Source organism: Paenibacillus nuruki, from assembly GCF_001721045.1.
In the GTDB taxonomy this organism is placed as follows: Bacteria; Bacillota; Bacilli; order Paenibacillales; family Paenibacillaceae; genus Saccharibacillus; species Saccharibacillus nuruki.
In genome coordinates, this window is the sequence record NZ_MDER01000086.1 from 115,343 (window position 1) to 230,685 (window position 115,343).

The 115,343-nt window shown below is 40.0% G+C and carries 109 protein-coding genes and 1 pseudogene (2 of these 110 running past the window's edge); 34 read left to right on the plus strand and 76 right to left on the minus strand.

Features of this window, described 5'->3' with window-relative positions; genetic code table 11:
- On the minus strand, window positions 1-19 hold the start of the coding sequence (locus tag PTI45_RS20605; RefSeq protein WP_069329466.1) for an NAD-dependent epimerase/dehydratase family protein. The gene continues 884 nt to the left of window position 1, outside the view; only the first 19 of its 903 coding nucleotides appear in the window; the start codon lies at window positions 17-19; its stop codon lies beyond the left edge, outside the window.
- Between the two features lie 291 nt (window positions 20-310).
- Between PTI45_RS20605 and PTI45_RS20610 the strand changes: the two genes are divergently transcribed.
- Window positions 311-862: a hypothetical protein gene (locus tag PTI45_RS20610; RefSeq protein ID WP_069329467.1), complete on the plus strand. Its 552-nt coding sequence runs from the start codon at window positions 311-313 to the stop codon at window positions 860-862.
- 35 nt (window positions 863-897) lie between these two features.
- On the opposite strand, the gene paiA is transcribed toward PTI45_RS20610, so the two are convergent.
- The 8 genes and pseudogenes from paiA to PTI45_RS20650 form a co-directional block, all read right to left on the minus strand.
- The gene (gene paiA, locus PTI45_RS20615) at window positions 898-1,416 is read right to left on the minus strand and encodes a spermidine/spermine N(1)-acetyltransferase (RefSeq protein ID WP_069329748.1); all 519 of its coding nucleotides are present in this window, start codon (window positions 1,414-1,416) and stop codon (window positions 898-900) included.
- Window positions 1,417-1,446: 30 nt separating this feature from the next.
- A pseudogene (locus PTI45_RS20620) lies at window positions 1,447-1,896 on the minus strand (MarR family winged helix-turn-helix transcriptional regulator); the annotation flags it as partial.
- 188 nt (window positions 1,897-2,084) lie between these two features.
- Window positions 2,085-3,458, minus strand: coding sequence for a TraB/GumN family protein (locus PTI45_RS20625; RefSeq protein WP_069329468.1), 1,374 nt, complete (start codon window positions 3,456-3,458; stop codon window positions 2,085-2,087).
- Between the two features lie 141 nt (window positions 3,459-3,599).
- Complete coding sequence (locus PTI45_RS20630) at window positions 3,600-4,082, minus strand: hypothetical protein (protein WP_069329469.1); 483 nt, start codon at window positions 4,080-4,082, stop codon at window positions 3,600-3,602.
- Window positions 4,083-4,207: 125 nt separating this feature from the next.
- Entirely contained in the window at window positions 4,208-4,882 is a 675-nt protein-coding gene (locus PTI45_RS20635; RefSeq protein ID WP_069329470.1) for a response regulator transcription factor, read from the minus strand.
- 12 nt (window positions 4,883-4,894) lie between these two features.
- Window positions 4,895-6,058, minus strand: a complete 1,164-nt coding sequence (locus PTI45_RS20640; RefSeq protein ID WP_069329471.1) for a sensor histidine kinase — start codon at window positions 6,056-6,058, stop codon at window positions 4,895-4,897.
- Window positions 6,059-6,246: 188 nt separating this feature from the next.
- Window positions 6,247-6,687 (minus strand): SMI1/KNR4 family protein, encoded by a 441-nt coding sequence (locus PTI45_RS20645; protein ID WP_069329472.1) that lies wholly within the window; start codon window positions 6,685-6,687, stop codon window positions 6,247-6,249.
- Window positions 6,688-6,896: 209 nt separating this feature from the next.
- Window positions 6,897-8,651 carry a methyl-accepting chemotaxis protein gene (locus tag PTI45_RS20650; RefSeq protein ID WP_069329473.1) on the minus strand — a complete coding sequence of 585 codons (1,755 nt, stop codon included), beginning with the start codon at window positions 8,649-8,651 and terminating at the stop codon, window positions 6,897-6,899.
- A 238-nt stretch (window positions 8,652-8,889) separates the two neighbouring features.
- On the opposite strand from PTI45_RS20650, the gene PTI45_RS20655 reads away from it, so the two are divergent.
- Window positions 8,890-9,768, plus strand: coding sequence for a GNAT family N-acetyltransferase (locus PTI45_RS20655; protein ID WP_069329474.1), 879 nt, complete (start codon window positions 8,890-8,892; stop codon window positions 9,766-9,768).
- A gap of 138 nt (window positions 9,769-9,906) precedes the next feature.
- On the opposite strand, the gene PTI45_RS20660 is transcribed toward PTI45_RS20655, so the two are convergent.
- Window positions 9,907-10,338: a MerR family transcriptional regulator gene (locus PTI45_RS20660; protein WP_069329475.1), complete on the minus strand. Its 432-nt coding sequence runs from the start codon at window positions 10,336-10,338 to the stop codon at window positions 9,907-9,909.
- A 178-nt stretch (window positions 10,339-10,516) separates the two neighbouring features.
- On the opposite strand from PTI45_RS20660, the gene PTI45_RS20665 reads away from it, so the two are divergent.
- The gene (locus tag PTI45_RS20665; RefSeq protein WP_069329476.1) at window positions 10,517-11,368 is read left to right on the plus strand and encodes an aldo/keto reductase; all 852 of its coding nucleotides are present in this window, start codon (window positions 10,517-10,519) and stop codon (window positions 11,366-11,368) included.
- A gap of 88 nt (window positions 11,369-11,456) precedes the next feature.
- Here the strand turns inward: PTI45_RS20665 and PTI45_RS20670 are convergent, their stop codons facing one another.
- Both PTI45_RS20670 and PTI45_RS20675 read right to left on the minus strand, forming a co-directional pair.
- Window positions 11,457-12,116: an endonuclease III domain-containing protein gene (locus PTI45_RS20670; RefSeq protein ID WP_217492701.1), complete on the minus strand. Its 660-nt coding sequence runs from the start codon at window positions 12,114-12,116 to the stop codon at window positions 11,457-11,459.
- 39 nt (window positions 12,117-12,155) lie between these two features.
- Window positions 12,156-13,562 (minus strand): FAD-binding domain-containing protein, encoded by a 1,407-nt coding sequence (locus PTI45_RS20675; RefSeq protein WP_069329477.1) that lies wholly within the window; start codon window positions 13,560-13,562, stop codon window positions 12,156-12,158.
- A gap of 181 nt (window positions 13,563-13,743) precedes the next feature.
- On the opposite strand from PTI45_RS20675, the gene PTI45_RS20680 reads away from it, so the two are divergent.
- The gene (locus tag PTI45_RS20680; RefSeq protein ID WP_069329478.1) at window positions 13,744-14,667 is read left to right on the plus strand and encodes a helix-turn-helix transcriptional regulator; all 924 of its coding nucleotides are present in this window, start codon (window positions 13,744-13,746) and stop codon (window positions 14,665-14,667) included.
- A gap of 69 nt (window positions 14,668-14,736) precedes the next feature.
- On the opposite strand, the gene PTI45_RS20685 is transcribed toward PTI45_RS20680, so the two are convergent.
- Window positions 14,737-15,486, minus strand: a complete 750-nt coding sequence (locus PTI45_RS20685; RefSeq protein WP_069329479.1) for an SDR family oxidoreductase — start codon at window positions 15,484-15,486, stop codon at window positions 14,737-14,739.
- Window positions 15,487-15,720: 234 nt separating this feature from the next.
- On the opposite strand from PTI45_RS20685, the gene PTI45_RS20690 reads away from it, so the two are divergent.
- Complete coding sequence (locus PTI45_RS20690; RefSeq protein ID WP_069329480.1) at window positions 15,721-16,266, plus strand: TetR/AcrR family transcriptional regulator; 546 nt, start codon at window positions 15,721-15,723, stop codon at window positions 16,264-16,266.
- Between the two features lie 99 nt (window positions 16,267-16,365).
- Here PTI45_RS20690 and PTI45_RS20695 read toward each other — a convergent pair whose 3' ends face one another.
- Both PTI45_RS20695 and PTI45_RS20700 read right to left on the minus strand, forming a co-directional pair.
- Entirely contained in the window at window positions 16,366-17,406 is a 1,041-nt protein-coding gene (locus PTI45_RS20695; protein WP_069329481.1) for a ketopantoate reductase family protein, read from the minus strand.
- A 13-nt stretch (window positions 17,407-17,419) separates the two neighbouring features.
- Window positions 17,420-18,166 (minus strand): acetoacetate decarboxylase, encoded by a 747-nt coding sequence (locus PTI45_RS20700; RefSeq protein WP_083243653.1) that lies wholly within the window; start codon window positions 18,164-18,166, stop codon window positions 17,420-17,422.
- A 162-nt stretch (window positions 18,167-18,328) separates the two neighbouring features.
- Between PTI45_RS20700 and PTI45_RS20705 the strand changes: the two genes are divergently transcribed.
- Window positions 18,329-19,216, plus strand: coding sequence for a LysR family transcriptional regulator (locus PTI45_RS20705; protein ID WP_069329483.1), 888 nt, complete (start codon window positions 18,329-18,331; stop codon window positions 19,214-19,216).
- 60 nt (window positions 19,217-19,276) lie between these two features.
- Here PTI45_RS20705 and PTI45_RS20710 read toward each other — a convergent pair whose 3' ends face one another.
- The 7 genes from PTI45_RS20710 to PTI45_RS20740 all read right to left on the minus strand — a co-directional run bounded on the left by PTI45_RS20710 (window position 19,277) and on the right by PTI45_RS20740 (window position 25,512).
- Window positions 19,277-20,308 carry a peptidoglycan DD-metalloendopeptidase family protein gene (locus PTI45_RS20710; RefSeq protein ID WP_245703524.1) on the minus strand — a complete coding sequence of 344 codons (1,032 nt, stop codon included), beginning with the start codon at window positions 20,306-20,308 and terminating at the stop codon, window positions 19,277-19,279.
- A 21-nt stretch (window positions 20,309-20,329) separates the two neighbouring features.
- Complete coding sequence (locus PTI45_RS20715) at window positions 20,330-21,670, minus strand: ABC transporter permease (protein WP_069329484.1); 1,341 nt, start codon at window positions 21,668-21,670, stop codon at window positions 20,330-20,332.
- Window positions 21,663-22,568, minus strand: coding sequence for an ABC transporter ATP-binding protein (locus PTI45_RS20720; protein WP_069329485.1), 906 nt, complete (start codon window positions 22,566-22,568; stop codon window positions 21,663-21,665). The genes PTI45_RS20715 and PTI45_RS20720 overlap by 8 nt, the downstream gene beginning before the upstream one ends.
- Window positions 22,569-22,834: 266 nt before the next feature.
- Window positions 22,835-23,770: an ATP-binding cassette domain-containing protein gene (locus tag PTI45_RS20725; RefSeq protein ID WP_069329486.1), complete on the minus strand. Its 936-nt coding sequence runs from the start codon at window positions 23,768-23,770 to the stop codon at window positions 22,835-22,837.
- A gap of 49 nt (window positions 23,771-23,819) precedes the next feature.
- Window positions 23,820-24,209, minus strand: coding sequence for a GntR family transcriptional regulator (locus PTI45_RS20730; protein ID WP_069329487.1), 390 nt, complete (start codon window positions 24,207-24,209; stop codon window positions 23,820-23,822).
- Window positions 24,210-24,251: 42 nt separating this feature from the next.
- On the minus strand, window positions 24,252-24,983 hold the full coding sequence (locus PTI45_RS20735; protein WP_069329488.1) for a hypothetical protein: 732 nt from the start codon (window positions 24,981-24,983) through the stop codon (window positions 24,252-24,254).
- Window positions 24,984-25,323: 340 nt separating this feature from the next.
- Complete coding sequence (locus PTI45_RS20740) at window positions 25,324-25,512, minus strand: hypothetical protein (protein WP_069329489.1); 189 nt, start codon at window positions 25,510-25,512, stop codon at window positions 25,324-25,326.
- 625 nt (window positions 25,513-26,137) lie between these two features.
- Between PTI45_RS20740 and PTI45_RS20745 the strand changes: the two genes are divergently transcribed.
- The gene (locus PTI45_RS20745; protein ID WP_069329490.1) at window positions 26,138-27,349 is read left to right on the plus strand and encodes an MGDG synthase family glycosyltransferase; all 1,212 of its coding nucleotides are present in this window, start codon (window positions 26,138-26,140) and stop codon (window positions 27,347-27,349) included.
- A gap of 8 nt (window positions 27,350-27,357) precedes the next feature.
- Here the strand turns inward: PTI45_RS20745 and PTI45_RS20750 are convergent, their stop codons facing one another.
- Window positions 27,358-27,933, minus strand: a complete 576-nt coding sequence (locus PTI45_RS20750) for a xanthine phosphoribosyltransferase (protein ID WP_069329491.1) — start codon at window positions 27,931-27,933, stop codon at window positions 27,358-27,360.
- 642 nt (window positions 27,934-28,575) lie between these two features.
- Between PTI45_RS20750 and PTI45_RS20755 the strand changes: the two genes are divergently transcribed.
- A complete protein-coding gene (locus tag PTI45_RS20755) occupies window positions 28,576-28,923 on the plus strand; it encodes a helix-turn-helix domain-containing protein (RefSeq protein ID WP_083243654.1) in 348 nt (115 codons plus the stop codon).
- Between the two features lie 199 nt (window positions 28,924-29,122).
- On the opposite strand, the gene PTI45_RS20760 is transcribed toward PTI45_RS20755, so the two are convergent.
- The 18 genes from PTI45_RS20760 to PTI45_RS20845 form a co-directional block, all read right to left on the minus strand.
- Window positions 29,123-30,451, minus strand: coding sequence for a UDP-glucose dehydrogenase family protein (locus PTI45_RS20760; RefSeq protein WP_069329492.1), 1,329 nt, complete (start codon window positions 30,449-30,451; stop codon window positions 29,123-29,125).
- Between the two features lie 320 nt (window positions 30,452-30,771).
- Window positions 30,772-31,950 carry a glycosyltransferase gene (locus tag PTI45_RS20765; RefSeq protein ID WP_069329493.1) on the minus strand — a complete coding sequence of 393 codons (1,179 nt, stop codon included), beginning with the start codon at window positions 31,948-31,950 and terminating at the stop codon, window positions 30,772-30,774.
- Window positions 31,914-33,281: a sugar phosphate nucleotidyltransferase gene (locus PTI45_RS20770; protein WP_069329494.1), complete on the minus strand. Its 1,368-nt coding sequence runs from the start codon at window positions 33,279-33,281 to the stop codon at window positions 31,914-31,916. The genes PTI45_RS20765 and PTI45_RS20770 overlap by 37 nt, the downstream gene beginning before the upstream one ends.
- 60 nt (window positions 33,282-33,341) lie before the next feature.
- Window positions 33,342-34,628 (minus strand): glycosyltransferase family 4 protein, encoded by a 1,287-nt coding sequence (locus PTI45_RS20775; RefSeq protein ID WP_069329495.1) that lies wholly within the window; start codon window positions 34,626-34,628, stop codon window positions 33,342-33,344.
- A gap of 35 nt (window positions 34,629-34,663) precedes the next feature.
- On the minus strand, window positions 34,664-35,269 hold the full coding sequence (locus PTI45_RS20780; RefSeq protein ID WP_083243655.1) for a putative colanic acid biosynthesis acetyltransferase: 606 nt from the start codon (window positions 35,267-35,269) through the stop codon (window positions 34,664-34,666).
- Window positions 35,270-35,288: 19 nt separating this feature from the next.
- Window positions 35,289-36,542 carry a glycosyltransferase family 4 protein gene (locus tag PTI45_RS20785; RefSeq protein WP_083243656.1) on the minus strand — a complete coding sequence of 418 codons (1,254 nt, stop codon included), beginning with the start codon at window positions 36,540-36,542 and terminating at the stop codon, window positions 35,289-35,291.
- Window positions 36,472-37,725 carry a hypothetical protein gene (locus tag PTI45_RS20790; protein ID WP_069329498.1) on the minus strand — a complete coding sequence of 418 codons (1,254 nt, stop codon included), beginning with the start codon at window positions 37,723-37,725 and terminating at the stop codon, window positions 36,472-36,474. The genes PTI45_RS20785 and PTI45_RS20790 overlap by 71 nt, the downstream gene beginning before the upstream one ends.
- 1 nt (window position 37,726) lies before the next feature.
- On the minus strand, window positions 37,727-38,269 hold the full coding sequence (locus PTI45_RS20795; RefSeq protein ID WP_175425238.1) for a DapH/DapD/GlmU-related protein: 543 nt from the start codon (window positions 38,267-38,269) through the stop codon (window positions 37,727-37,729).
- A gap of 65 nt (window positions 38,270-38,334) precedes the next feature.
- Window positions 38,335-39,495, minus strand: a complete 1,161-nt coding sequence (locus PTI45_RS20800) for a glycosyltransferase family 4 protein (protein WP_069329500.1) — start codon at window positions 39,493-39,495, stop codon at window positions 38,335-38,337.
- 301 nt (window positions 39,496-39,796) lie between these two features.
- Entirely contained in the window at window positions 39,797-41,161 is a 1,365-nt protein-coding gene (locus PTI45_RS20805; RefSeq protein WP_069329501.1) for a flippase, read from the minus strand.
- A 95-nt stretch (window positions 41,162-41,256) separates the two neighbouring features.
- On the minus strand, window positions 41,257-42,240 hold the full coding sequence (gmd, locus tag PTI45_RS20810) for a GDP-mannose 4,6-dehydratase (protein WP_069329502.1): 984 nt from the start codon (window positions 42,238-42,240) through the stop codon (window positions 41,257-41,259).
- Between the two features lie 64 nt (window positions 42,241-42,304).
- Complete coding sequence (locus PTI45_RS20815; RefSeq protein ID WP_069329503.1) at window positions 42,305-43,243, minus strand: GDP-L-fucose synthase family protein; 939 nt, start codon at window positions 43,241-43,243, stop codon at window positions 42,305-42,307.
- A 37-nt stretch (window positions 43,244-43,280) separates the two neighbouring features.
- Window positions 43,281-43,976: a sugar transferase gene (locus tag PTI45_RS20820; RefSeq protein ID WP_069329504.1), complete on the minus strand. Its 696-nt coding sequence runs from the start codon at window positions 43,974-43,976 to the stop codon at window positions 43,281-43,283.
- The gene (galU, locus tag PTI45_RS20825) at window positions 43,976-44,884 is read right to left on the minus strand and encodes a UTP--glucose-1-phosphate uridylyltransferase GalU (RefSeq protein ID WP_069329505.1); all 909 of its coding nucleotides are present in this window, start codon (window positions 44,882-44,884) and stop codon (window positions 43,976-43,978) included. Before galU ends, PTI45_RS20820 begins: the two co-directional genes overlap by 1 nt.
- A 374-nt stretch (window positions 44,885-45,258) precedes the next feature.
- A complete protein-coding gene (locus PTI45_RS20830; RefSeq protein WP_069329506.1) occupies window positions 45,259-45,933 on the minus strand; it encodes a CpsD/CapB family tyrosine-protein kinase in 675 nt (224 codons plus the stop codon).
- Window positions 45,917-46,666, minus strand: coding sequence for a YveK family protein (locus PTI45_RS20835; protein ID WP_069329507.1), 750 nt, complete (start codon window positions 46,664-46,666; stop codon window positions 45,917-45,919). The genes PTI45_RS20830 and PTI45_RS20835 overlap by 17 nt, the downstream gene beginning before the upstream one ends.
- Before the next feature lie 344 nt (window positions 46,667-47,010).
- Window positions 47,011-47,307, minus strand: coding sequence for a hypothetical protein (locus PTI45_RS20840; protein WP_069329508.1), 297 nt, complete (start codon window positions 47,305-47,307; stop codon window positions 47,011-47,013).
- Between the two features lie 202 nt (window positions 47,308-47,509).
- Window positions 47,510-47,878, minus strand: coding sequence for a hypothetical protein (locus PTI45_RS20845; protein ID WP_069329509.1), 369 nt, complete (start codon window positions 47,876-47,878; stop codon window positions 47,510-47,512).
- Between the two features lie 462 nt (window positions 47,879-48,340).
- Here PTI45_RS20845 and mscL point away from each other — a divergent pair, with 462 nt between their 5' ends.
- Window positions 48,341-48,817: a large conductance mechanosensitive channel protein MscL gene (mscL, locus tag PTI45_RS20850; RefSeq protein WP_069329510.1), complete on the plus strand. Its 477-nt coding sequence runs from the start codon at window positions 48,341-48,343 to the stop codon at window positions 48,815-48,817.
- A gap of 110 nt (window positions 48,818-48,927) precedes the next feature.
- On the opposite strand, the gene PTI45_RS20855 is transcribed toward mscL, so the two are convergent.
- Window positions 48,928-49,233 (minus strand): hypothetical protein, encoded by a 306-nt coding sequence (locus PTI45_RS20855; protein WP_069329511.1) that lies wholly within the window; start codon window positions 49,231-49,233, stop codon window positions 48,928-48,930.
- 170 nt (window positions 49,234-49,403) lie between these two features.
- Between PTI45_RS20855 and PTI45_RS20860 the strand changes: the two genes are divergently transcribed.
- Window positions 49,404-50,033, plus strand: coding sequence for an NUDIX hydrolase (locus PTI45_RS20860; RefSeq protein WP_069329512.1), 630 nt, complete (start codon window positions 49,404-49,406; stop codon window positions 50,031-50,033).
- Here PTI45_RS20860 and PTI45_RS20865 read toward each other — a convergent pair.
- On the minus strand, window positions 50,030-50,824 hold the full coding sequence (locus PTI45_RS20865; RefSeq protein ID WP_069329513.1) for a TrmB family transcriptional regulator: 795 nt from the start codon (window positions 50,822-50,824) through the stop codon (window positions 50,030-50,032). The genes PTI45_RS20860 and PTI45_RS20865 overlap by 4 nt on opposite strands.
- A 95-nt stretch (window positions 50,825-50,919) precedes the next feature.
- Window positions 50,920-51,759 (minus strand): zinc ribbon domain-containing protein, encoded by an 840-nt coding sequence (locus tag PTI45_RS20870; RefSeq protein WP_069329514.1) that lies wholly within the window; start codon window positions 51,757-51,759, stop codon window positions 50,920-50,922.
- Window positions 51,760-51,989: 230 nt separating this feature from the next.
- Between PTI45_RS20870 and PTI45_RS20875 the strand changes: the two genes are divergently transcribed.
- Both PTI45_RS20875 and PTI45_RS20880 read left to right on the plus strand, forming a co-directional pair.
- A complete protein-coding gene (locus PTI45_RS20875; RefSeq protein WP_069329515.1) occupies window positions 51,990-54,071 on the plus strand; it encodes an ATP-dependent helicase in 2,082 nt (693 codons plus the stop codon).
- A 97-nt stretch (window positions 54,072-54,168) separates the two neighbouring features.
- Window positions 54,169-54,912: a GTP pyrophosphokinase gene (locus PTI45_RS20880; RefSeq protein ID WP_069329516.1), complete on the plus strand. Its 744-nt coding sequence runs from the start codon at window positions 54,169-54,171 to the stop codon at window positions 54,910-54,912.
- Between the two features lie 69 nt (window positions 54,913-54,981).
- Here PTI45_RS20880 and PTI45_RS20885 read toward each other — a convergent pair whose 3' ends face one another.
- The 4 genes from PTI45_RS20885 to PTI45_RS20900 are packed head-to-tail and all read right to left on the minus strand — an operon-like array spanning window position 54,982 to window position 60,617.
- The gene (locus PTI45_RS20885) at window positions 54,982-55,695 is read right to left on the minus strand and encodes a hypothetical protein (RefSeq protein ID WP_069329517.1); all 714 of its coding nucleotides are present in this window, start codon (window positions 55,693-55,695) and stop codon (window positions 54,982-54,984) included.
- Between the two features lie 12 nt (window positions 55,696-55,707).
- Window positions 55,708-56,595: a M15 family metallopeptidase gene (locus PTI45_RS20890; RefSeq protein ID WP_069329518.1), complete on the minus strand. Its 888-nt coding sequence runs from the start codon at window positions 56,593-56,595 to the stop codon at window positions 55,708-55,710.
- 12 nt (window positions 56,596-56,607) lie between these two features.
- Window positions 56,608-57,477: a hypothetical protein gene (locus PTI45_RS20895; RefSeq protein ID WP_069329519.1), complete on the minus strand. Its 870-nt coding sequence runs from the start codon at window positions 57,475-57,477 to the stop codon at window positions 56,608-56,610.
- A complete protein-coding gene (locus tag PTI45_RS20900; protein WP_069329520.1) occupies window positions 57,474-60,617 on the minus strand; it encodes a DEAD/DEAH box helicase in 3,144 nt (1,047 codons plus the stop codon). Before PTI45_RS20900 ends, PTI45_RS20895 begins: the two co-directional genes overlap by 4 nt.
- Window positions 60,618-60,831: 214 nt before the next feature.
- Between PTI45_RS20900 and PTI45_RS24280 the strand changes: the two genes are divergently transcribed.
- Entirely contained in the window at window positions 60,832-60,978 is a 147-nt protein-coding gene (locus PTI45_RS24280; protein WP_175425239.1) for a hypothetical protein, read from the plus strand.
- A gap of 93 nt (window positions 60,979-61,071) precedes the next feature.
- Here PTI45_RS24280 and PTI45_RS20905 read toward each other — a convergent pair whose 3' ends face one another.
- Window positions 61,072-62,061 (minus strand): proline dehydrogenase family protein, encoded by a 990-nt coding sequence (locus tag PTI45_RS20905; protein WP_069329521.1) that lies wholly within the window; start codon window positions 62,059-62,061, stop codon window positions 61,072-61,074.
- A gap of 146 nt (window positions 62,062-62,207) precedes the next feature.
- Entirely contained in the window at window positions 62,208-63,020 is an 813-nt protein-coding gene (locus tag PTI45_RS20910) for a helix-turn-helix transcriptional regulator (RefSeq protein ID WP_069329522.1), read from the minus strand.
- A gap of 284 nt (window positions 63,021-63,304) precedes the next feature.
- Between PTI45_RS20910 and PTI45_RS20915 the strand changes: the two genes are divergently transcribed.
- The gene (locus PTI45_RS20915) at window positions 63,305-64,003 is read left to right on the plus strand and encodes a copper homeostasis protein CutC (RefSeq protein WP_069329523.1); all 699 of its coding nucleotides are present in this window, start codon (window positions 63,305-63,307) and stop codon (window positions 64,001-64,003) included.
- On the opposite strand, the gene PTI45_RS20920 is transcribed toward PTI45_RS20915, so the two are convergent.
- From PTI45_RS20920 to PTI45_RS20940, 5 genes are all read right to left on the minus strand, one after another.
- Complete coding sequence (locus PTI45_RS20920) at window positions 63,986-64,909, minus strand: ROK family protein (protein WP_069329524.1); 924 nt, start codon at window positions 64,907-64,909, stop codon at window positions 63,986-63,988. The two genes, PTI45_RS20915 and PTI45_RS20920, sit on opposite strands and share 18 nt — an antisense overlap.
- A 225-nt stretch (window positions 64,910-65,134) precedes the next feature.
- Window positions 65,135-67,573: a glycoside hydrolase family 31 protein gene (locus PTI45_RS20925; RefSeq protein WP_069329525.1), complete on the minus strand. Its 2,439-nt coding sequence runs from the start codon at window positions 67,571-67,573 to the stop codon at window positions 65,135-65,137.
- A 116-nt stretch (window positions 67,574-67,689) separates the two neighbouring features.
- Entirely contained in the window at window positions 67,690-68,958 is a 1,269-nt protein-coding gene (locus PTI45_RS20930) for an ABC transporter substrate-binding protein (protein WP_069329526.1), read from the minus strand.
- Between the two features lie 82 nt (window positions 68,959-69,040).
- Window positions 69,041-69,877, minus strand: coding sequence for a carbohydrate ABC transporter permease (locus tag PTI45_RS20935; protein ID WP_069329527.1), 837 nt, complete (start codon window positions 69,875-69,877; stop codon window positions 69,041-69,043).
- Window positions 69,877-70,758 (minus strand): carbohydrate ABC transporter permease, encoded by an 882-nt coding sequence (locus PTI45_RS20940; protein WP_069329528.1) that lies wholly within the window; start codon window positions 70,756-70,758, stop codon window positions 69,877-69,879. Before PTI45_RS20940 ends, PTI45_RS20935 begins: the two co-directional genes overlap by 1 nt.
- A 309-nt stretch (window positions 70,759-71,067) precedes the next feature.
- On the opposite strand from PTI45_RS20940, the gene PTI45_RS20945 reads away from it, so the two are divergent.
- The gene (locus PTI45_RS20945; protein ID WP_069329529.1) at window positions 71,068-71,826 is read left to right on the plus strand and encodes a tryptophan-rich sensory protein; all 759 of its coding nucleotides are present in this window, start codon (window positions 71,068-71,070) and stop codon (window positions 71,824-71,826) included.
- A 100-nt stretch (window positions 71,827-71,926) separates the two neighbouring features.
- Here PTI45_RS20945 and PTI45_RS20950 read toward each other — a convergent pair whose 3' ends face one another.
- The 3 genes from PTI45_RS20950 to PTI45_RS20960 all read right to left on the minus strand — a co-directional run bounded on the left by PTI45_RS20950 (window position 71,927) and on the right by PTI45_RS20960 (window position 75,395).
- Window positions 71,927-72,307 (minus strand): RidA family protein, encoded by a 381-nt coding sequence (locus tag PTI45_RS20950; RefSeq protein WP_069329530.1) that lies wholly within the window; start codon window positions 72,305-72,307, stop codon window positions 71,927-71,929.
- A 154-nt stretch (window positions 72,308-72,461) separates the two neighbouring features.
- Window positions 72,462-73,718 (minus strand): MFS transporter, encoded by a 1,257-nt coding sequence (locus PTI45_RS20955; RefSeq protein ID WP_425415585.1) that lies wholly within the window; start codon window positions 73,716-73,718, stop codon window positions 72,462-72,464.
- Window positions 73,719-73,964: 246 nt separating this feature from the next.
- Window positions 73,965-75,395 carry a sensor histidine kinase gene (locus tag PTI45_RS20960; RefSeq protein WP_371748116.1) on the minus strand — a complete coding sequence of 477 codons (1,431 nt, stop codon included), beginning with the start codon at window positions 75,393-75,395 and terminating at the stop codon, window positions 73,965-73,967.
- A 157-nt stretch (window positions 75,396-75,552) separates the two neighbouring features.
- Between PTI45_RS20960 and PTI45_RS20965 the strand changes: the two genes are divergently transcribed.
- The 3 genes from PTI45_RS20965 to PTI45_RS20975 all read left to right on the plus strand — a co-directional run bounded on the left by PTI45_RS20965 (window position 75,553) and on the right by PTI45_RS20975 (window position 77,804).
- Window positions 75,553-76,410 carry a carbon-nitrogen hydrolase family protein gene (locus PTI45_RS20965; RefSeq protein ID WP_069329533.1) on the plus strand — a complete coding sequence of 286 codons (858 nt, stop codon included), beginning with the start codon at window positions 75,553-75,555 and terminating at the stop codon, window positions 76,408-76,410.
- A 66-nt stretch (window positions 76,411-76,476) separates the two neighbouring features.
- On the plus strand, window positions 76,477-77,124 hold the full coding sequence (locus PTI45_RS20970; protein WP_139129301.1) for a GNAT family N-acetyltransferase: 648 nt from the start codon (window positions 76,477-76,479) through the stop codon (window positions 77,122-77,124).
- Window positions 77,125-77,132: 8 nt separating this feature from the next.
- Window positions 77,133-77,804 (plus strand): GNAT family acetyltransferase, encoded by a 672-nt coding sequence (locus PTI45_RS20975; protein ID WP_069329535.1) that lies wholly within the window; start codon window positions 77,133-77,135, stop codon window positions 77,802-77,804.
- Between the two features lie 634 nt (window positions 77,805-78,438).
- Here the strand turns inward: PTI45_RS20975 and PTI45_RS20980 are convergent.
- Entirely contained in the window at window positions 78,439-78,666 is a 228-nt protein-coding gene (locus tag PTI45_RS20980) for a CsbD family protein (protein WP_069329536.1), read from the minus strand.
- Between the two features lie 363 nt (window positions 78,667-79,029).
- Here PTI45_RS20980 and PTI45_RS20985 point away from each other — a divergent pair, with 363 nt between their 5' ends.
- A complete protein-coding gene (locus tag PTI45_RS20985; protein WP_069329537.1) occupies window positions 79,030-81,708 on the plus strand; it encodes a YhgE/Pip domain-containing protein in 2,679 nt (892 codons plus the stop codon).
- Between the two features lie 131 nt (window positions 81,709-81,839).
- Here PTI45_RS20985 and PTI45_RS20990 read toward each other — a convergent pair whose 3' ends face one another.
- Window positions 81,840-83,342, minus strand: a complete 1,503-nt coding sequence (locus tag PTI45_RS20990) for an HD-GYP domain-containing protein (protein ID WP_069329538.1) — start codon at window positions 83,340-83,342, stop codon at window positions 81,840-81,842.
- A 176-nt stretch (window positions 83,343-83,518) separates the two neighbouring features.
- Here PTI45_RS20990 and PTI45_RS20995 point away from each other — a divergent pair, with 176 nt between their 5' ends.
- A complete protein-coding gene (locus PTI45_RS20995; RefSeq protein WP_083243659.1) occupies window positions 83,519-84,994 on the plus strand; it encodes a potassium/proton antiporter in 1,476 nt (491 codons plus the stop codon).
- A 119-nt stretch (window positions 84,995-85,113) separates the two neighbouring features.
- On the opposite strand, the gene PTI45_RS21000 is transcribed toward PTI45_RS20995, so the two are convergent.
- Together PTI45_RS21000 and PTI45_RS21005 are read right to left on the minus strand one after the other, a co-directional pair.
- Window positions 85,114-86,007: an anti-sigma factor domain-containing protein gene (locus tag PTI45_RS21000; RefSeq protein WP_069329539.1), complete on the minus strand. Its 894-nt coding sequence runs from the start codon at window positions 86,005-86,007 to the stop codon at window positions 85,114-85,116.
- The gene (locus tag PTI45_RS21005) at window positions 86,004-86,552 is read right to left on the minus strand and encodes an RNA polymerase sigma factor (protein WP_241669457.1); all 549 of its coding nucleotides are present in this window, start codon (window positions 86,550-86,552) and stop codon (window positions 86,004-86,006) included. The genes PTI45_RS21000 and PTI45_RS21005 overlap by 4 nt, the downstream gene beginning before the upstream one ends.
- Before the next feature lie 377 nt (window positions 86,553-86,929).
- Between PTI45_RS21005 and PTI45_RS21010 the strand changes: the two genes are divergently transcribed.
- From PTI45_RS21010 to PTI45_RS21020, 3 genes are all read left to right on the plus strand, one after another.
- Complete coding sequence (locus tag PTI45_RS21010) at window positions 86,930-88,618, plus strand: stalk domain-containing protein (RefSeq protein WP_069329541.1); 1,689 nt, start codon at window positions 86,930-86,932, stop codon at window positions 88,616-88,618.
- A gap of 260 nt (window positions 88,619-88,878) precedes the next feature.
- A complete protein-coding gene (locus PTI45_RS21015; RefSeq protein ID WP_069329542.1) occupies window positions 88,879-89,361 on the plus strand; it encodes a stalk domain-containing protein in 483 nt (160 codons plus the stop codon).
- A gap of 659 nt (window positions 89,362-90,020) precedes the next feature.
- Entirely contained in the window at window positions 90,021-90,734 is a 714-nt protein-coding gene (locus PTI45_RS21020) for a YoaK family protein (RefSeq protein ID WP_069329543.1), read from the plus strand.
- Window positions 90,735-91,071: 337 nt separating this feature from the next.
- Here the strand turns inward: PTI45_RS21020 and PTI45_RS21025 are convergent, their stop codons facing one another.
- Complete coding sequence (locus PTI45_RS21025; RefSeq protein WP_069329544.1) at window positions 91,072-91,377, minus strand: MTH1187 family thiamine-binding protein; 306 nt, start codon at window positions 91,375-91,377, stop codon at window positions 91,072-91,074.
- 367 nt (window positions 91,378-91,744) lie between these two features.
- On the opposite strand from PTI45_RS21025, the gene PTI45_RS21030 reads away from it, so the two are divergent.
- The 6 genes from PTI45_RS21030 to PTI45_RS21055 all read left to right on the plus strand — a co-directional run bounded on the left by PTI45_RS21030 (window position 91,745) and on the right by PTI45_RS21055 (window position 98,608).
- Window positions 91,745-93,745, plus strand: a complete 2,001-nt coding sequence (locus tag PTI45_RS21030) for an anaerobic ribonucleoside triphosphate reductase (protein ID WP_069329545.1) — start codon at window positions 91,745-91,747, stop codon at window positions 93,743-93,745.
- A complete protein-coding gene (gene nrdG / locus PTI45_RS21035; protein ID WP_069329546.1) occupies window positions 93,742-94,299 on the plus strand; it encodes an anaerobic ribonucleoside-triphosphate reductase activating protein in 558 nt (185 codons plus the stop codon). The genes PTI45_RS21030 and nrdG overlap by 4 nt, the downstream gene beginning before the upstream one ends.
- Before the next feature lie 301 nt (window positions 94,300-94,600).
- Window positions 94,601-95,431, plus strand: a complete 831-nt coding sequence (locus tag PTI45_RS21040; protein WP_069329547.1) for a TerC family protein — start codon at window positions 94,601-94,603, stop codon at window positions 95,429-95,431.
- 7 nt (window positions 95,432-95,438) lie between these two features.
- Window positions 95,439-96,068 carry a DedA family protein gene (locus tag PTI45_RS21045; RefSeq protein WP_069329548.1) on the plus strand — a complete coding sequence of 210 codons (630 nt, stop codon included), beginning with the start codon at window positions 95,439-95,441 and terminating at the stop codon, window positions 96,066-96,068.
- Between the two features lie 454 nt (window positions 96,069-96,522).
- Entirely contained in the window at window positions 96,523-98,109 is a 1,587-nt protein-coding gene (locus PTI45_RS21050; protein ID WP_069329549.1) for a methyl-accepting chemotaxis protein, read from the plus strand.
- Window positions 98,110-98,158: 49 nt separating this feature from the next.
- Window positions 98,159-98,608: a chemotaxis protein CheW gene (locus PTI45_RS21055; protein ID WP_069329550.1), complete on the plus strand. Its 450-nt coding sequence runs from the start codon at window positions 98,159-98,161 to the stop codon at window positions 98,606-98,608.
- Here the strand turns inward: PTI45_RS21055 and PTI45_RS21060 are convergent.
- The 3 genes from PTI45_RS21060 to PTI45_RS21070 all read right to left on the minus strand — a co-directional run bounded on the left by PTI45_RS21060 (window position 98,592) and on the right by PTI45_RS21070 (window position 101,511).
- The gene (locus tag PTI45_RS21060; protein WP_069329551.1) at window positions 98,592-100,220 is read right to left on the minus strand and encodes a bifunctional ADP-dependent NAD(P)H-hydrate dehydratase/NAD(P)H-hydrate epimerase; all 1,629 of its coding nucleotides are present in this window, start codon (window positions 100,218-100,220) and stop codon (window positions 98,592-98,594) included. The genes PTI45_RS21055 and PTI45_RS21060 overlap by 17 nt on opposite strands.
- A 138-nt stretch (window positions 100,221-100,358) precedes the next feature.
- Window positions 100,359-100,991 carry an NAD(P)-dependent oxidoreductase gene (locus PTI45_RS21065; RefSeq protein ID WP_069329552.1) on the minus strand — a complete coding sequence of 211 codons (633 nt, stop codon included), beginning with the start codon at window positions 100,989-100,991 and terminating at the stop codon, window positions 100,359-100,361.
- 73 nt (window positions 100,992-101,064) lie between these two features.
- The gene (locus tag PTI45_RS21070) at window positions 101,065-101,511 is read right to left on the minus strand and encodes an Rrf2 family transcriptional regulator (RefSeq protein WP_069329553.1); all 447 of its coding nucleotides are present in this window, start codon (window positions 101,509-101,511) and stop codon (window positions 101,065-101,067) included.
- A 305-nt stretch (window positions 101,512-101,816) separates the two neighbouring features.
- On the opposite strand from PTI45_RS21070, the gene PTI45_RS21075 reads away from it, so the two are divergent.
- Window positions 101,817-102,647 carry a hypothetical protein gene (locus PTI45_RS21075; protein WP_069329554.1) on the plus strand — a complete coding sequence of 277 codons (831 nt, stop codon included), beginning with the start codon at window positions 101,817-101,819 and terminating at the stop codon, window positions 102,645-102,647.
- Between the two features lie 93 nt (window positions 102,648-102,740).
- On the opposite strand, the gene PTI45_RS21080 is transcribed toward PTI45_RS21075, so the two are convergent.
- From PTI45_RS21080 to PTI45_RS21105, 6 genes are all read right to left on the minus strand, one after another.
- Entirely contained in the window at window positions 102,741-103,814 is a 1,074-nt protein-coding gene (locus PTI45_RS21080) for a lactonase family protein (RefSeq protein ID WP_069329555.1), read from the minus strand.
- Between the two features lie 78 nt (window positions 103,815-103,892).
- Window positions 103,893-104,966 carry an AbrB family transcriptional regulator gene (locus PTI45_RS21085; protein WP_139129302.1) on the minus strand — a complete coding sequence of 358 codons (1,074 nt, stop codon included), beginning with the start codon at window positions 104,964-104,966 and terminating at the stop codon, window positions 103,893-103,895.
- Window positions 104,963-105,691 (minus strand): MBL fold metallo-hydrolase, encoded by a 729-nt coding sequence (locus tag PTI45_RS21090; RefSeq protein ID WP_083243662.1) that lies wholly within the window; start codon window positions 105,689-105,691, stop codon window positions 104,963-104,965. Before PTI45_RS21090 ends, PTI45_RS21085 begins: the two co-directional genes overlap by 4 nt.
- Window positions 105,692-105,779: 88 nt before the next feature.
- Window positions 105,780-106,847 carry a GGDEF domain-containing protein gene (locus PTI45_RS21095; RefSeq protein WP_175425240.1) on the minus strand — a complete coding sequence of 356 codons (1,068 nt, stop codon included), beginning with the start codon at window positions 106,845-106,847 and terminating at the stop codon, window positions 105,780-105,782.
- A 208-nt stretch (window positions 106,848-107,055) separates the two neighbouring features.
- On the minus strand, window positions 107,056-107,685 hold the full coding sequence (locus PTI45_RS21100; protein WP_069329558.1) for a nitroreductase family protein: 630 nt from the start codon (window positions 107,683-107,685) through the stop codon (window positions 107,056-107,058).
- Window positions 107,686-107,934: 249 nt separating this feature from the next.
- Entirely contained in the window at window positions 107,935-109,146 is a 1,212-nt protein-coding gene (locus PTI45_RS21105; RefSeq protein ID WP_069329559.1) for an amidase, read from the minus strand.
- Window positions 109,147-109,347: 201 nt separating this feature from the next.
- On the opposite strand from PTI45_RS21105, the gene chrS reads away from it, so the two are divergent.
- From chrS to chrA, 3 genes are read left to right on the plus strand one after another with little or no spacing between them, the layout of a single operon-like run.
- Entirely contained in the window at window positions 109,348-109,830 is a 483-nt protein-coding gene (gene chrS, locus PTI45_RS21110) for a chromate efflux transcriptional regulator ChrS (protein WP_069329560.1), read from the plus strand.
- Between the two features lie 3 nt (window positions 109,831-109,833).
- The gene (gene chrB / locus PTI45_RS21115) at window positions 109,834-110,496 is read left to right on the plus strand and encodes a chromate efflux transporter ChrB (protein WP_083243663.1); all 663 of its coding nucleotides are present in this window, start codon (window positions 109,834-109,836) and stop codon (window positions 110,494-110,496) included.
- Window positions 110,496-111,059: a chromate efflux transporter ChrA gene (gene chrA, locus PTI45_RS21120; protein WP_069329561.1), complete on the plus strand. Its 564-nt coding sequence runs from the start codon at window positions 110,496-110,498 to the stop codon at window positions 111,057-111,059. The genes chrB and chrA overlap by 1 nt, the downstream gene beginning before the upstream one ends.
- Before the next feature lie 76 nt (window positions 111,060-111,135).
- Here the strand turns inward: chrA and PTI45_RS21125 are convergent, their stop codons facing one another.
- The 3 genes from PTI45_RS21125 to PTI45_RS21135 form a co-directional block, all read right to left on the minus strand.
- The gene (locus tag PTI45_RS21125) at window positions 111,136-112,209 is read right to left on the minus strand and encodes an S-layer homology domain-containing protein (RefSeq protein ID WP_069329562.1); all 1,074 of its coding nucleotides are present in this window, start codon (window positions 112,207-112,209) and stop codon (window positions 111,136-111,138) included.
- Between the two features lie 85 nt (window positions 112,210-112,294).
- Entirely contained in the window at window positions 112,295-112,933 is a 639-nt protein-coding gene (locus PTI45_RS21130; protein ID WP_069329563.1) for a hypothetical protein, read from the minus strand.
- Window positions 112,930-113,487, minus strand: coding sequence for an RNA polymerase sigma factor (locus PTI45_RS21135; protein WP_069329564.1), 558 nt, complete (start codon window positions 113,485-113,487; stop codon window positions 112,930-112,932). The genes PTI45_RS21130 and PTI45_RS21135 overlap by 4 nt, the downstream gene beginning before the upstream one ends.
- Before the next feature lie 296 nt (window positions 113,488-113,783).
- Between PTI45_RS21135 and PTI45_RS21140 the strand changes: the two genes are divergently transcribed.
- Window positions 113,784-115,118, plus strand: a complete 1,335-nt coding sequence (locus PTI45_RS21140; RefSeq protein ID WP_069329565.1) for an SMP-30/gluconolactonase/LRE family protein — start codon at window positions 113,784-113,786, stop codon at window positions 115,116-115,118.
- A 99-nt stretch (window positions 115,119-115,217) separates the two neighbouring features.
- Here the strand turns inward: PTI45_RS21140 and PTI45_RS21145 are convergent, their stop codons facing one another.
- A protein-coding gene (locus tag PTI45_RS21145) for a CBS domain-containing protein (RefSeq protein ID WP_069329566.1) crosses the window boundary here: on the minus strand, window positions 115,218-115,343 show its 3' portion. Its footprint extends 279 nt past the window's final position; 126 of the gene's 405 nt are visible here — the last part of the coding sequence; its start codon lies beyond the right edge, outside the window; it ends in the stop codon at window positions 115,218-115,220.

Sequence of the window (115,343 nt, forward strand, 5' to 3'; positions counted from 1 at the left end):
CAATCACTCTTTTGACCATCTGTACACTTCCTTTTCCTTAAGAAGATAGCAAAGCACCTATAGAACGTGTCAACATGTTACCGTGTTTAGCAGTGTGCTAAACGTTCATTCTTTATAAGTTAACCGTTTCCAATACTCACCAAGCAATTAAATTTGCTTATATTGACCATATACACTAAAATATGCTTGCTAACTTTCTAAAAGAAAGAGTGCAAAATGACGATACAAATAGTAACAGGAAATGACAAAATCAACCTATGTTATAATGAGTCTTCTCTAATATATTAGCGAAAGGGGATTATATAGTAACGTGAAAGCTCGATTATTGTGGATATTGACGCTGACCTTTTTGATCGTACAAAGTGCGTTATTGGTTGCACCTCTTCAGTCCACTCATGCAGCAACTTCTTCTGAATATGGTTATGATGATAGCCATGTCCCTGCCAAATACAAGCAGGCGTATCATGACTATGTGGATTATGATGCTCAATTGGAACCTCTTCAAGAATATGAACAGATTGCTCTGACTATTTTTAAAGAAAACAAAAAAGTGAAAGCTTCAGATCATCGTCCTTCTTATGTAGAGATTACAGGTATTGCCCTTCCGAACTATAAAAAGTTTGTTAAAGGGGTACAAAAAATCTATACTCCTAACAAAGACTTGGCTCGTATGCATAGAATATATGTAAAAGGCGCTAATTATCAATTGCAAGGTATGCTTCTTTTCCAAAAGTATTTATCCAAAAAGAAATTAGATCCTAGCATCTCCAAAAAAGCAAATACTCAATTAGCAATAGCTAACAAATTACTGACACAGTTCCATAAAGAAATGAATGCGTATCAAGCTAAGTTTTCATACTAATTGCATCCTATTCTAGTCAAAAAGACCACTTATCATTAAAGTGGTCTTTTTGTCATGATTAAATCGGTCTGCTGTTCATCTCCCATATAGAACGAATGTTGACCGGTTAGCTCAAACCCTAGCTTTTGATAAAAGGCGATAGCATTATCATTCTTTTCCCATACGCCCAGCCACATCTGCTGTTTATTCAATTGTTGCGCGATGTGAAGGGCTTGCTGAAATAGATACTTGCCTACGCCATGCTTTTGAAATGATTGCTTGATATAGATGCGTTCAATTTCCAGAGCATCTTCGCTCATTTCTTCCGATTGTGCTTGATCCGTATTGATCTTGAGATAACCAGCAAGTTCATTATTCACATCAGCGAAAAAGAACTGCGAATACGGATTCTTTAATTCTTCTTCCAACTGTGGACGATTGAATGCTTTCTCCAAATAATGATCGATATTTTCAGGTGAATTCTGTTCTCTAAATGTCTCGTTGAATGTCTGATAGCTAATCTCTTGTAACTCTTCGATATCTTCTAAAGTACATGGTCGTATTGTGATACTCATCTGGGCAGATCGCTCCTTTATACCATCTTGATAATTGCGTTTATTACCTTTCTTCACAAATGTCCAATCCTTTTCTACATTTTTTCTTACTTTTTGCAGAAGGTCGAAAATCAAATCAGTTTCGGCTTCTGACAATCCTTCTAGTGCCACCAGATTAGAGTAATCATTTTCTTTTTTGATCATAGGATAGATCTGTTCTCCTTGATCTGTAGCAAAAAGCTTTTTGATCTTTTTGTTATGTGGATCTTCTTTTTTGTGCACCAATCCATTCGCTTCTAAATTTTTAATCGCGCGAGCAGCTGTTGTTCGATCAACTTTGATCATTTCTGCTAATTTTTCTTGAATCATACCAGGGTTCTCACAGATACGTACAAGGTACAAATACTGACCTTTTGTCAGGTTATACTCTTTAAATTCAATATTGCTAATACTATCTAGCGCTCTAGCAATCATTCCGATTTCACGAAGTATCTCTTTCATATATATCTCCTTTAATCATTTTGTTGTAAATGCAACAAATAGTTGATATTAATATAGTTTATTTTTGTTGTATTTGCAACAAAAAACCACTTCATTCATCAACGAATGAGGTGGCTTTTCGGAGCACGTTTATGGTTTGAATGTCACTGGATAGAACTAATGATGAATACAAATGCTGATAATACCTATTATTTTCGTGTAACTGTATATCCTTTTTTCTCAAGCAAATGAATAATACCATCGTTACCTAGATAATGAGCAGCACCGACAACGATAAAGTATTTCTGATTGCCACCACTTTTCAGATAGCCATCAATTTTTTGCGCCATTCCAACGTTGCGGTCAACCAGTATCGCTTTATTATATTCTTCATTACCTGCTGTACTGTTTGTTAATTCTAGCAATTTTTTCTCATCGCCTGTTTTCCACATTTCTGCGGCTTCATCTGTATTTTCATGCAGATCAGCTTGATTCGGGTTGTCCAAATCGTATAGTGTAGAATACAGCATTTGTTCTTGTAATTCATCAGAGAAGTTATTTAGCATCGTAAGCTGTGAGTCTTGTGACTCTAATTCCATCACTGTGATTTTGCGTTCTGCGGCTTGTTGAATAAAATGCAGATCGATACCATCAGCAGATTTGTACTCTGGATCACTTGGAGCAAATGAGCTAACAATCATGTCTGCTACCCATGGTTTGAAACGATCTAACGCATCGCGTTTCCAATCATTCGCTAGAAGCGCTTTACCTAATTTGGCATACGTATAGGTAGAAAGATGATCTTGCAGTCTGCTTCCATCTTTGTACTCACCGATTTCCAATACACGCTTTTGCATCGCTTCGTCCGATATCTGGGTAATGTCTACTTCTACCCCAAGATAATTAGCTTGCGCAAATGCTTGTTCATACTCTTTACGTAACGGATAAAAACTTTCATTGGCAATATGTATAGAACCGACCAAGTACACGGTATTCCCGTTATTTTGTACTTCCCACATAAATCCACGACCACCGGTATCGGCAGTTTCTGTAGATGGTACAGGTGTTGGTGTTACAGTACTGCTAGGGTCTGGAGTCACGACAGGTGACGCTGTGTTCTCTGTAGGAGCAGTCGTTGTATCGACAGGAGGAGTATTGTTTTCTACTACAGGAAGAGTGGGTGCAACTGGCGGTGAAGTCAGCTGGATTGTACGCGTTTTGGCATTCCAGATCACTGTGTATCCTGTTAATTCACCAAATGTGCGAATCGGCACATAAGCAGTTCCATTGATTTTAAATAGTTTGCTGTTAACAGTAACACTTTTACCATTAGCGACAACCGTTATGCTGTCTTTGGATACTTTGGACAATTGAATATTCATTGCTTGTAATGTCGAACGAAGTGGAACTAAAGTAACTTTCTGCTGAACAGTAGGTGCAATGCCTTTACTGTATTGAATCTTCTGATCATTTACCTTAACGGTTAACGACTGTGTGGATGTAGCCGCCATTGCTGGTGAAGCTGTCGCCAGTAGACCTGCTGCGAGCACAAGCGAAAGCATCTTTTGGTGCCAATTTTTCATGATAGAACTCCCTCTGAATGTGTAATGTGCATTCAAAGCCAAACGTGTCCTTTTAAATATTGCATAATCTAGTTTCAAGTACAATACATTATTTCGTTATATTTATACTTTGTGATAAATAAAGGGATATTTGTAAATCAATTAACTGACTTTAGAAGGTGTAAATGCCTGCTTAATCTCCGGGAATTTGGCATACAAGATCAGACTGCGTGTAGCGAAGATAACAGCAATTCCGATCCACAATATCCATTGAATACGATGATACCCTGTTGCAAACTCTCCAAAAGCAAAACCTAATGTCATTCGAACCCCGATAAAGCTTGCCCACGTAATGAGCGTAATTGCTGTTCCTTGGACATAGACAATTTGATTCTGAATATACACTTTGCTGTACCATGCTTGTATGGTTCCAGCGATCAAAGCGAAAGTGATAACAAGAATACATTCGATCCATTGGGTCATCGGCACCGCTTGTTGAGGAAAGGTCTGATGCACTTCATAGACGGCAAGCAATGGTAATAGAATAAAAAATAATTTCTTGACCGGTTTGGGACGCAATTGACGAAAAATAACCCACACAATAATACAAATCACGAGTAATGCTGTACCTACATTCGAATACATAAGATGACCTCCTTGGAATTTGGTTATACTTTTATTCTAAGAGTCTCACCGTTTGTATTCGTCTACTTGCAGGTTGATCTTTCAGCACCTTTGTATCTATCTAGCGATATACCTGACTTTCTCTCTTATTGCACTAAACCTTGTCGTATCGCCAATACTACTGCTTGCGTCCGATCTTCTACATCTAATTTTTGAAAAATACGATGTGCATGCGTTTTGACAGTACCATGTGAAATATGTAGCGCCAGTGCAATCTCTGAATTACGTTTGCCATACGCCATCTGCTGTAACACAATTAATTCTTGATCGGTTAACGGCTCAATCATTTCATATGTGGTCGGATGAGGTGGTTGTGAGGGTTCTGCCTTTTTGAGCGCTTCAGCGAGTGCTTTGCTAGCAAGTGGTGTTTTGTATAGTGCTTCACCTTTATATACTGCCCGAATGCCTGCTAGTAATTCTTGCGTATCTGCATCTTTCAGTAGAAAACCAGTGGCTCCTGCGCGGATACCTTCTTTGATATAATCTTGTACATCGAATGTGGTCAGCAACACAATTTTCATATCTGGTAATACACGTAAAATCTGTTCTGTCGCTTCTAACCCGGAGCACTCTGGCATCTGAATATCCATCAATACCATATCAGGCTGTTGCGCTAGCGTAACTTCTAACGCTTGGTTCCCATTACTTGCTTCACCTACACATTCCATATCAGGTTGTGCATTAATAATATACTGTAATCCTTGACGTACAATCGGTTGATCGTCTGCAAGCACGATACGAATTTGGGATGGATCACTCATGATTATTTCTCCTTAAGGTTGGATTGGATTTCCGATCGGAATCATAGCTTGAATACAGAAACCATGAGGTAACACAGGCTCAAATTGACAGGTTCCTCCTTGTTGCTTACAACGTTCAATCATACTTTTTAATCCATAGCCTATCTTTACAGCATCTTTATTTGTATAGATTCCATTATCGGCAATACGTAAATAGACGTGCTGATCTTTTTCTTCAATATGGACTGAAGCAGTATCCGCTTGTGCATGACGAAGTACATTGGTTAATGATTCTTGTAGGACTCGATACAACACAATACTGGTCTGAATCGACCATTCTGTTATGGGAGAATCTTCTACAAAAGTAAGCTTGAGCGCAGAACGTTGCCCTGTTTGTGTAATTAATCCTTTTAAAGCGACCAATCCTAAGCCCATCTCATCATTTGACCATTCTTTAACAGCTATACGTACCTCTGTAAGAGCTTGACGAGCGATGCCTATTAATTGCTTGATGCGCTCTGGCATATGCTGGGGTTCTGTAGATTGCATAATCTCCAAAGCTTGTAATTGAATAATAAGCGATGTCAGTTGATGCCCTAATCCATCGTGTATTTCTCGCGCTAGACGTGTTCGTTCTTCTAATGCGGCATAACGTACGGAATGAGCACTTGCTTCTTGCAGTTCCAGATGGGCTTCTTGTAACTCTTTATGCGCTTGATCTAATTGCTCCAGATGTGATTTGGTCAAAGCATAAGCATTTTGACGAATTTGAGAACTGCGTACGACTAGAAAAACACCGATAATCGCCAACAAACTCCCAAAAGAAAAAGCATAAACCAATACAATCACTGTGATCGTAACCAGACTCACGACGATCGTGACATACCGGTAATTACGATTGATAAATATACTCAAAAATAATAACGGCCATAATAAACTTGAATTCACAGATCCATACTGATAATGAAGATATAATGCTGTACTGATAATGACTGTAGACAAAATAATGTATATGGTTCGACTACGCCATATTTTGGGAATCCAAATAATAGATACATAGAGAAGTAAAATCAATAAAGTGCCATACTGATTAAATACTCCATAATTCGCATATTCATTATAGCTAGTGATCATCAGTACGATCGTTCCAAATATACGAATCAAATACCTATACGCATGTTCTTGCTCTATATCCATATGTACCCTCCGCTGATCTACATAACATCTGTATGATTGTATTTATTGTAGATCAATATGCAAAGATTTACATCTACTTAAAGATCGATATAAATGTCATCGTGTATATCTGTAGATAGATATAACTCTAATATTTGTTCTCTATTCAATAGCTTCATGATATAAACCTTATCAATTTGGTATAACGTTTATGCTTCTTGTTCTTCTTGTGTCAGGAGATATGCAAAAAAGTCACTAAACGTATCCCATGTATCAGGCGCTACTTGAAATGATCGGTCATGCACTTGATAGACATCGATGCTATCGCACCAGATCACCGATGGAGTAGTTGCTGTATCCAAGACGATCATACTTCCCGCAGGCTCTGCTAAAAACACCAACGAATGAGGAAATTGAATGTCTTTTCGTAAGCGGAGTGTTTCTTCGATTAGATTAGGATGATGATTGGCATAACTAAATATAGAAATACCCCCAACTAACCCTCCATTAAAAAATAAAGCGATCTCTTTAAAATCGTCAGGTAATTGCAACTGTAATTGTTGCTCAATCTTAGTCACTACCTGTGGTGTGATCACCTCATCTGGAAACAGTAAATCATATCGTTGTTTGATTGACGGTATAGTATTCATCTCTGCATCGCTCCTTGCTATTTAACTCTACAATTATTGTATTCTATGTATTCATCTAAATGATACAACCTTCATAATCTCGCCCATCTAAAAAAAGTAGAAGGCATATAACGATGCACTCTACTTTTTGGGGTGTTTATTTTAGATTTTGAGAAATCGTTGCTATATATTTTCAGTTCTAATCAGACAATCACTTTAGCGCTCTATAATTAGACTTTTACTGTTTTTATCGCTTTATTCATTTCATGAGTCTGTTGTTCTAATACAGTAGAGGTCTGTGCTACACTTTCGAACATGGTTGCTTGTTCACGGATCAAACGATAGATTTCATCCGAATGATCCGATACTTCTACCGAAATCTGAGCAATCGTATGGACAGAAGCCGCTGCTTCTTCTGAACCTGCCGATATTTCTTCAGCTGCTGTAGAGACTTCTTGAATACGTGCAGTCACCGTTTGGAACGTATCCAAGACCTGAGCAAATGCTAATTCTGCTTCAGCAGTCAGTGTCACTCCTTGTCCAATTTCTTGCACGGTCACTCCAACCTGTGAACCAATCTGCTGAGATTCTTGTTGAATATGCAATAACAAGTTCGAGATATTTTCCATAGAAGTGCTTGAAGCTTCTGCAAGCTTTCTGACCTCAGCAGCAACTACAGCAAATCCTTTGCCCTGCTCACCTGCATGTGCCGCTTCAATAGACGCATTTAACGCTAACAATTTGGTCTGACTGGCAAAGTCACGCACTGCTTGTAATGCAGTACCAATCTCTTGCGAATAATTAGTTAACACTTCGACTCTCAATACGACTTTACCCGACACATCTGAAATATGTTCCATTTGCTTTTTCATACGTGACATACTTTGTTTACCTGATTCTACGGTCGTTAGCGCACTTGTAGCCGCATCCGATACCGCCATAGAAGATTCCGATATCTCTGTAATGCCTTTAGCGATCTCTTCCATCGCATGCGCACTATCACTTGCACCTTGCTTTTGAGTACGTGCACCATGTCTAATCTGTTCAACCGATTGATAGACTGTGGTGCTCATGGCTAACATTTCTTGAGTATTATGGTTAAACTGCTTGGTCGATTCTGATAAAATGTCTGTCGTTACAACTACACCTTCCACCATATCGCTTACCATTTTGTTCAGATGACCTGACATATGCATCATCGCCTGATAAGTCGTTCCTATCTCATCTTCACTCCGTAAGCGGTATGAGGTTAAAATCTGATGGGCGGCTGCAAGTTCGCCTTGTGCCATTTTTTCCACACTTGCTTTGAGTGGCTTCAGTGGACGTAATCCTCTAATAATAAACCACATCACAATCGCTATCCCCACAATCGTAATCAAGACCAGCAAACCATAGAACGGAATACTTTGTTGGATAATATCGGATTCTACACTTCCGATAATGGAGACTGCTGTATCAATACCAAGAACACCGATAAGCACGCCATTACTATCGAGAATCGGTGCATACGACGAAATATAGTTCCCATATTCGGGATTGTTAATAACAGGAGAACTAGCTGTTTCTCCTTGCTGTAACTTTTGAATCGCTTCTACAGGAATATCGGTAACCTCATTGATAGCGGAAGCTTTATCCGGATCTTTCATGCCGTCTATCATAATAAGAGGGGTACCTTTATCGTCTATTTTGACAAAATAAACATACATAGCACCAATACGTTCACGAAAATCATCCAGTTCATCACGAATCTTCAGAAACATATCGTTTTCTTTGGGGTCTTTCGCAAATGTTGCATACGAGGCTTTGTCCAACTGGTTCACATAACTCTGCGCAATTTGAATATTGTAACTTGAAATAGCGCCTTGTGCGGCTGATCTCATATTAGCGATCTGTAGCAATATACTTCCAACAACAATAATAGTAATAACCAATGTAACAAAAGCAATAATACGTACCACTAACCGTTTTCTAAAAAAACCGATCATTCGCTTTCTTCCCCTCTGATCAAAGCAAACTTTTTGAATACCCCTACCCAAAAATCATATGTCTGAAGCACTATGTTATGGGAAAATAGTAAACGAATATGTCGAATTATGCAAGAGAATATAAATTATAATCAAAAATTTTTATAAATGAAAATAATGTTAAATACTTGCTAGAATGGCCCTATATCCTTTCTATTTTCTTGTTGATTCTCTCTATCATTTAAGCAATACTAAAGTCATGCCAACATATACGATTAGCAAAATGACTGATTTTTCAGATCAGCAAATTGATCAAATTCGATTATTAGAAAAAAGATGTGCAAGCTTTGACGCATCTAACTTACGGGTGGGTATAGAAAGTTTGAAAGAAGTACATGGAGATGAGGCTTTTCTGTGCTATAACGAAGATCAGCTTATCGGATTTTTAAGCTGGTATACGTCGGATAGGATTGAAGCTAACATCAATGCTATGGTTCATCCAGATTTCCGTCGTAATGGTATCTTTAGAAGTCTATTAAACAATGCCCTCGCTGATATGCATCATATAGATATACAACATTGTTTGTTTAGAATCCCTTCTAATTCCCAATCAGGTATAGATTGTATACAGCATATTGACGCTGATTTGAGTCATTCTCAATTCTCAATGACTTTTAACTCTATACAGGATAATATCGCTTGCTACAATCATCTTCATTTAAAAGTTGCCGAGAAAAAAGATATCGCCTTTCTCGTCTACTGTTTTGTACAAGCGTTTGGAGATTCAGCGTCCTGGACCAAAGAGTATCTGGAGAACACAAGCAAAGAACCTACACGATTAACTTATCTGGCTCTAGACAAATCACATCCTGTCGGAATGATTCGAGTCAATACGATTCAAACCAGCACCGCAGTTATACATGATTTTTGTGTACTTCCTACTGTTCAAGGTAATGGCTATGGTCGAAATATTCTTGCTCAACTGATTACTTTATTACAAGATCAACAATATACTGAGATTCGTTTAAGTGTAGTGACAGCAAATCGGCAAGCGTTAAGTCTTTACCAGTCTGTTGGATTTAAAATTTCCGCTGAATTTTATTATTATTCACTGCCACTTGTTTCAATAAGTAAATAAATATAAGTATATTTATAATTAAAAAGCTCTTTAGTCTATTAAAGACTAAAGAGCTTTTTGATGATTTATTTTAAAGTAGTAATAAGACAGCCAAACGATTTTGATATAAGGTAAATCTTTCCTTGTTGTCACTGAAACTTAGGAATGTGTGGGCGTTGCAGATATCGCTTTATTTTGTCCCCATGTACGAGGATTGGTCGTATCAGGAATACCCTCCGTGAGAATAGCCTGATATTGAATCGTTTTTTGTTCCAAATGGGCTACCCGCTTTTGTGCTTCTTGTAGTTGGATCAAAGCCACTTCTTTGTATTCCATCATCATTTCATTGCGCTGAGGAATAGTAGCATCTCCTTCTAAGCAAAGGTCAACATATAATTTGATCGTTTCAATTGGCATTCCTGTCTGCTTGAGACATCTTGCTCCATACAACCAGTTGATCGATTCTTCATCAAATAACCGAATATTATTTTTGTTACGTTGGACACTAGGCACTAATCCTTTATCGGTGTAAAAGCGTACAGCATGTTCAGTAAGTCCTGTTATCAGAGCAGCTTCTTTTACAGTAAGCATCGCCATATCCACCTTTCCAAATTCATGATAGAGAATCGCTTGACTTCGTGTAGCACGAAGGGAATAAGCTCATTATACTGCAAACATATCACAAGCAGAATCTATATTCACGCGCTATGTATATAGATGAGTGATCCTTTGCTATTTCAAATACAGAACCAGTACAGGAGGAATAATCATGCAAACTGTCACATTGAATAATGGTGTTACTATGCCCATCTTAGGCTTTGGTGTCTATCAGATTCCAGATGCAGAAGAATGTGAAAATGCTGTCTATGAAGCGTTACAAATTGGATATCGTTTGATTGATACAGCGGCTGGCTATATGAACGAAGAAGCGGTAGGACATGCTATCCAGCGTAGTGGTGTGCCCCGCGAAGAATTATTTATTACAACCAAGCTCTGGATTCAAGATGCTGGCTACGAGAGTGCCAAAGCCGCTTTTGCCAAGTCTTTACAGAAACTTCAAGTCGACTATCTAGATCTATATCTAATTCATCAGCCATTCGGTGATTATTATGGAGCTTGGCGGGCGATGGAAGAACTCTATAAGGAAGGGAAAATCAAAGCGATCGGTGTTAGCAACTTTTTACCTGATCGTTTAATGGATCTAATCGTGCATAATGACATCCTACCTGCGATCAATCAAGTCGAAACCCATCCTTTTCATCAACAGATCGATAACGCTACTTTTATGAAAGAACAAGGTGTACAGATCCAATCCTGGGGGCCTTTTGCAGAAGGACGTAATCAGATGTTTAGTAACGAATTACTAACTTCTATTGCTGAAAAGCATTCCAAATCAGTCGCCCAAGTCATATTACGCTGGCTTGTTCAACGCGATGTTGTCGTAATTCCCAAGTCAGTACGTCGAGAACGTCTTGCTGAGAATTTTGATATTTTCAGCTTTGAACTGAGTAGAGAAGAAATGGAGCAAATTGCTACTCTAGATACAGGAGAAAGTCTTTTCTTATCTTACCTTGATCCAGAGATCGCCAAAATGCTAGGTAATTTGAGAGTGGAATTATAATATATTGATCACAACAGATACCTTCATTCTAGATTACCTTTTATAACATACTAAAAAGGACAGGTATGTAGACTGTCCTTCTTTATATCTAACCTATCGCGCGAGTCTGATTATATTGACACCAATCTCGAAGTGCACATTCTTTACATTTGGGAGCCCGTGCTTTACATATTTCCATTCCATGACCAATTAACCATTCATGTGCATGCTGTTTATATTGTTGAGGTGTGATTGTATTGATAACATCAGCCGTTTCTTCACTAGAACGTGTATTTACTACGCCTAGACGATTCAATACACGATGAACATGAGTATCTACAGCAATACTAGGCTCTCCTACACTGAAATGCATCATAATATCTGCACACTTCCGACCTATTCCGCTGAGCTCCATCAGCTCCTCTTTGGTTTGTGGAACTTCTCCATCATATTGTTCTATAAGTTGATGACACATTTTTTTTAAGCTTTTGGTTTTGCGATTATAATGAGCAGCAGGTTTGATTAAAGTAGCTAACTCCTCATCTTCAAGTTCAATTAATTCTTGCGGTGTAGAAATCTTTTCATATAGTGCTATGCAAGCTTTGACTGTTCTTTTATCATGAGTCATAGTAGAAATCGCTACAGATACTAATAGTTTAAAAGGAGTACTGTTTAATCCGTGAGTAATCCAGTCATTGTCTGTTTCTTCAAAAGTAGGCTGAGTATGGCTTAATATCTTATACATCTGTACGATTTTAGTCTTGTTCACCCCATTCACTCCTTCTTATTTCTAGCCACATAAATGAATCTACTCACTGGCATGACCGTTCTTTTTTATCCCATATAATAGTTTTTTATGATCATCCATCGACTGTTTGAGGTCAATAATAGGTGTGATATAGGGATTGATTTCAAGACTCCATGGTTCATGGATATTTGTATTATCCAAATGACGCAATTCAGGAATATATAATTTGATAAATTCACCTTTAGGGTCATTTTCTTTACCCTGCTTAATCACATTATGCATTGGAATATGATGTTTAGGATCAATACCAGATTGAAGTTGCATCTGTTTCCAGTGAATCCCTGGATCATAATCAGTAAAAGCATGAGCCAAAACCTTGCCAACCACTCGCCAATCTAAAAGCAAAACGTTACATCCAAATGTCGCTAACATGGCTCGCTGTTTAAAATTAATCCATCCTGTTTGTTGTAAGCTACGCATACAGGCATCCAGAAATGGTAATCCTGTTTCACCTTTAATATAAGCATTCAATAATTCAGGATTCTGATGACGTATACCTTCAAATCTAGAATCTAATGACCTAATATGCATCATAGGAAAGTTCTCAACCGTCTGTACAAAGCTACTTCGCCATTCTAGACGTGCTTGGAAAGACTTCAATTGTTCAAATAAAAAATCATATTCTGATGGATTCGCAGTCTGTTTTAAATGTTTCATATGCTTTTGCACCGCACGCATCAAAGATTTTAACGAAATATTTCCCCATGTCAGATAAGGGGATATGATACTAGATGAGGAAGGCGCAACATAAGGCTTATTCATATTTATGTTGTACCGCATATACTTTTCTTCAAAAAAGCGCTTTGCATAGGCAATGCCTTCTTTTTCACCACCACGTATATCGATTGCTCTTTCTTCACCGGGAACCTGCAATGATTCCAAAATAGTGAGATCATTGGTGAGTCCGTTAGGAACTGTTGATAACGAAAAAACCTGTCGGGGAATAGCAAGAATCGTTTCTTTTATCCATTCTTTTAAAAAATCTCTTCTTCTAGGTGCATTTTTTCCCCTGACCACAGGAAAATCAGCATACTCTGTCCATAGGCATGTATGTTCATGCATCCAGCGTTTAACACGTAGATCGCGATCAAAAGTAGGTTGAATCCCATGCTCATAATGACTGTGCATACGAAAAGCTCCATACATTTTATAAATATCATCTAAAATCGATTCCATTTCACCGATCGCTACGTATAATTCTCCTCCTATTTTTCTTAAAGACTGTTGTATATCTTCTAAACTTTGTTGCATAAATGTAAAATGGCGTTTGGCTAAATCACCTGCCTGCCAAATTGAAGGTTCAGCAATATACATAAATAGAACTTTTTCGCCTGTAGCTACTGCATGATGAATAGCTTGATGATCAAATAAGCGAATGTCTCTTTTAAACCAAACCAGTTGCAACATTAAATGTCCCTCCTACACTTACGTTCTATCATTTTTACTTCATTTCTATTATTCTATTTTCATTCGTAGATCAAAATCATTTGTATTTTAAGTATACTGTTTAAACCCTGACAAACTATGTCATAATATAATTATATTATTTAATGTATCGTTATTTATGTTATAGATAGGTGGATATGTTATGAAATCAAATCGGTTATTCGAAATATTGATGATGTTAATACATAAACGAAAAATGACTTCCAGTGCATTAGCGACACATTTTGAAGTATCTTTGCGGACTATATATAGAGATATCGAAGCCTTATCTATAGCAGGCATTCCTGTGTACACAACTACAGGAAAAAATGGCGGTGTACATTTAATGGATAACTATGTACTAGACAAATCTTTTATTCCTGATAAAGAACAAAGCGAAGTGTTATTAGCGTTGAAAAGTTTGAGTACGGTCCCCAATATAGACGAAACAAAAGTATTAAATCGATTATTAGCGTTATTTGATCAGAAACAGAACCATCGAAATTTAGACTGGGTTGAAGTCGATTTTTCAAGATGGCAAAGTACCGATCATGAGCAAGAATTGTTTAACCAACTCAAGCAAGCTATTTTGAATAAACAAGTTATACAATTCGACTATATCAATGCTATGGGCGAAGAAAGTATGCGTACGGTTGATCCTTTAAAACTTATATTTAAGTTTAAAGACTGGTATGTACATGGATATTGTAAAAATAAAAACGATTTTAGAATGTTCAAACTATTACGGATCAAAAATTATCAAACGCTCCCCTTAAAAATCGAAAAAGAGTACATGGATGTCCCCGTTCCGTATCAAAATAATTATGTAGATCCTAATCATATGATTCATGTAGAACTGTTATTTCCCAAAAATGTAGCTCATAAAGTTTATGAATGGTTCGATAGTCAATACATCTTTAACGAAAATGAGCAACAGTTACGAGTATCTGGAACACTGATTAAAGATGATTGGTTTTTCTCTTCTTTGCTCGCTTTCGGCTCAGATATTGTTGTAGAAGAACCTTTATATGTTAAAGCAGAATTGATTCGAAGACATCTCAAAGCTGCTGAAGATCTGGGCTTGTAATTCTATCATTCTCAAAGCAAAAGAGCCATTATCAATAACGGCTCTTTTGATGTAATCATTAGATATAACTTATATTTGTGATGCCATATCGTTCAGTTGAGTAACAAAAGCGCCTTCATTAGAACCTTGTTGATCACGAATCATTTTTGCTTGCTCAACGATTACTTCTTCTGTATCTGTACCCAGTAATCGTATTGTTTCTTTAATAAAGTCTTCAAGTGGCATAGCATGCGGATCTTTACTCAGATCTGTCATAAGTTCTGTCTGAACACCCGGCGGTATGATTTCGAGTACTTTTACGGTGGTGTCTTTTAGCAAATAACGTTGGGATAATGTGTAAGAATGAAGTGCTGCTTTGGTCGCTGAATAGATCGCTGTTGCCGCATAGGGAATAAATCCAACCGCAGAAGTTGTATTGATAATCACAGCGTCTTCTTTAGACTTCAAATGTTCGATCAATGACGATGTTATGCGGATCGGTCCAAGTAAGTTGGTAGAAACGGTTGAAATCAGAATCTCCTCATTTATGACACCCACAGCCTCATCGAAAAGCATAATACCTGCGTTGTTAAATAAGACATTCAATTCGGGAAAGTCCTGAATAAGTTGCTTGGATGTTGCCTCAATACTGGAAAGATCTTGTATATCCAATTCAACTGCTGACATTCCGGGATTAGCACTCAGAACTTCCTCCAGACGCTCTTTTCTGCGACCTGAAATGATGACTTTGTTACCAAGATGGTGCAATGCTTCTGCTAGCGCACGTCCAATTCCTGAACCGCCACCTGTAATAAAAATCGTATTCCCTGTAAGTTTCATATCTAATTCCTCCACTGTTTTATTTTGAATAACTTTGTGATTGATTACATGGTTAGCTGAATAAGATGTTGCTCCTTACCTTACTCTTTAATCGTTCTGAATAGACTAACCGCCTTCGTAGGATTATACTATTACAACAGTAGTTGCTTTAGTAGTTCAATCTTATCTGGAACAGTATGGAGTAACAACCAACAATATGAGCGATATGTTGGTTTAAACAAAGGAGTTGAATGAATGGGAATGAAAGTACGAAATATACGCACCACTCGAACAAGAGAATCGATTTTTGAAGCACTTTTTGAACTCATCTCAGAAAAAGATGTGGATAAAATAACCATACAAAATTTAACCGAACGTGCCCAAATCAATAGAGCCACTTTCTATGCTCATTTCCAAGATAAATATGAATTACTCGATGAAATTATACGGCAATCCTCCGAAGAACTTGTTCAACAGCATACAAATGGTGTGTGCGCATTTACCAAAGAAACGATAATGCAATTAGTATTCGCAGCCTTTGAATATCACCAGCAAGTTAAACAAAAGTGCCTTCGGAATTACTCAAAAATCATTCCGCTACTCTCTTCTAAATTAATCGTTGCTCTAAAGAACTATTTGGATCTGGCAATGCAGGATATATATGCTGAAGAACGTACTTTGTATGTACAAATCTATGCCCACATGATTAATGAAGCTGTTACTCTGCATACTTCTGAACAAACCAAACTAAGCCAACAAAATGTGGCAGAACATATTGTTCAAATGGTACGTCTAAACTAATTCATCGTGGATCTCAACTAAAAGAATACAATCTATATTGGTTCTAACGAAAAAAAGGACTTCCTTATGCTTGGAAGTCCTTTACATGTTGTTGATATATCACTTATTCTGTGGGATGCTCAATAACTTCTCAAATGCTTTGATATTAGTATCAAAGTTAGGCACCGTTTGAGATTCTTCAGCAAATTTGATCTGTGCTATAACCAAATCGTTAAATGGTGTGGAAATTCCAGTGCCTTCTGCCATTTGTGGAACCACTCCATTAATATAATCGATTTCAGTTTTACGTTTTTTCTCCAGATCTTGAAGCATACTTGCTCTTAGCAATCTAGAGGGTTCCATGACGACTCTAAAGGTTTGGATACGTTCAGGCACATCATGTTCGCTTGTTAATTCTAGAGATTCCAAGTCAAATCCACCCATTTTGGCAAATGTGACCCCATTGGCGTGTCCAACTTTTATTGTCTCATCTGCGATATGAACAGCACTAACAATACCCATGTCATGATCAAGAATATCTCCATATTCCCCGTTTAATGCTGCGGATAAACCACTGAATGCATTGTTAATCAGCAATTTCGACCATTTTGTTCCTACTAAATTATCGGAAATATGTGTTCCGCCTACAAGATCCAAAACCGATTTAATACGCTGGATTCTTGCTGTCGTTTCACCGTTTAATTCTCCAATTTGAAAAGCGTACTCTTTAAATTGAGTATAATCGGTTGTGAGTTTGGATACGCCGGGTTCAATAAATGTAGCGCCAAATTCAACAGAACCTGCAATAACACGTTCCTCACCAACAATAGAAGCTACTTTCTGTTCAGGTATACCGTTTTGTAAAGAACAGACCACACTATCTTCGTTCAAGAATGGAAGCAACTCTTCAAGTACAGAGTCGTTATATAATTGTTTGGTTAACAGTAAGACTAAATCATATTTCCCTGACTTGTTTTCAGGGGTAATAGCTTTCACCTTAGCCTGAAATTCGGTAGTACCAATGACTTTAGCTCCTACTTGGTTGAGAGTATCTACATGTTCTTGGTAAGCATCAATCAACTCAACGTCTATTCCTCCAGCAGCAAGATATGCTCCTACTATGGTTCCCAAAGAACCTGCTCCTAAGACTGCAATTCTCATTTAAAAATCTCCCTTATTGTTCTTCTAGGTAATTATATACAGGTTGTGCCGCATTCAATGTTAAATCTGTAAGAATATGAGATGCTGAAACAACTTCCAAAACAGGCAGATCGGCAAGCGGTGCCAGTGCGTGTTCAAATAATTGAAGTCTAGCAGGCCCAGTCCAAGCCCATTTAACCTCTATATTCGTTATTTGTGTTCGTACCAAATCACAAATCTTTAAATTCCCATTGTAATCTGTAGCAATTTTAACCATGAAATTAGGTCGACAAATTTCACTTTTTGCTATTTCTTTATCCATTTCAACATGCTTATATCCCATAGTGGCATTTGCTATACGAAGTGAACCGTAATCAAGCGTGCCTACTAGTGTATCTGAATCTACATAAAGTTTAGGCGCACCTAACTTTTTGGGATATGCTGTAAGCTCTCGGCCACTTGCAATCGCTGGAAAGTTATCGACGTACATCGAATGGGTGTAATCGCCATCCTCACCATTAAATCGGACAGGAATGACTTGACCAGCTTCAGTATAAGCACCTAATCCAGACACATCGGGCATCCACATTACTTCGAATTTGACTAAAGGTTCACCGATTTCAAGAGGTTCTGGTACGGCTGCTCGTAAAGCTTTCTCATCCGTCCGATAAATAATATTGAGATATTCACGGTTAATAAATTTGTAGGGTGGCATAGGGTAAGCGGGTGCAGTTAATGGTGTGTTGAGATTTCGGGCTATATTATTGATATCAATTTTCATCATGCACCTTCCTTTTTCACTCAAATTTTTAATATCTAGTTACTTATTGGTTAGTGTTTACTCATATATCTTATATACCTATAATACATCTATATTTACATATAATCTAATATATAATAATGTATATATACATTTACTCCAATAAATAAGTGAGGGATATCTATGGAATTGCTTCAGCTCAAATACTTTCAGACTGTTGCCTATACAGAACACATTTCCAAAGCAGCCCAACTATTGAACATTGCCCAGCCTTCTTTAAGCCTGACTATCAAAAGACTTGAGGACGAACTGGGAACAACGCTATTTGATCGCAAAGGAAGAAATATTCAACTGAGTGCGTCAGGCAAAATTCTTCTGAAGCACGTCAACCGAATTTTTATTGAGATTGAAAATGCCCAAATCGAAATTCAATCGGAAGAACAACACCTTGCTAACACTATAAAAATAGCCATTTCCAATCCAAGATTTCTAACAGGACTAATCAGTGAACATATCAATCTTTTTCCTACATCCAAAATTCTTCAGTCTATTGGAGTGAAAAGCGACATATTAACTAATTTGAAAAAGGGGGATATTGATTTAGGAATAACAGGTCACCCTATTCAAGATGAGGAGCTAGCCAGCTGTTTACTGGTCGATGAAGATATCGTTCTCGTTTTACCTTCCAACCACAGATTAACAGGGGAAAATGAAATTTCTTTAAGTCATGTCGCTGATGAACCATTTATCATGCTAGCGAATAATGCGGAGTATAGTGCGTTTACTACTCTTCTTTGTGAAAAAGCAGGCTTTAGCCCAAATATTGCATTTGAAGTCGATTCCCATTTACTGGTCGAAATTATCAAGCTTGATCAGGGTGTCGCTTTAATTCCTATTTCCGTTTGTAGAACATTGGGGTTAAATTATATACAAATTACGGATGACTCTACTACTTATCCTGTTAGCTTATCCTGGGTAAAACACAAGACGTTATCCTCTTCAGCAACACATTTTCGTGATTTTATTATTTCGTACTATCAAGATAACTATAAAATGTTCAAGGTGTATTGAACTTTTTATATAAAACAAAAAAGGATAGTCATGATGACTATCCTTTTTATGATCTTTGATTTACTTGGCTGTAACCGTCTCGCCTTGTACAGGTTCACTTCCATCTTTCCACTTGATTTGAATCGCTTTAGACTTGAATAGATCAGCTCCATCAGACACCTGATAATGTAAATGGGCTTCGCTGGAATTACCCGAGTTACCGACCAATCCGAGCTGATCGCCTGTTTTCACCATATCTCCAACTTTTACTAATGCCGATCCTTTTTTCATATGACCGATCACGCTGTATTCCCCGTTCGCGTGAGCAATCACCACTTCATTACCCGCAGGAACTTCCGGGTTCATTTTACCTACAGGCTCGTTATCTGCAATATTGCTCAATACCGATACGACTTTACCATCAGCAGGTGCGTATAGCGGTTGTCCAAAAGCATAATAGCTTTCATTTTTGAGTGGATCGCCACTATAAGAGTGTCCATCTTTGCGCTGGATAAAGTCATACGCATAACGCTGACTTTCGTACTCATAATGGTAATTGATCAACGCATTATTCCCACCCCAGAACACAAACCAGTCTCCTTTGAATGGAAATGCGTATTCATTTTTGGTAGTGACTTTATCTGTAGCCGGTGCTGGTGTTAATGCTTTAGCTTGTAGCCCTAGAATCGTTCCTTGCTTGTCCATTGTCACATTCAATCCTAGATCACCTGAATCACTCACCCATGAACGAACATCGGCATCGTTGATCTCCATATCTGCTGCTTCGTTGAATGTTTTGACTTGTTTTATTGATGTTTCTGCTGAAGTAATAAAGTCTTTCTCCGATATTTGCTTTTTAAAATCGTCGCTAAATTGATCGTACACTTCTTTATATTTACCATCTAATAATGCTGTTGGAATGTCTTCCGCTGTAAGCTTGTCGGAATCGGTTGTCGGTTGTTCAGTGGTTGCTGGCGGTGTGGTGGTTTCTACCGTTGTTGGAGAGGGTTGAGCTGCATTACCTCCACAAGCTGCTAGAACTACGGTAAGGGCTCCTAAAGCTAATCCCATTTTGCTGTAATGCATCCAGTTTACATTGTTTCTTTTTTTCATCATATTGCACCTCTTTATATACTATAATTTATAAGATTTCATTGCTTTACGTAATTCTTTCAAGGTTGGACGTTTACCATACATTAATACACCGGTACGATAGATCCTAGCAGATAACCAACCGAAGAATAAAATCGATATCAGTAGAATAGCAATCGAGATCGCAATTTCCCAGATCGGCATAGAGCCAAGTCCAATACGTACAATAACTGTCGTTGGAGAGAAGAATGGAATATAGGAAGAGATACGCATTAATAACGAATCTGAATTCGAGATACTAAATATTCCGATATAAAATGCCGCTAATGTTAACATGGTGATCGGTGCTATAGCTTGCCCTAAATCTTCTGTACGGCTCACAATAGAACCGATCGCTGCAAACAAGGTAGCATATAAGAAATAACCCAGTACATAATACAGCAATCCAAATCCAACCACGTTCAAAGATAGATTACTTACATGTAGATCGAATCCAGCTAGTACTTCTTGATAGTATGGAAGAGATAAATTAATCGCGATCACGATACCATAGGAAGCAATTTGTGTTAGTCCCACTAAGAAAACGCCGATAATTTTACCGAACATTTGAGTCAGCGGAGATAGGCTGGAAATTAAAATTTCCATAACACGCGAACTTTTTTCTGCTGTTATCTCGGAAGCGATCATATTGCCTGTAATGGTAAGCGAGAAGAAGAACAATATCATTAACAAATAGACTAGAATATAGTTCTCAGTGTTGGACTTTATTGGATTTTCTTTCGGTTCTGTCGAGTTCTTATTCAGATCATCAATAGAAGTCTGATTGACTATAACAGGTGTCCCAATCTGTTCCAACTGCGTATTGGTTAACTTGCCTTCTGCAATATATTGAACTTTGGCGGTTTGAGTAGCCGTTTGTAATAGATTTTGAATCGTTGCATTATTTTTCTCACTGACATACGTAACGGTTGGGAAAGCCACGTCACCTGTAGTCGGCTTTTGCAATAATAGATAGCCGCCAATACTTCCGTCTTCGACCTGTTGGCGAAGAACCGATTCAGATTCTGCTTTGGCTTGCCATTGTAGCTGTGTGTCTTTGGCTTGACTGCTTGTATTCGTAGCTGTGTCCTCTGCCGCTGAAGATAACGTTTGTTGCTTTTGCGCTGCTTGCTGAATCTGAGTCGCAATCTCATTGTAGCTACTGGTTGCAATACCAATCTTCATATTGTCTTCACCGTTGTTACCCGAAAATAGTTGAATAAAATACGGCACATTGAGTCCAACCAGTAACAATACTGCAAGAGTTAATGTAGTCCACCGAAACGATTTATTTTTGACTTTATTACGATAGGTAAAATTAATGACATGTCCAAGCTTATTCATTATTGCCCACCACCTTAATAAAGATTTCGTTCAATGTTGGTTCCTTGATCTCGAACTGTTCTACATTTCCATGTTGCATTGCTAATTGTAAAATCTGTTGTGCTGCTTGCTCTTGATTAATATGGATCAGATAACGTCCGTTCTCATCTTGTGGCTCTACATGCACGATACCTTCAATATCGCTTAAACCAGATAATGGATGAGCTGTACGCAAGACCACTTTCTCGCGTGGATATGTGTTTTTGATATCTCGTAAATTTCCTTGCAATACAGGCTTAGAACGACGAAGTATCGTCATATTACGGCATAACTCTTCTACATGTTCCATCCGATGAGTAGAAAATAAGATCGCTGTGCCATCATCCCGTAATTCTTGAATCACTTCTTTGAGCATTTCTACATTGACGGGATCAAGTCCACTAAATGCTTCATCGAGAATTAAAATACTCGGATGATGTATGACAGCAGCGATAAAGCCCATTTTTTGCTGATTTCCTTTGGATAACTCTTCTATCCGTTTATCTAAATACTCCATCGCATCAAACCGTTCTAGCCACTTGTGTAGACTTTGAACAGCATCTTTGTGAGTCATACCACGCAATTGTCCAAGATAGACCAGTTGATCACTGATTTTGACTTTAGGGTATAATCCACGTTCTTCCGGTAGATATCCCATTTTGTGTTGTAACTCTTTGCGATATGGACGACCGTCATACAGAATCTCGCCTTCATCTGGATAAATTAGTCCCAGTACCATCCGCATCGTTGTTGTTTTGCCTGCTCCATTTGCTCCAAGCAAGCCGTAAATTTCTCCTGCTTCTACTTCAAGAGACAATTGATCTACAGCCGTTTTACCTGCATAATGTTTGATAATTTGATTCAATACCAATGGTTTCATCACTTTATCGTCCCTTCATATCAAATATTTTGCATCAGCAAAAATCATTTTTTCATTGAACATGGGTCGCGCTTATACTGCCAAGCGCTTATCGTAAGATATTTTGCATCAGCAAAAATCATTTTTTCGTTGAACTGGGGTCGTGCTTATACTGCCAAGCGCTTATCGTAAGATATTTTGCTAAAGCAAAAATCACTTTTTCATTGAACTGGGGTCGCGCTTATATTGCCAAGCGCTTATCGTAAGATATTTTGCTAAAGCAAAAATCACTTTTTCATTGAACTGGGGTCGCGCTTATACTGCCAAGCGCTTTGGCGCCAGTAGTATAGTAAGTCTTCCCATTCGAGTCCGCGGGTTTGGATGGGGATATTATTTTCAGCGGCGGCTTCTTCTAATTCAATAGCATTCGTTGTTATCACACGTACAGAGAGATCGGATTGTGCTTCCCATGCGACAATGCCGTCACATTCATGCAGGCTATGAATAACATCTGCATCGCCTACACCTGCATTGATCCATATTTCTTTCCATGTTTGATACAGTGTATCTTTTTCCTGTATACCATAGATCATGCCGTCATTCATCAACATGACATAATCAGCAAGCCGTTCCACTTCTTCCATCCGATGGGTGGTGATCAGAATACTAAGATCATCGGTGTCCATAAGTTGATGCAAGGTACGAATCATATCTTTCCATGCGAAAGGGTCTAGTCCAGAAGACGGTTCATCCATCAACAGCAGATCAGGTGAAGTGGCTATTGCAGCAGCCAATTCAAATTTTTGCCGTTGTCCTTTGGACACTTTATTTAACTTGGTCGTAGAAGGTACTTGAAATTCAGTCAGCATTTGTTCGAATCTTTTTTGATTCCATTTAGGATACCATTGAGAGCGGAAATGGGCGGCATCTAGAGCAGTCATGCGATTTTCTTCAATTGATGAATGTTCAGATACATAAGCGATTCGTTGCCGGATCGAGAGAGGCAATTCGCCTTTGGCTGGTTGTCCAAACCATGTCATCCATCCTTGATCTGGATAAATGGTCTGCATCATCAAATTTAACAATGTACTTTTTCCTGCTCCATTTTCACCGACAAGAACAGTAATATACCCTTGAGGTAATTCAAGATTAATAGGCCCAATAGTATGTTGACCTCGTGTTTTGTAGACTTCATGTAATGAAATGACTGATTGTTCCTGCATAGCTGTTTCCTCCTTAGCTATATGATAGGCTTATCATTCAATAGTGATGTTATGTTGTAAAATGTTGATGGATTAGCTCTGCAAACAATTGTTGCAACTGCTGTTCATCCCATCCAAGGGCGGTACTTTTCTGAATCGCTTCATTTAGAATTTTGCGTACATTTTCTTCACTCATCTGGGTAAGTTGCCCTTGTTCGACTTTGGTAACAAATGTTCCTGTTCCCTGGCGTGTACGTAACCATCCTTCATTCTCCAAGTCTTGATACACGCGTCGAATTGTAATAACACTACATTTCAGATCCGCTGCAAATTCACGAATAGAAGGTAATAATGTACCCTCTTGCAATTTGCCTCCAATAATGAGAGAACGTAATTGATTCTCTACCTGCCGATATAATGGTTCAGCACTATCTTCATTGATCTGCACAGGTATCTTCATACGCCTACACCTCCTAACCCTAGCGCTCTCAAATCCATTACCTTATACCAAATCTCTATGTCTTAATGTACGCCGAATCCCATAAATAGATAACGTCATACACACTATACTTACTGCTATACAACTCCACATTAGTGGTGAAGCCAAACCATATTTCATAGCCACTAACAAAAAGGTGTTGGTGATATTCCAATCTAACCAGACACTGCAAATCGACAATATAACAAGTACAAAAATAACAATAAAAGTAAATTTCATATACTTTTTACCGGAGAGACTAAATTCAAAATATAAATAAAAACTCATTAATGTTATACAAAAGCCAGCCCAAGTGAGTGCAAAAGCAATATAAGAAATGAGTGAAATATCTACTTCAAAACGAATCCTCATGATATACAGAATAGAGAAAAATAATGTCCAGTTATATAAAAAGATAAGTGCCATCTGTTGAAATCTTCCCCATATAATCGCAGCTGAGGAAACAGGCAAAATACGAAGATAGACTAAATTTTTGGTGTACGTATCTTCTTTTTGTAAATTAAATGCTCGCCTAGAAAAATCAGTTCCCAACAACGGTGCACAGATTAGCATAATAAAATCAGTTGTACTCGATTGTAAAAAGTGATTTTGTCCAGCTAATGTACCTGTATAAAAAAGAATACCTAGTACACCACCCATATAAAGTACAAATATACTAGACCAGACAAACATCAGCCGATTGTTCGCAAAATCTTTACGAGCTAATATCCAACCGTATTTGAAATTTTCTATCATAAATATATCCTCCATTCGGTGTATATACTGTATATATCTATATACACAGTATACATTGTATATATACAGTGTCAATAGATTTAGAGATATTCGTACTTTATTTTTGGAGATTATTATCTTTTAGGTTTAAGTATTAACTTTAATACGTTGTTATAAGAATTAATATTATATTTTCATCTTAAAAAACAAAAAAAAAGTCCTCTGGCGGTCAGTCGCCAAAGGACGGTATGTCTTGCTTTCATTAAATTACGAAAATAATCATCACATTCATTGTTCAGTTGTTACATTAAATCTTAATCATTACATTTTCAATAATCGTCGCATGTGCTTACATACTTAATCAAGAGACGGACGAATCTAACTTAACAAGTTCATCCTCGACAAGAAGCGTGAGTTCTTCTTCGTATCCCCCGGTTATGTGATACTTGCGAACATATTCCTTAACAAATTTCTTTGGATCCTTAGGCCGAAAAATGCGTGTCATTTCTCGTAGACTTTCCTTGACTTCATTGTGTCCTTTAGTTGCCATGGAATTCCCTCCCAAAACGTGCCTTGTTTTTGAGAACGCCGAAAAGATCCTTTGGTGTGTTTGTAGTTAGATATGAAGTTGTATCTCATCTGTGATCTTTTAGCACTTTCTTCGGGCATCTGACATATTACATACCCTTTAAGATAAATGCTGAATCAATCCGGCTGAATGCTCTTATCTTCTTAGTACAAGGCTGATCTACCCGCATATGGTATATCCCTGCGCATCTAAGCGCCTCTCTAGTGTGTTGGTCGCTGTTAGCAACGTGTTCAACGCCAACCCTTATCTAAGCACCTTATTATTTTATAATATCATACTTTTTAAGATTGTAGCACTTTTGTTTGTTAAAAAAAGGTACGAAATAGGTTAATTTTGGGCGAATAATCATCGTTTTTATAGCGGTAAAAACTCTTTAGAACATGAAATAAAAATGCGTTGTCTCGAAAAGGAAACCAACGGGTAAACTATAGTAGAAAGTGACTTTTGCAGATTGAGTTGTCTCTATATTATATACGTAAAAATGTCCACATTGGATTATCTATAACTTCTCATGCTATGCTCAACAAGAATAGAGAAGCAGCTCATATAGAAACAGAATATATATGGCTTAGAAAGGAATTCTAGTATGTCTTACAATTCATCTTCAATTCTAATCTTATATGCAAGTTATGGACATGGACATTATCAAGCTGCCAAGTCTTTGCAAGCCAGTCTATTCGAACGTGGTGTTCCACGTGTAACGTTACTTGATGTGATGGCTGAATCTCACCCTTTGATCAATAAAGTGAGTCAATTCATTTATATGCAAAGCTTTACTACCATTCCTCACTTGTATGGCTGGGTATATTACAGCACGCGCAAAATGAAAGCCACTTCTTTATTCGGCAAAGCTCTTCATTCGCTAGGTATGCAACGTTTACAAACGGTATTAGAGCAGGAGCAACCTGATCTAGTGATTCATACTTTTCCTCAATTGGTATTACCTAATATGAAAAAGCGTTGGAAACTCACGATGCCACTTGTAAATATACTAACTGATTATGATCTACATGGGCGCTGGTTGCATCCTCATGTTGATCATTATTATGTACCAAGTACAGACATGAAGCAGGATATGTTGACTCATGATATCTTGCCAGAACAGATCAGTGTATCCGGTATTCCTTTACGAGCTGACTTTGATCATCTATCTACCGATACGTATGAAGTATCTCATCAAGCAGAGCGTGCACAGCTTCGTATACGTGCTGGTCTGCAACCAGAGTCCAAAACCGTACTGTTACTTGCCGGTGCTTATGGTGTGCTTAAAAACGTTCGTGAAGTCTGTGATCAGCTTGCTAGTCGTACCGATACCCAAGTCATCGTGATCTGTGGTAAAAATGAGTCTTTATTGCAAGAATTAAATACTCATTATGGTGATCATCCTGCTTTTACCCTGATAGGTTTTACAGATCGAATGAATGAATGGATGATGATGAGCGACTGTGTGATTACCAAGCCAGGCGGTCTTACCGTCGCTGAATGTATTCACTGTGCATTGCCACTATTTCTACTCAAACCTGTACCCGGGCAAGAATTAGCGAATGCTCTGTATTTGCAATCGTATCAAGCTGCTGAAATATGCGATTCTTCAACGGTATTAGCTGAACGTCTGATGAGCGCTTTAGATCAACCGGAGATTTTAGAACGTATGCAAGCACAGCTTCGTACACTTCAGACACCTCAAGCTTCTCATTATATTGCCGATGATCTGATCGAACGTTATCTGTCTCAAGCTCATGCTACTCAGTTAGTCAAAGTACCACTGAAACCCAATCTGCGAACAACGATTAATTAAAACGGAGACTATTCATCTACAAATTCAACACGTCCGTTATCCAGCGAACGGATTCGCACCAGTGATTCTAAGCGATATCCTTCATCTATAAGCAATTGAGCGCCGGGTTGGAAAGACTTTTCAATCACAATACCAATCCCTACAACTTCTGCGCCTGCTTGTTTGACTATACGGGCAAGACCAGAAGCAGCTTCTCCATTAGCTAGAAAATCATCAATAATCAGTACCCGATCACCAGGATGTATAAATTTTTTGGAGACGGTAATATCATTACTTTGCTTTTTGGTATAGGAATATACGGTTTCTACAAAAATATCTTCTGTTAATGTAAGAGACTTCTGCTTACGGGCAAAGATCAATGGAACTCCAAATTCTAATGCTGTCATAATACCAGGAGCAATGCCTGAAGACTCAATCGTCAAAATCGTTGTTACACCTGTATCTGCGAATAATTGTGTAAATGTTTTGCCGATTGCCTGCATTAATACAGGGTCCATCTGATGATTGAGAAAAGAATCGACTTTGAGTACTTGTCCTTCAAGGACAATCCCCTCATTGATCACTTTTTGACGAAGTAATTCCATAATTGATTCCTCCCTGGTTATCTTTAAAGAATACAAAAACAAGTGAAAGTACATAAACTATATCATGTCTACTTCACTTGTACTGCGCTATAAAGCTACAAAATCATTTAAATTCTTTTTTATATTTGAAAGGACTTGTCTAAATGCCATAGTAAAGCATAGCAAAGTAGTGGTATAGTAGGACTATATAACTATTATTCGTTTATTTAGGTTGTATGTTCATTATATTTTTCTAAAATCCGATATATAAAGTGATCCATACTACCTTCTTTTTGCGTATATTTTATATACATTTATTGGTTATTGAGTAAAACAATAACTAAGTAGGTAAGTTATATGTTGTATTCTTATATTTTACATAAAACAGCATATGCAATTTTACCTAATCATTATATATACTAAGATGTATACCTACTAGACTCCACTCTCTATAATTTATCTACTAAATTAGTATATAGCAGTATAAGAAAGTATATCGTCGAAAACAAGAGTATAGATGGTAAGACATGCTAGTTAGGAATTGTATTTATATAGGCAATAATGACTTCACATGATATAATATGTATTATTGTCTGCGGCTTTTTTCCTAACTGTAACAGCATCCGGTCGCACACATTTTAGGTTATTTAGGGGGTTTTTGAATTGTTTGCCAAACGCCTCAAACTACTTCGCAAACAGCGAAATATGTCGATGAAGGAAGTTGCAGATCATGTAGGAGTAGCTAAGAGCACATACGCAGGCTACGAGTCCGGATACAGACAACCCACTTTGGAAACGATCCAATCTATTGCTAAAAAATTGAGTACTACTTCTGATTATTTGCTCGGTTTGACCGAAGAATATGATCCCACTCAACAAAATACGAATGCACGTGAATTTCTCAACTATACCCAGCTTCATTGGGATGGCGTGCCACTTGAAGAAGAAGATCTTCAATTGATTCGTCAACTGTTAGAGCGTGTAGTAAGAGATCGTTCCCATTCCCAGTGAAATTTCCATTCTATTTCTCATGATTAGCGCTGATCGAGCGTAAGAATATTCAATCACGATCTACAACCAGAGCTCTCCAATTTTCGCTGATGATTATGGATAGATGTCCTGATCCTCATATCTGAATACAACAGCAAAAAAACCGACCCTGAAGATACACTTCAAGGTCGGTTTTTGCTATATAGGTTAGAGATAAGAATTAAGATTGAGTCGCGATAAAGTGATCACGAAGCAATGCTGGACGACCCATAGAATGGTAATCGAAGCCTGTTTCTTTCACACGTTGCGCGCTATATACATTACGTCCATCTACAAGTACAGCTTGATTCATAACAGCTTCTACTTCTTTAAGATCGATATTCACGAACTCGCCCCACTCGGTTAACAAGCAGACTGCATCACAACCACGAGCGGCTTCTAAAGCACTTTCTGCAAAAGTAATCGATTCGTGATCATATTCACGGCGGAAGTTTTCTGCGGCTACTGGATCAAATACTTGTGGTTTTGCACCGAATTCTACTAATTTCGGTACGATCTCCAATGATGGTGCTTCACGAATATCATCTGTATCTGGTTTGAATGCTAGACCCCAGACAGCGATTTTTTTACCTTGTAAAGTACCTAATGCTTCTAACAACTTATCAACAATTCCCCAACGCTGTGCTTGGTTGACTTCAACTACAGATTTCAGTAATTTAAAGTCATACTCTACATTACCTGCGATTTGGATCAAAGCATGCGTATCTTTCGGGAAGCAAGAACCACCGTAACCGATACCTGCATTCAAGAATGAAGGTCCGATACGACGATCCATTCCCATTCCTTTGGCAACTTCATCAACATCTGCGCCAACTTTATCACAAATGTTAGCAATTTCGTTGATAAATGAAATCTTAGTTGCAAGGAAAGCATTGGATGCATATTTGATCATTTCAGCACTACGGATATCTGTTACTACTAGATTTTCAGTCAAAGGACGGTGCAATTCAAGTAGCAAGTCTGCTGCTTGTTGTGTCTGTACACCAAGTACTAGACGATCTGGATTGAATGCATCTTTAACCGCAGAACCTTCACGCAAGAATTCTGGAATCGAAGCTGTATCAAAAGGTTGATCGGTTAAAGAAGCAATAATGCTATTTACGCGCTCATTGGTTCCAACAGGAACTGTACTTTTCACAGCAACGACAGTGTAGCCTTTCATGGAAAGAGCAATCTCACGAGCAGCCGCTTCGATATATTGTAGATCTGCTTCACCGGAAGGAAGTGGTGGAGTACCTACTGCAATAATCACGAGATCCGATTCGGATACCGGTCCACTCAAGTCCGTTGTAAATGTTAATCGTCCTGCTTCTACATTCTTCATCATCATTTCTTGAAGACCTGGTTCGTAGATCGGGATGCCACCATTTTGCAACGTCTCGATTTTAGAAGCAATTTTATCCACACAACGTACGTTGTTTCCTATTTCTGAAAAGCAGACACCTGATACCAAACCTACATAACCTGTACCTATTACAGTAATATTCATCATTACCACTCCTGTTCCTTATTTGTAATTTTATATTTCAAAACAGATTGAGTATGTTATTCCTAAACTCTATTCATCTATCCCGTAGTTCAACCGATATAGTATTTATAAGAAATTGATTCATTTGTCAGATTGACAGATTCAATCTAGTACGGATTCAATCTATGATTGGACAAATACTTTTCAATCTCATTCTATATTTGGAGGCTGACCATTATGAGATATCAAACCAATCCATCATTTGCAAAAGGATGCCTATGGGGCACTGCACTTTCACTATTATTATGGGGTGCTATCGTCTGGATCGTTATGCACTAAGTTCAGACCACTTTTACATGTTGTAAAAGATTTTGAATATAATCTGCAATCTCAACTAAAGTAGAACTAGATCGTTCATGTATGCTTAACCCTTTGCCTGGTTGTGCATCATGACGTTGACCTATCTCGTCTTCTGTTGATAATGTTAACTGCTGAATCTCTTCCCATGACATCAAGTACAATGGATGGTCGCTAGGAACAGCTGCAATCGTATGACGATCTTCATAAAAATGACTGCGATTAAGCAAAATGAGTGGCTTTGCTAACTCGATAGCTTCACAGACGGTACCCCAACCTGGCTTAGTAATCACCAGATCGGCGGCAGCTACATAATTCTGTGATTCGGTGTATTGATCAGGAATCTGTACGACTTGAGGATGGTCAATATCCATATTGGACGATACGATAAATACGCATTGTTCACTATCCCACAGTTCCATCGTTGACCAATGATCCACCTGTATACTACGACCTAAGCCGAAAAAGATAATTTTACGTTGTCCAGTCGGATCTAATTCTGTACGTATACGCTCGACTTCCTGAAGATCAGGTTGTCTGCAAAAGAATCCAGTATCTATTCGACATTTGCGTCCCCACTCGGGTTCAGCACAACCGGCTAGACTGATAAAATGATCCATTTGAGCATAAGCGGCACGCAATGTATTTAAATCTGACTTTTCCAACATATCTTGATAAGCGGTGTACCAGGTAAAGTTCGATATGCCTAAAGACTCTATACCTGCACGCTGTGCGGCGACAAACGGAATCGGTGAAATATCACTGATCACCAGTTGCGCCTTAACTCCAAGTAAAAATTGCTGTTCTTGGGTAACTCTTTCTTCAAACAACGACATATCGAGGTTATATTGTTGTCTAAGGCTCTGTATATCTGCTGCAATCGAATCGTGTTGTAACACATAACCGGTATCAGAAAATATACTTCTAAATTCAATACGATGATCATTGCTGATCCATGGCAACATTTCTTTTTGTAATGAATCGATTAAAAACGGTAATGCTTTGCCGCAATTAACGATTAATCGGATAGGTTGATCATGATGTCGCTCTAGTACCGTGCGGATAATTGCGATACTTCGCGTGGCATGTCCATATCCGTAATCTGAAATGTAATAACAGATGGTGATTAAATCTTCATGCAGTTTTGTTCGATCTCTTCCCATGAATGGAATAGCTCCACAATTTGATCGTTCTGCGCATTAAAGCCCGTTTGTACAACGATCACTTCTAGATCCTTCACTGCACGGATACTATGAAGTGCTTTGACTGGAATATGCAGTACGTTCCCTGCTCTTACCCGCATCATGTTACCATTGAGAACAAATTCGCCTTCGCCTTTAACCACTGTCCATACTTCTTCGCGATCCGTATGTGACTGATAGCTCAAGTTCTTGCCTTCTTGTAGACCGATACGCTTCGTTAATACACAGCGTCCGTCTTCATACTTCTGATCATCCAATACAACAACCCAGCCCCATTGACGCTCTTCATACATAGGACCTTGATCGAAATTCACTAATTCTTTCAAACGTGGACTGGATGCTTTGTCAGATACCAGGATACCGTCCGGGCTTACAGCAACAACAACATCTTTCATACCTAGAATCGTAACAGGTACGTTGGTTTCGTTAACCAAATGCGTATTTACACAGTCTTCACTGATAATACCGCGTCCAATTTGTACGCTGCTCATTTCCTCGGTCAATGTATTCCATGTACCCAAGTCTTTCCAGTAACCGGTATATGGAAGAGCAATAATATTTTTAGCTTGCTCGACAACTTCATAGTCAAAACTGATTTTTGGTAAACGATCATACTGTTTAAGGAATTGCTCATATTGAATTGGCAATCCTTTTTCTTCAAGTAAGCTAATCAGATAGCCTAGTTTGAAAGCAAACACACCACAGTTCCAAAGTGCATTTTCTGCAATTAATTGTTCTGCATACTCTTCAGTCGGTTTTTCTTGGAAACGGCTTACTTTGCGAAGACCGGTTTCTGTCGTTTCACCTGACGGAATAATATAACCATATTTAGAAGAAGGATATGTTGGTTCTACACCGATTAGTGCGATATCTGCATCGGATTCTTGTAGTGCCATTTCCATACTTTTTACTGTGTCAAAAAACATATTGTCTACATAAGGATCAACTGGCAAAATCGTAATGACTTCATCCAAGCTGACACCTTCTATGGAATATAGATAGGTTGCTGCAAGTGCTATAGCAGGAAACGTATCTCTTCGTTCTGGCTCAATAATAAGAGGTACATCAGCACCGACTTGACTCCGCATAATCTCGACTTGAGATTGACCGGTTGCGATAAGGCTAGATTCGCTTAATCCACAAGCATCCAATTGATTCCATACACGCTGAACCATTGATACCAGTTCACCTTGTTCATTTTCCAGTACTCTCAAAAATTGTTTTGATCTTGCATCGTTAGACAGAGGCCATAAACGCTTACCTGAACCTCCAGATAAAAGGATAAGTTTCACTCCAATCCCTCCCATTTCTTTTTTTAGTATGTTACGGATGGTTGGTCGTTCAGACTATATTTATCTTGATTCAGAAACCATAGTTGTGGACGGGGACTGTGTCGCCATGGATAACAATAGCTGACGATATTTTTCCAGCGATACATCGCGGCGTAAATATTTTTCCAGATAGTCCCGGCCATTTTGACCGATCGCTTGAATTTCTTCAGCATCCATCTCATACAGACGACGAAGTTGAATTTCAATATCCTCATAATTTTGAGGTTCTGCTACAAGTCCACAAGCGCCTTCTACGATCAGACGATGAGCTTCACTACCTGATTCCAGTACACCCAGTACTGTTTTACCAGCCGCCATAACGCCGTAGATTTTGCTTGGAACAGAGACCCCTTTGATGCCTTTCTGATTCACGACCAGATGAACATCAGCTGCATTAAGCGAATATTTCAAATCCTCTTTCGGTTGGAAAGGGAGAAAACACACTTGACCGGATTCTTCGAGTCCATGTTGTGCTGCATACTCCTGCATCTTTTTCTTTACTGCACCTTCTCCGATAAAAGCAAAGACCAAGTTTTTGCAATCTTTCAGACCCGGTATAATCGTCATTAGATTTTCTAGATCATAATAAAGACCTAGATTACCGGAGTACATTACAACAAATTTATCTTGCCAGCCATGATCGGCGATAAACTTAGCGACTCGTGGATGATGTTTATCCAAAGGAACGATTTCTTCTTCATTCGTCCAATTGTTAATCACTGTATTCTCGATATGCTTGCGTCCACCAAAGCGATTCACCAATGTTTCTTGCATGTCTTTCCCTACGGTGATAATATGATCCGCCATCGAGCAGTTGATATTATCAATCGCACGCGCTACATTAAAAATCCATTGTCGCTTCGTGTAACCGACAGCTTCTGCTTGTTCAGGGTTGAAATCCTGAATATTGTAGATATGTTTGGAACGTTTGAATAATTTACCGATGGTACCGATCAAACCGCCTAGTACTGGTGGTGTAGAGATCGTGTAGATAAAGTCTGTATTTTTTTGCTTCAATAACAAGTAAGTCGCATAGAAGAAGTACGTCGAAATATACTTGATCCGGCTGAACTTACTTTGCTTATCCACCTCAGGAAGACGAATACGGATCACTTTAATATTTTCAAGATGATCGGTAATATAACGTCCTTTTGCTGCGGCTTCGCCTCCATACCCTGGAGGACATTCGGCAATCACTGTAATATCAAAGTCATGTTGTAAGTACAGACACAACTCGGTTAATAATTGTCCCGTTGATGCATAATCGGGATAAAAGTAGTTAATGACAAAAACTATTTTTGGTTTCACATTCATCCCTCTTTTGTCTATAGGACTCATTTGGTTTATTTGATACGGTGTACTTGAGCAATCGGTGTAACTTGATGTTCTGTCGGTACTTCTTCAGCGAAACGATGCTTGTGAAATGCAGCCGGGAACCCGATATGCACTTCATTCGCTGGAATGTCTTTGAAAATCGTACTTCTTGCTCCTGCAACACCTAATTCATGAATCGTAACGCCTGGATAGACAAATACGTCGCTTGCTACCCATGCACCATCTTTAATATGAATAGGCTTTGTAATTAATCCGAACGTTGGATCATTGAGCTTATGACTACCTGTACACAGATAGGAATTCTGGGAAATTACACAATGGCTACCGATGACAATCTCATCAAGACTGTAAAATTCAACATTGTCGCCGATCCAAGAATACTCTCCGATCGTAACTTTCCACGGATACGTGAATTTAGCAGATGGACGAACATGAACACCTAGTCCAAGCTTCGCTCCAAAGCTATTGAGAAGAAATCTTCTCCAGTTATACATATTGTGTAGGGAGAAACGGAATAACGTTCCTTGTACAAACCACCACAGTAGACAATAGAGTCCTGATCTTCCGCGTGAATACTCTTCTTGTGAATATTGATCCAGTCTGATCTTTACCATCTTCATCCCTCCTTCCTGCTTATTTCATTGAGGTGGATTCCGAATAGACGACTTTCTCTTTGGTACCACCGCTGATTGCACGATTCAGTACTTTATCCAATTTGCCAGCCACGACTTTATGAGAACAATCGCTGATCAACCATTGCATCGCACGAGCTGGATATAGACTGTATTGTGCTGGATGACGCAAAATTTCGTTGATTGCTGCTGCTAATTCTTGTGCACTATCATTACCGTAAGTGACAAACATATTTTGGTTAATCAGATTAATATCAGATACACCGGAAGTTAGAACCAACTTACCGTATTTGATATATTCGACCACTTTAGAAGGGAACGAACATTCACTGAACAGAATCTTTTCACGTTGTGTATTTACAAATAAATCCGCTTGTTCCATCAATGCAGCATAATCGTTATCATCCAGAAAACCATGGAATGTGATATTAATACGTGCATTAGACTGACTTGCGATAAACTGTTTTACTTTTTCTTCTAATGGACCATAGCCTGTAATATCTAATTGAATCATGCGCTCAGTGTTCACATGGGGGAGCGCTTCAAGCAGAATTTCGATACCACGGTCGTAATCCAGTCGTCCAGAGTACACCATACGAAATGCTCGATCGGCTGTACCTAGATTCACTTCCTGCACAGGTTTGAGCTTTGCAGGATGAACCGTACCTCCGCGGACAACTGTGTAGTTATCCGTGCGAATTCTTTTCTTGAGTACAGATGTAACAAGTACAGCGCCATCTAACAATTTGTTAGCAAATTTCTCTACCATGACGGTTAGCTTTTTGTAGTACTTATTCGTTTCTGTAACAGCATAAATTCCATCTTCATACTCAACGATAAGAGGTACACGATATAGCATTTTGAACAGCATCGCTGGTAACGCGGTTTCTAAGCGATAATTGTAGAAAATCACAGCACGTGATTCACCTTTATGCGCCCGATTCCAACGAACCAGTTGAAAGAATGTCGTAAATAGTGTCAAAAACAGACTGATAAATTTCGCATCTACGGTTGCCGGATAAATGACTTCACTTCGATGTCCAATCGAATAACGATCTGCGCTGAAAAAACGAAATGTATTCTTTTTGAGTAGCAATGGCGAGATCACCGTAATCTGGTTATCGCCTTCCTCCAACGCATGCAAGATACAGTCAATTTTTTTATTGCCTGCCGTATGCTTCGAGCTATATCCCCTTTTCTGGTGCAATTGCTCGTCCACGTAAGGGGCTACGTAAGCGATTGACTTCGTTTCCATGGAGTTGTTCACCACTCTTTAATTTTTGTTCTGAAGCTTTAACATCGAAAAACATTAACATGACGAACAATGGCTGAAAGATCATGTTTTCCGTTGAAAATACAATGATCAGTGCAATAAAGATCAGTATGCTTTGAAACACACTTCCAATCGCTCGCTGTAATCTTGAATAATAATAAATCAGCATAATCAGTAGTAAAGGTAAGCCAAATTGATAACCAAAGGTTAGTAGTGAGTTCGATGAATCTCCGATCCCATACCTTTCCATCAGTACGCTATTGTTCTGGAAGCCCCAACCGACTAGCGGTTTCTCTATCATCAACTCCAGATTCGACGTGGTATCCAAAGATCGACGATCAAACGATTGATTGCCATCTTGAAACTTATCTGCAATAACACCACTTTGACTTTCAAAATAAATGAGCGGAATTAACAGCAACAACGGAATAATGAGCTGTGTCATTTGCTTGCGTTTACCGCTACGGATCAGATAAGCGAAGTAGATCAATCCGCAGATCATATATCCTGAAGTGGACATCGTTGTAAGTAATGTGCCGGTAACGAGAATCAATTGCCATTTGGGCAGCTTCCGGTTGGTGAACAGCATCAGGAAAATGCCCAAATTCAGAAAGACTTGAAAAGCACCAGGTTCCCAGAAGATCCCCTGATTTCGTGACATATTCCAATTCCCATATACATAAAATGGTGTGATTCGATAAACACCGTTCCACACATCCACTGTTGGGAAAGTGGATCTTACAAATTCAGGGCTAACCACACCCAAAGCGTAAAAAGGTAAACTTAGTAATGCTAATGCAACGATAATCCACTGATAACTTTTACCAGCCTGATGAATATCCAGTCGATTGATAATCATAAAAATCGCTAGAATTTTCAGGATCAATCCACCATAGCCCCCAATATTATCGCGGTACAATAATAGATTAAATAAGATAAAAGCTAAGATGACCATCAAAGTCAAAAAGTGCTTGGGTTCTATTCGCTTCGGAAAGTAAAACACTACTGCTGTTGCGAACAGAATCATAATAAAGAGGGAATAATACAATTTGCCGAATAACACAGAACCCGACGTGATCACTATAAGCACCATCGTGATAAAAATGATGAGCTTATTCTTAACTGTGATATCTATTTTTGGCGACAAAGCCTGTTCATTCAGCATATTATTCTACTCCTTCCAAGTGCTTAATGACTTTAGCCGGTACTCCAGCAGCAATACAATTAGGGGGAATCGAGCTAGCGACAATACTGCCTGCTCCGATTACACTATTGCGACCAATCGTTACTCCTTTGAGTACAATCGCATTCGCACCCACCCATACATTATCTTCAATGATCGTATCGGCTTTACCCACATCTAGCGGATTTTTGTTGAAGCGGCGATTCTCTGGCTTAATCGGATGAAAATCAGTATCACTGATCTGTACGTTTACGCCCAGCATCACTTGATGACCGATACTTACACGCGATACGGCACAAATGCTCGCTCCGCTGATGCCTACATCATCGCCGATCTCAATCACTGCTCCTTCTGCAAGGGTACGAATCACTGTACGATGATTAAGACCTATCGGATTGCTATAATCCGATGAACACAAAATAGCGTTATGTCCGATTCGAATCGAGCTTCCCTTTTCTCGATCCACAATCGGCATTCCTACAGCGATCAAGTTGTTACCAAATTGAATCTGCTGTTCTTTCAGCATTCTCCGGGTGAAGACGGTAGAACACTTTTTAGCTATTTTGCGTTTGAAGCGTATAAAGCTTGTGATCATACCGTTTCCCTAACAAAGAATCGGTTATAGAAATCAAATGTCCGCTTGGTGTTCTTACGCGCATCGAAGTTCTCTTCTGCAAAAGCCAGTGCATTTTGAGAAAGCTTCTCGTACAATGCTTTGTCTGTACCGATCTTAACCATATAATCTTCCATCGCTTTGTGATTACGATCCTCGAACAGGAAGCCTGTTTTGTTATGAAGAATCAGTTCATTCGGTCCACCAATATTGGTAGCAATCGCTGGTTTCTTCATCGAGGCTGCTTCGATAATACTGCGTGAAAAGTGAGGTTCTACAAACGGGCACATCATCACATTACTTGCGGCAATCAATTGCGGTACATCATCACGGAAAGCCAGTGTAATGATCTGATCATTTCCTTTAGCTTCTGCCATAACTTTGTCTTCATACGCATTATTTTTATTAAAGTAAAATCCACCAACGATCAACTTGAAGTTCGGATGATCTTTGCTGATTTTGTTAAATGACTTCACCAGATCCAATACTCCATTGCCTGTTACTACACGACCAATGTACAAAAAGACGATATCGTCATCGTCTATACCGAGTTCCCGACGAACAGGAGTCCCGTTTACATCTGGATTGTAGGTTCCAAAGTCCACGAAGTTGTATACGACTTCTAATTCTTTACCATTACTATCCACCGTCTCGGAATCGAACTGATCGATAGAGATATAACCGTCTACATATTTGTGATTCATACGCTTCAAGATATTTCCGGCAAATGAGTTCAACAGCGGTTCACGTACGTGACAGACCACTTTAGTATCTGGAGATACTTTTTTAACGGCTTTTGCCACTTGGAACAAACATGTGCTGTTCAAATGAACGATATCTGGTTTGTATTTACGAATATATTTTTTAGCTTGAAAATAAGTTGGTAATGCTCCGATCAGATTACGGATAAACAACTTCGGTCTCATGCCAGAAACTGTTGATCCGTGGAAAGGAAACATGCCTTTAGCCACTTCTACAGGTAATCCACCGGATTCCAACAGTTTTACTGCCGGGCCATTGCGAATCGTTAGCACATGTCCGTCAAATTTGGTCTTATCCAGATGACTAATGAGATAAGTCAGACTTTTCGGTGCTCCGCCCATGAATCCTGAATGATGGACATATAGTACTTTTTTCATCAGCTCTTACCTCCTTATGTCTGTGATTAAAATGCTTTGAAACGATCAGCTTGTAGTGACTTCGAGTGACACCGCTACGGCAATTGAATCGTTCTAACGATCGCTGTTAAGATCGGATATTTTGAAATACTGCTTATCGCAGTTGATATCAGAATCTTAAAGGCGAACGCTTCGCTTCTAACGAACGATTCAATTTCCTTCGCTATGGCGCTCTTTAATCACTACGCTGATCTTTCAAAAATGATTTGTAAGCAAGATATAATATCGGTCTGCATTGTGAAGCAAACCCTTTTAATGTAGATTAGTTATTGGTTCTGACTTCACGTTTGCCGGGTCTAAGTTTGTTGAAGATGGCGGTGAAGGGAGAGATTAGTGTTTTGGACATCATGATTCCGGATACGCGGGTTTCTTTGAATAAGAAAGTAAATGCGTAACTCGATACGATAAATGCCACCACTGTTCCCATCGCTGCGCCGACTCCACCGAACATGGGAATCAGAATTAAGTTAATTCCGACTTTGGCAACAGCACCCATGACCTGACTGATCAGTTCAAAGCGATACAATCCTTCGCTAATGATCCATTTATTTAAGGCAGCTCTCATAAAGACGAAAAGACATGCCCATACGTGAATCACCAGAATACTGATGGCGCCTGTGTATTCTTGACCGTATAAGATCGAGATCACCGGTTTAGCCATAAACGTGACGACAATACAGATAGCCAGTGCGAACCAGAACAACATGTTGTACAACTTTTGCAGTTCGGCTTTGTAAATATCAGGGCCTAGTTGCTTGTTTTTGATCATACTCGGAAAGTACGATGCAGCGACTACGGTTGGTATGACGTACCATACTTCAGATAGTCTAGCAGCTACAGCGTATACTCCAACGGCTGTCTCATTGATCATGTAGTTCAGCATAACCTGATCAATTTTGAGATAGATGATCGTGGAGATTCCGGCTACGATCAAAGGCCATGAGCTATTCATCAACCGTTTACCAAGCGGCCAATTAAATGACCATTTGGTGAATTGAATTTTGTTTCCCTGTGTGAATAGTAGGAAAAGAAATCCAAGAATTAACTCTAGTGCATATGAAACTGCGAACCAGATTAATGGTGCGTGCATGACGACAAGCACTATTTTCATAATGGTGGTTAATGCAAAAGCAGCACCTTTGGCATAGACAGCATATTTGGCTTCCACGACTGAATCGAACCACTGGGAAATCACATCCAGCGGTTGAAACAGAAGGTTAGCTGCAATAATGACCATGCTCCACTGTACGACTGGATCTTGTCCAGGCAGTGTAAAAGAAGCAACAACGGTAATTGCAAAAGCAATCAATCCACTAAACAGACGTAATAATGAGACTGTTCCGAGAATTTCCGTTTTATTATCAGGGTCTTGCACCAGTTCTTTGACAATAATATTAGCAAGTCCTAATGGAACAACAGCACCAATAATAGTGACAAAAGCAATCGCGAAATTATATTGTCCAAATTGCTCGGGACCCAGATAACGCGCTATCCAGATACTGATGATCATGTTGATCGCAAGTCGTCCGAACTTGTCCATGATCTGCCAGTTGGTATTGAAAAAGATTTTGCGTTTCTCTGGCGTCATCGAAAATTTCTTTCGCATTTTGGCGATCGGGTTAGCCATGTGGTTATCATCTCACTTCATCATTTTGCAAAAGTCCGTGGCAGTAAGTTACCCCTTAACTGATCTTTTCCTACTCGCTTTATGAAAGGAATCGATTAATATACAGGTACTTCTACTGGTCTTCCAGCATGACGTTTAAGATCTGCGTCCACCATGTTTGCTACCAATTGTTTGAAACCAACTTCCAATTCCCAGCCCAATTCTTGCTTCGCTTTCGTGCAATCACCAAGCAACAAGTCTACTTCTGCTGGACGAACAAATTTCTCATCAATGACTACATAGTCTCTCCAGTTCAGACCCACATGATCAAAAGCAACTTGTACTAGCTCTTCAACCGTGTGCATTTCACCTGTAGAGATAACGAAATCGTCCGGTGTATCTTGTTGAAGCATCAACCACATTGCTTTAACATAGTCTCCTGCAAAGCCCCAGTCACGTTGAGAATCCAAGTTACCTAGACGAAGCTCTTTGGCTAGACCCAATTTGATCTGTGCTACACCGTCAGTAACTTTACGAGTTACGAATTCAAGACCACGACGTGGTGATTCATGATTGAACAAGATACCAGAGCAAGCGAACATGTTGAAGCTTTCACGATAGTTAACTGTGATCCAGTGTCCATATAATTTAGCGACGCCGTAAGGGCTACGCGGATAGAAAGGTGTTGTCTCGATTTGCGGGATAGCTTGTACTTTACCGAACATTTCACTACTGGATGCTTGGTAGAAACGAGCATCTGGCTTAGCAATACGTACTGCTTCTAACATGTTCGTTACAGCAAGTGCAGTCAGTTGACCTGTCGCAATCGGTTGTGGCCAAGAAGCCGCTACGAATGATTGGGCTGCCAAGTTGTATACTTCATCCGGATTAGAAATACGTACCGCTTCGATCAATGAAGCCAAATCCGTCAAATCGCCTGAAATCCATTCGATTTTATCTTGGATATGCGCTACATTTTCATAGTTCGGTGTACTTGTTCTGCGGCGAAGTCCAAATACTTGATATCCTTTTTCTAAAAGCAATTCCGCCAGGTAAGATCCATCTTGTCCAGTAACTCCAGTAATTAGTGCTCTTTTCATAATTAATTCCCTCCACAGTATGTTTTTATTTTTTTAAAATATATTTGAAATGTATGAGTTTAATTTATTGATTTACAGCAACCGTATTACGGAAATCAGCATAGACAGCGCGGATACCTTCTTCTAAAGGAATACTTGCTTTCCAGCCCAATGCGTTAATTTTAGTTGTATCCACCAATTTACGTGGTGTACCATCTGGCACGCTTGAGTTAAATACTAAGTCGCCTTCGTACCCAACAATGTTTTTGATCATCAACGCCAGGTCTTTGATCGCGATATCTTCACCAACACCCACATTCACGATTTGGTTATCTTCGTAGTTGTCCATTAAGAACAAGCACGCATCTGCAAGATCATCCGCATGTAGGAATTCACGTTTTGGTGTTCCTGTGCCCCAAATTTCAACCGTTGGGCTGTTATTTTCTTTGGCTTCATGAATTTTGCGTACCAATGCTGGCAACACATGAGACGATTTAAGATCGAAGTTATCATTCGGACCATACATATTCGTAGGCATTGCTGAGATAAATCGTGAACCGTATTGACGGTTGTAAGATTCACACATTTTGATACCTGCGATTTTGGCAATCGCATAAGGTTCGTTTGTTGGTTCCAACTCGCCTGTTAGAAGATATTCTTCTTTAAGCGGCTGTGGTGCGAACTTCGGATAGATACAAGTTGATCCTAAGAACAACAATTTCTGTACTCCGTTAAAGTGAGCTGCATCGATAACATTTGTCTGAATCAATAAATTGTCGCGAATGAAATCAGCAGGGAAATCGTTGTTAGCCGCAATACCGCCTACTTTTGCTGCGGCTAGGAAGACATAATCAATCTTTTCTTGTTCAAAAAAGCGATACACATCGTCTAGTTTACGCAAGTCCAATTCAGAACTACTGCGATAGATTAAGTTATTATATCCTTGTTTTTGTAGCGCACGTAGGATTGCAGATCCAACCAACCCTTTATGTCCAGCCACATAGATTTTGGCATCTTTATTCATTAATGTGTCACCTCGTCCTTATCTTATGATGTTGTTCTCAAAACGCGTCTTTAGAACCGAAAAGGACTCTAACTGTTTTGAAAAGAATATAAATGTCGAACAGGATTCCTCTTTTCTCAATATATTTCAGGTCTAGATCAACCATTTCTTCAAAGCTTAATTCATTACGTCCGCTTACCTGCCATAATCCGGTACATCCCGGTATAACACTTAGACGCAATTTGTCACGTTTAGTATATTCTTCGACTTCTCTTGGCAATGGAGGACGTGGTCCAACCAGACTCATATCACCGCGAAGTACATTCCACAATTGTGGAAGTTCATCGATACTCGTTTTACGAATAAAGCGTCCGATACGAGTAATACGTGGATCGTCTTTCATTTTGAACATCGCACCCTGGATTTCATTCTTCTCTAATAGTTCTTTCAGACGCTCTTCGGCATCCGATACCATTGATCTGAACTTGTACATCCTAAATGGCTGTTCATCTTTACCGATCCGTGTCTGATAGAAAAATACTTTTCCTTTGGAGTCCTCAACTTTAATCAAAATGCCAAGTACAATGAAGAGCGGTGACAATACAATCAGACCGAGCAATGAGCAAAAGATATCCAACATGCGTTTCATCAGTACATAAAAACGTAATCTAGCTGACGTTTTACCAACATGTCTTGCATAAAATTCGCTATAGTTCGCCCAGGCTTCCGCTTCACTCCCTTGTCTTGGAGTCATTAGCTATCACCTCTTACCACGAGCAACTCTTCTTGCAGTAACTCTCTTTCCAATGTTTCTTTAAGAGAACGCAATAAAGGTGCTTTCAGGTCTTCGTTTCGTAACGCAAATTCGATCGTTGTTTGAATAAAACCTAATTTTTCACCTACATCATAGCGTGTACCCTGGAAATCATAAGCGAATACTTGTTGCAATTCATTTAAGCGTTGAATCGCATCTGTCAGTTGAATCTCTCCACCTGCGCCTACTTCTTGCTCTCCTAGAAATTCAAAGATTTCCGGTGTAAGCACATAACGTCCCATGATCGCTAGATTGGATGGTGCTTGACCTGCTGGCGGTTTTTCTACAAATTGGCGAACTTGATGAAGTCGACCAAATTGTTCCGACGGATCAATAATTCCATATCGATGTGTCTGATCTTCAGCAACGGTTTGTACACCGATAACTGATTTCTCAGTAAGCTCGTATTGTTCAATCAATTGACGTGTACAAGGCGTATCGGATTGTACGATATCATCACCCAATAACACGGCAAATGGTTCGTCTCCAATAAAATTACGTGCACACCATACTGCATGCCCTAATCCTTTTGGCTCTTTCTGCCGAATATAATGTATATCGACTTTAGAAGACTTCTGAACTTCATCCAGCAAATCCAATTTGCCTTTTTCCAACAGAGTCGCTTCTAATTCAAAAGCATTGTCAAAATGATCTTCAATCGCACGTTTACCTTTACCAGTTACGATAATAATGTCTTCAATACCCGAAGCGATAGCTTCCTCAACGATATATTGGATCGTTGGTTTGTCTACGATCGGTAGCATTTCTTTCGGCATAGCTTTGGTTGCTGGCAAAAAGCGTGTGCCTAGCCCCGCCGCGGGAATGATAGCTTTACGAACCTTCTTCATAAAATCACGCCCTATCCTGTTTTTTTTGTTTTTGTGCATCATGCTGGCCAAGTTGCAGGTATGTAAGCATTTCGATCTCAACCTTTTCATAGAAGGTGAGGTCGCTGCTTAGAGCCTATTGTTGCGGTAGGAAGTCTGAAGACAGGAGTTATATTCTCTCCAATGGTTTTTTACTATAACGCACATCTTCAGCATCTTCATATTCAGGCTCTCTTACATTATAAGAATGCGGGCATTTAACCCGTCCTCACCATCATACCCTTGACGATAAACGTCTAAGGCTACTTACATAGCCCACAGCATGACCGAGTATCTCCAGTGATATGGGTGCAGGAGACATTACCCCAAGCTTGACCTATATAGTTGTAAGTCAATTATTGCTCTTCATGATAAGCCGTTGATAATGTTTTGCGACTCGCTTGATTGAGTACCGCTCCTAATACATGAGCACCTACAAATTCAAGACTTGCTGTCGCTTTGACAATATCTTTACGACTGGCTCCACCTGCTTTGATAACCATGACAACACCCTCACATAGCGGCGTCGCTACCTGTGCATCGGTAAATGGTAACAACGGCGGTGTATCGAGAATTACAAGATCGTATTCGGACTTCACTTCTTCCATTAATGCTTCCATCCGTTTTGAACCCAAGATTTCAGAAGGATTCGGAGGTACAGCACCGGAAGTCATTACACTCAGATTCAATGTTCGTGTCGATTGAATTGCTTTGGATAGATCGTCTTTATCAAATAACACATTGGATAACCCGATATTGTTAGAAATGTTAAAAATACGATGCATGGCTGGATTACGTAAGTCTCCATCAATAATGAGTACGCTACGCCCTGTCTCAGCATATGCTATAGCTAGATTAGCAACAGTTGTACTTTTACCTTCGCCCAATGTAGCAGAAGTGACGATAATGCTTTTCACTTTGGCATCCAATCGGGAAAAATCGATATTTGTACGCAGACCTTTATAAGATTCTGCGATCAATGACTTTGGATTCTCTTTGGTAATTAACGGCCATTTAAGTGTGGTTGGCACGTTCTCCACCTCCTGTAAACGGCTTAGCTGGTACTCTTTCTTTTGCCGTCATATCTTCTTCTTTCATTTTGGCAATCACTCCAAGCACAGGCATTCCGAGAACATCGCGGATATCTTCCTCGCTTTTGATGGAATCGTCCATATACTCCAACAAGAAAGCAATAGCGATACCCACAACCACAGACAATACTAATGCAATAAGAACAAATAACATTGGGCTTGTTGTAATCGGTGCTGTAGGAACACTAGGATCTGCTTTGTCCAAAATAATAATGTTATCAAAATTCATTAGTGTTGGAATCTCACGTTGGAACACGGCTGCAATCGCATTTACTTTTTTAGCAGCACCTTCATAAGATGTATCCACTACCGATACAGACATAACTTGTGTTTCATTGACTGCATTCACACTCACCTGATTGATCAACTGAGAAGCGTTAGCATTCAAATCTGGATACTCTTTTACCACTTTGTTCATAATGGCAGGCGTTTTAATAATTTCTTTGTACGTTTTGATTAACTGAATATTAGAGTTGATCGCTCCGATATTAGCAGTTGTACTATCCTCACCTGCTGTTGGACTACTGTTTACAACCAATTTGGCTGTAGCACTGTATTGCGGGCTATTTGTCATATAAGCGTACACGCCAGTTCCGACCGTAATCACCACAATAATCAAAAGTACCAACCATAATCGCTTTTTAATAATATTAAAATATTGTTTAATCTCCACAATCCTACCTCCAATTACGTATAAGTTGAACGGATCTTCAGGCTACGAACCTAGGCGACCGTTCTTTATGTGTATATTGAATGACTTCAACACTCCTCCTATTTTGAAAATATCCCCTGATGACCAATGCCTAACATGACTCCACCCAAGTTGTATCACAATCAGTTACAGTCTGTCATTTATTTATTACAAATTTGTAACATAGTTTGAATAAGAAATAACGGCGTTCACATAATTCCTAGATTACGAGAGATAGCCGTCTATTGTGACTGGGTTGGAATCGCTAGAGTATCACAACTCTGTCCATAAATCTAATTGTGTGTACTGCAATAGTAGGAAACATCTTAGGTGCCGAGGTTAGCAAATGTTGTAACTTCTTCATCAGCCACATGATCCGGATACACCTGATAGGGGTTTGACGGAGTTTGAAAAAAGGTTTGTGTATGAAGTGGTTGTTTAGCTGCCCATTGAGTTGAAATAGCTGTCCATTCACTTTGACTTGTCTCCAACACTTCTTCGTTAACTGATGTCCTTGATTCTATATGAGTCTTTTCTTGAAGCGGACCGTCAATCAATCGAATCAGCATAAATACTTCTTGAGGCGTACCCTCCATATCAATACCTTTAAAACTGATTTTCATCACGCGCCCACCTCTCTTAAAATGATTTTATAATTTCATCGCATAATAGCTAATCTTCTAAATTATTACATTTGTGTAATATGATTTCCAATCCAAAAGTTATTCGTTTTGAATAACTCCTGCGCTCATTATAATGCGTTCTGAAAATTTTGTAAACCTCTTTCAATTGCAAATTTTCTTACATTTTACTTTTTTAGGCAATTTACTTCTCTTGTTTTGTGATAAATCCTTCCAAAGTACCGCCATTATTTATATGTTTTACAAGATCATCTGCACTGGCTGTTAGACCTGATTGTTTGAAAAGTAAGTCTACTAACACAGCAACATTGACTCCATTTTGCGTATTTGTATGCAAAGGACGATATGTTTTACCTTCATAAATGCCATACTGATGGGATATTTCTTTAGGTAATGGAGAAGTTGCTTTCGTAAGCCATTCATTGACATCAAAATCTTTATTGCTTTCTTTTTCCTGTTTGAGCGATGGATCTACGGAAAGTTTATGAAAGAAAGCTTTAACACCATTCCGCTTTTGAATCCACTGATCATTAAGGACGTTCTGGTTTCTCACAGTTATTTCCCTCCTGTTAATCCTGTCTCTTTTTATTCGTTTCGCATAATTATAAAATAGGTTATCTGAAAATCATGTCGAAATCTAGTATAAAAATAAAACTTTATTTATTTAAATTTCGACTTTCTATCCCTTTTGAACTGAGCAGAAAGCAACACTAAATGTCGGATGACTATACCTAAGACTCACTTTATTTGAGCAAAGTATCTAAATTGAGTCTTATTATCTAGTTCCCAATCGAATAATAGGTAACTAATTGGACAATTCAAATTTTAGGTTTATAGCCTATTATCTTCTTTACATGATTATAATTAGGAGTATAAAGTCTAAATAGTTGTCATTATTCCATTTCTTCCACTGTATTACTTATGTTACGATTGAATTGTTCAAAAGGCATAATGGAGCATTACCCCAAAGTAACGTGAATTATTCATAAATGCTAAAAGAGAGGAATAAAGAACTATGGGATTGTTAAAAGAATTTAAAGAGTTTGCGGTACGCGGTAACGTGATCGATCTTGCAGTTGGGGTTATTATCGGAGCGGCTTTTGGTAAGATTGTCACTTCTGTCGTTAATGATATCATCATGCCTCCTGTTGGGAAATTGCTCGGAGGAACTAACTTTTCAGATTTATTCTGGGACTTAGACAAAACGTTCAGTGGTTCTACAGCAACATATGCTTCTCTTGCAGAGGCTCAGCAAGCAGGAGCGGCTGTTATCGCATACGGACAATTCATTAATACGGTTATCGACTTTCTGATCGTTGCTCTATGTGTGTTCCTATTAATCAAAGGAATCAATATGATGAAACGTAAAGAACACGAAAAGCCTGCACCTGAGAAAACTACACGCGAATGTCCATACTGCATGACTGAAATTTCAATCAAAGCCAGTCGTTGCCCGCAGTGTACATCCGAGCTACATAAGGCACATGCGTAAATATGCACAAAAAACCTCTTTCCATCAATACGGAAAGAGGTTTTTTATATAATCAGAATAGATTGCAACCTTGTAATCATTTTTCTGCTCCCTCTGTATCATTATACATATTAGATAGGGCGATTAGAGGTAGGCAACAAGTTGGACAGTATTCCTTTTAAATCCCGATCTTCTGTAAACTTTTTATCACCAGTATCCAGTTCTTTTATACGAATATGCTGAAAAGGAGCAGGCGACTGGGTAGGCATAAAGCGTAAAGAATCTCCTCTGTCTGCGGTCACTTCATATTTCATATCTTTGAACATTTCTTCCAACTGTTCTGTTGTAGGTGCTTTGCCATCTTCGACAAAAACAAGACCTCTTAACGCCTTCACTTCATGGTCATGAATAACATCAAATTTTACAATACATTCCATTGTTTCTCATCCTCTCCGTATATTAGTATTTCTTCTCTGTAAGAACTCTACTATTATAATAGTAGAAAGTCGTTTTTTTTACGTAGCCAAAACAACTTATAATTCAATAATAGAACAAATATGTGCTGTTTGAATATGAACTATTTAACTTTGAAGGGAAGTGTCACCAAATGGTAACAACTGAAATGCTCGATATCTATGATGAACAAGATCAACATTTAGGTACATGTGAACGCTCTGAGGTTCATCGACTAGGACACTGGCATCATACTTTTCATTGCTGGTTAATCCGGGATACTGTTGAAGGAAGACAATTGGTTTTTCAAAAGCGTCATACTGATAAAGATACTTTTCCTGATATGTATGATATTACGGCTGCTGGTCATTTATCTGCGGGTGAGACGTTTATAGATGCTGCACGCGAAATTCAAGAAGAATTAGGACTTCCACTTCGATATGAACAATTAACTCATGTATTGGATATACGTGATGAGACATTTGGAAGTACTCGTCATGGAGCATTTATAGATCGTGAAGTCAGCAGTGTATTCGGTGCATTCAGTCCGTATGAACTTCCTAAGTATCAATTGCAACAAGATGAAGTCTCCGGTATTTTTGAAGCGCCTTTACAAGCCATGATCGAACTTTATCAAGGAAAATGCAATGAAGTGATGGCTTCTGGGGTCTATACGACAGATACCACAGCAACGATTCACAAGCTCACTGTACATCGTGAACAATTTGTTCCTCATGAAGGGCATTATTATATCGATGTTTTCCAGAAGCTGCTCACTCTTTAATCGATATCTTTGTGTACAAAGCTAGGCATATATTTATTTAAAATGTGTTCATATCCTTCTCCATAGCGCTGAATCAGCTCAGCACCCAGGTCATTTTCAAGTTCAAATAGAATAATTTCCTGGGCAAAATGCTGAAGTAACAATTCTACCATCAATGGATGTTCTGTAACGATTGCTTGAGCAGGCAATTCATCGCCTCTCATACCTACAATACACCAACGCCGATCGACCACCAGCCAGAACTTGCGTCCCCCTTGTTGACTCGCAGTTAAAGGCAACATGCCTGAGAATTTCCCATCTTCGTCACCTTCAAAAGACCAAAGTACTCGTACACCCCGTTGTTCTGCTCGCTCTAATCCTTGCCTTGACCATTTGGCTTCTTCCCGCCATATTCCTGCTACAATCTCTTCGCTCGCTTTATCCAGTTCACGATTCAATGTCTCAATCACTTTACGTTCTCCTTCTACAATAAAGAAAGAAGGTTGTTCATGAGTTTCACTAGGCATATGTTGTTCTAAATAAGTTAATGATTCGCCCATCTGACCTGAGATCATCTGAGTAAATTCTTTGATCGGCATCATCGTATAACGAGCAGGTTCGCCTGGTGTCAGTTGGATCACTCCTCGTGATACCAGACGTTGCAGTGTAGCATATACATTCGATCTTGATACACCCAGTCGCTTAGCCACTTCATAACCGGATTGTGTCCCTTGCTGAGTCAGACTTACCATCACTTTGGCTTCCAGTTCAGTAAACCCTAGATGGCGTAAATGGTTAAGCAATTGTTCCATCAGGTGCTTCATCCTTCCCGATTGGTGTTCAGAAGATGTCTATTGATGTATTGCAGATACGATCATCGTGCTTACCGAACAGAATAATGTTGAAATTATAGCTGTTCTGCGCCACAGTTCGGGCACCATTTGGAACCTTTTTGCAAAGAACTTCCGCATACCTGACAACTGAACATATCTGTTCCTAGTTCAGGTTCCATCTCTTCTTCGATCACTGGCGTAGATGTAGCTGTTGCCGCCGCAGGAATAACAGGCTTCTGCACAGGCTCTTGTTGCAACTCTTCTTTTTCCAATTTCACTTTCGGTTCAGGTTGAGCAGGGTAATCTTCTTCATCCGGGTTCTCATCGACACCTAGATTTTCTTTCCATGAACGAACCAGACGATCCAATTCTTCTTGACGTTCATGTTCTTCACGTAGACGATCGGCACGACGTGATTCTTCTTCGTCCACAGTCATGTCTTGTAACTCTTCGTCTTCTTCGTCCAATTCTTGTTCATACTGAGTAGGATAGACGATAGGTGAATTACGTTCATCATCTGGATCATCGCCAAATCCTTGCTCACGTTTAGACGCAACAGGTAACTTTTCCATTTTGCGTCCACAATTTGGACAGAAATTAGCTTCTAACGATACAACGGTTCCGCATTCGCATACCCGTTCGTTTTTCAAAACAGCAATCTTCGTATGCACTTCATCGATTTCTTCCATAAGAAGATCACATGCTTTGCACAAATCAGTCATCTCTTCTTCAGCAAGAGACATATCTCCGGCACGGTACCCTTCGTAAAATACTTGTCCCATCCGCAAATAATGAACCTCAATCTCGCGTTCAATATCTGTCACATGACCGTTTAAGCGGTTAATCTCTACTGCATTCTGTGCACGCTCGGTCGCTTTACCTGCGCCGCTTTTGAGCCGTTGCAACAAATTCATGACTGTTCTCCTCCTCTAATTCACATCATTTCATCATGTTCTCATGGATGAATGATCGTTACCGTTTTCATTGAATTTTTCATATGAATATACTCGGGGTACTACTTCAACTGCTATCTATCCATTATAATAGAAGGATATGTATAGCAGTACCTGGATACGGGTTGCTTCTATCATACCAAATTTCTGCTGTACTTGAAAAAGATAAGCCGGAAAGGAAGATTTATCTGTTGAAAGACACCCTATGGCAAGATTACCCGAGACCTCAAGGTATTCAACCGCATACAACTGTTCCGGCTGCCGAAAGCGCACCTCGTGATACCAGTATAACCCTTATTTCGGATGAAGAGGACGATGCTTCGTTTTTCCGTGCTCTGGAAAGTCAGGGTATTTTACTAAATGCACCGCAAATTGAAGCTGTTCGTCATGGCACAGGTCCACTTTTGGCATTGGCTGGAGCAGGTTGTGGCAAGACGACTGTATTGACTGCACGTGCAGGATATCTACTCTCTGTACGTAACATAGATCCGCGTCAGATTTTATTAGTGACATTTACCACTAAAGCCGCTGCTGAAATGAAATCCAGAATTGCCGCTTTGCCCGGCATCTCCGCCGCCAAAGCACGTGCTGTTGAAGCACGTACGTTTCATTCATTTGGGCTATTGATGCTTAGACGATATGGCAATCTGAAAGAAGAAATCTTCGGTGATGCACGTGCCCAACATGCGGTATTGCAACGTTTACGACGAGAAATTGGTTCGACAAGCACCACTCCACCCGAGACGTTACTAGCTACCTTATCGGCGATGAAGCTAGATGGCGGATCCGCAGAGGATCTACCTAAAGATACGCCTGAAGAGCGAGATCGTTGCGCTTTACTTTGTCGTTATGAAGAATGGAAGCAAGAATATCGCCGCATCGACTTTGATGATATCTTGTTACGTACCGATATATTGTTAAACGATCCACATACGTTAGCGATATTACAGGAACGTTTTCAATATGTGATGGTCGATGAATTTCAAGATAGTAACCGACTGCAATACGGAATGGTTCGTAAAATTGCAGATGCTCATCGCAATCTTATGGTGGTTGGTGATGATGATCAGACGATCTATTCATTTAATGGAGCGAAGCAAGAATACATTTTGAATTTTCCGCAAGAATATCCGGGAACCAAAATTATTGCACTTGATATTAATTATCGGAGTCATCCGCAGATTCTAGGTCTGGGTACACATATTGTGACTCATAATACAGCTCGGCATCACAAAGTATTGAAAGCTGGCGTAGCCGCAGGACAAGCTCCACGTTATCTGCGTCCTGCACATGCCGATGCTGAAGCCGATCAAGTGGTTCAACGATTGTTAGAACAACAAAAGCAAGGGATTCCGCTAGGTGATATTGCTTTACTTCATCGGACGATAAGCGGTACACGAGCAATTGCAGAACGATTGTTGATGGAAGATATTCCATTTATTCAATACGGTGAAGCTCCTGTTTTCTATGATCATGCACTGATTCGTCCGATTATGGATCATTTACGCTTAGCCGTTAAGCCTAGACGGATGGATGCTCTTCCCGGCGTGATAGGCCCACTCTATATCTCTAGAGATGCAGGGATGGATCATATTATGATGAAAGAACAGCAACAATCCAAAAAATATCCTTTAATTCATCTGTATCATTGGGATCGACTCAAATCTTTTCAGCGTCAACAAGTGAAAGATCGGATTGTGTTTCTCAAAAAAATCAAAGAAATGAAGCCACTGTATGCCATTCAAGAAATTCGGCGTGTATTTTATGATAAATTCGCCAGTGCAGACTTTAGTGGGCCAGCGACCCGTCACAAAGATACAATTCGTGAGACACTGGATGAACTTGAAAGTGCTGCTGGCAAATTTGCTACAGTAGAAGAAATGGTTAAGTTCGCCGATGAATTATCTATGAAACGTGAAAAAATGACTGAACTACTCAAGCAAGAATCACCGCAAGGTGTTCATCTGATGACAATTCATCGTGCCAAAGGATTAGAGTTCCCTTGTGTGTATCTGCTGGGTGCTTCGGAAGGTATTTTACCGCATGAAGCGGCTTTGCAAGATTTTGCACCTGAAGATGTGCGGGCTGCGCAAAACATGAAAGGCCCTGATAAAGAAGGGATACTGATGAAAGCCGCACTAGAAGAAGAACGCCGCATTGCTTATGTTGCCGTTACACGTGCCAAACAAGAGCTGTATGTGTCTTCGCCTGCAATGCATCATGGTAAAACAGTTGCGCCGTCACGCTTTTTGATCGAAGCATTTAAATCCTAACTATTCGTAGTCTTTATGCAAATGTAACGCTAGCTCTATAGCCTTATATTTTGTTTCCCTTTTCAACCCATGTACAATAGAAATAGAGGTGAATCGTATGAGTGAATTAGACAAGATTATTTCGCTAGATCTAAACAATCTAGATTTAGCTAAGCTTAAAGAAATCAGTGAACATGCCGATACACTTAAACAATTTGAAGAGTGGAAAAAGCTACCGATTTTGTATGAGCTAGCATTAGAAGAATTGCAGAATAAAATCAAATTAATTCAAGCCGAATGGGAATTAACCGATGGCTTTAGCCCGATCGAACATATTAAGACTCGTCTTAAAGATCCCAAAAGTATGATCGAAAAGCTTGTTCGTAAAGGACTGGATACAACGGTCGAAAATATTTTTGAACATATTCATGATATTGCAGGTATGCGTATCGTGTGTGCTTTTGTGCAAGATATTTATCGTATGTTCAACCATCTTCAACAACGTGAAGATATCAAGATTATCGAAATTAAAGATTATATTGCTAATCCCAAATCCAATGGATATCAAAGTCTTCATGTCATTGTAGCTGTTCCACTGGTCTTAATGGAAGGCAAACGTTGGATCAAAGTCGAGATTCAGTTACGTACACTGGCAATGGACTTCTGGGCAAGTCTTGAACATATTATTTTCTATAAATACGACAAACAAGTCCCTGCACATATTGTAAATGAACTGACAGAAGCTGCCAAAGCCGCAGATGAATTGGATCTTAAAATGCTAAATCTGCGTAAAGAAGTCCTTTCACTAGATGATTCGGTCACTCCTCCACCTCCATATGTACGCAAAGAATCATCAAATTAAGCTATAAATACACACCAAAAAGCATGCGATCTCCATCATAGGATGAGAATCGCATGCTTTTTGGTTCGTTTATGAGGCGACCGCTTCGAATGTAATTCGACTGACTTTCATTGCTCCAGCATCCCACTGATAATGCAAAATGGCTGTTCCGACCGCTTCACCATCTGCTAATTGAGCTGCCACTTCTGCGGTTAATGTATGATCTTCATCCAGACGATAATCAATAATATTGCCGAACTGAGGCAATTCATTTTTATCGGTAGCTTTCAAAGACAACTCGACCGCAGGCTGATCGGTGACAGTAGCTTTGACCGAAGCTGTTCCTGATTGATGCACCACTGAAAAGGAAACATGCGCTTTGGTATACGCTAGTGCATCCTCAACAGTGATTTCAGTCTGCTCTTTGGTCTCAATCACATGGGCTTCGGATATGTATACACCTGTTCCATAGCCTTTAGTCGTGATCACAATCATCTCTGCTTGCCCGTCCCCATTCAAATCTTGTTCATGAATCATCGGTTCATAACCCGGGTTGTTTACTGTCTCCCAGTCATACTGTTGCGCTTGCTCGCCCTGACCTTCATCAATCGCTATGTTGTGATAGACACCGTTCTTCTCTTCACTCGCATACAGACTGATCTTGCCTTCTTGAACCAATGGCGCAACTGACGCTTCAACAGATGGAGTCGACTTCTGAATCGATGCGCTTGGGTTAAACGCACATCCGGTCGCTTCCAACAGTAAAATAGTAGCAAATACCGTCATTTTCCGCCGATGGTTCATAGCTTCCCTCCTTTATTTTTGAATCTGATCTTCATCAAAATATTCTTCAAGCGTAAGATTTTTAGCGGTAACATCTTGTGCTAAATCTTTGCCGATATAACGAATATGCCACGGTTCCCATGTATAACCGGTTAGTGCATCTGCACCTTTTTTGTAACGAATCACGAATCCGTACTCAGCCGCATGTTTGGCTAACCATTTGCCTTCTGCTGTTCCTCCGAAAGACTGCTCCAAGCCATACCCGATACCCGGACCCGATACATCTATGGCTAGTCCTGTCTGATGCTCACTGGTTCCCGGCTTAGCACTCACACGGTCAGTGTATGCTTGTCCTTTGGTCGCTACATTATTATTGTAAATCGTAACCTGACGTTTGTATGAACGGTACCCAGATACCGCTCGTAGATCCAGACCTGCTTTTTTGGAAGCTGCAAATAGTTTTTCTAATGCTCCTGCGGCTTCTTTACGCATATGGCTTTTTTCTAATACGCCGTCATATGAAAAAGCGACTTTCGGTACAACCAAATCAGGCGGAATATATCCGTCAGGCAGCGAACGTTTTTTGTTAACGATGACTGTCATTGATTCAGGATTAGTGATTACCATTTTGCCATTCATCTTTTTGATCGTCGATTGAAGAGAACTATCTTCACGCTGTTGAATCAATGGATCTACAGTGCTGGCTGTATTGCTCGCCGTAGAAGCAGTTCCACTGGTCGAACCTGTTGTCTGCGCAGTCGACGAATCGTTTCCTGCTGTTGTAGCAGCTGTATTGTTGGTCGGAGCTGTCGTTGCCTGTTCTGCACTTGCTCCACAACCTGCTAATAAGACTCCTGATAACAATACACTTGCTGGAATAATCATGTTCCATTGCACACGTAATGGCTTTTTGGTATTCATTATAAATCTCCTTTATTTTGCAAAATGACTCCGCATCATACGTTCTGCCACCTGTTTGCGTACTTCTTGATAACCTATTCCGGCGCCTTGTACCCCTGGTAATAATGCTTGAATATCAGGTATTTGTAATTCTTTATTTTCGACAAATGGAATTATCTTTTTGGCGGTTGCGCCTTCTAATTGCTTATTCCACTTTTTACTCGATTGGTTCAAATACGCTTCAATCTCTGCTAGTCCTTCTCCGGGTTGATGCAGTGTTCCGGCTGTTGCCGCTTCAGCAAGTAAACTGCCTAGATTCGGTTCATCTGAAAAAGGCTGTCCAGCCATCGTACCATCTTCTAGAGCGAATTCACTTTGAGCTTGTTCGGAGACATGTTTGCCCCAGATATGGAAAATATCTTTGGATAACATCTGTGGACTCCAGCCTGCTAATTGCCATGCCAGCAAAGGATTCGCTGACAGACGTTCGATCGACTTTTGGATCACAGCTTGCACTTGCGGACTTTGCAATTCCCACTGACTTTCCACTTGTTGCACAGGTAGATGGGCAGAGGTGGATTGTTCTTTGAGATAAGGTGTATAAAGTAGTAAATCTTCTCCAGTCGAAGACCATTCATGTACATCTTGAAGCACATGTTTGGGCATCAGGTCGACGTCTTTGGTTGTCGCTGAAGGAGATTCCATATTTAACAATAGATACATACTCCATGCCGAAGCACTGAGTGATCCCAACATTTTTTGCTTTTCGTCTTCCGATGGAAGTTCAATATGCAAAGTTACATTTGAATCTTCAGTGGCTTTGGCTGTAGAAGGATAGACCTGAGCCTGAATCTGCCCTGTATGGACTTGCCAGTTGCTTACTGTCCATTCTATATCACTCATTCGTCAGCTCCCCATTCCGCAGATTGAAGAGATACCAATTGCTTCAATTCTTCATCTGACATTTCAGTTAGCCATTGCTCGCCTGTACCGATTACTTGCTCTGCCAGTGTTTTTTTACTTTCAATCAATTCATCAATACGCTCTTCTAGTGTACCCTGACAGATTAACTTATGCACCTGTACATTACGGCGCTGTCCGATTCGGAATACACGGTCTGTCGCCTGGTTCTCTACCGCAGGATTCCACCAACGATCATAGTGAATCACATGATTCGCTCGGGTTAGATTCAGCCCTACGCCACCTGCTTTGAGAGAAAGTACGAATAATGGAGGTCCTTGATCATTTTGAAAAGCATCGATCATTTCGTCACGCAATACTTTGCTGACTCCACCATGTAAAAAGAACGGTTCTTGTCCATAATGCTTACTCAAACGAGCAGTAAGCAGTTCACCCATTTCGACATACTGGGTAAAGACTAACGCAGATTCCCCGCTGTCACGAATCATATCCAGCAGTTCAATCAAGCGCGCCATTTTACCAGAACGTTCTTGTTTGGATGTATCTGGCTTACCGTTACTGGCTACCAGATGAGGATGATCACAAATCTGCTTCAATTTGGTCAATGAAGAGAGCACAATCCCTTTACGTGTAATGCCTCCACTACTGCCCATCCGTCCTAACATTTCAGACACTACGCTTTGATATAGACCGGCTTGTTCGACCGTCATATAACAATACGATTTGAGTTCGATCTTATCCGGTAGATCACGGCGAATATCAGGATCACTTTTCAGACGACGCAACATGAATGGAGCTACTAATTTGCGTAACGTCTGTAAACGACTCTCCATCTCAACACCAGACGCATTATACATCTGACGGAACGATGAAGAAGTGCCCAGATATCCTGGATTCAAGAATTGGAAAATAGACCATAACTCACTCAAGCGATTTTCTACAGGTGTCCCTGTCATTGCAATCCGGTGAGGAGCATTGAGTTTCATTACACTTTGCGCTTGTTTGGTACGGTAATTTTTAATATATTGAGCTTCATCCAAGACAATCGAAGCCCAGTGCACTTCACGTAAATCTTCTCCGTCTCGTCCAGCTAAATGATACGTGGTCAGCACAATATCATGGGAGCGAGCTTCTTGTAGAAATTCTTCTCCACGTGGACGACGACTGCCGTGATGAATATAGAGATTCATTTCAGGTGCAAAACGTTCCAATTCACGTTGCCAGTTCCCGAGTAAAGAGGTCGGGCACACGATAAGACGTGGGCCTGCGGAAGGTTGGTCTAACATACAAGTGATTACCTGTATTGTTTTACCTAGACCCATATCATCAGCAAGACAAGCACCGAATCCTAGATCACGCATAGCCGCAAGCCATTGGAATCCTCGCTCTTGATAAGGACGTAGTGTTCCATGCAGACCTTCAGGTACTTGACGCACAGGAATATCACGCCATGCATTGCCTTCCATCAGACCATTCAACAACGATCCAGTCTCAATTTCAAAAATATGCAGACCATTCCATGAATTTTCATCTTCATCCGCATAGATATGCATCAATTCATTGAACGAAATTTCGCCTTCTTCATGACGGCGAATAAAGCGCAATACCTGACGAATTTCGGTCAGATCGACTTCGATCCAGCCACCATCAAAAGGAATCAAAGGCACGCCGTTTTTAGCGATTTCCGCTAATTCAGCCACAGTTAATGTTTTGCCATCTAGAACAGCTTCCGGTTCAAAGGCAACCATCTGATTCATACCCAGACGGGATGTTTCTTCAGGTCCACGACTGCTATCTTGTGGGGTTTTAAGTTTTAATTTGACTCCGCTACGGCGCTTACCTTCTCTTGTCCAGCGTGAAGGAATCTGTACAGCCACGCCAGATTTGCGCAATCTAGGCACATCTTCTTTGAGAAAAGTATAGACATCCGCAGCTTCCATATATCCACCTTCAGGGCTTGCTACTTCTAGAAAAGAAGCTACAATCGGTGAACGTTCTGCCGCTTGTCCGAGTTGAATTAAAATATGCTGTTGTACATTTTCATACGTACGACCACGTACGACTAACTCTGTATCATCATGCTTCCATAACACACCTACAGGTATCAATATAGCTGCATCGGATTCATCATCTGCCCAGAAAGACATTCGCCATTCTTGAGTGTTCGAGTACATCGCTTGTTCCGCAGGGGTAGCATCTGCTGAAACTGGTGGTTCCAATCGCACCACAAGGCGTAATTCCCCCTTGCGTTCTTCAACACTGTCCATTTCAGGCACAGGTACAGCGGCTCCATTATGTTCACGAATCTGTGCCGCCAGTTCGGCCATATCATCGGCTGTTCCTTGTACTGCTAGATCACCTGTCGCATCAAACATCGAGTTCCACCACAAATGAGCTTGTGGTGAAGTTCCGCGGCGGTAGGCTGCCATATAAGCTCTAAACTTGCCATAACCCGCATCACGGAACATACGCCGAATCTCGGCATCCATCACAGCGACCAAGAACGAATGCAGTACATCTGCACGTGCTTGTGCCGGACGATCCGGTTCTGAAGCAGGGAAAAGCGATAGCGCTGATAATCCGATCATCGGAATAGCATCTGCTAATTTGCCAAACATCTCACGGTCTTCCCCTTGTAAAAGAGGTTTCCATGTTCCATGTAATGTGGCTTGTGCACTGCGGCGACCTGTTCCTGCAATCACTGTGCTATCCGGCAAAATCTTACCTTCTCGCAATAGCTTTTGTGCAAATTGAACAGCTCTATGCCAGTAGCGCATCTCTCCACCCGGTGTAATTCCTTGACGTGCTAACAATGCTCCATCCCAATTTAGTAGCAAATCATAAGCTTGCTCAGGGGATAAAGCGAGTCCTTCCACCATTCTACCTGGCAGGCGTTTGCTTCTTCCTGCGCGACGTGTAGGTACTTCTTTGGCACTTCCACCTGAAGGACCGAACTTCAATTCAGCTAGACGCAATCCAGATTGTGCAAACGGCTTACGACCGATTGGCATCTCTAGACGACGCATGACTTTCATCCAAGCATCGACCTTAGGTTCAGACATTTCACCGGAAAAACAAAAAAATACGTCTCCGATCCATATTCCATATAACGGTTGATCCATCTTTGTCTCCCGTCCATCTCAGTTACGTTTTCATAATAAGTGCTTATCTATACCAGCACGACTAAGTCAAATGAGAAAATGATTTTATCACCAAAATTCTGACAAACAACAATAATCTTTGTCAGAGTAGGTATCTTATCTATTATAAGGGTGGATGCCCAAAAATTCCAGATTTCCTACTAAAAAGACTGAGATTCATTTTAAAAATCTTAAAATGGCAATCGGGAACATGGAATTATCCACTATGAAATCAAGTTCATTCACAAAAGCGGTTATCACTATGGGTGCTTCTGTTGTAGTTAGTCTATCGTTATTCACAGGTTCGCTCGATCTTCCTACAGTACTGGCTGCCCGAAGATAAACCAAAAACATACGGATTACGCTCTCCACAGCGTATCCGTATGTTTCTCTTTTTAGACTTGAAGATATTCGTTTTGGGTACATTTCATCCTCGTTATGTTACATGGTATTGCAGCACAGGCGCTTCCCGCTGACCATCTACGATATCGACGAGTGCTTGAAACAAATTAGGCGGGTACTCTGCAATCCGGTGGCACAGATACAAATACCACTTCTGCCCATAAGTCAGATAAATGCGTACAGGATAACCTTTCTCACGTAGCTTCACGCACAATTCTGGACGAATCCCATACAATAGCTCTAGCTCAACTGAAGCCGCTTCTTTGAATTCATATTGCAGTAAGCGATTGATTAGGGTCTCATCATGCGTGGCAATAGAAATATGACAACCGCGCTGTACAGCTAGCTCGAATAGCTCCTTATACCTTTGATCTAGCTCTGCCGAGCGTGAGAGTGCAATTGTATCTAGCTCCTCAAAGGCTCCTTTAACGATCCTTACACGCGTATCTGTCGCTAGCACATCCAATGCATCGCTTGGTGTCCGATTCAACTGTGCTTGTAATGTGATACCGATCAGCGGATAGATTGCTACTGCTTGGCGATAGACCTCCAAGATCGACTCCGTTTTCGCTGACTCTTCCATGCTAATAAATAGCTCGATCGTATACTTCTGCGATAACTCTCCTAACTCTAGGAGATGACGAAGCGCTAGCTCACGATCTACAAGAAGACCAATATGCGACAGGTCAAACGAGACGCGCCCACTCATTCCCTGCTCACCCATCTCAAGGATTAATCCAGTGAGCTCTTGCTGTGCCTGCTGACAGGCGGCAAGCGATACTGTATTTTCACCGATATATTCCAGCGATACCGCATAATCATAGTCTATTAGCTGATTAGCTACCTCTAACGCCTGTGACCGCTTTTCTCCTGTTACATAACGCGCTGCTGCACGCTGTAGTAGGGTATAGCTAGACGGACTATTCTCTATATATCCTTTAATATCCGGACGACGTGCAATCGCCTTTAGTGCCGCAGATGCTTGTGCAGCCAGTCGCTGCTCATGTTCTATCATTTGATCCATCATTCATCACTCCTCTTCCCTATACACTAACGAAAAGGAAAAGAGAATTATTGTACAAAATTGCTATGTAGCTAATTTTCTATACAAACTTTATACTTTAGGTGCACAAGTCAAACCACAATGAGCTTCACTACATGCACCCGACCCTAGATAACCGAAACTTTATATCTTCGCGGCGTAACTCCAACGACACGGGTAAACATTCGGGTAAAATGGCTCTGATCATAAAATCCGACTTCTGTTGCTACCTCTACAATAGGACGCTGGCGATGTAGCTCTGTTTTGGCATAATTGATACGCAGTAGATTTTGGTAGACGTGTGGTGGTACGTGCTGCCACTGTTTAAACAGTCGAATCAAGTGAAAACGGCTAATAGATGTAACCTGCTCTAGCTCTTCTAGCAGGATCGGACGATGGAAGTTCGCATGTAAATACTCCTGTACAATGCCGACATATTTTCGGTCAGCTAGTGAGGTCATGCTTTGGTGCTCCAGATCGCCGTACTCGCTACCCGTAAGTTGCTGTAACAATCCAATCAATGCTGTTTCAGTTTCAAGTGGGTCATTCCCATTCATTAGTGAGTTCATCGTCTGGTGCATCTGCATGGTACAATCTTGATTTTTTCGTGCGGACAGCAAATAAGGAATATCAATCTGTGCCAATTCCTCCTGCTCCATGCCTTCTAACCATTGAGGATCAATAAAGAGCATATCATAGCTCCATTTCAGTCCTTGCTTCGGATGACAAGCATGTAGCATATGCGGAGGAAAACTAATCATACGACCTGCTTCTACTTCCCAAAGCTTACCATCACACCAAGCATCCGTATGCCCATGATGAATCAAACCGATTGAATATTCCTCATGAAAATGTCGATGATAAGTCAGTTCATCCGCATAGCAACGCTTACCTTCTACAAAGGGAAGCTGGAGATTGCGATAAAAGGATATATCCGCCATGAATTCCTCTCCTTTCATCTGTTCATTTACTTCTAGTATAGAAAAAAGTATGGACACAGGCAATCAAGCCCTGCCGATCTTTACTTGGATATTAATCCATGTTATTCTTCGCTATTGTTGTAGCGCGTCTACGTTGTGATGCGCAGTCCGTAGTGCTAATCGTCTGTAATGTCGACGCGGGGTACATAGATACTGTTACCTAATTCCTGTGGTAGCACATAATCAGATATATCATTGCTGATGATATGCTGTCTATAAATAGGAGTACAGAAAGAGAGGTTGTTATGCGAAAAATACTGGAAGTCATTGCAACAACGCCAGCAGATGCTATCATTGCAGATCAAGCAGGTGCAGATCGAATCGAATGGATAGCGGCTCAACAAGAAGGAGGGCTTACACCCAGCCTCGACGTTATCGAACAAATGACCGAATCGGTCTCTATTCCTGTCAATATGATGGTGCGTCCGCATAGTCATCATTTTGTATATGATGATGCTGATCTAATGCGTATGGTACAAGATATCCGTCATATCTCTCGTACAGATGTAGCAACGATAGTCACTGGTGTACTAACTGCGGATAGGGAGATTGATATTATTGCATTAGAGCGACTACTGGATGCGGCAGATGGTAAGCCTTTTACGTTCCATCGTGCTTTTGACGAATTAGATGATCTAGAGAGAGGGCTGGAGATATTGTCACGCTATCCTCAGATTACGCATATTTTAACTTCAGGGGGGCAACCTTCGGTGATACAAGCTACTATGCAAATGATTACTCTGAATCGCTTAGCTAGACAAACTCATATTCAATTGATTGCTGGAGCAGGGTTAACTTTGCAGAATCTGGCTCCCTTTATCAAAGAGACATGTATTCAAGAAGTTCATTTGGGTAGCGCTATGCGTATCAATAGCGATATTCAGCTTGCTCTTGATCCTACTCGAATCGCCGAAGCACAGCGTATTTTACAATTGAGCATTTAACATAGCAATTCGAGCAGCTCCTACCATGCCTGCATGATTACCTAATTGTGCAGGCATTAATAATACTGGTCTACCGCCCAATTCTTGAATACGTTGAAGAAGTAATTCCCACCACGTTCCACGTGTAACAATTACACCGCCACCGATCACAATCGCCTGTGGATCGAAGATTTGATCCATATTAATAATCGTATTTGCCAGATCATTGATCCATCCGTCCAATATAAATAATGCTTCTGCTGTGCCTTGCTTGGCTTCTCTCATCAAAGTATATGCATTCCAACCGGGTACATACTCATCTGCACGACGATGTAGTGCTGTGCCTGAAATATATTGTTCAACACATCCTTTTTTACCACAATTACAAGGTAAGCCTCCAGGGTGTAGAATCATATGCCCTAATTCACCAGCTCCTCCGTATTGACCGGAGATCACTTCGCCATAGTGAACAAGCGCACCACCTACTCCTGTTCCGATCGTTAGCATGATAGAAGATTGTACCTGAGAAGATGCACCAATCCAGTCTTCTCCTGCGGCGGCAGCATGAGCATCATTGACAATCCATGATGGTAGTCCTGTTGAAGCGGTAACCAATTCAGCCAGTCGCATCCCTTTCCATCCCGGCAAATTATCAGTCGCATCAATTACGATCCCACTTTCACGATCGATTCGACCTGCGGAACCGATACCGATACCATGAACCGAGATAAAGCGTTGTTTCACACTATCATAGACAATACTTTTGAGTTCATTGGCGATATATAAGACTCGTCCTAATATAAATTCAGCACCTTGTTCTGCTTGGGTAGGCAACTCCATACGTTCAATCATCTGTCCCTGCTCATTTACCAAAGCACCTTTAATGCCAGTGCCTCCTATATCTATTCCGATCCAGCATGATTGCATGTATTCATCTCCAATATCATTAGATTTCTATGTAATATAATCATCTAAGACAGTTCACATCTATTTTATAATTTATCAATCTAGTCTAAAAGCTCATTTGGGTAGTTATCATCATTATCGTCTTTTTATTTAAAATCATAAGTAAAAATGAAGATATCTACTTATATCATAACATGGTAAAAGGTCATCTCCTTCACCAATCTCTGTGAAAGAAATGACCTTTTTTTAGACTTTTAGAATCCATTCATTTTGTTCGGTATCCAATACTTGAATTAAAATATCGCCACTTTGTTCATCCATACTCCAGCCTGTTTTCCCTTCAGCCAGATCATCCAATGTGATTGACTCTAGCCCTACAATTTCGGATGGCGTAAATTCAGGTTGACGTAATGTAAAGCGCAATTGATCACGTACAGCTACATATTCTCTATGAGCATAGCGCATCGACAACCGTAATCCATCGGTCTCCCCTTGTACACGAATATCCAGCTTCGAGTGCTTGCCATTTTCATAAGCAAATGTTTCTCCATCATCTTCATATAGACTGTATGCCGCGGTAAATGAATCATCTGCAATCGCACCATAAATATGGAATGTAATCGAATCGTCAGCTTGATCACCGGTATATTGACGTAAAGATCCTTCAACTACAATCGAACTTGCACGGATAAACATCGGTAATACATCCAGCGGAGCATCAACTAATATATGCTTGCCTCCTTGATGACGTTCACCTGTCCAGTAATCATGCCATATGCCTTCTGGTAAATACACTGCACGACAGTACGTATCCGGTCGGTAGATCGGTGCAATTAATACATCGGCACCTACAAGAAATTGATCACATAGATTCGTCACTTGTGGATCGCGTGGATATTCTAGAATCAATGGACGAATAATTGGCATTCCTGTCTGAGACGCTTCATGAAATAGATTGTACAGATGGGGTAACCAGCGATAACGTAGCCCGATATATTCACGCAAAACACCTTCAATCTGCTCACCAAACGACCACGGTTCCTGACGTGTTGTGCCCAGAGAAGAGTGATTCCGACAATACGGGAAAAAGGCTCCCATCTGCGTCCATCTTACCAATAACTGTGCAGACGTATGATGTGCGAATCCGCCAATATCAGGCCCTGCAAAAGGTAATCCGGATAGACCCATATTAAGTACCATTGGAATCGCCATCGCCATATGCTCCCAGAAGCTACGATTATCCCCTGTCCAGATAGCCGCATACCGCTGAATACCTGAATAGCCTGCACGGGTCAAAATAAACGGACGACGACCATTCATATGATCTTTCATACCTTCATATGTCGCTTTGGACATTAATAATCCGTACAAATTATGCAATTCTTCATGTGTCATTGGCTTGCCATTATTTTTGTGAATCACATCCAAGTCCATCGTTTTCAATGTATTAAAAACAGCCGGTTCATTCATATCATTCCAGATGCCTTCTATTCCGAGTGAGGTATAATATTCATGCAATTGACCCCACCACTCCGCTGTTCGATTATCTGTGAAATCAGGAAAAGCGCTGGTACCCGGCCATACATCTCCGAAATAGATATCTCCTTCTAAGTAACGGCAGAAATGATCTTCTTGCACCCCTTCACGATATACGGGATATTTAGGATCTTTTTTCACGCCGGGATCGACGATTGGTACGATACGAATCCCCATGTCCTTCAGTTCAGAGATCATACCTTTCGGATCAGGAAAGCGAATTTTATCAAACGTAAATACCCGATACCCTTCCATATAATGAATATCTAGATAGATCACATCACACGGAATATCTTTCTCACGGAAATCACGTGCTAACTGCATCACTTCACTCTGGTTCATATAACTATAACGGGATTGATGATAACCAAGCGCCCATTTGGGTGGTAAAGAGATACGTCCGGTCATAGCAGTATACCGACGAATTACATCTTTCAATTCCGGTCCATAGATAAAGTAAATATCGTATTCACCTGTAGAACATCCAATCGTATAGGCTACACCATGTGAACGCATATCAAAGTCTGAACGTCCCGGGTTATCCAAGAAAATGCCATATGTGGTCTCGCCTTGCATATGCAGCAATAATGGAATCGATTCATACAACGCTTCGATCTCTGGCATATGTGGAGCATACACATCCGTATTCCACATCGTATACCGTTCTCCACGTTTATCAAGAAAGCTCGACTTTTCCCCTAAGCCATAAAAGTGCGAGCCTTCTTGCATATTGAACAATCCATTTGTTGCTCCACGCGGACTCCAACTGACTGTTTCTTGACGGGCAATCTCTTGACCATTCTTGTCTAACACCGTTAGTGCAAACGTTTGCCTATTGAGCAAAACTTGAATAACCGATGTTGTAAAAACAAGGTTTTCTTCATTTTCTTCAACTTCTGGTTGAGATGTTTCTGTGCGAGGTAATATGGCTATCGTTGTCGATAGATCAGGATATTCTCCTTGAAATACTTTGAAGCGAAATTCGCCATCTGATAAAAAAATAAGCGCCGCATGACTGCGTTCTCCGTAACAAAGGTAAACTCCATTATGTTCTTGCCAGCGAATCATATGTCCAAATGAGTTCCATGTTTCTTGCACGACAGGTAATCCTGCTTTGTCCGGGTGTATCGCTTCGCTAGTATCTTCCATTCTACTTTTCCCCTCCACTTTGGCTTTTGGTGGGACATGATATACCTTGATCATAGATCAGGCTTACGCCTGCTACTCGCTTAGCCTGATCTACGACAAGACCTATTCATGTCAGACTATCTTAATTGTAAATTAACCCATTCTGCTTGCATTTGTTCCAGCATCTCATCTCTAGTCAACTCGCCAGCGATGTATGCTTGAATCGTACTGCCGTAATCTTTGGTTAATCCTGTTGCAAATCGTGGGAATACCCATTGGAGCGTTTTGCCTGCTTCATTGTATTTTACAATATCTGAACCGATAGGACCTAGCTGTTTATCGGTGGTAGGAATACTTTTGAAAGCAGGTATAAATTTAAATTCGTCAGTGATATAGTGTTTTCCTGTATCTGAAGTCACTAACCAATTTAAAAATTCTTTTGCTTCTGCTTTAACCGGTGAATTTTTGTTCACAATCCAGTTGTTAGGCACGCTGACAAATAGACGATCATTTTCTTGCTTATCATTATTAATCGGGATAGGCATAAGTCCAATATTCATATTCGGCTTAATCCCGTCAATCTGTACCTGTGTCCAGTTCCCTTGTTGCATCATTGCGGCTTTACCATTGGCGAACAACGTCACCTGTGTATTGTAATCCGTCGTTAACGGATTATTATTTCCGTATTTCACCATCAGATCAACCAGATTCAACCAGTCTGTAAATTTCTCGTTTCCTGGAATCTGTGCTGTACCTGCATCCAATTGTTGTAGAAATTGTACAGGATCACTTTGATGTGCAAACGGAATATTGGAATTATGATTCCCTAACACCCACCATTCTTGGAATGCATTTGAGAATGGAATATAACCGGCAGCTTTCAGCTTTTCACAGACGGCTTGTAATTCTTCTAATGTGGTAGGTAATTCTTTAATCCCTACTTTATCAAAAATATCTTTGTTATAAATAAATCCATATCCTTCTAAACCGATCGGTTGTCCATAGATATGCCCGTCACGACTAATAGATTCTTTCGCTCCATCGACCAGATCGCTCACCCACGGCTGATCTGACAAATCTTCCATGTATTCAAACCACAGATTCATTTCTTCATATCCACCGTTACTGAAAATATCAGGTTCATCCCCTGAAGCAAATTTGGCTTTAAGCGAAGCCGCATAATCACTACCGCCACCGACAGACTGAATATCCAACTTCACGCCAGGATGCGTTTTTTCATACTCTACTTTTAATTTGGCAAGTGCATCAGAGATTTCTACTTTATATTGATAAATATGAATCGTTTTGGTTCCACCTGCATCTTCTGTATTCTGATTGCCACAACCGGATAATACTGTCGCTAATCCGAATAGCAAAGTCAGTGGTAGTAAAAGTATTTTTTTCATACTTCGATCCTCCTGTTTTGCTGATTTAGATTTTTTCTCTATTTCATTTTGAATATTAATTGTAGTTCAGAGAATCTTCCTATTAACCTTTAACTGATCCTGAAGTGATACCTTCGATAATATAACGCTGCATAAACAGGAAGAAAATAATAATAGGCGTAATACCAAGTACCAACGCAGGTAATGCCATATCCCACTGCTTCGTGTATTGACCGAAGAAGCTATACGTTGCGATAGGAATGGTGCGTAATTCTGGACTCGATAAGATTAGAGAAGGCAAAAGATAATCGTTCCAGATCCATAATGTGTTCAGAATAATAACTGTTACAAACATCGGCTGCATTAATGGACACACAATACGGAAAAACACACCATAACGTGAAGAACCATCTACACGCGCCGCTTGTTCAATTTCAAGAGGAACCGTTTTGACGAATCCGTGGAAAAGAAACACAGATAACGGTGCTCCAAATCCAAGATAACTTACGATCAATCCGTACATGCTATTATTCAAACGATATTTACTTGCCATTTCCATTAGTGGCAACATGATCGATTGAAAAGGAATAACCATCGCAGCAACAAATACGAAAAACAGAATGCGATTAAACAAAGAAGGCTGACGTACCATCTGATAAGCCGCCATTGAACTGATTAAGACGAGCAATAGATTACTAACGATCGTAACGATCAATGAATTTTTAAGTGCTGTAGGAAAATCAATAGCTGTCCATGCTTTGGCATAATTGCTCCATAAATAAGCTTGCGGCAAGCCTGCTGAATTGGACAAAATGTCTGCAAATGACTTAACAGAGTTGACCAATAGAAAATAAAACGGAATCAGGAAGATTAAGCCGACAATCACAACAATAATTTCGAGAATCAGTGTACGGACACCGTATCGTTTTTGAATATCCATTACAGTTCAACCTCCCTGCTTTTCGTCAGACGTACCTGCACACTGGTAATCAGTGCAACAATCACGAAGAAAATAACAGCTTTTGCTGTACCTAAGCCTAGACGATTATTGGTAAAGGCTTCATTATAAATATCCAATGCTACCGATTCAGTCGCTTTGAATGGTCCACCATTGGTTAACGCTAAGTTGAGATCGAACATTTTGAATGCCCATGAGATCGCTAAGAACAAGCAGATCGTAATCGCAGGCATAATTAATGGGAAAATAATATGACGCACTACTTGCCAGCGTGTCGCTCCATCAATCTCAGCCGATTCCAAAACATCTTTGGGTACATTGTTTAACGACGATATGTAAATAACCATCAAGTAACCTGCGGTCTGCCAGACAAACACAATCACGATTCCCCAGAATGAAGTAGCGCGATCACCTAACCATGGAAGATTGAATAACGATAATCCAGTAGCTTCACCGACAGCAGCAAATCCTTTGATAAAAATAAACTGCCAGATGAATCCAAGTAATAATCCACCGATCATATTCGGCATAAAGAAAATCGTACGCATCAGATTACGTGTAAATAAAGGCTTAGTCAAAATATACGCTAAAGCAAAGCCTATAACATTGGTAATAATGATGCCTACTACTGTAAAGCGAACAGTAAACCAAAACGCATTTCGGAAATCAGGATCTTTGGTAACGATATGTGTGTAATTGCTAAATCCAACCCAGTTGATTGTTTTCGAAATCCCATTCCAATCTGTAAATGAGTAGTACAGTCCCAAAATAAAGGGGATAATCACAATCAATGCAAAAAACAAGGTTGCAGGTCCTACAAAAACAATCTGTTGAATCCATTGTGACGCTTTTTTACCGACCATATTCAATGTCCTCCTTCAAGTCCCTTTTATCAGCTGAAACAATCAACATATTGTTATATACCCAAGGTTTGTCAAATTGATGACTGTTTTAGGAATATTCATTTCAAATTATGAGAGCGTATTCATTTTTTTGAATCCAATACATGCATATATGAGTATATCCATATGATTACTTTCATCACTTCTGCTAATAGGTGGTAAATAACTCATCCTGTGTAATTACAGCTTCAAATGGGTATATAGTTAAAGCATTCTGTTTATTGAATGTTAGCTTTACATATAAACTCAAAAAATAAGGAGGGGCTCCTATTGTCCAAACTCAATACGTACAAATGGCTTAATGCAGTAGCTATCGCAGCTGTATTGGTTATGAATTATCTAGCAGCGACATTACCGTTATTTGGTAGAGGTACAGGTGAAATTTCAGACATGTTCGAAATTCTATTAACACCTGCTAGTTATGCATTTTCCATATGGTCTGTAATCTATCTGCTATTAGTCGGCTTTGTAATTTATCAATTCCGCAATTCTTCTGAAAGTAACGAAGGAATCGAAGCAGTCGGAATGTGGTTAGTCATCAATTCATTATGTAATATCATCTGGTTATTCTTCTGGCACTCTTTATTAACTGAGATTGCAACAGTGATTATTATTTTGTTATTATTAACCACCATTGTGTTGTATGTACGCACAAGAAGAATCGTTCGTCCTTCTGTAGCGCAGATTATTCTCGTCAAATTACCTTTCAGTATTTATATGGGTTGGGTATCCGTAGCTACTATTTTGAATATAGGGATCGTCTTACACAAAAATGATTGGTCTGGTTTTGGACTATCACCGACTGTCTGGTCAGTCATTGGACTAATCGTAGGTGCATTGATTGCTCTTGTGATTGGATATCGCTATCGTGATAGTATTTATCCGCTTGTCTTTGTATGGGCGTATAGTGCGATTGCATTCAAACATCAAGACTCCCATGCCACATGGTTAACGGCTATTATTTTAGCAGTTGTGCTGTTTATCTATGCGATCCTTATCTTCTTTGTTCGTAATCGTACAAGGGATTAAGAATGTAATAGATATGTAGTGCGATTGTGTTGCATGATCTTTAATTTGATCAAAAAAAGGCGTTCTCTTTTATAGAGAACGCCTTTTTTAGTTCATCTAATTATTTTTTCAAAGCGATAACTTCGATCTCAACCAAAGCGTCTTTCGGTAGACGAGCTACCTGTACAGCACTACGTGCCGGATATGGTTCTTTGAAAAATTGACCATAAATCTCATTCATTGCTGCGAAATCATTCATATCTTGCAAAAATACAGTCGTTTTGACCACTTGATCTAGACTGCTACCTGCGGCATCTAGAACAGCAGTGACATTTTCAAGAGCTACACGTGCTTGCTCTTGTACACCTTCTGCTAATTCTCCGCTGACAGGATCAAGACCCAATTGACCGGACGCGAAAATAAAAAGCCCTGTATCAATCGCTTGGGAATAAGGTCCAAGTGCTCTAGGAGCACGATCGGTAGAAATCGGTTGTTTGCTCATTGATCATAACCTCTTTTCATCAAAATAGTGTAATCGAATGTATACTCATAGTTTGCAGTATGCCTGAACTCATTTTAAGCGTGTACACTGGAGTTTGGCAATTTTTATCTGTTCAATCATGATGATCCTCTGTATGTTGAGTCACTCGTCGAATTTAAAAGGAATGAGGATTGGGATTTTTCAATACTTTACGTCCTACTGTCAGGGCTAGTAATAACAATAGAATACCTACCGCTGTCTGAAATCCAAATACCTGCACCCATCTAGGCAAAGGCTCAATCCATTCAAAAATCTTACCACCTACCAGTGGCCCGATAAAAGAAGTCAGTCCTGTAATGGCAGAATAGACAGCGATAAACATCGGACGATCATTTTTCGGCGTATCTCCAATAATAAAGTTAAAAGATAATTGGTTGAATCCACCCACTCCTACGCCTAGCAACATATGAATAATTAATAATGCCAGCACCGTCGGAATAATCGCATTTAGACTCCAAGCGATACAAGAAGCCGCAATAAATGGCAATGTCCAATACAGCAATGTTTTGTTGCTAAAGCGTGCATTCATATTGCCCCAGAAATAAAAGCTGATCATCATAAATATGGTCTGCACTACTGTCATCGTCGATGTAATCGAGTAACTCACATGCAGTACTTCTAACATCACATACGAGTATAACGGAACGACCAGTGTCTGCAACAATAACCAGCACGCTAGAAACCATGTTGCTTTCATAAATAGACCATCATATAACGGCTTACGCAACATGGGTACGAACTTGGTCTCTGCTGAACGCTCGAAAGGTGCATCTGGATAGAATAAAAAGATCACCACATTCATAACAACACAGATCCAGACAATAATATATAAAATCAGAAAACCTTGCCCGCCAGGATACTTATCCAGTAGAAATCCTCCGACAAATAACGTGATACTACCGAGCGCATTCAATATTGTATTGCGAATCCCAAAATATCTACCTCGTAATCGTCCGGGCACAATATCCCCGATCAACGAAGCCCATACGACACCAATTACGGCATTCGCTACAAAGGCTGAAATATACAACATAATAAAAGCAGGAACCCAGAGTTCTTTGGCAAAAATAAACGGTACAAGCCCTGTGGCTCCCCATAATACGCGGTGCAGAAATACAGATAAAATCAATACCCATTTCCGCTTATGTAATCGTTGGATAAGAAAAGCAACAATCACCTGTCCGACATTGACCAGTGTGGTTAATGCAATCACAAATCCAATCTCTCCTGCTGTCGCACCAAGATACAGTAAAAAACCGGTTAAAAAAGGTCCTCCTAATAACGTTGCAAATATCGTGGCTGGAATGCCTTCTGCTGTAGCGATTCGTAAATGATTACGATACATCGAATATCGTCGCTTCTGCACATTCAAACGGTTAAGTCCAAGAGCACGTCTTCGTTTGATAAGTATCCTCTCCTTCGTAAATGACAAAAGTAACCTTGACTACGAAAACTTTAGAGTTAGGTTTGTTTACCCTTCCTGAAGATAACCAAACGTTGATTATACTCTTGTTTAGACATGTATCCGTTATCATTTCAGCAATCATGCAACAAACAAATTGATAAATAAATTGAATTTATTTGTTCAATTTGCTTATGCCGATGATAAATGATCGATTTACAGCGTGGGAGATGAAGGCTCATCACGATCCATATGTAACAACGGAAGATAGAGGGCAAACGTGCTCCCTTCATTTTCTGTACTATCCATATGCAGATAACCACCTAACATATTCGCTAGATCACGACTGATCGATAATCCTAGACCTGTACCTCCATAACGACGAGTGATCGAACTATCTGCTTGTTCAAAAGCTTCAAAAATCAATTGATGCTGAGACGGAGGAATCCCAATACCTGTATCTTGTACTGAAAATACAATCCATTCGCTATGATCTTCTGCACAGCGATACAGATAAAGATGCAACGTGACGCTACCTTTTTGTGTAAATTTAAAAGCATTGGCAAGCAAATTACGCAAAATCTGTTGGATACGCTGAGCATCTGATGCCATAGTCGGTGGAATATCATCTTCTTGTTCTGTATAGAAAGCAATCCCTTTTTTACGAGCCATAATCTCAAAATGCATCCGTAATCCTTCCAGCAGTTCACGTAGATTCACTTCTTCATACGTAATATCCAGTTTGCCCGCTTCTACTTTGGACAAATCGAGTACATCATTAATCAATTCGAGAAGATCCAGACCCGATCGATAGATCATTTCACTATAAAGAACCGTTTCTTCTACTGTCCGTTGATCTTCTTTGTCTGCCATCATCTGCGCTAAATTGATAATACTATTAAGCGGAGTGCGCAATTCATGAGACATATTAGCCAAAAATTCAGACTTGTATTGAGAGACCAATAACAATTGCTTGGCTCGTTCTTCTAACACAAATTGAGTCTGTTGCAGTTCTTCGGTCTGTTGATACAATAACTCATTGGCTCGTTCAAGTTGCAACATACGTTGTTGTTCCATATGAAAGTCACGCAAAATCAATACAAATACGCCACTCATTAAAATAGACATCGGCAAAGTAAACGGCATGATCTCGAATACATAGACACGTGTCGGTACAACACCTAATACAGCAATATCAAATGCATTAACCATATTCACGACCAGCACAGTGACAATCCCTTTGATAGACAACTTCACCGCACTATTACGCATCCAAATATTCAGAACAGCACAGACTGCTCCCAAAATGGTCAAATTCAACACACCTACAAAAGCTGCTGTATCAATACTGAAGGTTAATCGAGTTAATCCTATCCCAATACCTACCAACATAATAACAATCGGACGTGAATAGACAGCTGCTGCTACGATTAAAGGCAAAAACCGTAGATCAAAAATAACGTTTTCACTTAACCGAAATCCAAAAAAGCAACTTGCCCAACCCGCAAAAATCAATAAAAAGATTGAACTAATATACTTAATACGGGCTGAAAAGCGTATAAGGGCATATTTATAAATAATATTTGCCACATATGCAATGGTGACCATCATACCCGCATTCATCAGGAAATTCTTTATGAACCCCACATGATCACCTCTAATTTTAATGTAAAATAAAGTAAATTTATTATAGTATATTCCAATTAAATTTGCAGTATATACCACATCTTTTTTGCTTTTTGGTAACGTTTATAAATTCTGTTATGATGTCTGTATATGAACTTCAAGGAGGTTTGAATTGGTTATGAAATTTCGCGTATCGGCGGTACAATATCGCCTTCAAACGATAGCGTCTTTCGAAGACTTTGCAGCTCAAGTTACTCATTATGTGAAGACGGCTCAAGAATTTGAAGTCGATTTTATTCTGTTTCCCGAATTTTTCACCACTCAATTGTTATCCATAGGTGATGTGCACGGCAAAGCTTTAGGTATCGAGAAATTGCCCGAGTTTACCGACTCTTATATACATTTGTTTCAACAATTAGCTCAAGAAACAGGAATGCATATTATCGGTGGTACCCATGTGATCGAAAAAGAAGGAAAATTATATAACACTGCTCATTTATTTTATCCAGATGGACGGGTAGCTGTACAGCCCAAACTTCATATTACACCAACAGAAGTGACCGAATGGAATATGTCACCCGGTGAAGGCTTAACCGTATTTGAGACCGATAAAGGTACAATTGCTTTATTAACTTGTTACGATATTGAATTTCCTGAAATTGTACGTATGGCAAAAGCTAAAGGTGCAGATGTCATCTTCTGTCCATCCTGTACTGATGATCGTCATGGATTCCATCGTGTTCGCTATACCAGTCATGCTCGTGCTGTCGAGAATCAAATCTATGTAGTCACTACAGGAACAGTCGGTTCTTTACCAACGGTAGACTTTATGCGTGGTAACTTTGGACAAGCGGCTGTTATTACGCCTAACGATGTTCCTTTTCCACCACGAGGTATTCTAGTCGAAGGCGAGATTAATGATGATATGATCGTGACTGCCGATCTGGATCTAGAACTATTATATCAAGTCCGTGAAAAAGGTTCTGTTACCACATGGCGTGATCGCCGTACCGATCTCTACACCGATTGGTCTTAAGTCATGAGCACTTTCGAAAGTACTCTTCCATCATATTATAAATCTTGTTATGTATTCCATAACCAAATGCCATATCCTGCTATTGTGCGTTCTTATACCGAAAAAGATTTTGCAGACTTGATCGAAATTCAACGTGCGGCGTTCCCTCCACCCTATCCTTCGGAGTTGTGGTGGAATGCCGAGCAACTGCATGAACATATTTCTCACTTTCCGCAAGGAGCTCTTTGTATCGAAATCGATGGTGTGCTAGCAGGTTCGATGACTTCATTATTGATTCATTTCGATCCTGCACATCCTCAGCATACATGGGAAGAAGTCACAGATAACGGGTATATTCGCAATCATCAACCGTCAGGAGATACACTGTATGTCGCTGATCTATGTGTACATCCTCATTATCGGCAATGGGGCTTGGGTAAATTAATGATGCAGTCGATGTATGAAGTGGTCACAGCGATGGGATTGACCCGATTGCTTGGTGCAGGTCGTATGCCCGGTTACCACAAAGTCGCTCAAGACTACACGCCACAACAATATGTCGAAGCGATTACACAGGGTACACAATACGATCCGGTGATTTCTTTTCTACTGCGATGCGGACGAACACCACTGACGATTATTGAAAATTATTTAGATGATGAAGAATCACTCCATTATGCTGTTCTGATGGAATGGCAAAATCCGCTTCTTATTAAACGTAACTTGAAAGGATGACCTTATCAATGGAATTTGTACGTATCAATCATATCGAAGATCCGTTATTTGCAGATATGCACGGCTTAATGGGACGAATTTTCCCCGCAGAGGAAGTACTATCATTTGACCTGTGGAAAGAACCGTTAGAAGATCCGGGTATCCGCGTGTTTGTAGCTGTACATGAAGGCAAAGTCGTAGGTGCAACAGAATATCGTTATTACGAAGATGATAATGTAGCAATGACTGACTTTACAATTATCGGTGAACCCGGACTTGGGATCGGCGCTTTTCTAGCCCAACAACGCCAGCTCGATCTACAACAAGTCGCTAGTAAAGCAGGCAAAGAACTATTCGGTATGTTCGCTGAAATCTACGATCCCTATCGTATCGAACATCATGAGTTTGGTGGCATCAAACCCATGGACCCATTTGTACGCCGCGAAGTTCTGTCTCATCTAGGCTATCGCAAATTAGACTTCCCTTATATTCACCCTTCATGGAACAATGACGGTGAAGCCGTATCCGAACTCGATTTCTGCTTTTTAGCCTACGATCCTGCAACTCAATCTCTACCCGGATCACTGATTGAAAAGTTCCTACGTCGTTACTACGCCGTCCTAGCTCAAAAACCAGAAGCATGGGAACAAATGGTCACCCAAGTCGGCCAACGCTCCCAAGTCTCTCTACTCCCACTCTAAAATAAAAAAAATCATACCAAAAAGCTGATGCCAGCGAGAAACACTTCCCTAGCATCAGCCTTTTTACATCCCCATTTATAATCATATGTATTTGATATATTCAATATATTTAAAATCCACACATTTTTTTCAATAAACTGTAAACTATTCCATCATTTCACCCGTATATAAATATATAAAACAAACAAATTTCTTTAACACCAAAATCTTAAAATCCCTATAAACCAATCATACTCTCTTAACTTTCTTTCTCTACCCTGCCCACACCCGCGGCGGAGCCGCAAGAAAAATCATTATTCCATGCCTGAGCACGTAGTAAGCGGAGAAAAGGGGAATCTTCTGAAAGTCGCCTTTGAACGGTGATCCCTACCGCATAGCAGTTATTCAAGTGATCATTGTTCACCAGCGACGCCAAGAAGATCCCCTTCTCGCAGCGCCTCTCCACGAGTCCAAGCATCCCATTATTTTTCGCATTACAAATGAATAAGGCGATTGTGATATCCCCGATTAAGGATATTACAATCGCCCTTTATGTTATGTGCCATCTATGTCGTTGTTAGTCACATGCAAGACTAATTTTACGATACTTTGACCATTCTGGCAAGTCTAAATTTAAACTCTATTTCAATATATCTTATAACAACGTGTTATTTGCACTATTTTCATAGTGACGCTTACTCCACGTATTGTACTCTTCTTCTGCTGCTTCTTTGCTATGTCCATAACGCTCTTGCAGTTTTCCGATAAACTTCTCTTTCTCGCCGTTGATCACATCAAGATCATCATCAGTTAGTTTACCCCACTGCTTTTTCGCTTCACCTTTAAATTGCGTCCATTTACCTTTGATAATATCATCATTCATTGTTATTCGCTCCTTTATCATTTTGGGTTGGATCAACACTGACAGATATGATGCTGTCTATCAGATGCTGATACTGACTTATTTGATTCAAAGCACATCCATATGAAAATTATGGTACAATAAAATAAATAGATAGCCTACCTAAATAAAAGAATAATATTCACTTGCTTGTTGAGCCTATAGCGTTTATTATCCATACTCAAGGCATACAACCTTTTCAAGGATTGATATATAAGCTATCTTACATTTTATTTAACCTGACATTTTACTTCTGAATCGGTAGGGTAGTATAAGGAGGTAGCGGTTAAATGATAGTACAGAGTATAGAATTTATTATAGGCGATTAGGTGGTATAACGAAGTTATGAGAAATATTTGGACTATTTATAAAAGTGATTGGAAAAACATTTTTGGTGTCTCTACAGGTATTCTACTGGTCATTGCGATCATGTTATTACCTTCTGTATATGCGTGGTTTAACCTCAAAGCGATGTGGGATCCGTACAGCAATACATCAGGCATCAAAATTGCGATCACTTCTCAAGATAAAGGCACCAAGATTGAAGGGAAAGAGATCAATGTCGGAGATCAAGTACTGCAAAATTTAAAAAAGAACACAACACTCGGCTGGACATTTGTGGATGAACAGACAGCCAAACATGGGGTGGATACAGGAGAGTATTATGCTAGCCTGTTAATCCCATCCGACTTTTCTGACAAAATCGCAAGTATCTTAACCGATGATCCTGTCAAACCCAAAATCATTTATACGGTGAATGAAAAAATTAGTGCAGTTGCTCCTAAGATTACAGATAAAGGTGCCTCTACAATCACTCAACAGATCAGCGACGAATTTATAGCGACTGCAAGTGAAGCCGTACTTACCAAAATGCAAGATGCAGGCATCAAATTAGAAGAAGAATTGCCCACTATTCGTAATATTGAAAATAAAATTTTGACATTAGAAGCTCGATTACCAGAGATTGATGAATTTGCAGATAAAGCGTTAGAACTTGAGAAAAAGCTTCCTCAGATCGATGCTCAAGCTCAAAAAATAGTTGCTTTGCAAAAACGCATTCCTGAAATCGAAGCCGCTGGCGATATGATTCTCAAAGTAGAAGATAATCTTCCGAAGATCAAAGAAGCAGGCAACCAGATTCTTTTACTACAAAAGCGTCTGCCTGAAATTCAAGCGGCCGCAGATAAAGTCAGTGAACTGGACAAAAACTTTTACAAAGTGGAAGATGCGCTGAATCAAGCGATTGATGATGCTGACAAATTATCCGGCATTATCACAGCCGCTCAAGAAGCATTACCTAAAGTTAAAGAAATCACCGATATCAGTGCTGATTTTACCAATCGAGTGAATACATTTTTAGATGAAAACGATGGTGCTTTTGATTCAGTAGCACCTATTGTTCGTCAAAACCTAGTCCTTTTACAACAAACAGCGGATGCAACCACTCAACTGGTAGATGCGATTCAAGGAGCCGATATTGATCCACAAGCAGCATTGGATGCTCTGTCGTTTCTCGATACACGATTATCTCGTGCTATCGGTATTATAGAACGTACAACTGATCTATTAACTCGCTTAAATAATGTACTACCTAACCATCCACTCGATAATCCGATTAGTCGTCTGAATACCGTGCATGACAAATTTGAACGTCAATTGGATCTGGTACGCAGTATTCATCAAGCGATAACCAATGGACAACAACCGGCTGAAGATATTTTGAACAATCTTCGTCAATTGTCTACTGATGCAAGTGATGCTTTAGGAGATCTTATTTCAAGATACGATTCAGAGATTGTACCTAATATTAATCAAGGATTAGATAATCTCAAAACCGTCGCCAAAGACGCAGCCAGTGTTCTACAAACGGCTCAACAGAAGCTTCCTGATGTCGAAGCTGTACTAAACGATGCTCAAAGTGGTGTGGCTTTCGGTCAAGAAGAGTTAAAGCAATTGCAGACCGATCTACCGAATATTGAGAAAAAATTACATGATGCCGATCAACTACTACAAAGCAAAATGGTCGAGTTTACCAAGCTGATCAACAATGCTGCTGATTTTGTAAATAATGATCTGCCTGGCATAGAGACTAAAATTCATGATGCTGCTGACTTTGTACGCAATGATCTACCCAAAGCAGAGAAAGAATTAGATAAAATTACTGATTTGATTCAAAATAAACTGCCTGAAGCTGAAAATGCGGTGCACAAAGTAGGCGACTTTATCCGTAATGATCTGCCTGGACTTGAAAAATCAGTGCACAGTGCAGCCAATAAAGTTCGTTTGCTCAAAAATAGTGATAGTGAGCTGTCCCAGATTATCAAATGGCTTAAAGGGGATATTCAACAAGAAAGTGACTTTTTATCTAGCCCTGTTGAATTAGAAGCTAATCGCACATATCCTATCCCTAACTATGGATCAGCCATGTCTCCTTTCTATACCACACTCTCGATCTGGGTAGGGGCAATGTTGTTAGTCTCCATGTTCAAAGTGGAAGTAGAGGATATTGAGAAAAGGTATCGTCCATACCAGATTTACTTTGGTCGAATGTTCACCTTTATGACGATTGGTATGGTACAAGCGCTGATTATTTCACTCGGTGATATCTTTATTTTAGGTGCCTATGTCGTCGATAAAGTCTGGTTTGTCGGATTAAGTGTGTTAATCAGTATGGTATTTGTCACGTTAACGTACACCCTTGTATCGGTATTCGGTAATATTGGTAAAGGGCTTGCGATTATACTGCTTGTACTGCAATTTTCAAGTTCAGGCGGTACATTCCCTGTCAGTATGACCGGTACCTTTTTCCAAGCCTTACATCCGTGGTTCCCATTTACGTATGCGGTTGAAGTGCTACGTGAAGCTGTCGGAGGTATGCTGATGGAGACGGTCTATCGAGATGTCATGTATCTAGTTGGATTTATGATATTGTTTATGCTCTTTGCAGTCATATTCAAAAAACCACTTGGACCGTTAACCGAGAAAATGGCAGAAAAAGCGAAAAAGACAAAACTAATTCCTTAAGCGCTTGGCACTATAAGCGCGACTTCTTCTACTTCAATCAAACCTGATTTTTGCACAGCAAAATATCTTACATCCAGCGCTTGGCACCATAAGCGCGACTTCCTACACTCAACCAAAAAAGAGCTAATCTTTTAAGAGATTAGCTCTTTTTTCTTGCGATAATTATCAATAAAAATGGAAGCAAATTGAGGGTCCCACTGTGTTCCCCGTCCTTCTTCCAAAATCATAATCGCTTTTTCAGAAGGCATTCCTTTACGGTAAGGACGATTTGAAGTCATCGCATCATACGCATCAGCTACAGCGATAATTCGACCGAACAATGGAATATCATTTCCTTGTAGTCCGTCAGGATACCCTTTACCATCATAACGTTCATGATGAGAACGTACACCCGGAAGATAAGGTTGCATCGCATCTTTAGGCTCAACCTGTTTTAGAATACTTTCACCCAGTGCAGGATGCTTTTTGATCTGATCGAATTCTTCATCCGTCAGCTTGCCATCTTTTAATAATACAGAATCGGTAATACCGATCTTTCCAATATCATGAAGCAATGCTGTTTTACGTAAGCGATCCAATTCATAAGCGCCAAGCCCAGCATTTTCACCAATAATGACGGCATATTCAGCGACTCGTAACGAATGCCCAGCTGTATAGGGATCACGCGCATCCAGCGCCGCCGCCAGTGTAGCAAAGTAACTATCTTGTAATTGAGCATTACGTTGATCCCGTAATTGCAATCCTTTGATCATATGATTAAAGCCTGAGATCAACAATGAGAAGTCATCTGAATAATAATCTTCCGCTTCTCCGTTAAAATCACCATTTTTGACATGTGCCATTTCACTGTATAGATTGCTGATCGGATGTTCTACATCTCGTGCTAATAATTGCGCGCCCACTATACTAAAAGCAATACTAACCACAATCACAGCTCCTGCCCAGCTCCAATATTCACTGGTCTGCACACCGGTTATTTCTTGCAAACGAATCTGTGCAGCTAAGCTAAATAACACCAATGGAAACACGCCGATCAAAAAAATACTGAGTTGAAATTTACGACGAACCGATACATGCACTTGTCCTAACAACCAAATTTCTTTGTCATAGAGACGATGCAGACGTTCTTTCATGACGATTAACATCGGACGAATAGCTGTTGCTGTGAGAAAAAATTCAATAAAAGCATGCATACTTGCCACCATTAATGCACCTGCGCCACCAATCCACAAATAATAGGTGGGTAACGTAATCCAACCTTTTCCCATACAGATCAGCATCAATATCAATGCAGGTACCGTTAATCCTAAGAAATGCGGCAACATGATACGATATACCGATAATTTAGGGAATTTATGTAGCTGGACATAGGCACGCTCTAGCATTTCTTCAGAAGGCAGATCGATCGCACATACTTCACGAATCGGACGAATATGATGCCAGAATACAAGACTTTCAATACTTAACATGATTAGAAACGAAAACATCATAATGCCGACCATTCTTATATTTTGCAAGAGTGGTGCATCAACCGTTGTTAAAACAAATAATCCACCAACGACAGCGACTGCAATCACCGATCCGATTATATAATTCAATAAAATTTGCTTGAGGAATGCTCGATATGACTTCAAAGTAGTCTCCTCTTTTCTTAAATACAGTACTTGTTAGCATGATCATTTTTTCTTATCTTTATTTATTTCGGTTCTTACACTTTAAAAGTTGATGTTTTTAGAAAGATGATTTCGTTTATATATAAAAGCTTAATATATAACTATAGATATACTTTATGATAAAAAGGGGCTTGCCTATGCATACAACAGAAATGACCAGTAATTTGATCTTACTTCTTGGAAGCCTTCTACTGATTGGTGTGCTTTCGACCAAATTCTCTTCTCGCTTCGGGATGCCAGCGTTAGTCTTTTTTATACTGGCGGGAATGGGACTCGGGCGTTTCATTTATTATGATAATGCTTTTATCACCCAATGGTTTGGTGTATTAGCACTCGTTATTATTTTGTTTGAAGGTGGGATGCAGACACGGATGGAGATGGTAAAGCCTGTTATTCGTCCCGCCTTATCTTTGGCAACGATCGGTGTGTTATTAACTACATTTATTATCGGTTATTTTGCTCATTTAATTCTGGGTGTTAGTCTGATAGAAGGATTATTATTCGGGGCGATTGTAGGTTCAACCGATGCGGCCGCTGTATTCTCTGTACTGGGTAGCAAAAATGTCAGCAAAAAACTCACTTCTACTCTTGAAGCCGAATCCGGTAGTAACGATCCTATGGCGGTCTTTTTAACGATTATGTTTATCGAATTGATTCAAGATCCTTCGATCAGTATCTGGAGCAAAATTCTTTCTTTTTTCTGGGAAATGGGTTTTGGACTCATACTCGGTATTATTTGCGGTAAGCTCGCTGTGATGCTGATTAACAAAATCAATTTCGAGACAGCCAGTCTTTATCCGGTACTTGCTATTTCAGCTGCTCTATTTACATATGGTGTGAGTTCACTAACTCATGCCAGCGGTTTTCTTGGCGTATACGTGATGGCACTGGTAATGGGTAATTCAGATCTCACCTATCGACGTTCGATTTTACAATTCAATCAAGGTTTCGGCTGGATTATGCAGATATTGATGTTTGTTTTACTTGGATTACTTGTTTTCCCTTCTCAATTACCTGCTGTCGCCTGGCAAGGAATCATCTTATCTGTGCTACTCATTCTCGTAGCCAGACCCGTTGGTGTATTTTTGAGTCTTTTGGTCAGCAAGTTCTCATTTCGGGAAAAAACGTTATTGTCTTGGGCAGGACTTCGTGGAGCAGTACCGATTGTACTCGCCACCTATCCGCTCTTAGCAGGCGTTCCTAACGGACATTTATTTTTTAATGTTGTTTTCTTTATCGTGTTATCTTCTGCACTGATTCAAGGAACAACCATTTCACCCCTTGCTGAAAAGTTAGGCTTAACCGAGAATGTACCGGATCAACAACCTTCGATTATTGAACTTGTAGCGACCGGTCGTACCACATCAGAGATCAGTCATCTGACTCTCGATAAGCGTAGCTGTATGATCAATCGAGAAATTCAAGATATTCATTTACCGGAAAGTGTATTGATTACTGCACTGATTCGCAATGAAGAAATACTGACACCGCGCGGTAATACAGTATTGATGGCTGGCGATAAAGTCTATCTATTAGGACCCAAAGCCAAGCGCGAACATATTCGCAAATTATTTACAGGCGAGATAGATCCTACTTCTCCACCGCTAATCTAACAGGTGAGCTTATGTCTTAGTCTTAATCTATATACGCAAAACAAGCGCTCTTCCGATAAAGGGAGGGCGCTTGCTATGGGTGTACATCTATTCTTAAATATTGTAAAGAACGGACTTGCTTAACCTTGAATTTCAGCAGCAAGCACAATAGGTCCTCGTGGTTGATCGCCCTGTTTGTCCGGTTCAAGTGTAATCGCAATGGTGTCATAATCTTCGGGTTGGAATGTATAATACATCGCTCCTGTTCCGTCTTGAGTAAGGAACGTTCCTGCACTTTGTTTCACATCACCTTTGATCAGCCAGACTTGAAAAGCTTCTTTACCTTTTAACTTCGGCAAATTATCGGCTTGAACGAGTAAATGTGTTCCTTTATCATCAATCACGATCGTAGCCAAACCTTGAGCTACAATATCAGCTGTAGCTGGATTCAGCTTAACGGCTTTATCTACTTTAAGACCTTGTGTAGGCATAGAAACAGTTGCTAATTTGCCTTGTAAACTGTTCACTTGTGTACTCGAAATCGCTAATTGCTGTTGTAGACTATCAATTTCCCCTCGCAAATTAGAAGCGTACACACCTATAATCACAGCGGCAGCAGCAACCAATGTTGTAGCAACACGCCAGAATCTATTTTTACCTTTATGTTGAACCCAAGCTTTGTCTTCTTGAGTGCTGTATACTACTGATGGCTTCACAGTCTGATCATCCGATGATTTTTCCACTACGATAGGAGTGGTTCCCCGATCATCTGATATCGTTTGTTCTGTATGGCTAGGTGTAAGTATATGACTCAACACACGATTTTTCATACCTTTTGGTGGCGCAACGTCTTCAACGGCGAATGGCAAAGTATCCATCACCTCCCGAAGTTCTTCAACCGCCAGACGGCATTGTTCGTCTTCTTGCAGATACGCTTCAAAGCGTTGCTGTTCTTCTTGGTTCAGACCACCCAGTACATACATTTCAATCATATCGTGCATATCACTTTTCTTATATTGATTATCATTATTCATAAATAGTTTTCCCCCCTCACCGCTCCAGCAAGCTTCTTATGAAGCTGCCTTATGGCAAGTCTTACTCTGCTCTTGACTGTCCCTAACGGAATACTGTATCGCTCGGAGACTTCATGCTGAGTCAATCCTTGAAAATATATAGATTCAATAACTTGCTTCTGATCTTCTCTAAGTTCATTCATCGCTTCTTTAATACGCTGCCGCTCCCAGTTCAGCGTAACTTGTTCTTCCGTGTTCGCCTTCAGATCAGGGATACCGCGAAGCGTTTCATCTTTGGTAGGGTCAACAGGCGCCCGTGATGATTTACGACGCAGCATATCTACAGCAATATTGCGCGTAATCGTGAACATCCATGTAGACAGCTTCCCCTGACTTTGGTCATATCGTTCTGCATGATTCCACACACGCAGAAATAATTCCTGTACAACTTCTTCTGCTGCCATCGTATCTTGTACGATCCGATAGGCGAACGAATACACTGCCCGTTCATAACGGTCATATACGCATTCAAGTGCTTCGGCGTCTTTTTGAGAAATCCGTCGCATAAGTTCTCTGTCTTCTGCTATATCGTTCATCCAAGGGCTCCTTTCCCGTTCCCTTATATTATAACCTTCGCAAGAAATTTTGCTACGGATGACTTTTCAAAAAATATTATTTTGTCATTCTCGAATTTACAATTTAAGTTTATTTTGGAAATCTTGATTCAATTCTAAGTCAATGGCTTATTAAGTAGAGTAGACAGTTTAATTGCTATACTTCTGAGAATTGCGTCACAAAGGGGTTACAAATCAGTTAAATCTTTTTCATGTTTACGCAGAAATATGATCCACTGCTCCAAAGTAAGCGTATCCTTTTACGTAATACCTGTTCTTAATTGAACAGTATGCAATTGATCCTACATTATTTTAAGGAGAGTGGAAACATGTACAAATCTGTTCTATCTAAGGTCATCATGCTGCTTATGGCAGTAGTCTTGATCTTACCAACAACCGTTGGAGCTGCCGCTGCAACATCTAAGGGCGCTGGTGCTGATCTTCGTTCAACATTGGGACAAATTCTTGGTGAACATGCTTTACTCGCAGTGATTGCAATGCAAAAAGGTATTGATGGCAAAGCTGATTTTGATCAAGCTGCCGCTGCTTTGAATGCAAATACAGATGATTTGAGTGCTGCTGTCGCTTCTGTTTATGGTAATGAAGCTGGCGCTGCTTTCAAAACAATCTGGGCTTCTCATATTGGTTATTTCGTGGATTATGTGAAAGCAACAGCTGCTAATGACACTGCTGCCAAACAAAAAGCGAAAGACGAATTAGAAGAATATAAAGTAACACAAGCCAAGTTCTTTGCAGATGCAAATCCTAATTTGCCACAATCTGCATTGGAAGCAGGATTGGAAGAACATATTAATATGCTATTAACTGCATTTGATGCATACGTAGCAAAAGATTATACAAAAGCATACACAACTGCGGATGAAGCTTACAAACATATGTATATGTTTGGTGATATCTTAAGCGCTGCAATTGTAAAACAATATCCTGACAAATTTACAACAGACATGTCTACAATGGGAGCTTCTGATTTGCGCTCTGCTCTAGGTATCATTTTGGGCGAGCATGCAACATTAGCTGTCTGGGCAATGCAAAAAGGAATTGACGGTGCGCCTGATTTCGAACAAGCCGCTGGGCTTTTGAACAAAAACACAGATGAGTTAAGTGCTGCTGTCGCTTCTGTTTACGGTAACGAAGCTGGCGCTGCTTTCAAAACAATCTGGGCTTCTCATATCGGATATTTTGTCGATTATGTAAAAGCAACTGCTGCTGGTGATACAACAGCAAAACAAAAAGCGATTGATGAATTAGCTGAGTACAAAGTAACTCAAGCAAAATTCTTCGCTGATGCTAACCCTAACTTACCTCAAGCTGCTCTTGAAGCTGGACTTACAGAACATATCGCAATGTTGCTTAAAGCATTCGATTCTTATGTAGCTAAAGATTACACAACAGCTTATTCTGAAGCACGTATGTCTTACCACCACATGTTTGGATTTGCAGACATTTTAAGCGAAGCAATCGTAATGCAATACCCTGCTAAATTCGGTGGTACTGCTACTCCAACTCCGACAACACCAGCTACACCTTCTATGCCAAGCATGCCTAATATGCCTACTACACCACCAACAACACCTTCTACAGGTGGAGCGAATGGTACAAGTGCAGATACTAGTCCTGAATTGAAAACAAAAGTAATGCAATTTACACCAGGTAGCAAAATGTACATGGTTAATGGTGTATCTATGATGATGAGTACTCCAGCTACTGTATACAAAGGAAAAACATATGTACCGTTGCGTTACCTTGCAGCGAATGCAAATATGAAAGTGTTCTATACAAAAGAAACATCTACAACTTGGTTGGATACTGGTATCCAACGTTATGAGTTCTGGGTCAATTCTAAAGTATACAAAGTCGACAACATGCGTAAAGGTATGAACGATATGGTCATTTCCCGTAACGGACAGACTCTTATCCCTGTACGTTGGTTTGTAGACAACTTTGAATGGAACATGAGCGTGAATAACAACACCGTTACAATCAGCAAAACGTATTAATATTTAGATCATTATAAATATGATCTGTCTTTAATCGTTTGACGCCAAACAACACCTTGTGCAGATCTATGCGCAAGGTGTTGTTTTGTGTTCATTGTTAGTTGATGTATAGACCATTTTATCTTTAATTTTTGTATTCGCTTTAATATATTACTCATTTGTCATTTTTTTTAATTACGAACTGATTAGTTATTGTTAAATTGGTTTATAAGTTAGTAAGAGAGCAAAAAATATATCTATTAGACGAAGGAGCACTACACATGAAATTAAACAAATTGCTTGCACCTGTACTTGGATTGTCCCTATTGTTACCAGCTGCTGGAGCATTTGCAGCAACACCAACAACAGCAGATATGAGTCCTGAACTAAAAACGAAAGTGATTCAATTTACAATGGGAAGTAAAATGTACATGGTTAATGGCGCTTCAATGTCTATGCCAATGGCTCCTGTTGTGTATAAAGGAACTACATATGTACCATTGCGTCAACTTGCAATGAATGCAAACATGAAAGTATCTTACAACAAAGAAACGTCTACAACTTGGTTGGATACTGGTATCCAACGTTATGAGTTCTGGGTAAACTCTAAAGTATACAAAGTCGACAACATGCGTAAAGGCTTGAACGATATGGTTATTTCCCGTAACGGACAAACTCTTGTACCTGTACGTTGGTTTGTAGATAACTTTGAGTGGGATATGAACGTTAGCAACAACATGATTACAATCAACAAAACATATTAATCTGCTGATATTCAGTAGAGCATATATAAGCAAAGACATCCTCAATGAGGGTGTCTTTTTTCTTTTCAAAATATACAGTCTATGGCTCAAAAGTTAATTCTTGCTTTTTATCTGAAATAAGCGTATAATAATTACTGTTATTGTTTAACCCTCGGTTTTATCCTTCGCATTCTTTTTTCGGTATGCTGCCGGAATCATCTCAAATTTCCTTTATGATTAAAACCCAAGAAATTTGAAGTTTGCCGATTCACACTGGCGCGGTCATCGGAGCCGCAAGGACAAGAGAGAGGTAGGGCTTTTGTTGTTTTGGACTCAACTGTAACTTAGATGTTATACAGAGCGAACCAAAACCGTCCCCGTCCATTTCCAAGTTCGGGGTTACGGGTTAAAAATAGCTGCAGTCAGCAGCCATATTATCATCAGATTGGGCAGATTATAGTAATCGTGCTCCTACGAAGTGTATTTTGTATACGCGGCAACTTTGAATATAATGATTTATCACATATTTCTGATATTTTTTACACATATGGCTTTTAGGTTGCAATCAATAACGGCATAACTTTTGGATATTATGCCCACACATCCCCGGAAACATCTAGACCTGCTTACAGGTTATGTTTTCGGGGATTTCTATGTCTTAACCGATTGGAGGATTGGATATGTCCAAGCAACATTTGCGTTATGTATTGTTATTACTATTATGTTTTACAGCTGGACTAGTTGATGTGATTGGTTATCTACGATTAGAGCATGTATTCACAGCGAATATGACAGGAAATATTGTTGTACTGGGTATGTCGCTCGGTCGATTACAAGATCTGGCGATTGCACGTGTATTAACCGCATTAGTTGGATTCATACTGGGGAATATTATTGCTGCTATTCTAATCGGAAGTGATAAATCCCCTTCTCTCTGGCATCCTCGTGTGACAACTGCATTGATTGTGGAATGGGTTCTACTTTGTGCATTTGCTGTTATAGCATATCTTCCTTTAACCGAAACAGTTGTGTTTGTCTGTCTTGGTTGCCTCAGTATGGCTATGGGGATTCAGACAACAGCGGCTAGACGATTAGGGATTGCCGGTATCTCGACAACGGTACTCACCAACAATCTAGTCAATGCTGTAGAAGATATGGTTGCTCATCTACGCCAGCTCTTTTTCAATCGTACCCAAACAACCAGTCGCTTATTATCGACCGAATCTCGATTACGCATCTTAGGTATTATGCTGTATGCTTGTGGTGCAATGATCGCTACTGTATTAGAACGCCACTTTCCTCTACTGCTCGGCTGGATTCCAGTAGGTCTGGTAGCGATGGTTATCGTCATTGCATGCTGGAAATATCCTCAATCCCGTTCGATACAAAAGTAAAAAATAATCTTTTTCTCTAACAAAACACAAAAAGAGACCCCAACGGTCGCAGCCGCTGGGGTCAAGGTATAGTAATTCAAAAGGGGTTATTACAGTCATTATAATAGGTACATCTTAATATTACCTTAGGCGAACCTGAAAGAAACATTAATTTTTCAATTTTAGGTATCTTGCTTTATAATGTCTTACAAAAAAAAGGAACTCCACGGTCGCAGTCCATGGAGTTCAGTAATGCTTATATATTCAAAAGGGGTATGTCATTACTATAACCGCTGTATCTTAAAACTTTATGAAATGCACCTAAAAATCGCATTAAAATTCATTTTTTTTGATTTATTTAAGAATGTAGCTTTTGATTGACTGAATCTAACTTATATTGTGCTGAAGTTGGATGATCTCGTCGATCATCTATTTTGATCGATGTAGATACACGTCCTGCTCCTTCTTGAAAAGGAGATTCATGCAAAGCAAGGATCGCTTTCATCACATCCCCTATCTCTCCCTCAATGATGGTACTCATCGGTGTTAATTGTGTCTGTACACCCGTCTGCTCACTCAATACCCGTTGCATCTGTGCTACATAACTACTAATACTGGTGCTTCCTGTTCCTAACGGAATAACCGTTACTTCAGCTATAGCCATTTTATTCTCCTCCTTGAGTAGATAATATTAATCTTATTATATAGTTTACCCATTCTACGGTTGGTATGCCTATGTTGAATCTTCTGTGCACCTTATTGTAGCTAGGTTCTTCTATTGATTGAAGTTGTAAAGAGATAAATATCACTTACATAATCAACATATTGATATAAATTAATAAAGTGATAACTATATATAGATCATCTGTAGATTTGTAACGAAAAATATTTATTTGTGATGATGTGTACGTATAGCTACTTTAGCTGAATGGTAACCCTAACACCCGACACCTTCTATCTTTATGATGTCGGGTGTTATTTATCTGTTAGGTGATGATCCCTGTTCTATCTAATGAAAGGAAGTGTGATTAATGTCTATTTTGACTTCACATCGCAAATCAGCTTACATAGCACCTCAACCCTCTCCTGAATTGCAATCGATTCTGGATATGGGTGAACATATTATTGATGGTGAACATGAATCAGCACGTGAAAATGCCAATCTGAATGGAGCAAGCTTTTCCGGTAAAATGAGCCGTCTAGGTAGTGAATATGCTAAATGGTACACCAAGCGTCAGTTGTTACCTCAACCGATTGCTCAAGCAGTTGCACAAAATCGCATCTATATTCATGATCTAGATCATTATGCGGTCGGTACAACCAATTGTATCTTTATTCCTTTTGATAAATTATTACGAGATGGATTCAGTAGTGGTAATGGCAGTCTACGTACTCCAAACTCGATTATGACAGCTATGGCGCAAGTAGCGATTATTTTTCAATGTCAGCAAAATGCGCAGTATGGCGGTGTAGCCGCTAATAAATTGGATTACGATCTAGCTCCTTATGTCACCAAGTCTTTCCGTAAACATCTGCGTAAAGGATTCCGTTATTTTGATGAAAGTAACGAAGTGAGTGAACAGCTTCTCCAGACGGCTATTATGGATGATATTGCTTTGGCTGAAGAGTATCCGCGTGCTTATCAATATGCTATGGAAGAAACGAAAGTCGAAACGCTACAAGCCGCAGAAAGTCTAATCCATAACCTGAATACGATGTCTAGCCGTGGAGGCGGGCAGATTCCTTTTACCAGTATTAATTATGGAACATGTACTTCTACCGAAGGACGATTGATCGTACAATGTCTGCTAGCCGCTACTGTGCGAGGACTTGGTCATGGCGAGACACCGATTTTCCCAATTCAAATTTTCAAATGTAAACAAGGTGTGAACCAGCAAGCTGGCGATGTTAATTATGATCTATTTCTTCAAGCGATAGATTGTTCAGCTCGTCGTCTATACCCCAACTTTGCCAATCTGGATGCACCAATCAACCGTGAGCTTGAAATTCCAGGCGAACCGGATACTGAATTTGCTACTATGGGTTGCCGTACACGGGTGATGGCTGATCGATTCGGACGTAATCATCTGTCTGGTAAAGGGAATCTGTCTTTCAATACGATTAATCTGGTGAAGCTGGGACTGGATTATGGGATGGCTATCGCTGGACAACGCTCGGTCGCTGACGAGCAAGGATTCTACCATGAGTTGGATGAATGTATAGAGCTTGCTGCACAAGGATTATTGCATCGTTATCGTCTTCAAGCGTCTCAACCTGCCAAAGCATCTGATTTTATGATGCGTGAAGGGGTATGGGAAGGCGGCGACCTTCTTGCTCCCGATGATGCTGTAGAAGATTGTCTGAAGCATGGTTCGTTATCGATCGGATTTATTGGATTGGCTGAATGTATGAAAGCTCTATATGGAGCACATCACGGGGAAAATGATACCGTTTATCAACAAGCATTGACACTGATTGCTTATATGAGAACTGCTTGTGATGAACTTAGTGAGCGCTATAATCTTAACTTTTCACTCATGGCAACACCGGCTGAAGGATTATCGGGTAAATTTGTGGCTGTTGATCGTGAACACTATGGTGCGATTGCAGGAGTGACGGATCGTGAGTATTACACCAATTCATTTCATATTCCTGTCTATTATTCGATTACCGCTGCTCGCAAAATTCAGTTAGAAGCGCCTTTCCATAGTTATTGTAATGCAGGAGCGATTTCGTATATTGAGCTGGATGGTAATGCCCGTCATAATGTAAAAGCGATGCAACAGATTATTCAATATGCGCTGGCTCAACATATTAGTTACTTTAGTATTAATCATCCGATTGATCGCTGTACCGGTTGCGGACACGAAGGCATTATAGGAAGTCACTGCCCTGCTTGTGGTGCCTCTGAACTGGATGTTCCTATCGCTCGCTTGCGCCGTGTAACAGGGTATCTTACAGGTGATTATCAGACTCGATTTAATCCTGCCAAGCAAGCAGAGGTGCGGGATCGGTTGAAACATTCACGATGAATATCTGTGGTTATATTCCCGAGTCAGTCAATGAAGGCGATGGATTACGAGCTGTCATTTTTATCAGCGGTTGTAAGCATGGTTGCGCAGGTTGTTTTAGTCGACATACGTGGTCTTTTCAAGCAGGAGAACCTTTTACCGAGAAGCTTCAACAACAACTTATTGATGAGATGAAGCAGAATCCTTTATTGGATGGAATAACGATAGCTGGAGGAGATCCTTTTTTCTCCGCTATCGAAGTTTCTTCATTTGTGCAGGAAGTTCGACAACAGCTCCCTCATTTCTCAATCTGGATCTATAGCGGATATACATGGGAAGAATTGAATACTTCTTCTACAGAAGGTGTTCAGACATTATTAAACCAATGCGATATACTGATTGATGGCCCATTTGTAGAGTCACAACGTGATGTTTCTTTGCGTTATCGGGGAAGTCGTAATCAACGAATTATTGATATTCAGCAAAGTGCTATCCAGCAAAAACTTATTTTATGTCAATCCAGTGACACTGGCTATAAAAGTGCCGATATCACCGCTATGACTACATTAACATAATTGACTTATCTTCTTAAATTGCTTATGATTTGTTTAGTAAGATAATGGTTAAGTAAGAATTGTAAGAGATTTACTAACCACATAACTCTATATTCCTGTTAAAGGGGAGTAGCTGTACAGGCAAAGTCGTCATTACGGGATTTATCCCCGGTTTTGCTTGGCAATGATAAACATTGTTAGCGAGACCTTTACCATGTTTTGGTGAAGACTCGTTATTTTTCTGGGAGACCTTTACCAATCATGGTAAAGGTCTTTTTTATATACTAACGACAAAAAAACGAGATTTTAGGGAGGCAATTCAATGGATGTAGCATTGTTATTGGAGTATGGATGGGTATTACTTGTACTGATCGTACTGGAAGGTCTGCTCGCAGCAGATAACGCTTTGGTACTCGCAATTATGGTTAAACATTTACCTGAAGAAGAACGCAAAAGGGCACTGTTTTATGGACTATTCGGTGCATTTGTTTTCAGATTAGGTTCACTATTCATTATTTCATTCCTTGTCGATGTATGGCAGGTTCAAGCGATTGGTGCACTTTACCTTCTATATATCGCATTTAATCATATTATTCGTAAAATTATTTCTCATCGCTCCAAAATTGATGAAGCTGCTGAAGAAGCTGGCCCAGATGGTAAGCCTAAAAAGCAATCTGGTTTCTGGATGACTGTATTCAAAGTCGAAGTGGCTGATATTGCATTTGCAGTAGATTCAATCTTAGCAGCTGTTGCCCTAGCTGTTGCATTGCCTGCAAGTGGATTGCCTGCTATCGGTGGTATGGACGGCGGACACTTTATCGTTATCTTCTTGGGTGGATTTATCGGTCTAATCATTATGCGTTTTGCCGCTTCTTATTTCGTGAAATTGTTGCAAAGTCGCCCAGGTCTAGAAGTTGCTGCTTTTGTTATCGTAGGTTGGGTAGGTGTGAAGCTTGCTGTCATCACGCTTGCACATCCAGCACTAGGTGTATTGCCTGAGCATTTCCCTGAAAATACGATCTGGAAATTGTCGTTCTATATTGTACTTGTAGCGATCGCTGTGTGCGGTTGGTTGTTATCTAGCAAAGTAGAAGTTAAAGATGAAGACAATGCTGTACGTGAAGTCGAAAAAGAGATTAAAGAAGATCTATAATTAGCCGATGCATGAATGGTTAATAGGCCTGATCGAGGGATTCAAAAGTCTGGGCTATGTTGGCATTGCATTAGCCCTGACCTTCGAATTCGTCCCGGCAGAGTTGGTTCTTCCACTCGCCGGCTTCTGGGTGTATGAAGGTGATTTCAATATTATTCTGGTGATTTTGGCAGGTACAATCGGCGGAGTCACTGGGCCGTTGACCTTGTATGCACTGGGTCGTTATGGAGGAAGACCTCTTGTTCTTCGCTTCGGTAAATACTTTCTTGTTCGGGAAAAAGAAATTGTGAAAGCCGAACAGTTTTTTGCAAAGTATGGAAGTGGTGTTGCTTTCTTCGGAAGATTTCTTCCGGGAGTACGTACAGCGGTATCGATTCCTTGCGGGATGGCAAATATGAATGTCTGGAAATTCAGCATCTATACCTTTGCTGCGATGTTGCCGATCACCAGTCTGTATGTGTATCTCGGTTATAAGTTAGGGCCACGCTGGGAAGAGGTGGGTCCACTCGCTTCTCAATATTTGACCCCTGTAGCGATTGTGATTCTTGTCGTTCTGGTCGCATGGATCGGTTGGAAATGGTTAAGTGCTCGCCGCAAAAGAGCGACTTCTCAATCGACTGACCATGATTCTGAATAAATAGATAACATAAAAAGCGTCTGTTAAACCTAGAAAAGAGTGTCATTTCTACGGTTTACAGACGCTTTTTTTATTATTGATCATATCAGAAGAAAATTTATTATTTTTTATAGTCAGAAAATGTATACGACTGTAAATAGAGCGCCCCACAAGATTATATTATTTCCAAATGATCAATTTGAACAAAGCCTTATTTTATACGGTTTGACAGCTTACACGATGATGAATTGACCTTTACATTTTCAGTGGTACATTTTTTACAATTGAATTGTTATCCACTTATTTACATAAATTATTTACATAAATTTGAAAAATAGTATTAATAATTGTAATTTATAAGACGACATAGTAAGTATAAAAACTTATTTTGCATAAATGCGAAAGTAAGTTGCTTTCAAAAAATTTGATCGATGTAATTGATAATTGAATTACATATCGATATGGAGTGGACAAGATGAGAATAGGTGCTAATTTTCAAACGTTTACCAAATTAATCGCTGCCTTTATCTGTGTAGCCTTGATTGTAGCTGCAATTGGTTTATACGGTTTGAGTAATCAGAATCGGATGAATGAAAGTGTAAACGGTCTGTACAATAATAATCTGGTATCTATGCAAGCTCTCTCTGCTGCTGAATTGTCTTTGCAAAAAATGCGTGTCGCTTCTCGAGATATTGCGCTAACTGCCGATGATACGGCTAAACAAAAAGTCGTTGGTTCGATCCCTGATCTCATCACTGCTGTTCAAGAAAATATGTCTCAATATAGCAATACACCGTTGTCTGATCAAGAACGCAATGAATTGCAGAACTTTAATAAATTTTGGGCAAATTATAATGATGTATACAGTCAAGCGGTCAACCTAGCCGAAAATGCTACACCTCAAGAATTTCAGACATTTGTTCAAAATTCTGTTGTGCCGGCGGGAACAGATATGTATGATAGTATTGCCAAATTAAACCAAATTAACGAACAAACAGCCAGTGCAGCGAATAACACAGCCAAAGCTGTTTTTGCCAATGCGAAGTTCTGGACGACCTTATGGATTGTGGTAGCCTTCTTATTCTGTATCTTATTAGGAACCTTAATTTCTCGGATGATCAGTGTGCCATTAAAACAAATCAGTCGTCTACTTCAACAAGTAGCTGCTGGGGATCTACGTGAACAATCCAAACTTGTAGGTAAAGATGAAATTGGACAGCTTGCTCTTGCTGCTAATGATATGACCAATCGGCTCAATGGCTTAATTGCCAATATTATCGAATCGGCGCAAAGTGTCGCTGCCACTTCAGAAGAAATCTCAGCCAGCACCGAAGAAATCGCTGGAAGTAGTGAAAATCAATCTCAATCGGCTCAAGCGATTGCTCAATTGTTCAAAGATATGTCTATTGCTATTGATGATGTAGCTCGAAGTGCAGAAGAAGCTGCTGAATTATCCAATACTACAGTTGAAAAAGCTCAACATGGCGGTCATATTGTCGCTCAAGGTACACAAGCGATTCAAGAAGTGAATCAACAAATGTCCAAACTTGAAAATGATTCTACTCGTATCGGTGATATTATCGAAGTGATTGATGAGATTGCAGATCAGACGAATCTACTTGCTTTGAATGCTGCTATTGAAGCTGCTCGTGCAGGTGAACAAGGACTTGGATTTGCTGTGGTTGCTGATGAAGTCCGTAAGCTGGCAGAACGTAGTAGCGCAGCTACCAAAGAAATCACAGGCATTATTCGCTCGATGCAGACCAATATGAAGCATAGCATTGAAGCGGTTAACAGCAATGCAGAACACTCTCTTTTAACCAGTGATGCTTTTGAAGATATTGTTCATCGGGTGAGTGATTCTTCACTCAAAATTAACGGTATTGCTGCGGCGAGTGAACAACAAAGTGCTCAATCTGTAGATGTAATGCATTCGGTTAATGAAATTGCTGCGGCTACGGAAGAAGTGGCTTCTGCTTGTGAACAAACAGCTTCTTCTTCTCAGACATTAGCTCAATTAGCAGATCAACTCCACTCTTCTGTAACTACGTTTAAAATCTAGTTTTGGATCTGGTGTATAGTCAAAATAATAATAAATGGAGGTCCTACTTATGATGATCAGATCGTCCGACCAATATATTGAATGTATGGCTGATAACCAGCGGATTGCTCTGCCCATTCATGCAGTACAGGAAATTATCCGTTTTGAGTTATTTAACCCTACACCTCAACTCGATCCACAAGTATTAGGTACAATCAGTTGGTATGGTCGTACGTTACCTGTTGTGCGTCTACAACCTAATTCGAACGACAACGATTCAGCTGATTTTGCCAAATCATGTATGACTGCACGCATCTTAATATTACGCCAGCATAATCAAGCGATACTGGGCTTATATGTAGACAGGGTATGTAGAATTGCCACCCACCCGCAACATTTATGGACAGCAACGTCTACGTACCCATGGATTACACGTTATCTTGAACAAGATTATACTCATATCTCGCTACTTGATATTGAATCTTTAAATTACGCTTTCGGTCTTACAACGACTCGATAAGATCACCTGCTAGTAATGAAGCAGGATTACCTGTACGCTGATTCGCTGCCACTTCACCGGCATGTCCATGCAAATGTACACCGAATGTAGCCGCTTGTATGCCGCTTAGACCTTGAGCAAGTAATCCTGCTATAATGCCTGTCAGCGCATCACCGGAGCCTCCTGTTGCCATTCCCGGGTGTCCGGTGGTATTTACATAGACTCTCCCATCAGCTGAAGCAATCACGGTTCGAGCGCCTTTGAGCACCAGTGTAATTCCATGCTTGATCGCAAAGTCACGAGCGATGCCGATCCGATCTCGTTGTACCTCTGGCGTAGAGATACCTGCAAGTCTAGCCATCTCTCCTGGATGTGGCGTGAGCACAGTATCCGCGGATCGAGATTGCCAGCTGGATAATCCATCTGCTTCAGCGATCATATTCAGGCCATCGGCATCTAAGACCAGTGGCTGATCTGTTTTTTCCCATAACGTCTGTAACCATTCTCCATCCTGTTCAAATCGACCTAAACCCGGTCCTACAGCAAGTACATCACATTTCTCAGCTAAAGGAAGAATAGCATCTGTGCTAGAACGCTCCCACTTCCCGTCTACGCCTTCTACAGCAGGAGCAAGCATAAGTTCAGGCACATGACCTGCAATATGCGGTAGCAAAGCTTGTGGAAGCGCCCATGTCACTAATCCACTCCCTATCCGCAATGCTGCACGCGAAGCCAGTAATCCAGCTCCACTCATATTCATACTGCCTCCTACAATCAATACATGCCCATAGGTTCCTTTGTGTCCGTCTACTGCACGTGCACGTTCAGGATCGACTTCCAACACATGTTCTAGCACTTCTTTGGTGACCAGATGAGTATCTACACCTAACGTTTGAGCAGTAAATCGTGGAATCCCAATCTGGCGTACAACTACATCGCCAGCGACTCCTGCTCCCGGATATTGAACTAATCCTCGCTTGAGAAAAGCCAGACTGACTGTTACCGATGCTTGAATACATGTCTTTGCCACTTCCCCTGTATCTGCATGAAGCCCACTTGGAATATCTGCCGCAATAATAGGCTTACCGCTACGATTTGCCGCTGTAATCATCGCATCATAAGGTGCACGCGGTTCCCCTTTACTTCCGGTTCCTAGTAGAGCATCTACAATACCTGTATAGGAATGCCAGTTGGATTCTTTTTCCCAGTCCTTATTCCAGATTGCAACATCAATACCTGATTGCCGGGTTGCATCACGCTGAATAGCTGCATCACCGATCATTTCTGCCGGGTCTTGAGCATACAACAGAGTGACTTTAATGCCTGCATCTTGCAGATAACGAGCAGCCACTAATCCATCGCCACCATTGTTTCCTTTACCGACCAGAATAAGCCAATGTTGCTTCTGATCATGTACAGTAAGGTTCTTATCGCTTCGAATCTGTCCAACATGTGACAAGCTTGAACCGAAAGGAATATCGGCTTGCTCTAGCTTAGCGCTGTTACTCCACTGAATCACTTCTTCAGCGATCGCTTTACCAGCGCTCTCCATCAGGCATAGTGCAGGAATACCTAGCTGTTGAATTGTATGTTGGTCTAAGTCACGCATTTGTTGTGCAGTCACAATATACATTATCGATTCGCTCCTCTATATACATCATTTATGTTTAGGATGTATTTATACGATTGCCTTATTATGTATTAACCGTATTTGCTAGATAACAAAAACACCGCCCCTAAGGACGGTGTATTGATTACATCTAGATTCAGCTTAATAAGCCACAGTAAAGCGAGTACGTGTAAATAATGGATCTTCAACTTCATCAAATAAAGCAGCTGCATAATCTTCTATAGAGATGCGACTTGCTCCATCATCATCGGTAACAAGGCGATTTGTACCGATGCGGAAGTTCCCTGTGCGTTTACCCGGCTCGATCCAACTGGCTGGACTGACATAAGTCCAATCCAGATCGCTCTGGCTATAGATTTCATAAGCATCGACATGGGCTTGAGCAAGCGGTCGAATCTCTGCCGGGAAATCAGGTGTATCCATCAAGCGTACACCCGGTTCTACTTCTAGGCTTCCTGCTCCACCGACTACTAATAGACGCTGTACACCTGCTCTTTTCATACCTTCTACCACAGCACTAGCGGCTTCGATCAGTTCGCCTTCATTTCCAAATTGTGGGCCAAAAGCATTGATAACTACATCATGCCCTGCGACTACAGCTTCGACACTAATCGGATCCAGTACATTGACACTGATTCCTTGTAGACGTTCTGTATTCTTATCAATTTTAGAAGAATCCCGAGTCGCTGCGGTGATCTCATATTTACGTCGTAGTCCTTCTTGTACAAGGCGTTGTCCGATGGTTCCGGTTGCACCAATAATAGCAATTTTCATTTAAGATTCCATCCTTTCCGTCATGAGCGGTCTTTCTTTTTACATACCCTGCTCAGCCGATGATGATTCAGTATTAGTTCTGGATCGCTTGACGAACCTGTTCCATTTCCTGCAAATCAGTTGTCACCTGCTGGAGTGTAATCTTTTCTAACTCATCTTCCATCGCTTTTTGTGCACGATAAAATACTCTTTCCAGTTCCGCTTGAATATTACGTCCAATATCACAATTCGGATTCGGATGTTCATGAATAGCGAACAGTTCATCTTTGGCATCATTTTGCGCTGCACGATAAATATCCAATAACGTAATCTCAGCAGCAGGACGTGTCATTTGGGCACCTGCTACACCGGGCTGTGTACGTACAATCTCTGCTTTGGCTAACTGGCTGATCATACGGCGAATCACAACCGGATTCGTATTGACACTTGCCGCAATCCATTCCGAAGTGATATGTCCATCACTTGCATCCAATAATGACAATGTGTGAATAGCCACTGCAAAACGGCTATTATATGCCATAAGTGTGCACCCCTTCTTTATCTATTTGCTAACCTTAAAATAAGCTATACGCTACTCATCTATATCAGAATGATTGTTTTGACAAATAAGATAGATTATCTTGAAGCTTCAAAAAGCATTGTATTCAAGCACTTATATACTATAGTATACATCAAAGAGTTATACTTCTAAAAGAAAGTTACTACGTTGTAGCCAGAATTATTCCAGTCGTTCTTATTCTGTAATAACCATTTTGGTTAAGGATATGATGTAATGATCAAAATACAATGTGTAACACATGAATGATAGATAAAGGAGTGAATCTGTTGGATTGGTCTATTTTACTGCGTTCTCATGCTATAGGCTTATATCTGATCGGAATGGTAGGGCTGTTCGCTTTTGCAGTCGTGTACGGATTTACAGCCAAGCAACGTAAATATAGAGATGATGAGCGTATGCGCCGTATTCAAAATAGTCTGGATCGCTTAACGCAAGCGGCAGGACAAGTCTATCCTGTACTGATTAGCAAAAGTCTTTCTTCTGCTCATGCAAATCCAGCTTCTTTACCGGTTCCAGCCGAAAGTGTACTGGCTTGCAAAGCAGCTACGTATGCTTCTGATGAATTGTTAGAGCGGATTGATCAGTACATGGAAGAACGTGATCGCAAAAGTCTGGCTTTACTGTATCGCACACTGGACAGCGATATTCGGAGGTTGACCCGTGAGCGCAAAATGATATTAGCTCGCGGAGAACATCCACGTTGGGGATTACTATTATGGCTTACGATCCGCCCGGCAATTCCTTTTCTCGTCTTAGTCATAGAATCATTATTATTGTGGAATCTATGGAATGATCTTATGGCGGCTCGATATCTACAAGCTCCTGCGGTTTTATTCGCTATTTTGCGCTTTATTTCATGTACAGGCGCTCTCGTGTTATTGTATGCGATTATCACAGCCGATTTTCGTCAAAATGCACGTAGGTTGGTATTTATCTGGTTATCGTTATTGATCAGCGGATTATGTCTTTTACATATGTTAAGTCTGCAAGCCGCACCTTATCTGTTGATAGCTCAAGTTCTTATTTTTGCTAGTGGATTCCGATTTACACGTGAACCGAAGCGTAAAGAACGTCCTTATGTAGGAGAATATGAATAAGGTTTAGCTAATGAGATCAAATAAGAAAAAAACACTTCAGTTCAGCAGCCTTGATCTGCTTGAGTACTGAAGTGTTTTTTATTGATTGTCTATTTATTGTACGCCCGGTTCAGGTTGTTCAGCCATCACACAGACTGGACGATTCAGTGTTAACTCGTTACCTGTTAGCAATAACTTTCCTGTATCTGCTTCTATCGCAAATTGTACAATATTGTTGCTGTCCTGATTGCTCACCAGAATATATCCACCAGGTACAACAGCTACATTACGTGGAGTTTCTCCTTTGACAGTCACCCATTCGATCGGCGACAATTCGCCTGTAAGTTCATCAATATTGTAATGAACGAGACTGTTATGTCCACGGTTAGAAGCATAGACAAAACGTCCACATGGAGAGATACGAATATCTCCGCCTGTATTTTCACCTGTAAAATCTTCTGGCAATGTAGAGACATGACCGATAATCTCTAGTTGACCATCTTCAGGATTACGACCATACGCTGTTACTGTACTATTGAGTTCATTGATTCCATAAGCCAATTGACCATTAGGATGGAAAATCAAATGACGAGGGCCCGATTGTGCAGGAAGCTCAGTAGCACCTTCTTCTGTCAATGTACCGTTATCTTCTAAACGATATGTAAATACCTTATCCAAACCTAGATCAGATACATACACATGATGGTTATCTAATGAAGAGACAGCTGAATGTGGATGCGGAGCATCTTGACGATCTGGGTCGGTTCCACTTCCGGTATGCTTCACTTCACCCGTCATTTCAGCTAGAGCACCTTGATCACCTACAGCAAAAACATTGATATTAGCGCCTGTATAATTAGAAGCCAATAGATGCTTACCATCTGGTGTTAATTGTACATAACAAGGAGCGCCTCCACCTGTAGACTTACGATCTAACAAATGAAGTTCACGTGTTTCAGGATTGATTTGATACGTTAAAATTTCACCTTCGCCTTTTTCACTAGCGGCATATAATACGGTGCTGTCTGTGGATAATGCGAGATATGAAGGATTTTCGATACCTTTGATCCCACCGACCAGACGTAATTCACCTGTATCTGTGTTCATTACTGCTGTCTGAATACCTACTTCTTCTTCACTTGAATACGTACCGATATAGAACCAGACTTCATTTTCAAAAACAGACATGATTATATCCCCTTTCAGTCATCGACTACATAAAGACTTCCTCTATCTTATAACGACTCCGAGAGGGGATTGAATCATTCATCTGGCAATTCGCCGAAAAATCAATTTCAATAATGGCGGAACTGCTAGAAAAATAAACAGCGTTCTAAATAACTGATAACAGCTTACCGTTGCGATATCTGCATTCACTTCATGAGCAATAATACTCATCTGATCCATACCACCCGGTGACATACTTAACATAGCTGTTGCTGGAGAGACATGATGCCATTTCAGCAATATAAAAGCAAGCATACCAGCAAATAACAACAAAACTGCTCCACTACCTAATGCCAAAGCGATCATTTGCAACTTATTGGTCAATCGTTCTGGTTGGAGCATCAATCCAATCGCACTACCAATCAGCAATTGCGCCGCATCAAGAATCGCAGAAGGCAAAGCAGGTGCGTGTATCCCTGCCAACTGGATCACAGCAGTCGTAATCATCGGAAGCAAAATAAAAGCGGTAGGAAACCGAACTTTTTTACCCAGTATAGCCATACCTGTACAAGCGATAGCAAATAAAAAGATATTCGGAAACAATCCGCTCCAATTGGCTGTCGAATGGGCTAATGCTTCGGTTACACTGTCCATATCCACACCGAAAATAGGACTAAATATCAAAAGCGGTACACCAATAATAATCATCATTAAGCGTGAGACTTGAAGAAAAGTAACAACAGTTATATCAATACCTTTGACTTCTTCTGCCAAAATAACCATCTGTGTTAATCCACCTGGAATACTCCCTAACAATACTGTTGGAAATGAAATTCCTGAGATTTTGGTAATGATATACGCTGTAAACACTGCAAATAAAATCAGCAAAGCGGTTAAGCCGATCATCGAAGGCAATTGTCCACCGATCTGTTGCAAAGTTGCGATAGTCAATGATAATCCAATCGAATAACCGACGATAATCATCCCTGCATTACGGGCTGCATTCGGCCATAGTGGCGGTAATGAGGGGAATAATTTGGAACTGATAAAAATAACGATCATCGGTCCGAGCAACCACGGAATCGGTAGATGAATGACTTTAAATAATAATCCACCGATCAATGCAAGTGTCAGCGTATATAACCATCTGATCCATGGCTTTGGCTCAATCACGAAGGATTCACGATCTCGTTAAGTCGTTGCTGAATATCCCCTTTAAATAATCCGCCATGATAACAAATAACCGTTTCGATCGGAAGCTGTTGAAAAGCACGAAGTGATTCGGTTGCTTGTTCCATATCTAATGTAAACATAGGATTAGGACCTTGCAATTCACCATTTTCAACGATCATCGCATCTGCGGCAAACAACGTTTTACTCGCGATATCATAAAAGCTTGTATGCCCTGGCGTATGCCCCGGTGTATGTATCACTTGTAGACCTTCACCAAAAGGAAGAACTTCATTTCCTTGTAGAACATGAGTCACATTATCCGGCGTATTCGCTGAAAATACACTGCGGAATGATTGTTGTAAATGTTCGGATAGCGGTTCAAGCACTGTATCGATTCGTTCAGGTTTGGCTTTGGCAAAAGGATGTGTTCCATTGATTGCCCCTGCATCTTTAGCTTGTGCATATACATTCAGTTTACCTTTAGTAGCTTCCAAAAACTGAGGTAAACTTCCCACATGATCGAGATCATCATGAGACAAAATAATCGTTTTGACCGGATACGCAGGATCGATCTGCTTCATAATAATGTCGTAACAACCTGGAACACCAGTATCAATCAACACCGCTTGATCTTCTGTATAAATAACCACTGGATGGATTACCATTTCATGTTCGCCCATCGGTATTTTAATTTCTAACATTTCGATATGATCTGCAATTTTCATTATTCCCCAGAGTCTAGATAACGACTCCGGTTCACCTCCTCGTGTAGTAAAATACTCTATTTCTTATATCCACCATTATACGACATTGTTAAACAGCACAGACCCGGTTACGTCCTTGACGCTTCGCTTCATATAAAGCTTCGTCCACTTTGGCTAGCATAACATTCGGCTTGATATCTGGAAAAGTCGCTACACCTATAGAAACAGTAATCGATAATGTACGTTGATCCGGTAAAAGAAATGTATTGTGCTCAATTACATTCCGCAATTTTTCAGCTACATGACTGGCATTGTCTTGAGTACAGTAATTTAAAATAACAATAAACTCTTCTCCACCTTTGCGAGCGCACGTATCCCCTGAGCGTACAAACTCTTGCAGTAATTCTCCCATCTGAGATAGCACAGCGTCTCCGCTACTATGTCCATACGTATCATTGATTGATTTGAAATAATCGATATCTATCATTAATAAAGAAAAACTTTTTTGATTGGCTTTGGCATAATTCATTGTTTCTTCAAATAAAGCTTCAAAAGCACGTGGATTGTGCAGTCCTGTTAAATGATCTCGATTCGCTAACTCTTTCAATAACAGAAACAAATGATTCGATCGTGTAAGGTACACCAGAATGATATACGTGAATAATCCGCCTACCAAAAACACGCTTAATATAATCAGAAATTGCCATAACATCGGATTTTCTAATGTCAAATAAAATAAAACCGGCGGCAAAATCATTGAACAACAGATCGTAATCAACCAGCGACTTAATAATACTCGATGCTCTCCAATCAATAATAGTGAAGAACATATCCATGCGCCCAGCACTATCGCTATACTTACGATTAATACATCCATATCACCGTATTCAAACAAGAACAGTCGCCCGAAAATAATAATTGTCCCTGCAATTAAACCAGAAAGCCTGCCTACCGTGTAGACCGCTCCAATCACTGCTAATGCTCTAAGATCAATCAGAACATCACTTTCAGGAAGATGGAATCCCCACAGAATAAGAACCAATCCAAAAAGACCATACACAATACCAGCTAGACTTATAAAAAACCATTTTCGTTTTATTAATTCATCACGAACTTTATTTAGTAACAAATTACCTAAAAACAAAAAGGTTGAGGTTAACGTTAAATTATTAATCAATTCAAGTACCATAGGGTATATCTTCACATCCTCTGACCAATCTGCTATCCTTTCTCTATATTCGACATATTACTCCAAATAGTTCATAGTTTAAAGCTAATTATGACAAAATAATCCACTATAATATCAATGACATATCAAAAAGCCTGACGTATATCACGTCAGGCTTTTTGATTATATATCATCTACTCATTTAGAAGAAATAATCTTAGAATGAGTTTTTGATAACTGCTTCAGTTAAATCAAAACGTCCAGAAGCATAAGCAGGTTTTGCTGCTTTACCTACGCTGATTAGGATCGTTGGGATATAACGAGCAGGTACATTGAAATGTTCTGCAAATTTATTTTTATCAAATCCACCCATAGCACAAGTATCATAACCCAATGCTTTTGCTGCAAGCATTAAGTTCATCGCTGCAAAAGAAGAATTGACATTTGCACTATCGCGTGCAAATTCAGCACTTTGATAAGCTCCATCAATTTGAGCCACTAATGAATCACGGATTTCTTGAGTCAATGCTCCTCCTTCAACAGCTGCATCATAAATTGTACCTGCATTTTTATTCGCTTCTAGATCCGCAAGAATAGCAACTACAAAAGAACTGTCTGACACTTGAGATTGGTTATAAGCGATTGGCAACAATTCTTGTTTTTTCGCTTCATCGTCAATGACAAGGAATTTCCAGTGTTGAAGGTTCCAAGCAGATGGAGCATCATTAGCTGCTGTCAGAATTGTATCCATATCTTCTTGCGGAATTTGGTAACCTTTTTCATACGATTTTACAGAATGGCGTTGCTCTATCACTTGAATCGTTTCTGGCTTAATTGCGTTAGACATGGGTTTATTCTCCTTTGGGGTGGGGGTTGTGAAAGATAACGATAAACTTAATTTCATTTGTGAATTAAGTAACATTTAGTAACTATCTATATAATTCATTGTTATTGTAATAGATATGTTGATAGCTTGTCAACAAATGTTAAACCATATTAATTCTGCTCCAGATATTGGTAAAATAAAACAAGCTCTCATCGAAAACCTTTCGAGATGTAAAAGGAATTTGCGATATAGAGCTTATGTGATATTTATTCATTTCTGACGTTTATGAGTCCAGTCTTTCACCCATTCAAGCAAGCGAATATCTTGCCCTTTCCCAGCGATCACTGACAATCCAATCGGTGCACCTTGTACTGTAGCGACTGGAATACTAATCTGTGGCAGACCTGCTAGACCTGCAATACAAGACAATTGCATCGTCTGGGAACGACGACGTTCATTTTCTTCTCCTTGAATATTAAGATAAGGAGCTGCACCTGTTGCTGTTGGCAACACCAGTAGTCCATGCGTACCCAATAATTGATATAGACGCTCACTCACTTGTTGTTTTAGAGCAAATGAATATGAATGATCTTCCAGACGTAATGTGGAAGCCCATGCAAATCGATCTGCAATATCTTTGCCAAAAGAAGGTTGTGTGGCTTCTATCCACTGCTGATGTTCTTGCCAGATTTCTAAAGCTTGGATCGTACGAAAAGCAGTCATCCATGCCGACAATCCTTCCGGTGCAATCTCTGTCCATGAAGTATGACCGTTGTTTTCTTTAAGATAGTGAGTCATTTCTTCCAACGATTCTTGCAAAGCGGTACGTGTATCGGGTTCTGCTAATGCCCAAGCTTCTTCTGGAAAATAAATATGATCGAATAGAGAATGCTCATTATGCTCTTCTGAGGAATCGATTAATACTTTGCCTACTTCTAATAACATATCAGCAGAGTTCGCCATCCAACCTACGGTATCAAATCCTTGTGCAAGTGGAATCACTCCGTCGATCGGAACCAAACCATGTGTAGGGCGCATTCCATAAATACCACAATACGATGAAGGAATACGTACAGAACCTCCTGTATCTGTACCGATCGCAAAATCTCGTAGACCTGCGGCAACAGCTACAGCTGAACCACTAGAAGAACCTCCCGGAATACGATCTGCTGCTTGTGGATTAATCGGTGTTCCATAATGAATATTTTGCCCATTTAAGCTATACATCAATTCATCGGTATGTGTTGTTCCTTGTAGAATAGCTCCAGCTTCGAGTAATCGCTCTATCGCTGAAGAAGTGTAACTAGCAGGCGAATGAGTCCGCAACCAGTCTGGATTCCCTGCACTAGCTGTATGACCTGCAAGAGCAAATACATCTTTAACTCCGAATGTCCATCCAGAAAGTGATCCTTGTAGCGCCTGTGGTGAAGATGAAGCCATCGTCAATTGCTCGTTCATAAAGGCATTCCATGTTGAACTCATCTCTATTCCTCCCTACCGATACCATTCCTATTCATTCCTACATATCCACGTAAGCTTTGTGTAAGTAAATTTCAATTTTTATGTTGAAAACGATTTTTAATCATTATATATTTAAACATATCGTAAATGAAAGAGTTATTTTCGAACCAAAACGAAATAAGATAACGATGTAAATAAAAATGATTAGGAGGCATAAATAAGATGAATCATCACCGTTCTTCAACCGATCAACCTGTCGATATTGATGAGATTGACCGCAAAATTATTACCATTCTGAATAAAAACGGTCGAATTTCATATACTGACCTTGCCAAAGATATTGGTTTATCTCGTGTAGCTGTACAAGCTCGAATCAATGCTTTGATAGAAAATGAAGTGATTGAGCGCTTCACTGCTGTTATTAACCCTGCCAAAATTGGGATTACTGTATCGGCATTCTTCAATGTAGAAGTGGAACCCAAGCATCTTCAAGAAACTGCGGATCAATTAGCCGAAGAACCGTTTGTCACTAGCCTTTACCATATGACAGGACCTAGCAAATTGCATATGCACGGATTATTTATCGACAATCAAGAAATGGAGTCTTTTCTAAAAGATAAATTATACAATATGCCGGGTATTATGAGCGTAGACTGCCAAGTATTGATTACCCGTTACAAAAGTCGGATGGGAATGAGGCTGTAATATATGAGTAAACCATCGACTACACCTTCCAAATCTACACCTACGACTCCTGTTTATCATAAAGCGACCTATAGTGAATTATCATGGGCGATGGTACGTACCGGTATTCTTGGTTATGGCGGTGGGCCTTCGGTTATGCCTCTTTTTCGTTATGAAGCAGTGACTCGTTATCGCTGGTTAAGTGATGATGAATTTGGCGAAATTCTAGCGCTTGGCAATGCTTTACCCGGTCCAATTGCTACGAAGATGGCGGCGTACTTGGGCTATCGTGGCAAAGGTGTGCTCGGGGCTATTTTAGCTGTGATCGCTCATATTCTCCCTTCTTGTCTAGCGATGATCGTGTTATTATCAGCAGTCTCTTACTTAAGCCAGTCCAAAATCATTCAAGGGATGATTGCTGCTGTGGTGCCTGTAATTGCTGTCATGCTGGGCGTAATGGCATACGAATTTGGCGAAAAAGCGGTTAAAGGACTAGGCATTAAAGTCGGTATTGGACTATTTATTGTAGCGTTTATTCTGTTGCAACTGGTAAATGTCCATGCGGCTATTGTGATTGCACTATTTTTAGCCTATGGAGCGGTTCATTTCAAATTTGTTCAATGGTTGAAAGATCGCCGTAACCCACCTAATCCGCCTGTAAAGCCGACTGAAGGCGGTGGTGCTTAATGGTGACACTGACTATTGATTGGATCGAATGGCTTCGTTTATTTTGGGGCTTTTTTCTAGCCAATGTACTTGGTTATGGTGGAGGCCCTGCTTCAATTCCACTGATGTACAACGAGATTGTAGCGCATTACCACTGGCTAGATGACAAAACATTTTCGAATGTGCTAGCGCTTGGTAATACACTTCCCGGGCCTATTGCCACGAAGATTGCTGCTTTTGTCGGGTATGATGTCTCAGGAATAGGCGGAATATTTATCGCTTTATTTGCGACGATTGTCCCTTCGGCAGTGGCTTTGATTCTACTGCTTAATCTATTGCAGAAATACCGTACTTCTCCTGTAGTCAAAGGATTAACATTACTGGTTCAGCCTGTTATCGCTGTAATGATGGCGGTACTGACATGGCAATTAACAGCAGGTTCGTTTGTCTCGATAGGCATCTGGCAAAGTCTTGGTATTGCTGCTGTCGCTTTCTGGGCGATGCAAATTCGCAAGATTCATCCTGCGTTTGTGATTCTAGCGGCTTTTGTCTATGGTGCATTGGTACTTCCGAATTTTATTTGATCAACATAATATCAATCAAATGTACACCAAAAACGACTGTAGATCATCTACAGTCGTTTTTTACCTATTTATATGATTAATCTGCAATATTGCTGTTACCACTTACCCCGTTTATACTACCTGTTTGACCAGTGACAGGTGAACCATCGCCATTACTTGCAAATTGAAAAGCATAGCCGTAATTGGTATCTGCTTTGAAATGTTGCAATTGATCGGCTGTGAGGTACGCACTTACATAGGTGTAGTCTACTTTTTGCGCATTTCCTTCATATGTCCATGCTTTGGCAACATTCACATCATAATTCAATCCTTGTAGACGTTTGACTTCGGCTTGTACTTCTTTGCTGTGGGTTTCTAAAGGAGTGCCGTTCGAAAATAAATCGATCGCTACAAAATACTTCACATCTTTTCCGGCATATTGATCTAAAGCTTTTTTCACTCCACTCACGTACAATACTTCTCCATTGTTCGGTGTTGCATAACTTTCAGATACCATGCCTCCACTATTGGGCTGAGGGACAGGGTCAGATCCTTTTTTCTCGTGCGGTAATACATCGATTCTTACTCCTTTGTCTTTCGGTTTTGCTACTTTATCGTTTTTGATCTTTTTCAAATATCCTAAAGCATGATGCAGGATCGCATTTGCTTCTGCACGAGTGATTTCTTTTTTCGGATTCAAGTTTTTGTTGTGATCTAACTTTACAATCCCAAGCACGATAGCCAATTGTACTGAACCTAAGAATGAAGGATTTAGCTTTTTCATATCTTTGATATTAGGTGTAATCACATCAATCGCTGGCATGTTTCCTGCTGTTTGTAGAGCAGTCATCACTTCATCAATATAGCGTTCACGACTAATCTTTTGGTTAGAATGTGCTGCTTTGGATTTCAGTTTGAATGCTTTTTCAATCATTTGGCTCGCTTGTTTTTGTGTTAATGTTTTACTGGATGCAATGGTTGTATTGCTAACTCCATTAATAGTCGGTTGAGCATGTAATTTCACCATTCTTTCTTGTCCGGTTACACCATTCAAGTCTTGAACGCTAGATGTAGCTGCAAAAGACATACTCCCTAGTGATAAAGATAAAATAGATGCAGATAAGATTGATGTTACGATTTTTTTATTGATGTTGTTGTTTTTGTTATTCATGGTAATTCCTCCTCGAATGTTTGAACAATAATGGCTTACACTATAAAAGACGACGTTTAGCAGATCAGGTTATTTTTGCTTTCCATTATTTTTTAAAATCGATATCAATACCTTGATCCGCATCTACAGGCAAACCATCACCATTGGTAGCAAAGCGGAATCCGTAACCATAATGCGAATCTGCTACAAAATTCTTTAATTGATCGGCTGTAAAATAACCTGCAATATAGGAGTAATCGACTTGTTGTTGATTGCCTTGATACGTCCACGCTGTAGCATAACCTACCTTATAATGGAGCGCAGTCAGACGTTCTAATTCGTTCACAGCTTCTGCACTGTTAACCTCTATAGGCTTCATATCGTTAAATACATCAATCGCTACAAAGTATTTCACATCTTTCCCTGCGTTTTTCTTCAAAGCTTGTTGAACTTCTGGACTATAGAATTTACTTCCATTGACAGGTGTCGCATAACTATCTGATGGAATACCGCCTGAAGGGGTAGTTTCACTTTGAATAACCGTTCCAGATGCTGTATAGATCGGATTTTGTTGATTCCAGACATTTGTAGCCATAAATGAAATAATAACTGCCGCCGCGGCAAAAGCTATAGCACTTGACCATTTCAGCCAATACTTCGATCTTGGTTGACGACGTGCTTCGTATCGGGTCAATAAATCATCGTCGATCTGTCCAATAGCACGATAAAGTTGTTCACTATTCATAAGTAGATTCCTTCCTCTAGAAGATAAGCTTTGAGCTTGGTACGTGTACGAAAAAGACTAGCTTTGACATTGTTCTCTTTCATAGCAAATTGCTCAGCCATCTCTGCTTGTGAACGGCTATACCAGTATCTGGCTAAAAACAAATTGCATTCACGCTCAGGTAACGTATGCAGAAATTGGTTGATCGTTTTTGCCAAATCTTTTTCCAAAATAGCTTGTTCGACATCATGATCAGAAGGGATACAATCATCGAGTTCACCTAGAATAATAGTCATTTCTCCACCACGCTTTTGAGCTTTTTTCGCTTTGAATTTATCAAGTGATAGATTTCTGGTGATCCTGCCTACAAAAAAAGACAGTTTACTTGGGCGTTGTGGAGGAATGGCATTCCATGTACGAAGCCATGTGTCATTAACGCATTCTTCTGCATCTTCGGAATCACTCAAAATGTTATAAGAGATCGTATAGCAATATCTTCCGTAATGGCGGGAAGATTCTGTTATCGCTGCTTCATTTCTCGTTATAAATAGTTCTATAATTTCGTTATCTTCCACGTATAGGCTCTCCTTTGTGCTACATATACTCTTCACTTATACAGACGATAAATCATGACTCGGGTTATTTTTAAATAGTTCAAAAAGATAATTATTTTCTTCCCATCTACAAATGTAATATAATTCCAGTCAAAATACGATGCAGATCATTCTTGAACGGCTAGATACTCTTGTATATTTTTCGAAAGATATGTAACTATTGTCTTTTTGTTGTTAAAAGAAGGATGCTCCCTTTCGATAGCGAATGCTACCCTTAGGCTTATGATGCCAAATGAAATGTACAGGAGGGATTATTTTTGAAAAAGAGTAAGTCGCTTGGGGTTATTGTCGCTATGACGGGATGTCTATTATTATCACCATCGACTGGGTGGGCAGCAGATAAGGTAGATTCGAATATGCAGACTATTGTAGATGGCAAAAGTACCGATCAAGTCAGCCGATTAATCGGTCAGACCTTGTACAGTCCTTATGCTTTGGTAGCTGATCAGTTGGATGCTCAAGCTACATGGGATGCCGATCAAGGCACATTAACACTGACCAAAGGTACAACCAAAATCACTCTCAGTGATCGTGCTACCTCTACAACCGCATCGTATCCTACACTACAACTTGTAGGGGACCAAGTATTCGTATCTGTACGGGCTGTTTTTGAAGCTTTTGACTACAAAGTGATATATACTTCTGCTACTCGCTCTGTCACTATTCAACCTTCTGCTCCTGTTATCTCTAATCCTACGCCTACAGCAACATCAGACACTTACCAATCAGTCTCGATTTTAACAGACCTTGATCCAAGTACAGCTACAGGTCTGCGGATAGAAGGTGTGATTGCTAATGCAGATAATCAAGTGTTTACTGTCGAAATGGGAAGTAAAACATTATATCGGATTGCCGCAGATACCGGACAAATGGATACATTGACCGAATTACCACGTTCAGGTACAGGAATGGCACTTGATACGGATGGTAATCTCTATATTGCAAGCGGAGGCGAAGAAGGTCTCATTTACCGGATCAATGAAGAAGACTTATCCAGTGCGGCTTTTGACTCTTCCAAAGTAGTCACCTATGCCAGTGGAGTTCCGGGAGCGAACGGATTAGCCTTTGATGGTAGTGGTAATCTGTATGTAAGCGGTGGAGCTACAGGAGCTATCTACAAAGTCTCGGCAAGCGGACAAGTCAGTACGTATGCCAGCGGGATCTTGCCTACACGGGAAGAGCAAAAAATCGTAGTGAATGGAATTGCTTTCGGTACAGATGGACAATTATATGTGAGTAATACAAGTTCTGGAGAAGTGAATCGCTTTGCGATCAACAGCGATGGTTCTCTAGGACAACGACAACTTGTTGCTCAAAGCCCGCTATTATATGGAGCAGACGGCTTAAATTTCGGACCGGATGGTGCTATCTATGTAGCAGCTAACGAACGAAATGCCATTGTACGTGTTGGTCTGGATGGACAGGTACGTGATATCGCTAGCAACAATAACAATGGGCCTTTAGAATTTCCTGCCAGTCTTCATTTTGTAGGTAACACATTATATATCAGTAATTTTGACCAACCGCGCGGGATCAATAATCCTAATGATCCTGGTATTGGTGCTTCGATCGCAACGATGGATTTTAGCTAATAAGAGAACAACAACAATACACGCCCAACTGTTCATATCTGATGAGCAGTTGGGCGTGTATGATTTTATAATCGTATGCTATCTCTAGATACAGACCACTTAGTCTGTAATATTATCATTATAGTATTCAATAATATCTTTGCGACGAATAATCCCTAGAAATATGCCTTTGGAATCAATGACAGGTACAAAGTTCTGATCAGCGGCAAGCGATAACATATCTTC

Excerpts from the sequence above, each read along its gene's own strand:
- PTI45_RS21080 (WP_069329555.1), bottom strand. The coding sequence starts at position 103,814 with ATGTCTGTTTTTGAAAATGAAGTCTGGTTCTATATCGGTACGTATTCA.
- PTI45_RS20665 (WP_069329476.1), top strand. The coding sequence starts at position 10,517 with ATGCAAACTGTCACATTGAATAATGGTGTTACTATGCCCATCTTAGGC.
- PTI45_RS20700 (WP_083243653.1), bottom strand. The coding sequence starts at position 18,166 with ATGAAAATTGATATCAATAATATAGCCCGAAATCTCAACACACCATTA.
- PTI45_RS20735 (WP_069329488.1), bottom strand. The coding sequence starts at position 24,983 with ATGATAGAAAATTTCAAATACGGTTGGATATTAGCTCGTAAAGATTTT.
- PTI45_RS20880 (WP_069329516.1), top strand. The coding sequence starts at position 54,169 with ATGAGTGAATTAGACAAGATTATTTCGCTAGATCTAAACAATCTAGAT.
- PTI45_RS20745 (WP_069329490.1), top strand. The coding sequence starts at position 26,138 with ATGTCTTACAATTCATCTTCAATTCTAATCTTATATGCAAGTTATGGA.
- PTI45_RS21055 (WP_069329550.1), top strand. The coding sequence starts at position 98,159 with ATGATGATCAGATCGTCCGACCAATATATTGAATGTATGGCTGATAAC.
- PTI45_RS20705 (WP_069329483.1), top strand. The coding sequence starts at position 18,329 with ATGGAATTGCTTCAGCTCAAATACTTTCAGACTGTTGCCTATACAGAA.
- PTI45_RS21100 (WP_069329558.1), bottom strand. The coding sequence starts at position 107,685 with ATGTCTAACGCAATTAAGCCAGAAACGATTCAAGTGATAGAGCAACGC.
- PTI45_RS21105 (WP_069329559.1), bottom strand. The coding sequence starts at position 109,146 with ATGAGTTCAACATGGAATGCCTTTATGAACGAGCAATTGACGATGGCT.
- PTI45_RS20820 (WP_069329504.1), bottom strand. The coding sequence starts at position 43,976 with ATGACTCCAAGACAAGGGAGTGAAGCGGAAGCCTGGGCGAACTATAGC.
- PTI45_RS20655 (WP_069329474.1), top strand. The coding sequence starts at position 8,890 with ATGCCAACATATACGATTAGCAAAATGACTGATTTTTCAGATCAGCAA.
- PTI45_RS20800 (WP_069329500.1), bottom strand. The coding sequence starts at position 39,495 with ATGAAAAAAGTACTATATGTCCATCATTCAGGATTCATGGGCGGAGCA.
- PTI45_RS20870 (WP_069329514.1), bottom strand. The coding sequence starts at position 51,759 with ATGAATTTGTTGCAACGGCTCAAAAGCGGCGCAGGTAAAGCGACCGAG.
- PTI45_RS20685 (WP_069329479.1), bottom strand. The coding sequence starts at position 15,486 with ATGAAACTTACAGGGAATACGATTTTTATTACAGGTGGCGGTTCAGGA.
- chrB (WP_083243663.1), top strand. The coding sequence starts at position 109,834 with ATGAGTAAACCATCGACTACACCTTCCAAATCTACACCTACGACTCCT.
- PTI45_RS20710 (WP_245703524.1), bottom strand. The coding sequence starts at position 20,308 with ATGAAAAAAAGAAACAATGTAAACTGGATGCATTACAGCAAAATGGGA.
- mscL (WP_069329510.1), top strand. The coding sequence starts at position 48,341 with ATGGGATTGTTAAAAGAATTTAAAGAGTTTGCGGTACGCGGTAACGTG.
- PTI45_RS20635 (WP_069329470.1), bottom strand. The coding sequence starts at position 4,882 with ATGAGTGATCCATCCCAAATTCGTATCGTGCTTGCAGACGATCAACCG.
- PTI45_RS20740 (WP_069329489.1), bottom strand. The coding sequence starts at position 25,512 with ATGGCAACTAAAGGACACAATGAAGTCAAGGAAAGTCTACGAGAAATG.
- PTI45_RS20985 (WP_069329537.1), top strand. The coding sequence starts at position 79,030 with ATGAGAAATATTTGGACTATTTATAAAAGTGATTGGAAAAACATTTTT.
- PTI45_RS21010 (WP_069329541.1), top strand. The coding sequence starts at position 86,930 with ATGTACAAATCTGTTCTATCTAAGGTCATCATGCTGCTTATGGCAGTA.
- PTI45_RS20925 (WP_069329525.1), bottom strand. The coding sequence starts at position 67,573 with ATGGAAGATACTAGCGAAGCGATACACCCGGACAAAGCAGGATTACCT.
- PTI45_RS20725 (WP_069329486.1), bottom strand. The coding sequence starts at position 23,770 with ATGCAGGAACAATCAGTCATTTCATTACATGAAGTCTACAAAACACGA.
- gmd (WP_069329502.1), bottom strand. The coding sequence starts at position 42,240 with ATGAAAAGAGCACTAATTACTGGAGTTACTGGACAAGATGGATCTTAC.
- PTI45_RS20930 (WP_069329526.1), bottom strand. The coding sequence starts at position 68,958 with ATGAAAAAAATACTTTTACTACCACTGACTTTGCTATTCGGATTAGCG.
- paiA (WP_069329748.1), bottom strand. The coding sequence starts at position 1,416 with ATGAGTATCACAATACGACCATGTACTTTAGAAGATATCGAAGAGTTA.
- PTI45_RS24280 (WP_175425239.1), top strand. The coding sequence starts at position 60,832 with ATGGCAATCGGGAACATGGAATTATCCACTATGAAATCAAGTTCATTC.
- PTI45_RS20645 (WP_069329472.1), bottom strand. The coding sequence starts at position 6,687 with ATGAATACTATACCGTCAATCAAACAACGATATGATTTACTGTTTCCA.
- PTI45_RS21130 (WP_069329563.1), bottom strand. The coding sequence starts at position 112,933 with ATGAATAGTGAACAACTTTATCGTGCTATTGGACAGATCGACGATGAT.
- PTI45_RS21005 (WP_241669457.1), bottom strand. The coding sequence starts at position 86,552 with ATGCGACGGATTTCTCAAAAAGACGCCGAAGCACTTGAATGCGTATAT.
- PTI45_RS20780 (WP_083243655.1), bottom strand. The coding sequence starts at position 35,269 with ATGGTAAAGATCAGACTGGATCAATATTCACAAGAAGAGTATTCACGC.
- PTI45_RS20625 (WP_069329468.1), bottom strand. The coding sequence starts at position 3,458 with ATGAAAAATTGGCACCAAAAGATGCTTTCGCTTGTGCTCGCAGCAGGT.
- PTI45_RS20910 (WP_069329522.1), bottom strand. The coding sequence starts at position 63,020 with ATGGCGGATATATCCTTTTATCGCAATCTCCAGCTTCCCTTTGTAGAA.
- PTI45_RS20940 (WP_069329528.1), bottom strand. The coding sequence starts at position 70,758 with ATGGTCGGTAAAAAAGCGTCACAATGGATTCAACAGATTGTTTTTGTA.
- PTI45_RS21045 (WP_069329548.1), top strand. The coding sequence starts at position 95,439 with ATGCATGAATGGTTAATAGGCCTGATCGAGGGATTCAAAAGTCTGGGC.
- PTI45_RS21000 (WP_069329539.1), bottom strand. The coding sequence starts at position 86,007 with ATGAATAATGATAATCAATATAAGAAAAGTGATATGCACGATATGATT.
- PTI45_RS20630 (WP_069329469.1), bottom strand. The coding sequence starts at position 4,082 with ATGTATTCGAATGTAGGTACAGCATTACTCGTGATTTGTATTATTGTG.
- PTI45_RS20715 (WP_069329484.1), bottom strand. The coding sequence starts at position 21,670 with ATGAATAAGCTTGGACATGTCATTAATTTTACCTATCGTAATAAAGTC.
- PTI45_RS20995 (WP_083243659.1), top strand. The coding sequence starts at position 83,519 with ATGCATACAACAGAAATGACCAGTAATTTGATCTTACTTCTTGGAAGC.
- PTI45_RS20905 (WP_069329521.1), bottom strand. The coding sequence starts at position 62,061 with ATGGATCAAATGATAGAACATGAGCAGCGACTGGCTGCACAAGCATCT.
- PTI45_RS21070 (WP_069329553.1), bottom strand. The coding sequence starts at position 101,511 with ATGGCATATAATAGCCGTTTTGCAGTGGCTATTCACACATTGTCATTA.
- PTI45_RS21090 (WP_083243662.1), bottom strand. The coding sequence starts at position 105,691 with ATGAAAATTGCAGATCATATCGAAATGTTAGAAATTAAAATACCGATG.
- PTI45_RS20690 (WP_069329480.1), top strand. The coding sequence starts at position 15,721 with ATGGGAATGAAAGTACGAAATATACGCACCACTCGAACAAGAGAATCG.
- PTI45_RS21015 (WP_069329542.1), top strand. The coding sequence starts at position 88,879 with ATGAAATTAAACAAATTGCTTGCACCTGTACTTGGATTGTCCCTATTG.
- PTI45_RS20920 (WP_069329524.1), bottom strand. The coding sequence starts at position 64,909 with ATGCAATCATGCTGGATCGGAATAGATATAGGAGGCACTGGCATTAAA.
- PTI45_RS20950 (WP_069329530.1), bottom strand. The coding sequence starts at position 72,307 with ATGAGCAAACAACCGATTTCTACCGATCGTGCTCCTAGAGCACTTGGA.
- PTI45_RS21030 (WP_069329545.1), top strand. The coding sequence starts at position 91,745 with ATGTCTATTTTGACTTCACATCGCAAATCAGCTTACATAGCACCTCAA.
- PTI45_RS20860 (WP_069329512.1), top strand. The coding sequence starts at position 49,404 with ATGGTAACAACTGAAATGCTCGATATCTATGATGAACAAGATCAACAT.
- PTI45_RS21060 (WP_069329551.1), bottom strand. The coding sequence starts at position 100,220 with ATGTATATTGTGACTGCACAACAAATGCGTGACTTAGACCAACATACA.
- PTI45_RS20980 (WP_069329536.1), bottom strand. The coding sequence starts at position 78,666 with ATGAATGATGATATTATCAAAGGTAAATGGACGCAATTTAAAGGTGAA.
- PTI45_RS21125 (WP_069329562.1), bottom strand. The coding sequence starts at position 112,209 with ATGAATAACAAAAACAACAACATCAATAAAAAAATCGTAACATCAATC.
- PTI45_RS20785 (WP_083243656.1), bottom strand. The coding sequence starts at position 36,542 with ATGGAAACGAAGTCAATCGCTTACGTAGCCCCTTACGTGGACGAGCAA.
- PTI45_RS20865 (WP_069329513.1), bottom strand. The coding sequence starts at position 50,824 with ATGGAACAATTGCTTAACCATTTACGCCATCTAGGGTTTACTGAACTG.
- PTI45_RS20890 (WP_069329518.1), bottom strand. The coding sequence starts at position 56,595 with ATGAATACCAAAAAGCCATTACGTGTGCAATGGAACATGATTATTCCA.
- PTI45_RS20915 (WP_069329523.1), top strand. The coding sequence starts at position 63,305 with ATGCGAAAAATACTGGAAGTCATTGCAACAACGCCAGCAGATGCTATC.
- PTI45_RS20640 (WP_069329471.1), bottom strand. The coding sequence starts at position 6,058 with ATGGATATAGAGCAAGAACATGCGTATAGGTATTTGATTCGTATATTT.
- PTI45_RS21050 (WP_069329549.1), top strand. The coding sequence starts at position 96,523 with ATGAGAATAGGTGCTAATTTTCAAACGTTTACCAAATTAATCGCTGCC.
- PTI45_RS20900 (WP_069329520.1), bottom strand. The coding sequence starts at position 60,617 with ATGGATCAACCGTTATATGGAATATGGATCGGAGACGTATTTTTTTGT.
- PTI45_RS20760 (WP_069329492.1), bottom strand. The coding sequence starts at position 30,451 with ATGAATATTACTGTAATAGGTACAGGTTATGTAGGTTTGGTATCAGGT.
- chrA (WP_069329561.1), top strand. The coding sequence starts at position 110,496 with ATGGTGACACTGACTATTGATTGGATCGAATGGCTTCGTTTATTTTGG.
- PTI45_RS20750 (WP_069329491.1), bottom strand. The coding sequence starts at position 27,933 with ATGGAATTACTTCGTCAAAAAGTGATCAATGAGGGGATTGTCCTTGAA.
- PTI45_RS20855 (WP_069329511.1), bottom strand. The coding sequence starts at position 49,233 with ATGGAATGTATTGTAAAATTTGATGTTATTCATGACCATGAAGTGAAG.
- PTI45_RS20730 (WP_069329487.1), bottom strand. The coding sequence starts at position 24,209 with ATGAAGATACCTGTGCAGATCAATGAAGATAGTGCTGAACCATTATAT.
- PTI45_RS20650 (WP_069329473.1), bottom strand. The coding sequence starts at position 8,651 with ATGATCGGTTTTTTTAGAAAACGGTTAGTGGTACGTATTATTGCTTTT.
- PTI45_RS20885 (WP_069329517.1), bottom strand. The coding sequence starts at position 55,695 with ATGAACCATCGGCGGAAAATGACGGTATTTGCTACTATTTTACTGTTG.
- chrS (WP_069329560.1), top strand. The coding sequence starts at position 109,348 with ATGAATCATCACCGTTCTTCAACCGATCAACCTGTCGATATTGATGAG.
- PTI45_RS21025 (WP_069329544.1), bottom strand. The coding sequence starts at position 91,377 with ATGGCTATAGCTGAAGTAACGGTTATTCCGTTAGGAACAGGAAGCACC.
- PTI45_RS20695 (WP_069329481.1), bottom strand. The coding sequence starts at position 17,406 with ATGAGAATTGCAGTCTTAGGAGCAGGTTCTTTGGGAACCATAGTAGGA.
- PTI45_RS20895 (WP_069329519.1), bottom strand. The coding sequence starts at position 57,477 with ATGAGTGATATAGAATGGACAGTAAGCAACTGGCAAGTCCATACAGGG.
- PTI45_RS20840 (WP_069329508.1), bottom strand. The coding sequence starts at position 47,307 with ATGAAAATCAGTTTTAAAGGTATTGATATGGAGGGTACGCCTCAAGAA.
- PTI45_RS20975 (WP_069329535.1), top strand. The coding sequence starts at position 77,133 with ATGGAATTTGTACGTATCAATCATATCGAAGATCCGTTATTTGCAGAT.
- PTI45_RS20680 (WP_069329478.1), top strand. The coding sequence starts at position 13,744 with ATGAAATCAAATCGGTTATTCGAAATATTGATGATGTTAATACATAAA.
- PTI45_RS20795 (WP_175425238.1), bottom strand. The coding sequence starts at position 38,269 with ATGCTGAAAGAACAGCAGATTCAATTTGGTAACAACTTGATCGCTGTA.
- PTI45_RS20660 (WP_069329475.1), bottom strand. The coding sequence starts at position 10,338 with ATGCTTACTGTAAAAGAAGCTGCTCTGATAACAGGACTTACTGAACAT.
- PTI45_RS20970 (WP_139129301.1), top strand. The coding sequence starts at position 76,477 with ATGCCATATCCTGCTATTGTGCGTTCTTATACCGAAAAAGATTTTGCA.
- PTI45_RS20765 (WP_069329493.1), bottom strand. The coding sequence starts at position 31,950 with ATGGGAAGAGATCGAACAAAACTGCATGAAGATTTAATCACCATCTGT.
- galU (WP_069329505.1), bottom strand. The coding sequence starts at position 44,884 with ATGAAGAAGGTTCGTAAAGCTATCATTCCCGCGGCGGGGCTAGGCACA.
- PTI45_RS20935 (WP_069329527.1), bottom strand. The coding sequence starts at position 69,877 with ATGGATATTCAAAAACGATACGGTGTCCGTACACTGATTCTCGAAATT.
- PTI45_RS21065 (WP_069329552.1), bottom strand. The coding sequence starts at position 100,991 with ATGAAAATTGCTATTATTGGTGCAACCGGAACCATCGGACAACGCCTT.
- PTI45_RS20790 (WP_069329498.1), bottom strand. The coding sequence starts at position 37,725 with ATGCTGAATGAACAGGCTTTGTCGCCAAAAATAGATATCACAGTTAAG.
- nrdG (WP_069329546.1), top strand. The coding sequence starts at position 93,742 with ATGAATATCTGTGGTTATATTCCCGAGTCAGTCAATGAAGGCGATGGA.
- PTI45_RS20675 (WP_069329477.1), bottom strand. The coding sequence starts at position 13,562 with ATGTTGCAACTGGTTTGGTTTAAAAGAGACATTCGCTTATTTGATCAT.
- PTI45_RS20720 (WP_069329485.1), bottom strand. The coding sequence starts at position 22,568 with ATGAAACCATTGGTATTGAATCAAATTATCAAACATTATGCAGGTAAA.
- PTI45_RS20815 (WP_069329503.1), bottom strand. The coding sequence starts at position 43,243 with ATGAATAAAGATGCCAAAATCTATGTGGCTGGACATAAAGGGTTGGTT.
- PTI45_RS21040 (WP_069329547.1), top strand. The coding sequence starts at position 94,601 with ATGGATGTAGCATTGTTATTGGAGTATGGATGGGTATTACTTGTACTG.
- PTI45_RS21020 (WP_069329543.1), top strand. The coding sequence starts at position 90,021 with ATGTCCAAGCAACATTTGCGTTATGTATTGTTATTACTATTATGTTTT.
- PTI45_RS20965 (WP_069329533.1), top strand. The coding sequence starts at position 75,553 with ATGAAATTTCGCGTATCGGCGGTACAATATCGCCTTCAAACGATAGCG.
- PTI45_RS20805 (WP_069329501.1), bottom strand. The coding sequence starts at position 41,161 with ATGGCTAACCCGATCGCCAAAATGCGAAAGAAATTTTCGATGACGCCA.